The 85,756-nt window shown below is 38.6% G+C and carries 76 protein-coding genes and 4 tRNA genes; 33 read left to right on the top strand and 47 right to left on the bottom strand.

Annotated features, from left to right (window positions below; all coding sequences use genetic code 11):
* Positions 1-76: 76 nt before the first annotated feature.
* The 5 genes from nrdI to malQ form a co-directional block, all read right to left on the bottom strand.
* Complete coding sequence (gene nrdI, locus H7T92_RS07345; protein WP_070587707.1) at positions 77-532, bottom strand: class Ib ribonucleoside-diphosphate reductase assembly flavoprotein NrdI; 456 nt, start codon at positions 530-532, stop codon at positions 77-79.
* A 61-nt stretch (positions 533-593) separates the two neighbouring features.
* Complete coding sequence (locus H7T92_RS07340) at positions 594-1,109, bottom strand: ABC transporter permease (protein WP_003009132.1); 516 nt, start codon at positions 1,107-1,109, stop codon at positions 594-596.
* 425 nt (positions 1,110-1,534) lie between these two features.
* Positions 1,535-4,345, bottom strand: a complete 2,811-nt coding sequence (locus H7T92_RS07335) for a GbpC/Spa domain-containing protein (protein WP_201037421.1) — start codon at positions 4,343-4,345, stop codon at positions 1,535-1,537.
* A 485-nt stretch (positions 4,346-4,830) separates the two neighbouring features.
* Positions 4,831-7,089: a glycogen/starch/alpha-glucan family phosphorylase gene (gene glgP / locus H7T92_RS07330; RefSeq protein WP_023919924.1), complete on the bottom strand. Its 2,259-nt coding sequence runs from the start codon at positions 7,087-7,089 to the stop codon at positions 4,831-4,833.
* Positions 7,090-7,133: 44 nt separating this feature from the next.
* Positions 7,134-8,663, bottom strand: coding sequence for a 4-alpha-glucanotransferase (gene malQ, locus H7T92_RS07325; protein ID WP_201037420.1), 1,530 nt, complete (start codon positions 8,661-8,663; stop codon positions 7,134-7,136).
* A gap of 446 nt (positions 8,664-9,109) precedes the next feature.
* Between malQ and H7T92_RS07320 the strand changes: the two genes are divergently transcribed.
* From H7T92_RS07320 to pulA, 6 genes are all read left to right on the top strand, one after another.
* The gene (locus H7T92_RS07320) at positions 9,110-10,366 is read left to right on the top strand and encodes an extracellular solute-binding protein (protein ID WP_023919928.1); all 1,257 of its coding nucleotides are present in this window, start codon (positions 9,110-9,112) and stop codon (positions 10,364-10,366) included.
* A 127-nt stretch (positions 10,367-10,493) separates the two neighbouring features.
* Positions 10,494-11,789, top strand: a complete 1,296-nt coding sequence (locus tag H7T92_RS07315; RefSeq protein WP_023919930.1) for a sugar ABC transporter permease — start codon at positions 10,494-10,496, stop codon at positions 11,787-11,789.
* Between the two features lies 1 nt (position 11,790).
* Positions 11,791-12,633 carry a sugar ABC transporter permease gene (locus tag H7T92_RS07310; RefSeq protein WP_021154117.1) on the top strand — a complete coding sequence of 281 codons (843 nt, stop codon included), beginning with the start codon at positions 11,791-11,793 and terminating at the stop codon, positions 12,631-12,633.
* Between the two features lie 144 nt (positions 12,634-12,777).
* Positions 12,778-13,590: a DUF1189 family protein gene (locus H7T92_RS07305; RefSeq protein ID WP_021154118.1), complete on the top strand. Its 813-nt coding sequence runs from the start codon at positions 12,778-12,780 to the stop codon at positions 13,588-13,590.
* Between the two features lie 11 nt (positions 13,591-13,601).
* A complete protein-coding gene (locus H7T92_RS07300; protein WP_013904333.1) occupies positions 13,602-14,585 on the top strand; it encodes a LacI family DNA-binding transcriptional regulator in 984 nt (327 codons plus the stop codon).
* Between the two features lie 8 nt (positions 14,586-14,593).
* On the top strand, positions 14,594-16,669 hold the full coding sequence (pulA, locus tag H7T92_RS07295) for a type I pullulanase (RefSeq protein ID WP_201037419.1): 2,076 nt from the start codon (positions 14,594-14,596) through the stop codon (positions 16,667-16,669).
* A gap of 29 nt (positions 16,670-16,698) precedes the next feature.
* Here pulA and H7T92_RS07290 read toward each other — a convergent pair whose 3' ends face one another.
* The 11 genes from H7T92_RS07290 to H7T92_RS07240 all read right to left on the bottom strand — a co-directional run bounded on the left by H7T92_RS07290 (position 16,699) and on the right by H7T92_RS07240 (position 27,483).
* On the bottom strand, positions 16,699-17,640 hold the full coding sequence (locus H7T92_RS07290) for a YitT family protein (RefSeq protein WP_021154122.1): 942 nt from the start codon (positions 17,638-17,640) through the stop codon (positions 16,699-16,701).
* Between the two features lie 75 nt (positions 17,641-17,715).
* A complete protein-coding gene (gene aspS, locus H7T92_RS07285; protein ID WP_049482684.1) occupies positions 17,716-19,470 on the bottom strand; it encodes an aspartate--tRNA ligase in 1,755 nt (584 codons plus the stop codon).
* 97 nt (positions 19,471-19,567) lie between these two features.
* Positions 19,568-19,792, bottom strand: coding sequence for a hypothetical protein (locus tag H7T92_RS07280; protein ID WP_021154124.1), 225 nt, complete (start codon positions 19,790-19,792; stop codon positions 19,568-19,570).
* Between the two features lie 251 nt (positions 19,793-20,043).
* Positions 20,044-21,312 carry a D-alanyl-lipoteichoic acid biosynthesis protein DltD gene (gene dltD / locus H7T92_RS07275; protein WP_049471789.1) on the bottom strand — a complete coding sequence of 423 codons (1,269 nt, stop codon included), beginning with the start codon at positions 21,310-21,312 and terminating at the stop codon, positions 20,044-20,046.
* A complete protein-coding gene (gene dltC, locus H7T92_RS07270) occupies positions 21,305-21,544 on the bottom strand; it encodes a D-alanine--poly(phosphoribitol) ligase subunit DltC (RefSeq protein WP_024055455.1) in 240 nt (79 codons plus the stop codon). Before dltC ends, dltD begins: the two co-directional genes overlap by 8 nt.
* A 14-nt stretch (positions 21,545-21,558) precedes the next feature.
* A complete protein-coding gene (gene dltB, locus H7T92_RS07265; RefSeq protein ID WP_024055454.1) occupies positions 21,559-22,812 on the bottom strand; it encodes a D-alanyl-lipoteichoic acid biosynthesis protein DltB in 1,254 nt (417 codons plus the stop codon).
* Positions 22,809-24,359, bottom strand: coding sequence for a D-alanine--poly(phosphoribitol) ligase subunit DltA (gene dltA, locus H7T92_RS07260; RefSeq protein WP_201037418.1), 1,551 nt, complete (start codon positions 24,357-24,359; stop codon positions 22,809-22,811). The genes dltB and dltA overlap by 4 nt, the downstream gene beginning before the upstream one ends.
* 18 nt (positions 24,360-24,377) lie before the next feature.
* Positions 24,378-24,506: a teichoic acid D-Ala incorporation-associated protein DltX gene (locus H7T92_RS07255; RefSeq protein WP_006595368.1), complete on the bottom strand. Its 129-nt coding sequence runs from the start codon at positions 24,504-24,506 to the stop codon at positions 24,378-24,380.
* Positions 24,507-24,675: 169 nt separating this feature from the next.
* On the bottom strand, positions 24,676-25,935 hold the full coding sequence (locus H7T92_RS07250) for a S41 family peptidase (protein WP_201037417.1): 1,260 nt from the start codon (positions 25,933-25,935) through the stop codon (positions 24,676-24,678).
* Between the two features lie 92 nt (positions 25,936-26,027).
* Positions 26,028-26,711 carry a DUF4956 domain-containing protein gene (locus tag H7T92_RS07245; protein WP_201037416.1) on the bottom strand — a complete coding sequence of 228 codons (684 nt, stop codon included), beginning with the start codon at positions 26,709-26,711 and terminating at the stop codon, positions 26,028-26,030.
* The gene (locus tag H7T92_RS07240) at positions 26,704-27,483 is read right to left on the bottom strand and encodes a polyphosphate polymerase domain-containing protein (RefSeq protein ID WP_070846096.1); all 780 of its coding nucleotides are present in this window, start codon (positions 27,481-27,483) and stop codon (positions 26,704-26,706) included. Before H7T92_RS07240 ends, H7T92_RS07245 begins: the two co-directional genes overlap by 8 nt.
* A gap of 212 nt (positions 27,484-27,695) precedes the next feature.
* Between H7T92_RS07240 and H7T92_RS07235 the strand changes: the two genes are divergently transcribed.
* Complete coding sequence (locus H7T92_RS07235) at positions 27,696-28,943, top strand: carbohydrate-binding domain-containing protein (RefSeq protein ID WP_201037415.1); 1,248 nt, start codon at positions 27,696-27,698, stop codon at positions 28,941-28,943.
* Positions 28,944-29,032: 89 nt separating this feature from the next.
* Positions 29,033-29,716 (top strand): DUF4947 domain-containing protein, encoded by a 684-nt coding sequence (locus tag H7T92_RS07230; protein WP_201037414.1) that lies wholly within the window; start codon positions 29,033-29,035, stop codon positions 29,714-29,716.
* Positions 29,717-29,949: 233 nt separating this feature from the next.
* On the opposite strand, the gene H7T92_RS07225 is transcribed toward H7T92_RS07230, so the two are convergent.
* Entirely contained in the window at positions 29,950-32,745 is a 2,796-nt protein-coding gene (locus H7T92_RS07225) for a YhgE/Pip domain-containing protein (RefSeq protein ID WP_201037413.1), read from the bottom strand.
* A gap of 134 nt (positions 32,746-32,879) precedes the next feature.
* On the opposite strand from H7T92_RS07225, the gene H7T92_RS07220 reads away from it, so the two are divergent.
* A complete protein-coding gene (locus H7T92_RS07220) occupies positions 32,880-33,413 on the top strand; it encodes a TetR/AcrR family transcriptional regulator (RefSeq protein WP_003001962.1) in 534 nt (177 codons plus the stop codon).
* A gap of 189 nt (positions 33,414-33,602) precedes the next feature.
* Here the strand turns inward: H7T92_RS07220 and rpsD are convergent, their stop codons facing one another.
* The 13 genes from rpsD to apf form a co-directional block, all read right to left on the bottom strand.
* Positions 33,603-34,214 carry a 30S ribosomal protein S4 gene (gene rpsD / locus H7T92_RS07215; protein WP_003002210.1) on the bottom strand — a complete coding sequence of 204 codons (612 nt, stop codon included), beginning with the start codon at positions 34,212-34,214 and terminating at the stop codon, positions 33,603-33,605.
* Between the two features lie 205 nt (positions 34,215-34,419).
* Entirely contained in the window at positions 34,420-35,151 is a 732-nt protein-coding gene (locus H7T92_RS07210; protein ID WP_049471781.1) for an ABC transporter ATP-binding protein, read from the bottom strand.
* Positions 35,144-36,139 (bottom strand): ABC transporter substrate-binding protein, encoded by a 996-nt coding sequence (locus H7T92_RS07205; RefSeq protein ID WP_049471780.1) that lies wholly within the window; start codon positions 36,137-36,139, stop codon positions 35,144-35,146. Before H7T92_RS07205 ends, H7T92_RS07210 begins: the two co-directional genes overlap by 8 nt.
* Positions 36,140-36,196: 57 nt before the next feature.
* Positions 36,197-36,955: an ABC transporter permease gene (locus H7T92_RS07200; RefSeq protein ID WP_049471779.1), complete on the bottom strand. Its 759-nt coding sequence runs from the start codon at positions 36,953-36,955 to the stop codon at positions 36,197-36,199.
* Between the two features lie 210 nt (positions 36,956-37,165).
* Positions 37,166-37,438, bottom strand: a complete 273-nt coding sequence (locus tag H7T92_RS07195) for a Veg family protein (protein ID WP_003009183.1) — start codon at positions 37,436-37,438, stop codon at positions 37,166-37,168.
* Position 37,439: 1 nt separating this feature from the next.
* A complete protein-coding gene (gene dnaB, locus H7T92_RS07190; protein ID WP_023919973.1) occupies positions 37,440-38,798 on the bottom strand; it encodes a replicative DNA helicase in 1,359 nt (452 codons plus the stop codon).
* 25 nt (positions 38,799-38,823) lie between these two features.
* The gene (gene rplI / locus H7T92_RS07185; protein ID WP_023919974.1) at positions 38,824-39,276 is read right to left on the bottom strand and encodes a 50S ribosomal protein L9; all 453 of its coding nucleotides are present in this window, start codon (positions 39,274-39,276) and stop codon (positions 38,824-38,826) included.
* Entirely contained in the window at positions 39,273-41,249 is a 1,977-nt protein-coding gene (locus tag H7T92_RS07180) for a GGDEF domain-containing protein (RefSeq protein WP_462217719.1), read from the bottom strand. The genes rplI and H7T92_RS07180 overlap by 4 nt, the downstream gene beginning before the upstream one ends.
* A 198-nt stretch (positions 41,250-41,447) precedes the next feature.
* A complete protein-coding gene (mnmG, locus tag H7T92_RS07175; protein WP_023919976.1) occupies positions 41,448-43,358 on the bottom strand; it encodes a tRNA uridine-5-carboxymethylaminomethyl(34) synthesis enzyme MnmG in 1,911 nt (636 codons plus the stop codon).
* Positions 43,359-43,366: 8 nt separating this feature from the next.
* Entirely contained in the window at positions 43,367-43,822 is a 456-nt protein-coding gene (locus H7T92_RS07170; RefSeq protein WP_195327046.1) for an NUDIX hydrolase, read from the bottom strand.
* A 146-nt stretch (positions 43,823-43,968) separates the two neighbouring features.
* Positions 43,969-44,391 (bottom strand): SseB family protein, encoded by a 423-nt coding sequence (locus H7T92_RS07165; protein WP_023919977.1) that lies wholly within the window; start codon positions 44,389-44,391, stop codon positions 43,969-43,971.
* 21 nt (positions 44,392-44,412) lie between these two features.
* The gene (gene mnmA / locus H7T92_RS07160; protein ID WP_023919979.1) at positions 44,413-45,534 is read right to left on the bottom strand and encodes a tRNA 2-thiouridine(34) synthase MnmA; all 1,122 of its coding nucleotides are present in this window, start codon (positions 45,532-45,534) and stop codon (positions 44,413-44,415) included.
* Positions 45,535-45,737: 203 nt separating this feature from the next.
* The gene (apf, locus tag H7T92_RS07155) at positions 45,738-46,280 is read right to left on the bottom strand and encodes an aggregation-promoting factor (RefSeq protein ID WP_023919981.1); all 543 of its coding nucleotides are present in this window, start codon (positions 46,278-46,280) and stop codon (positions 45,738-45,740) included.
* A gap of 228 nt (positions 46,281-46,508) precedes the next feature.
* Between apf and sdaAB the strand changes: the two genes are divergently transcribed.
* Genes sdaAB through H7T92_RS07140 form a run of 3 tightly spaced genes read left to right on the top strand, consistent with a single transcriptional unit; the run spans position 46,509 to position 48,693 of the window.
* A complete protein-coding gene (gene sdaAB, locus H7T92_RS07150) occupies positions 46,509-47,180 on the top strand; it encodes an L-serine ammonia-lyase, iron-sulfur-dependent subunit beta (protein ID WP_003002135.1) in 672 nt (223 codons plus the stop codon).
* Positions 47,181-47,189: 9 nt separating this feature from the next.
* The gene (gene sdaAA / locus H7T92_RS07145) at positions 47,190-48,062 is read left to right on the top strand and encodes an L-serine ammonia-lyase, iron-sulfur-dependent, subunit alpha (protein ID WP_045760056.1); all 873 of its coding nucleotides are present in this window, start codon (positions 47,190-47,192) and stop codon (positions 48,060-48,062) included.
* Between the two features lies 1 nt (position 48,063).
* Positions 48,064-48,693: an HAD hydrolase-like protein gene (locus H7T92_RS07140; RefSeq protein WP_070505962.1), complete on the top strand. Its 630-nt coding sequence runs from the start codon at positions 48,064-48,066 to the stop codon at positions 48,691-48,693.
* A gap of 24 nt (positions 48,694-48,717) precedes the next feature.
* Here H7T92_RS07140 and H7T92_RS07135 read toward each other — a convergent pair whose 3' ends face one another.
* The 8 genes from H7T92_RS07135 to yfmF form a co-directional block, all read right to left on the bottom strand.
* Positions 48,718-49,368: a LysM peptidoglycan-binding domain-containing protein gene (locus H7T92_RS07135; protein WP_155168202.1), complete on the bottom strand. Its 651-nt coding sequence runs from the start codon at positions 49,366-49,368 to the stop codon at positions 48,718-48,720.
* Between the two features lie 157 nt (positions 49,369-49,525).
* Entirely contained in the window at positions 49,526-50,323 is a 798-nt protein-coding gene (locus tag H7T92_RS07130; protein ID WP_024054768.1) for an energy-coupling factor transporter transmembrane component T family protein, read from the bottom strand.
* Positions 50,316-51,158: an energy-coupling factor transporter ATPase gene (locus H7T92_RS07125; RefSeq protein WP_201037411.1), complete on the bottom strand. Its 843-nt coding sequence runs from the start codon at positions 51,156-51,158 to the stop codon at positions 50,316-50,318. Before H7T92_RS07125 ends, H7T92_RS07130 begins: the two co-directional genes overlap by 8 nt.
* Positions 51,143-51,967, bottom strand: a complete 825-nt coding sequence (locus H7T92_RS07120; protein ID WP_003010767.1) for an energy-coupling factor ABC transporter ATP-binding protein — start codon at positions 51,965-51,967, stop codon at positions 51,143-51,145. Before H7T92_RS07120 ends, H7T92_RS07125 begins: the two co-directional genes overlap by 16 nt.
* Positions 51,968-52,507 carry a CDP-diacylglycerol--glycerol-3-phosphate 3-phosphatidyltransferase gene (gene pgsA / locus H7T92_RS07115; RefSeq protein WP_201037410.1) on the bottom strand — a complete coding sequence of 180 codons (540 nt, stop codon included), beginning with the start codon at positions 52,505-52,507 and terminating at the stop codon, positions 51,968-51,970.
* A gap of 31 nt (positions 52,508-52,538) precedes the next feature.
* Entirely contained in the window at positions 52,539-52,946 is a 408-nt protein-coding gene (locus H7T92_RS07110; protein ID WP_201037409.1) for a helix-turn-helix domain-containing protein, read from the bottom strand.
* A gap of 26 nt (positions 52,947-52,972) precedes the next feature.
* The gene (yfmH, locus tag H7T92_RS07105; protein WP_201037408.1) at positions 52,973-54,247 is read right to left on the bottom strand and encodes an EF-P 5-aminopentanol modification-associated protein YfmH; all 1,275 of its coding nucleotides are present in this window, start codon (positions 54,245-54,247) and stop codon (positions 52,973-52,975) included.
* 8 nt (positions 54,248-54,255) lie between these two features.
* Positions 54,256-55,503, bottom strand: coding sequence for an EF-P 5-aminopentanol modification-associated protein YfmF (gene yfmF / locus H7T92_RS07100; RefSeq protein ID WP_201037407.1), 1,248 nt, complete (start codon positions 55,501-55,503; stop codon positions 54,256-54,258).
* A gap of 155 nt (positions 55,504-55,658) precedes the next feature.
* Here yfmF and yaaA point away from each other — a divergent pair, with 155 nt between their 5' ends.
* Both yaaA and recF read left to right on the top strand, forming a co-directional pair.
* Positions 55,659-56,021: a S4 domain-containing protein YaaA gene (gene yaaA, locus H7T92_RS07095; RefSeq protein WP_201037406.1), complete on the top strand. Its 363-nt coding sequence runs from the start codon at positions 55,659-55,661 to the stop codon at positions 56,019-56,021.
* Positions 56,021-57,115, top strand: coding sequence for a DNA replication/repair protein RecF (recF, locus tag H7T92_RS07090; protein WP_201037405.1), 1,095 nt, complete (start codon positions 56,021-56,023; stop codon positions 57,113-57,115). Before yaaA ends, recF begins: the two co-directional genes overlap by 1 nt.
* A 45-nt stretch (positions 57,116-57,160) precedes the next feature.
* On the opposite strand, the gene guaB is transcribed toward recF, so the two are convergent.
* Positions 57,161-58,642: an IMP dehydrogenase gene (gene guaB / locus H7T92_RS07085; RefSeq protein ID WP_201037404.1), complete on the bottom strand. Its 1,482-nt coding sequence runs from the start codon at positions 58,640-58,642 to the stop codon at positions 57,161-57,163.
* Between the two features lie 143 nt (positions 58,643-58,785).
* A complete protein-coding gene (gene trpS, locus H7T92_RS07080; protein WP_201037403.1) occupies positions 58,786-59,814 on the bottom strand; it encodes a tryptophan--tRNA ligase in 1,029 nt (342 codons plus the stop codon).
* 205 nt (positions 59,815-60,019) lie between these two features.
* Between trpS and H7T92_RS07075 the strand changes: the two genes are divergently transcribed.
* Together H7T92_RS07075 and H7T92_RS07070 are read left to right on the top strand one after the other, a co-directional pair.
* On the top strand, positions 60,020-61,645 hold the full coding sequence (locus H7T92_RS07075; RefSeq protein WP_201037402.1) for an ATP-binding cassette domain-containing protein: 1,626 nt from the start codon (positions 60,020-60,022) through the stop codon (positions 61,643-61,645).
* Between the two features lie 49 nt (positions 61,646-61,694).
* On the top strand, positions 61,695-64,262 hold the full coding sequence (locus H7T92_RS07070) for a YfhO family protein (protein WP_201037401.1): 2,568 nt from the start codon (positions 61,695-61,697) through the stop codon (positions 64,260-64,262).
* 98 nt (positions 64,263-64,360) lie between these two features.
* On the opposite strand, the gene H7T92_RS07065 is transcribed toward H7T92_RS07070, so the two are convergent.
* The 6 genes from H7T92_RS07065 to rlmH form a co-directional block, all read right to left on the bottom strand.
* Positions 64,361-64,434: transfer RNA gene (locus tag H7T92_RS07065), tRNA-Asn, on the bottom strand.
* A gap of 8 nt (positions 64,435-64,442) precedes the next feature.
* Positions 64,443-64,514: transfer RNA gene (locus H7T92_RS07060), tRNA-Glu, on the bottom strand.
* 50 nt (positions 64,515-64,564) lie between these two features.
* A complete protein-coding gene (locus H7T92_RS07055) occupies positions 64,565-65,323 on the bottom strand; it encodes a response regulator transcription factor (RefSeq protein ID WP_003009229.1) in 759 nt (252 codons plus the stop codon).
* A complete protein-coding gene (locus tag H7T92_RS10370; RefSeq protein WP_201037400.1) occupies positions 65,320-66,660 on the bottom strand; it encodes a sensor histidine kinase in 1,341 nt (446 codons plus the stop codon). The genes H7T92_RS07055 and H7T92_RS10370 overlap by 4 nt, the downstream gene beginning before the upstream one ends.
* A gap of 349 nt (positions 66,661-67,009) precedes the next feature.
* Positions 67,010-67,083: transfer RNA gene (locus H7T92_RS07045), tRNA-Arg, on the bottom strand.
* Between the two features lie 42 nt (positions 67,084-67,125).
* Positions 67,126-67,605, bottom strand: a complete 480-nt coding sequence (gene rlmH / locus H7T92_RS07040) for a 23S rRNA (pseudouridine(1915)-N(3))-methyltransferase RlmH (RefSeq protein WP_003009233.1) — start codon at positions 67,603-67,605, stop codon at positions 67,126-67,128.
* 204 nt (positions 67,606-67,809) lie between these two features.
* Between rlmH and H7T92_RS07035 the strand changes: the two genes are divergently transcribed.
* From H7T92_RS07035 to H7T92_RS07015, 5 genes are all read left to right on the top strand, one after another.
* Entirely contained in the window at positions 67,810-68,991 is a 1,182-nt protein-coding gene (locus H7T92_RS07035; protein WP_201037399.1) for a S1C family serine protease, read from the top strand.
* A gap of 71 nt (positions 68,992-69,062) precedes the next feature.
* The gene (locus tag H7T92_RS07030) at positions 69,063-69,824 is read left to right on the top strand and encodes a ParB/RepB/Spo0J family partition protein (RefSeq protein WP_023920003.1); all 762 of its coding nucleotides are present in this window, start codon (positions 69,063-69,065) and stop codon (positions 69,822-69,824) included.
* Between the two features lie 268 nt (positions 69,825-70,092).
* Complete coding sequence (gene dnaA, locus H7T92_RS07025; RefSeq protein WP_070664927.1) at positions 70,093-71,451, top strand: chromosomal replication initiator protein DnaA; 1,359 nt, start codon at positions 70,093-70,095, stop codon at positions 71,449-71,451.
* Positions 71,452-71,610: 159 nt separating this feature from the next.
* Entirely contained in the window at positions 71,611-72,747 is a 1,137-nt protein-coding gene (gene dnaN, locus H7T92_RS07020) for a DNA polymerase III subunit beta (RefSeq protein WP_201037398.1), read from the top strand.
* A 12-nt stretch (positions 72,748-72,759) separates the two neighbouring features.
* Entirely contained in the window at positions 72,760-72,951 is a 192-nt protein-coding gene (locus H7T92_RS07015; RefSeq protein WP_003002008.1) for a DUF951 domain-containing protein, read from the top strand.
* A gap of 35 nt (positions 72,952-72,986) precedes the next feature.
* On the opposite strand, the gene H7T92_RS07010 is transcribed toward H7T92_RS07015, so the two are convergent.
* Complete coding sequence (locus H7T92_RS07010) at positions 72,987-73,484, bottom strand: DUF1307 domain-containing protein (RefSeq protein WP_049492778.1); 498 nt, start codon at positions 73,482-73,484, stop codon at positions 72,987-72,989.
* 177 nt (positions 73,485-73,661) lie between these two features.
* On the opposite strand from H7T92_RS07010, the gene ychF reads away from it, so the two are divergent.
* The 12 genes from ychF to H7T92_RS06955 all read left to right on the top strand — a co-directional run bounded on the left by ychF (position 73,662) and on the right by H7T92_RS06955 (position 85,602).
* On the top strand, positions 73,662-74,777 hold the full coding sequence (ychF, locus tag H7T92_RS07005; RefSeq protein ID WP_003009244.1) for a redox-regulated ATPase YchF: 1,116 nt from the start codon (positions 73,662-73,664) through the stop codon (positions 74,775-74,777).
* Between the two features lie 68 nt (positions 74,778-74,845).
* Positions 74,846-75,415, top strand: coding sequence for an aminoacyl-tRNA hydrolase (gene pth / locus H7T92_RS07000; RefSeq protein WP_155168184.1), 570 nt, complete (start codon positions 74,846-74,848; stop codon positions 75,413-75,415).
* A gap of 4 nt (positions 75,416-75,419) precedes the next feature.
* The gene (gene mfd / locus H7T92_RS06995; RefSeq protein WP_201037397.1) at positions 75,420-78,914 is read left to right on the top strand and encodes a transcription-repair coupling factor; all 3,495 of its coding nucleotides are present in this window, start codon (positions 75,420-75,422) and stop codon (positions 78,912-78,914) included.
* A 68-nt stretch (positions 78,915-78,982) separates the two neighbouring features.
* On the top strand, positions 78,983-79,249 hold the full coding sequence (locus tag H7T92_RS06990; RefSeq protein ID WP_003002258.1) for an RNA-binding S4 domain-containing protein: 267 nt from the start codon (positions 78,983-78,985) through the stop codon (positions 79,247-79,249).
* The gene (locus tag H7T92_RS06985) at positions 79,242-79,610 is read left to right on the top strand and encodes an FtsB family cell division protein (RefSeq protein ID WP_003010764.1); all 369 of its coding nucleotides are present in this window, start codon (positions 79,242-79,244) and stop codon (positions 79,608-79,610) included. Before H7T92_RS06990 ends, H7T92_RS06985 begins: the two co-directional genes overlap by 8 nt.
* Before the next feature lie 3 nt (positions 79,611-79,613).
* Positions 79,614-79,742, top strand: coding sequence for an SP_0009 family protein (locus tag H7T92_RS10455; protein WP_003009253.1), 129 nt, complete (start codon positions 79,614-79,616; stop codon positions 79,740-79,742).
* On the top strand, positions 79,714-81,000 hold the full coding sequence (locus H7T92_RS06980; RefSeq protein ID WP_201037396.1) for a serine hydrolase: 1,287 nt from the start codon (positions 79,714-79,716) through the stop codon (positions 80,998-81,000). Before H7T92_RS10455 ends, H7T92_RS06980 begins: the two co-directional genes overlap by 29 nt.
* The gene (tilS, locus tag H7T92_RS06975) at positions 81,000-82,274 is read left to right on the top strand and encodes a tRNA lysidine(34) synthetase TilS (RefSeq protein WP_201037395.1); all 1,275 of its coding nucleotides are present in this window, start codon (positions 81,000-81,002) and stop codon (positions 82,272-82,274) included. Before H7T92_RS06980 ends, tilS begins: the two co-directional genes overlap by 1 nt.
* A gap of 4 nt (positions 82,275-82,278) precedes the next feature.
* Entirely contained in the window at positions 82,279-82,821 is a 543-nt protein-coding gene (hpt, locus tag H7T92_RS06970) for a hypoxanthine phosphoribosyltransferase (RefSeq protein ID WP_155200094.1), read from the top strand.
* 10 nt (positions 82,822-82,831) lie between these two features.
* The gene (gene ftsH / locus H7T92_RS06965) at positions 82,832-84,805 is read left to right on the top strand and encodes an ATP-dependent zinc metalloprotease FtsH (RefSeq protein WP_023920009.1); all 1,974 of its coding nucleotides are present in this window, start codon (positions 82,832-82,834) and stop codon (positions 84,803-84,805) included.
* 90 nt (positions 84,806-84,895) lie between these two features.
* Positions 84,896-84,967: transfer RNA gene (locus tag H7T92_RS06960), tRNA-Glu, on the top strand.
* A 155-nt stretch (positions 84,968-85,122) separates the two neighbouring features.
* Complete coding sequence (locus tag H7T92_RS06955) at positions 85,123-85,602, top strand: sigma-70 family RNA polymerase sigma factor (protein WP_003009261.1); 480 nt, start codon at positions 85,123-85,125, stop codon at positions 85,600-85,602.
* The last annotated feature ends 154 nt before the right edge of the window (positions 85,603-85,756 follow it).

Genomic DNA, 85,756 nt, shown 5'->3' with positions numbered 1-85,756 from the left:
CTACTCAACTGTGCGGAGGTGGGACGACGAAATCGAATTCTAACGAATTACCGATTTCTGTCCCACTCTCTTTATTTTAAAGATGATACAACTCTTCTACAATGGCAGCTACTTTTTTAATATCTCCCAACATCCCCCGCATTTCAAAATCGGCTAACATAGGGAAACCAAAGCGTTGGCTGTATTGCTTAGCGGTTAAACAATATTGATTGTTAAAATTCCGATTGCCTGATCCAACCACTCCTAAGCACTTGCTGGCATTGTCTCCATAAGCAATAAAATCCGCGACATCTGTCGTCAAAATTTCCACATCGCCATTGTCAACACCATTTCCACCCTCCAAATAGGTAGGCAAAAAAGTGATAAAAGGATTGGTCATTTCAAAGAAGGGCTGGCCCTCTTTGACCAGGTCTTTCACATGAACTTTCTCGATTTCAAGTCCGGGATGGACTTCCAGCAAATAGTCACTTAAGCGACGGACAAAACTCTCTGTATTTCCACTCAGACTAATATAAACAAAGGATACTTTCATCTTTTTTCTCCAATCAAGAAGCTCTCTTATCCTCTAAGAGAGCTCCATTCAAACTTATCTATTATGCCCTAGCTTGAGCTTTTCTCAAACGCAAGGTTTTATACAAAACAATTCCAAGGAAGAGAAGAGATAAAGCAGTCAAGAGTAACAAAGCAATGGACGAAGATGCCAGATATCGTTGGCGAAGGGACGGGGTTGAAAAACTAGCTAATAGTGGACGCCCTGCAAAATAATTATAGCAAGAGAAGGCTTGACTTAACAAAATCTGCCCCATATAAGTATAATGTGCTGTTAACAGATCCTGCTTCATAAAGAGGAAATAGAAAGTTGCCAGCAAAGCAATCAGAATCAGGGAAACAAATAAAAAGGTTAGTGGAGACTGATTGAGTTGGGCTGATTTCTCATAATATGTCACATAGTCAGCCTTGTCTTGAGCCGTTGTTAAACCAAGTTGTTTCGCAAAATCATCTGTCAGCTCAAAACTCTTTGAAGCTCCAAAGGTTGAAACAGCTGAAGTTAGGGTTCCAACCGTAGAGAAAAATAACAGGATGTAAAGATAGATAGGTTTCTTTTTCATACAAACTCCTTTTCATTTCTTACACCCTATTATATCGCGATACAGATAGAAAGGCAAGCGCCTCAAAACCGTGGAAGCACTTGCCTGATCACTGATACGTTCAAATGAAATTCATTTGGAAAATAATGGGTGCAAAAGATGAAAAGCCATCGCAACTGTATCATTGGAATGATTAGAGATATAACGGAGTCCTATAAACTTTCATTCGAACACCACCAGTATACCTCATTCTCTTCTTCTTGTGTCATCCATTTCTATTCTGCTTTATTTCGACACGATTTGGTCTATAAAAGCCATTTCCTCTCCTCATCCAAAAACTATTCTGTTCTATTTCTCAACTATTTGGTCATCACTCCATCAAAAAAGCCAGAAGAACTTGCCTTCTGACTTTCTTTATTTAGATGAATGAACGAAAGAACTAAGAATTAATCTTCTTTTTTCTTGCGTGCAAGACCCAATCCAAGCAATCCAGCCATCGCACCTGCAAGAACAGCTACAGTTGAGCTTTCTGTACCTGTATTTGGAAGCGCAGGTGTTTGTGGTTGCGCAGGTTGTACAGGTTGTTCTGGAACTTCAGGAGTTGGTTCGGTTGGAACCTCTGGAGTTGGTGGAACGATTGGTGTAGGTGGGTTATATGGAGTTGGTGGAGTTGGAGGAACTGGAGTTGGTGGGGTTGGAATATCTGTTTCCGTTACCACTTTATTCTTATGCCATTTCACTTCAGCTTCCGGTTTCACCGGATTCGTATTTGGAACAACTTCAGGAGTCGGTGGGGTTGGCTCTGTTGGTGGAGTTGGTGATTTTGGTTCCTCCACATCGACCGTAATCACAGTGTAGTTAGGTGCTGTTGGCGGAGTTGGTGATTTTGGTTCTTCTGGTTTCGTTGGCTCTGCAGGTAGATTTTCCACTGTAATCGTTGGTGGCGTTGGAGCCTTTGGTTCTGTTGGTTTTGTTGGCTCTTTCGGTTCTTCTCCCGGCTCTTTAGGAAGACCTACATTTGAGTTGATGGCAAACCAATAAACCGTTGGTTGACCAGCCGCATTGGCACCATTAGCCGTAAAGACTAAGTGTCCATCTGACATCTTCAAGCCTGCTCCACCATAATAGAGGTATGGAGAAGATGGATTATCCCAACCTTCAAGAGTTGTTGAAGATTCACCGTTAAAGACAGATCCATGTTCAATATATTGGTTATCTTTAAAGGAAGTTACTTCTTTAGTAGCAGCATCATAAGAAACACTTGAGTTTGGAATTGGAATAAATTTATTATTTCCAACATTTACAGACTCTTGGTGTTCCACGTTTTCAAATTTCTTCTTAGGTGTGAACGTAATTTGACCTGTAGTTGCATCTACTTTGTATGATCCGATAACATCATCCTTACCTTCAAAGGTAAATTCTTCTGTACCAATAGAATGAACACTTCCTGAACCCGAAGCATTTACAGTTAACGCATCCGTTACTTCTTCCTTCTCAGGTGTCGTACCAGGAACCCATTTACCTGTGTCATCTTTAACATAATCATATTTCTGAGTCAAAATTTTGAGAGGGTTGTCTGCTGAAATGGAAACAGTTGCAGTACCAAAGTCTGCTTTTCCTGTTTTAACCTTCACTTCATTGTTTTCAATGCTCATGGATGAACCATCTGCATATGGATCCCAAGTTCCACGAACAGTGTTACCATCTTTATCTTTGGCTTCTACTGTAAGGGCACGAGGTTTATCTCCACTATCGACATAGGACGCACCTGTCCAGTGGTTGAGCGAGTTCAAAGCGACAATGGCATTGCGTTGAGTCAAATCAAATTTATTGCCATCACCATCATAGAATTCAACATCGACAGCAACCTTAACAGGTTTGTCTTGGTCTGTTGAAGCACCCACTGTCATGGTTACCGTTGGATCTGCGTTGACTGCTGCAATCCCTTTGCCATCATTTGATGGAAGACTTAAAATCTCATAGCGGTAAATCACACGTTTGATTGGATGCATATCCGTATTTTCACGCATGCTAGACTGATTCAAGTTATCATAAGTAACGACAAATTTATCGCCTTCCTTCACTTGAATGTACTCAGTTTCATTATTGGCCCAAGGACTAGCCGCTACAATATCTGAAGCTTCCAATTTATTGGAATCATATTGATGGACATTGCTTGTATTTAAACGAGCTTGAGCATCACGAGTTAGATAAGTGCTGATGCCGTCAATGGTGTGAGTTGCACCACCTTCACGTTGGAAGGTCAAATCTTGAACAGTTGAAACATTTTTAAGGTCAGCATACGCATTGTCTGTCATATATTTGTCGTATGCTTGTTTCGCGTCCGTATATTGTTTTTTGGCAATTTCGTATTCAGCTAATTTCTTTTGATAAGCAATATAATCATTTTCGTACTGTACTTTTTCTACATTGTATTTTGCAAGATCAGCTTCGTATTGAGCCTTAGCAGCATCTTCTTCTGCCTTCTTCGCTACCAATTGATCATAAGCTGCTTTATCTTTATCGTATTGCGCTTTCTTAGTTTGGTATTCTTGTAAATCTTTATCGTATTGCGCTTTCGCTGTATTGTAAACAGCCATTTCTGCTTCATACTTAGCTTTTGCTTCTGCATTGGCCTTATCTGCTGCTGCTTTTTCTGCTACTTTAGCATCGTAGGCTGCCTTTTTAGCATTGTACTCTTCTAAAGCTTTATCATAAGCTGCTTGTTGGGTTTTGTAGTCTTCTACTTGTTTCTTGTAAGCCGCTTCTGCTTCTGCATTTCTCTTTTCAATCAATGTGATTTCTTGAGATTTTGCTTCATACTCCGCTTTTGCCTTTTTGTAGTTATCAACTACTGTGTTGATTTCAGCTGTTTGAGCTTTATTATCTGCTTCTGCTGCTGCGATAGATGGTTGGACTTTTTCAGCTTCTTCTGTAACGGTCACACCTTCTGTAGCCGCATCAGCTTTTGCTTTTTCAAGTTCTGGTGATTCTACATAAGTCGTCGTAACTGTTTTATTTCCTTCTGTCACAGTTGTAGATGTCAACTTAGAACTTGTTGAAACAGCTGCATCGCTTGTTGCTGTATCCGTAGTAGTCGCTTCAGTTGCAGGCGCTGTTGCTTCATCTGCTTTCACTTCTGCTCCGTAGGTATTAACAGTAGCCAATCCAGCGATGGCCAATGAAACAACACCGACTGATAACTTACGAATTGAAAATTTTTCCTGCTTCGAAACATGTTCACGATAGCTTTTCATTTTCAAAACTCTCCTTTTTTGTTTAAAAAAATCTCACTGTAGAGGCAAAAATATGCTACTTCCAGTTAACTTCATTGTATCACAATCAACCATTTTTATATATTTGTCAATTTAATTTTTTATTTTACTTTAAATATATAACAACTTGAATCCCCAAACTTTCCTTGCCTTCCCCATCTTTAGTTGAAAATATATGCAAACGCCTGTGAAAAAATCCTTTATTCTCAAGGGTTTTCAAGACACTTTCTCTTTTTATAAATTTCACCGAAAGGCTTTTTAAAGGGAAGTATTTTTTTATACCAATAAATTAGATTTGAAGACTGAAATAAAAATTATGTAATTTTTTCCCTTTAGGGGTCGCAAAATTCAAAAAAACAACACTTTTTGCAGACTGTCCATTCCCTAAACTAGCTCCATTTCTTTTCCAAAATAAGAAGTAATGAAAAAGACCAAGGTCTTATGGACCTTGGTCTAACAACTAATGATTAGTTTAAGTGCCAGATATCTTCATTGTACTGAGCGATCGTACGGTCAGATGAGAAGAATCCTGCTTTAGCAATGTTTACGATCACTTGATCCAACCATGCATCACGGTCTTCGTAGTCAGCCAACATACGTTCTTTGGTGACAATGTAGTCTTCCAAGTCAAGAAGAGTCATGAACCAGTCTTTGTTGATCAATTCCTTGTGAAGACGAGTCAAGCGTTCCTTGTTACCAACTGCAAGAACGGCATCGCTGATAATGAAGTCTACCAATGGTTTGATAGCTTCACGTTCATAGAAGTCCGCTGATTTGTATGCTGATTTCTCATATAGATCGATTACAGTTTCTGAATCTTCACCGAAGATGTAGATGTTGTCACGTCCAACCAATTCAGCGATTTCCACGTTGGCTCCATCCATCGTACCAAGTGTCAATGCACCATTCAACATGAATTTCATGTTACCAGTACCTGAAGCTTCTTTCGAAGCAAGAGAGATTTGCTCAGAAATATCGCTAGCTGGGATCAAGTAGCTTGCAGCAGTTACGTTGTAGTTTTCAACCATCACCACTTGCAAGTGTGGAGCTACTGCTGGATCGTTTGCAATCACTTCAGACAAGCAAAGGATCAAGTGGATGATATCTTGTGCAATGGTGTAGGCAGGAGCTGCTTTACCACCAAAGAGAACAGTGATTGGGCGAGCAGGGATATTTCCAGCTTTGATGTCCAAGTATTTGTGGATCACATACAAAGCGTTCATTTGTTGACGTTTGTATTCGTGGAGACGTTTGATTTGGGTATCAAAGATAGAGTTAGGATTGATTTCCACACCTTGATGGTCTTTCAAGAAACGAGCCAATTTCCGTTTGTTGTGAGACTTGATGTTTTCCAATTTTGCTTTGACTGCATCTTTATCTTCATAAGAAAGAAGGTCTTCCAATTTAGATGCGTCATGGTGCCAGTCACGTCCGAGGATATCATCCAAGTAGTGTGACAAGGTTGGGTTGGCATGCATGAGCCAACGACGGAATGTGATACCGTTTGTTTTGTTGTTGAATTTTTCAGGGTAAATGTCGTAGAAGGCTTTCAACTCAGAATTCTTCAAGATTTCTGTGTGAAGTGCTGCTACCCCGTTTACGCTAAATCCATAGTGGATATCCATGTGCGCCATGTGTACGCGATCATTCTCATCGATGATTTGAACAGCTGGATCTTTGTATTCAGCGCGAACACGGCGGTCCAATTCTTCAATGATTGGAACCAAGTGAGGAACCACTTCTTGCAAGAATTCAAGTGGCCATTTTTCAAGGGCTTCTGCAAGGATTGTGTGGTTAGTGTAAGCCGTCATGCTACGAACGATAGAGATGGCTTCATCCATTCCAATACCACGTTCTGTCAAAAGACGGATCAATTCAGGGATGACCATTGATGGGTGAGTATCGTTGATTTGGACAACAGCATAGTCAGCAAGGTCATGCAAGTTGCTTCCTTTTTCGATGGCTTCGTCGATGATCAATTGTGCACCGTTTGATACCATGAAGTATTGTTGGAAGATACGGAGCAATTCCCCTTGACGGTTACTATCATCGGGGTACAAGAAGAGGGTCAAGTTGCGAGCGATATCTGTCTTGTCAAAGTTAATACCATCTTCAATAATAGATGAATCAACTGAATCCAAGTCGAACAAACGCAAACGGTTCTTGGTATCAATCTTGTAACCAGGGACATCGATATCATAAAGGGTAGAAGTCAATGTGAAGTGTGCAAATGGCACTTGGTAGCTACGGCTTGAACGAACGAGCCAGCTTTGGTCAGTCAACCATGCGTTTGGAATCGTTTCTTGTTGGTTGTTTTTAAGGACTTGTTGGAACAAACCAAAGTGGTAGTTCAAACCAACCCCATCCCCTGTCAAACCAAGGCTTGAGATAGAGTCGATAAAGCAGGCTGCCAAACGTCCCAAACCACCGTTACCAAGTGATGGTTCCAATTCCACTTCTTCGACTTCGATCAAGTCTTTACCAGCATCTGACAATTCTTTTTTAACATCGTCGTAAAGACCCAAGTTGATCAAGTTGTTAGACAAGAGTTTACCGATCAAGAACTCAGCTGAGATGTAGTAAACTTTTTTCTTACCAGTATTGATTTTCTTTTGAGCGCTTGCTTGCTTGGTGTAATTTAGCAAGGCAATGTACAATTCTTCATTTGAACATTCAGCAATTGTTTTTTGATGATGATCAATCACATATTTTTGTAATGATTCCATGTTGGGAGTCTCCTTTGTTTCAACAATTTTAATAGGGGGAAAGATTATTTTTTTGCTTTCTTAACTTCTTTTTTCAAGTCTTTGTTTTCACGACGATAGATCGTAGTGAAATCAAGCAATTCTTGCTCGACAGCTGGAGTCAATTGATCCGCTGTCATTCGCCATGACCAGTTACCACCGAGAGTAGATGGGAAGTTCATCCGAGCTGAGCCATCTAACTCAAGCAAGTCTTGCATCGTAGCAATCGCCATGAAGCTGACGGAAGCAAAGACGGTGCGAAGCATAGCATGCGGTACAGATTCGTACTCTTTCCGGTTGGTATAACGAGCAAGATACTCACGAGTTGGATCGTCGATTTCATTGCGGTACCATCCAAGAACTGTGTTGTTATCATGTGTTCCAGTGTACATCACAGAGTTGTTTGGTGCCAAGTGAGGGCTATCGATACTTTCATCGTCAGGATTGAAGGCGAATTGAAGAATCTTCATTCCTGGGAAGCCAGTGCGTTCACGAAGTTCGATGACTCCGTCTGTCATGAAACCAAGGTCCTCAGCGATGATGTTCAAATCACCGAGCTCTTCCTTCACGGCTGCAAAGAGTTTGTAGCCAGGACCTTTGACCCATTTACCTGGTGCTGCAGTTTCAGAACCAGCAGGGATTTCCCAGTATGATTCGAAACCACGGAAGTGGTCGATCCGAACGATGTCATAGATCTTGAAGCTTTCACGCAAGCGTTCAATCCACCATTGGTAGCCATCTTTGTCCATTGCTTCCCAGTCATAGATTGGGTTCCCCCAAAGTTGACCAGTTGCGGAGAACTCATCTGGCGGGCATCCTGCAATGCAAGTTGCTTTTCCGTTTTCATCTGTTTTGAAGAGATGAGGATTAGCCCACATGTCGCTTGAATCTTCCGCTACATAGATTGGCATATCTCCCACAATTTCAATGTGGTGGTCGTTGGCATAAGCTTTCAAGGCCAACCATTGTTGGAAGAAGAAGAATTGAGTTACACGATGGTAAGTCAATTTATCAGCCAATTCTTCACGGTATTTAGCCAAAGCTTTTGGCTCACGCGCACGAATAGCTGCATCTGGCCACTCTGTCCAAGCTTTCAAATCAAAGTGTTCTTTAATAGCCATGTATTCTGCGAAGAGCTCCAACCAAGAAGCATTGGCTTCACAAAATTCTTGGAATTCTTTTTGATCACTTGATTTTAAGAAATTCGCAACTGCTTTTTCAAGCAAGGGACGACGTTGTTCGAAAACCTTTGCATAATCCACTTGAGTAGGATCTTGACCAAAGTCCACTCCTTTAAGGTCTGCTTCTGTTAACAAACCTTGCTCGATCAAAAGATCGAAATCAATAAAATGAGTGTTCCCAGCAAAAGCTGAGAAAGATTGGTATGGAGAATCTCCATAACTAGTTGTACCAAGCGGCAAGATTTGCCAGTAACGTTGCTTGGTCCGAACGAGGAAATCAACAAAATCATATGCTGATTGTCCGAATGATCCGATTCCGTATTGTCCAGGAAGGGAAGAAATGTGCATCAAAACACCACTTTGACGTTTTTTCATGGGTTACCACCTCTTTTTATTTCTTTGAAGCCTGCGATTCGGTGCACGGTATGGGTATCGTTGCAGAGTCGTATCCAGCTCTCAAGCGGCTCTACTCTTTGTTAAAATCGAACAGGCGCAACTCAGTTTACGCAATTTTTGCGAAAACGTTTGCGTACCATGTCATTATAAACTTTTTCCATATTTTCTGCAAGGGGTTTCTTAAAAAACTTTATATCTTTTTTAAAAAAGCCCCTTATCACTAGTTTAGTATTTATTATTAGCATTGTCAATGAATTAGCGGTTTTTATAGAAGAAAGTTTAGAATTAAAATATTTTTAAAAAATTTTCTCAAAATCACTTGCAAACGTTTTCGCCTTGTGATATACTTAAGTCGTTTTAGGAAAACGTTTGTCTAAAACGGTTTCTAATTATTATCTTTTTTTATTCTTTAGGAGGAATAAATCATGAAACGTACAATTTTACGTAGTGCTGCTGTACTTGGTACAGTTGGTTTTGCCGGCTTCTTACTTGCTGCTTGTAGCAATAACTCATCAGGTTCTTCTGAGGCAAGTAAAGAAATCAACGTCTATGTAGACAAAGGCTACAAATCTTATGTTGAAGAAGCTGCAAAAGCTTTTGAAAAAGAAAATGGCGTAAAAATTAACATCAAGACTGGTGATGCTCTTGGTGGATTGGATAACCTTTCTCTTGATAACCAATCTAAAAAAGCTCCAGACGTTATGATGGCACCATACGACCGTGTAGGTGGTCTTGGTAGCGATGGTCAATTGGCTGAAGTGACATTAAACAAAGATAGCCATACAGATAAAACAACTGAAGCTCTTGTAACAAACGGTGGTAAAGTTTACGGTGCACCTGCTGTCATCGAAACATTGGTTCTCTACTATAACAAAGATCTTGTAAGCGAAGCTCCAAAAACATTTGGTGATCTTGAAAATCTTGCAAAAGATAGCAAGTACGACTTCGCTAGCGAACCTGGTAAAACAACTGCCTTCTTAGCTGACTGGACAAACTTCTACTACACTTACGGTTTACTTTCAGGTAACGGCGGTTATGTGTTTGGTAAAGACGGTACAGATCCTAAAGATATTGGATTGAACAACCAAGGTTCTATCGATGGTATCGAATATGCAAAAACTTGGTATGCTAAATGGCCAAAAGGTTTGCAAGATACAAAAGCTGCTGCTAACTTCATCCAAACACAATTCCAAGAAGGTAAAACAGCTGCTATCATCGATGGTCCTTGGAAAGCTGCTTCATTGAAAGAAGCTAAAGTAAACTACGGTGTCGCAACGATTCCAACTCTTCCAAACGGAAAACAATACTCTGCCTTTGGTGGTGGTAAAGCTTGGGTTATCCCTGCAGGTGCGAAAAACCTTGATGGCGCTCAAAAATTCATTGACTTCTTGACAAGTACTGACCAACAAAAAGCTTTGTTTGACAAGACCAATGAAGTTCCTGCCAACACAGAAGCTCGTAAATATGCGGTTAGCAAAAACGATGAATTGACAACTGCCGTTGTTGATCAATTCAAGAATGCTCAACCAATGCCAAATATCTCAGAAATGAGTGCTGTTTGGGATCCAGCTGCTACTATGCTTTTCGATGCTGTAAGTGGTAAAAAATCTGCAAAAGCATCTGCTGACGATGCAGTGAAATTGATTAAAGAAACCATCGAACAAAAATTCGGTAGCAAATAAGACAGTTTTTAGGTGTGAGTAAGAGGTTGGAGACAAAGTCCCAACCTCTTATGTTCAATTTTCAAGCACAACTTACTGTCTGACTTGTCTTCTTGCTCTCTAGCAAGGACATTATAAGGAGATTTGAATGACTACAGAACAAAACCCTAAAAAGGCTATGTGGCTCTCTTTGATCCCGGGTCTTGGGCAAATTTATAACAAACAAAAAACCAAAGGCTATATTTTTCTTGCCGTAACCATTCTCTTTCTCGCCTATTTCCTAGGAATTGGAGCTGGAGAATTAGCGAAATTGGTTACACTTGGAACCGTCCGTGGACAAGATAATTCTCTCTTTATCTTGATTCGTGGCGCCTTCCACTTGATCATCACTGTTGTTTACTTCCTATTTTATGCCTTAAATATTAAGGATGCTGGAACAGTTGCTAAACGCATCAACAACGGGATTGCCGTTCCAAAAACCTTGAAAGAAATGGTTCAAGCCATCTATGAAAATGGCTTCCCATATTTATTGATTATTCCTTCATACATTGCTATGACATTTGCGATTATCTTCCCAGTTTTAGTAACTTTGATGATCGCCTTTACCAACTACGACTTCAAACATACCGCTCCAACAACCTTGCTTGATTGGATCGGGTTCCAAAACTTCACTAATATGTGGACCTTGAGTACCTTCCGCTCAGCCTTTACATCGGTTCTTGGCTGGACCTTGATTTGGGCCCTCGCAGCTTCTACTCTTCAAATCGTACTCGGTATCTTGACCGCTATTGTTGCAAACCAACCATTCGTAAAAGGAAAACGAATCTTTGGGGTTATCTTCTTGCTTCCTTGGGCTGTTCCAGCCTTCATCACTATCCTAACTTTCTCAAATATGTTTAACGATAGTGTCGGTGCTATCAATGCACAAGTTATCCCATTGTTTGCGAAGATCTTCCCATTCTTAGATGGCGTTTTGATTCCTTGGAAAACAGATCCTACCTGGACAAAAATTGCTTTGATTATGATGCAAGGTTGGCTCGGCTTCCCTTACATCTACGTCTTGACTTTAGGGATTCTTCAATCGATTCCAAACGATCTTTACGAAGCTGCTTATATTGATGGTGCCAACGGTTGGCAAAAATTCCGCAGCATCACTTTCCCAATGATTATGGCTGTTGCAGCTCCAACTTTGATCAGTCAATATACCTTCAACTTTAATAACTTCTCCATCATTTACTTGTTTAACGATGGGGGACCTGGTTCTGTCGGAGGAAACGCCGGATCTACAGATATCTTGATCTCATGGATCTACAAGTTGACAACCAATTCTTCTCCTCAATATTCAATGGCTGCAGCGGTAACCTTGATTATCTCTGTGATTGTGATCTCAATCTCTATGGTTGCCTTCAAGAAACTACATGCATTTGATATGGAGGATGTATAAAATGAAAAATTCAGTTCAATTTAAACGCCGCCTCAATCATTTCTTGACTTACCTGTACATGGTGGTTCTTTCAATCGTTATCATTTATCCATTGTTGATTACGGTTCTATCAGCCTTCAAATCAGGGAATGTCAGTGCCTTTACACTTGATTTTAGTGGCAATCTTAGTTTTGATAACTTCTCAAAACTTTTCTCTGAAACCCATTATGGCACTTGGTATATGAACACCTTGGTTATCGCCATTATCACCATGATTGTACAAACAAGTATCGTTACCTTCGCAGGTTACGCATACAGCCGTTACAATTTCTTGGCGCGTAAACAAAGTTTGGTCTTCTTCTTGATTATTCAAATGGTCCCAACCATGGCAGCCCTCACAGCCTTCTTCGTTATGGCTTTGATGCTGAATGCCTTGAACCAACCTTGGTTCTTGATCTTCCTTTATGTTGGTGGTGGTATTCCAATGAATGCCTGGTTGATGAAGGGATACTTTGATACTGTTCCAATTTCCCTCGATGAATCTGCGAAATTGGATGGAGCTGGACACTTCCGTCGCTTCTGGCAAATCGTCCTTCCTCTTGTTCGTCCAATGATTGCCGTTCAAGCACTTTGGGCTTTCATGGGGCCTTTCGGAGACTATATCTTGTCTAAATTCTTGCTTCGTGACGAAGTGAACTATACGGTAGCCGTTGGTCTTCAAACCTTTATCAGTGACCAAAAAAATCAAAAAATCGCCTTCTTTGCAGCCGGTGCTATTTTGATCGCGGTTCCAATCTGTATCTTATTCTTCTTCCTACAAAAGAACTTTGTTTCAGGCTTGACAGCTGGTGGAGATAAAGGATAAAATAGAATCTTATTTCAAGCACATTTTATTTTTAAGTTGAGGGTAGTATGGTGGATGCTTTACTACCCTTCGTTAAGAATAAAATCAATGCAAAGAGATTTCTCTTTGCATTTCTGATACTCTTATATTTAGAAAGGTCATCTTATGCCCTATCCTTTTAATTATTTCGCAAGTATCTTCAATTTCCGCTCTTCTTTTGCAAACCGCAAAAAACTGAGCTGGTTCCAAATGATTTTTACTTCTTTCTTTCTAATCTCTATCACACTATTACCTGTGGCTCTGCAAAATGCTCAACTCAAAACCTATCCTTTGACAACCTTTGTCAGCGATGTGTTTGATCCTTTATCAACAGACGTTATGAAAGATATCCAAGAACACGTCGTGATCAAAGACCAAGAGCTCACCTATACAGGGACTAACCCTGTACACAAGACTTCAAAAGGACAGGTTATCTTAGGCCAAGAGGCAAAGGCTAGTGAAGGCAAGGAGTTAACACTCCATTTTGATCGCAAACAATTGATTATCTCAAAAGAGAATAAAGAACTCGCTACAGTCTCATACCAGGCTATTAATCAAGAGAGCCTTCGGGATAAAAAAAGCTTCACTCAAGCTATCTCTAGCGATTGGTTTCGCGACAATCGACTCCCTGTCAGTCTCTTTCTCGTGATTTTCTCTGGCTTCTTATCGACAGTCAATTATTTGATTCTCATCGTAGGGGCATCTTTCTTCCTCTACTTGACACGAAAATCTCGACTCTTTTCACTACAAACTTTCAAGGAATGTTTCAATTGTATTCTGAATTGCTTGGGACTCCCTATTTTACTGAGTGTCTTCATCAGTTTACTATTCCATCAAGTATTTACTACGACGATCATGATCCAAAATGTCTTATTTGTACTCTATCTTGCTATGGTATTTTATAAGACCCACTTCCGTGATCCAGACTATCACCGCTAGGAGGTTTTCTCATGCGTGTTACCATCAAAGATGTGGCGAAACTCGCTGGCGTCGCGCCTTCAACTGTCACGCGCGTCATCCAAAACAAATCCACGATTAGTGATGAAACAAAAAAACGTGTCCGTGAGGCCATGGTCGAATTGGACTACCATCCCAATCTTAATGCTCGCAGCCTTGTCAGCCAATCTAGTCAAGTCATTGCTTTGGTCCTACCAATCGACAGTGACGTCTTCTACCAGAATCCTTTCTTCCCAACTGTTTTAAGAGGGATTACCCAGATCGCGTCAGACAATGATTATGCCATCCAAATCTGTACGGGGCAAAATGAAGAACGGCGGCTCGACAACCTCAAACAACTCATCTACGGAAATCGTGTAGATGGTTTGATTTTCCTTTATTCCAACCCGAATGATCCCCTCGTTGAATTTGCGATCAAAGACAAGTTCCCCTTCCTCATTCTCGGAAAGGCAGCTTCACCTTTTGTATCGCTAGTGGATAATGATAATATCAAGGCTGCATTTGATGCGACGGATTATTTCATTCAACAAAACTACCGAAAAATTGCTTTTATCGGGGGAAACAAAGAACTGTTCGTATCTCAAGACCGCTACGAAGGTTATAAAGAAGCCCTCCAAAAAGCAGGGATTCCTCTCGATGAAAAACTGGTTCATTTCTCATTTGGTTTTATGTTGGAAGACAATTCTTATCAAATGATGGAGAGCCTTCCCCTAGCAGAGTTAGATGCCATCATGACAACCGATATTCTCGTTGCTGAAGGGGTGCGCCAATACCTATTAGAACATCAGCTGACAATCCCGATTATTTCCTTTGATTCGATCAAGCCACGACTCGATATTGAAGCCTATATTGACATCAATGCGGTGGAACTCGGGCGTGAATCTGTCCGGACCATCCTTCAAATCATCAAAGATCACAAAGAAGGAAAAACCGTCTGCTACCGTCAATTGATTGACCATACCATTACGAAACTTTAGGAGTCTTTATGTCTACATTTACTGCTTATTTAGATGACCAAGACCTCATTCGTATCCAAAAGGGAGAGGAGCATATCCTTCCTTTTTATTTGAAAACGAACCAAGGTCATCTTGCCTTAATCCCTGTCAAAACGTCAAGTGCAGCGACTGACACAGGAGACTATTTCTTAAGCCCTATTCCACTTGAACTCGGAGAAGAGTACACCATCTACGATGCTACTGGAAATTCTTCTATACTCCACTATCGAAACATCGTTCGCAAACCCATTTTCGATCAAACCTTCACCTATACTGGAGAAGATCTAGGAAGTTTCTACACACCACGTCAGACGCAATTTAAATTCTGGGCACCGATTTCGCAAGATGTGAGTCTCCATATCGAAGATCAGGTCTATCCGATGAATCGTACAGAAAACGGTGTCTGGGAACTCGTGCTCAAAGGGGATTGGGAAGGAGTTGCCTACCACTATGAGTTTCGTGTCAATGGCCTAGAACGTCGGATTCACGATCCCTATGCTCTATCCTCTTTGGCCAACTCTGGAGATAGCTTGGTCATCGACCGGAAGAAGATCACACGTCCTATCACGCGTGCCACTCGTCAATTAGACCCAACAGAAGCAATCATTTACGAGATGAGCGTTCGTGATTTCTCTGTCCAAAAAGAGGCTGGCTTTAAGCATCCTGGTAAGTTTAAAGGCTTGACAGAATCGCCCCAACTAAATGGCCAGATCCTTGGATTTGATTACCTTCAAAAACTGGGCATTACCCATGTACAGTTACTTCCAGTTTACGATTTCGGTAGTGTCGATGAAGAGGATCAATGGAAAGCCTACAACTGGGGCTATGATCCTGTTCAATACAATGTTCCAGAAGGCAGCTATGCCAGTGACCCCAACGATCCTTATGCACGGATTTGGGAACTCCAAGATGCTATTGCAACCTATCACCAATCTAATCTTAGTGTTATCATGGATGTAGTCTACAATCACGTCTACCAGGCCGATGAGTATGCATTTGAACAAATCGTACCCGGTTATTTCTACCGCTATAATGCAGAAGGAGAGCGGACCAATGGAACCTTCTGTGGAAATGACGTAGCAAGTGAACGCTCCATGGTGAGACACTATATCAAACAATCTCTCAAACAATGGGTTTCCCTCTACGGCTTTGATGGTTTTCGCTTTGACTTGATGGGAATCTTAGACATTCAAACCATGACAGAGATTGCAGAGGAGCTCCGTGAAATCTATCCTAAAGTCTATCTCTATGGCGAAGGGTGGAAGATGGATACAGGCCTCTCTGAAGACCAGCTCGCTCACCAGTACAACTCAAAACGATTACCAGATTTTGGCTTTTTCAGTGATAATTTCCGGGATACGGTCAAGAGAACACTCTTAGCCGATCACCGTCGTGATAGTCAACATCCAGCCAATGATTTTTCTAATATCCTAACAGCAAATGTCGGGAAAGTAGGACCTGCTCATTTCATCCAACCTCAACAAGCCATTCAGTACGTCGAATGCCATGACAATGCAACTGTTTTTGATTATTTCCAACTTGAAAAAGAAGAGATTCGTCTAGAGGAGCGAAAAGCTCTCTCACGCCTCGCTCTTCATTTGGTATTATTATCCCAAGGTGTACCTTTTATCCATGCTGGTCAAGAATTTTACCGCACAAAAGGGCTCGAAGACAACACCTATAACTTGCCAGATAGTCTCAACCAATTGGACTGGACATCCCTTTCAAAATGCCAAGAAGAAATTGCTTTTCTTGAAGAATTGATTGCTTATCGGAAATCACAGCCACTCCTTCGTTTGAAAAAAGGGCAAGAGATTCGCGACTACTGTGATGTCAAATGGTTGTCTGATCATCATTTGATCTACACGATTGAGAAAGATCGTGAAAAAATAACGATTCTCGTCAATATCGGTGATCAAGAAAAGACCTATCAACATCCGAGCGATAGCCAGCTGTTATTTGCCTATCCTCATGCCAACCTCCAAGCGCCTATTCCTAAAGGAAAGGAACTTTCTATTCCTGCCCATAGTTGGCTCCTTCTCCACGAAACTGAATCAACAAAATAAAGGTCACCACAATGTGGTGACCTTTATTTTTATTCTTCTGTTTCCACAAAGCGTCCAATGATATGAACGTTTTCTGAAATGGTGATAAAAGCCTGAGGATCAGCTTTTTTCATAATATATTTGAATTCATTAAACTCTGCACGCGTAATAACTGTCAGCAGAACCGCTTTTTCCTGATGGTTATAGGTTCCCTCTGCATTGTGGATAATGGTTGCTCCACGATGCAATTTTTTATGAATCTTTTCAATAATGGCATCCGGCTGGCTCGTTACGATCATTGCCTGCATCCGTTTTTGCTTGGTAAAGACAGCATCCGTTACTCGACTCGATACGAAGATGGTAATCATAGAGTAAAGAGCATACTTCCAACCAAAGGTCAGACCAGCGATCAACATAATGGTCCCATTGACCAAAAAGGAGATACTGCCGACATTCTTTCCTGTCCGTTTTCGAATCGTCAAACTGACAATATCCGTTCCCCCACTGGAAATGTTGTTCCGAAGAGCAAAACCAATCCCTGTTCCCATGACAACCCCACCAAATAGGGCATTCATGATCGGATCGTTGGTCAACGTAATCACTGGCACGAACTGAATAAAGAGGGAACTCATCGAAACCGTAATAAAGGTAAAGATGGTAAATTTATGGCCAATTTGATACCAAGCCACAATCATCAAAGGGATATTGATGGCATAAAAGGTCAAGGAAACGGGAATCGTAAAGCCAATAAAGCGTTGGCTCAGAACAGATAAAATCTGAGCTAGCCCTGTTGCACCGCTGGAGTATACATGTCCTGGTTGAAAGAAGAAGTTGACGGCAATCGCTGATAGAAAACCATACAGCAAGGAAGCTGACACTTTTTCATCGTATTTCTCACGGGAGATGCTCTTCAGCACGCGCAATAATTTAATGTTATAAGCTAGTCGTCGCACATGATAGCGAAATAGCTTATGAAAGCGAGTTTTTTTCATTTTCAATCCATCGATTAGAAGAAAAGGAAAATTTTAGAGCAACTGATTCCTAGACTTTCCCTTTTCTCTCTTGTCCTATTCTTGCTCTGCTACTTCTACTTGAAGATTTAACTCATCCAATTGCTTTTCAGAAACGACAGAAGGAGCTTGTGTCATTGGATCTGTCGCCTTGTTATTCTTAGGAAAGGCAATGACTTCCCGAATATTATCTTCCCCTGCAAGAAGCATCACGAAGCGGTCTAATCCAATCGCCAATCCTCCATGTGGTGGGAAACCATAATCCATTGCTTCTAACAAGAAACCAAATTGTTCATTAGCAGCTTCTTTTGTAAATCCAAGCGCCTTAAACATCCGTTCTTGTAAATCTTTATGATTAATCCGTAGGCTTCCTCCACCTAATTCATAGCCATTTAAGACGATATCATAGGCAATCGCTCGAACTTTTGAAAGATCGCCTTCCAATTCATGCTCTGTTTCAGCTTGTGGGAGTGTAAATGGATGGTGAGCAGACATATAACGGCCTTCTTCTTCAGACCACTCAAACATTGGCCAATCCACTACCCAAAGGAAGTTGTATTGATTGTTGTCAATCAAGTCAAGCTCTTTCGCAAGACGAACACGCAAAGCACCAAGCGTTGCATTGGCTACTTCAAGAGTATCTGCTACAAAGAGGACTAGATCTTTGTCTTCTAATTGTAAAGCAGCTGTCAAGTCACTTGTCAAGTCTGTCAAGAACTTCGCAACAGGACCGTTCAAAGCACCTTCAGCATATTTCACCCAAGCAAGACCTTTTGCACCGTATTGCTTCGCAACTTCTGTCAATTTATCGATGTCTTTACGAGAGTAATGATCCGCTGCACCTTTGACAACAATCGCCTTAACTGCTGGAGCTTCTGAGAAGACTTTGAAGTCTACACCCTTGACAAGCTCTGTCAAGTCTTGTAGCAACATTTCAAAACGTGTATCTGGTTTATCTGAACCATACAAGGCCATAGCATCATCATAATTCATCCGTGGGAATGGGAGTGTTACTTCAATTCCCTTGGTTTCTTTCATGACACGTGCAATCAAGCCTTCTGTGATATCCTGGATTTCTTGATCACTCAAGAAAGAAGTTTCCAAGTCGACCTGTGTAAACTCAGGTTGACGGTCTCCCCGTAAATCCTCATCACGGAAACACTTCACGATTTGATAATAGCGATCAAATCCAGCATTCATTAACAATTGTTTTGTAATCTGAGGACTTTGTGGAAGGGCATAGAAATGACCCTTATTGACACGGGAAGGAACCAAGTAGTCACGTGCTCCTTCTGGAGTTGACTTAGAAAGAAACGGTGTTTCCACATCAATAAATTCTAATTCATCTAAGTAATTGCGAATTGAATGGGTTACTTTTGCACGGAGTTTGAGGTTTTCCAACATCTCAGGACGACGAAGGTCTAAGTAACGGTAACGAAGACGGGTATCATCATTGGCTTCAATTCCGTCCTTGATTTCAAATGGTGTTGTTTTGGCAGTATTGAGAACCGTAATAGCTTCTACCTTGAGTTCTACTGCTCCTGTAGGCAAGTTTGGATTGGCTTGTTCACGAGCTTCTACAAGGCCTGTCACTTCTACAACATATTCACTACGGATGCTTTCAGCTGTAGCCATCACTTCTGCACTAACTGTTTCTGGATTGATCACCAATTGCATGATTCCTTCGCGATCGCGTAGATCGATAAAGATCAAACCACCCAAGTCACGACGACGGCTAACCCATCCTTTCAAGGTAATACGAGTTCCAATGTGTTCTTCACGAACACGTCCAGCATACATTGAACGTTTCATTTCTAATTAATCTCCAAACTAATATTCTTCCTTCTATTTTACCATAAAGACCAGCAGAAAGTGGCCTTTAGCTCAACTTTTTCAGTCAGCAACTTCTTTAGTTATCGTGGCTCTCTTCTTTCTTTTTGGGATCATCATAGAGAGTGGGTGCTAGCACCTTCATTAAAGTCGCCGTCCCAAATCGCAAGACAGCTGCTGCTAGTCCAAAAATAGGGGATAGGTAGCGGAAAAAGAAATCTCCCCTAAGCACATAGGTCATGCCACCCACAATAAAAAAGATCACAATTCCCTGAACGATTGCGTAAAACCAAATTTTTTTCACACTATTCTCCTTTTCACAAACCAGCTGACTTATCCACTGTTTTTTATCACTTATCCACAAAAATGTGGATAACTTTCACCTTTTGCCCCCTCAAAAGAGGAAGCGTCGTCAGCATCAGGACTTGCTTTCATCCATTTACAAGCAAGTTTCCCACAGCCTGTGGATAACTCTCTTGCTTATTTGTGACTTTCTCGTCACTTTCCTCACAAATCAAGGAGCCAGGATTTGATCCTGCCCCCTTTGATCAAGCATTATTTAAATTCGTCTGGTGTCCCTTTATATTGGGCCCAGTCTTTGCTGAAGAAGCGGTCATTTAGATGGTAAGTTGGTGCTTTTTCAGCCTTTGTGACAAAGGGATTGACCGCTTTATCAAAGGCTAGCCAACCATTCCATCCCATATGAATCGTATCTTCCATAAAGTAGGGCTGATCACCATCTTTAGAAAAGTCTGCAATATTGGTGAATCCTTGGCTTTCCAATTGGTAACGAATCTTTTGAACAGCCTGTTCATACTTTTCTTGGCTCAAGCCTGTGTATTTCATCCATTTGGCATTGACTGGAGGAATCACAAAGATGACATTGGTCCGAGATTTAGCAAACTGGTCTAGAACCAACTGCAAGTCATTGTACTCAGGAGATTGAACATAGGATTCGTTCTTTTGGAAACCTTTTAGTTTCTTCAACTTCATTTTTAAACGAGTATTGTAAAAATGATTGCTGATTCCAAGGTCGTTGTTATTGGTTTTGACTTTTGCTTCAGCCGTTGCAATTTCTTCCAATTTCTCATATGAGAATTGATCTGGTAAATCTTGTAGACGTTTTTTGACCTTCTTATCGTAATTCCCGTTTGTACGCGTTGCAAGATTACTAAACAAAGCATCTTCGCGCTGGACAAGGTGGGAAACAAACTGGTTCAAAGACTGATCAAATCTGGAAATTTTCTTTCCTTGAGAAATTTTTGTTACAACACTTTGAAAGGCGACATTTGGATACTGTTGTAACAGACGCTTTGCAGCATACTGGGATGCAGCATCCTGTTGGTGATTGGCAATAAAGCTATTCAACTGATCGCTATTAAAGAATTGTTGAAAGGCAGAGGAATCGTATCCCTTTTTGGTAAACCATTGCGGAGAAACCACATAAACAGCTGTATTGTCCTTGAGTTCTGGCAAAATCTGTTGCATTCCAAAATACTGGTTCAAAGAAGCCGCACCACGTTCTCCTAAAAAGTAGGGTCTGTAATTGCGGTCATATTTTTCAGCCAAAACTGCTGGATGCACCACATCAAAACGCAACCATTCACTTGAGCCGAAATAAGGAACAAAGCGATGCTGTGGATCCGAAAGTGCTTCTTGCTTCTTTGTACGACTCTTGAAGCCTTCTGCATTCAGACTAACCGCAGCTTTTTTCTCTTCAGTATAGTTGTGCTTATGATTGATTGGATAAAAGAATAATAAAGCTGCTACCATGAGGAGCGCGCAAAATACGGGCCCTAAAATCAGCCATAAACGCTTAAGCATTCTGAAGCTCCGTTACACCTTCTACGATCTTGTTGGCAGTGTTCCAATCATCGCGTCCAAATTCTGATACAGGAACACGGATGCCAAAGCGACTTTCCAATTCCACAATCAATTCGACTGTTCCCATACTATCAAGAACACCCGCATCAAAGAGATCCTCATCCATCATGTCTGAGACATCTTCCATAAACAATTCGTCAATAATTTCAATTACTTGTGATTTTACATCCATTTTTTATTCTCCTTTTATTTCACTTTTGGGAACCATTGCTGATCCAAGAATCCTGAGAAGATCAGGAAGGACAGCATCACTGTATTAAAGGTGATAAAGATCCCCAAAGCCTTGGTCCAACGATTGTCCGGTATCGGATCCAATCCTTTTGCTTTTCTTTCTTTATTGATGGTCTTTTTCTTGCGAATCCAAGCATCATTGATAACCATTCCAAGCCCATGGAAGAGCCCATAAGCAATATAGTACCAGGTCACCCCGTGCCAGAAGCCCATGACCAACATATTGATAATGTAGGCAACATTTGAGGTAGTAATCCGGCTCTTGAAGACTTTATTGCGCATCAGTACCATTACGAGACGCATAAAGACAAAATCACGGAACCAGAAAGATAAACTCATATGCCAGCGATTCCAGAATTCCTTTAAATCACGTGATTTAAAAGGACGGTCAAAGTTGATGGGACTTTTAATCCCCATCAAATTGGAAGCCGCTAAAGCAAACATGGAATACCCTGCAAAGTCAAAGAAAAGGTCAAAACCATAAACATACATGACTCCCAGCGTTCCGATGTTGAAGAATCCACCTTGAGACAAGGCATAGGTCTGCACATGACCTAACAATAAGTGGCCAAAAATATGAGCTAGAATAAATTTATAAAGGAAGCCATACATGATGTACTTAACAGCTTGCTCCAACATATCCAATAATTCTTCGCGCTCAGGAATGGCTTTATAATCCTCATTAAAACGCTTGAAACGATCAATCGGCCCACTTGAGAAGGTTGGCATAAAGAGCATAAAACGTAAGAATTCCCAGAGCGTGAATTCTTTCAAGACACCATCTCGCATTTCGATGATCATTCCGACAGCTCGGAAGGTCAAATAAGAAATCCCTAAAAATCCAAACAAGGATTGGTGTCCATTCTTGATCGCTGGCTCCACCTTAACAAAGATCAGGGGCAAGACAGACAAGAAGGAATGAAGATAGAAAATCCACTTGTTGTCCGCTTTCTGACGATAGATTTTGTAGGAATACACAATCAAGATTTGCCAGACTACGTAAAAGAGCAGGGCATAAATTTGCTTGAGATTCGAACCTGTCAGCATCAAAATGATAAAGATCAGACTCACCAGTCCTTCATAGACCGGAAATCTCTTTTTGAAAAAGAGGCCCACAAAGATCGGCAAAAAAGCTAGAATGAGGTAGACAAAATAGATCGGTGTTCCATAGTGTTCTAAATGAGGGAGCTGTTTCAAAAACTCGATCATCGGTTATTAACCTCGCTAATCAACCCTTTGATGTCGATTTTCCCGTTTGGTGTTAATGGCAGGCTATCACGATAGAGGAATTTTGAAGGCATCATATAAGACATCATGATGTTTTCTAAATCTTCCTTGATGGCTTTTGTGATATCAATTTCGCGCTCAAATTGTTCTTTGACGCCCTCTTTTAAGATGACATAGGCCAAGAGATTTTGGACCTTGTGATCCTTATTATAACGCGGTACTGCGACTGCTGAGTCAATATACTTCGATTTGTTCAAGTTTTGAGAGACATCCTCTAGCTCGATACGATAACCGTTAAACTTGATTTGGAAGTCCATCCGACCACCATAGAGAAGAAGGCCTTCATCCGTCATGGTTCCGACATCTCCCGTATGGTAGGCTGGAAGACCTTCAAATTCGAAGAAGGCTTCTGCTGTTTTCTCTGGATTATTCATATAACCTTTTGAAACAGCTGGGCCTGATACGATGATCTCACCTTGCTCACCATTCGGCAATTTGTTACCTGCCTCATCAATGATGAAGGTTGGAGAATCTTCTTTGGTGTAACCAATTGGCAGACGTTTCAAAGTAGCTAACATCTCATCTGTTACGGCTACAGCCGAAAGAGCTACAGTTGCTTCCGTTGGGCCGTAGGCATTGATGATGCGTGCATTTGGGAAACGCTCGCGCAATTTCTGAGCAGTCTTGACTGTCAACTCTTCCCCATCAAAGTAGAAATGGGTGATCCCTGGCATTTTTTCAGCATTGAAATCCTCAGACAACATGGCCATATCTGCAAAAGATGGTGTTGAAGTCCAGATAGCAATCGGAAGAGAAAAGATCGTCGCAAAGAGTTGTTTGAAGTCTTGAGTGATAGCTGATGGAAGGGCAAAAAGGGTTCCTCCAAGAGCTAAGGTCGGTGCCCAGTACATGACAGACAAGTCAAAAGAATAGGGCGGTTGCGCCAACATTTGCGGACGCTCTGGCGTTGCAAATTCCTTGTCCGTAATCATCCAGTTGGTAAAGCTGAGCAAGTTATCGTGCGAAATTTGTACCCCTTTTGGTTTCCCAGTTGTCCCTGAGGTAAAGATGATGTAGTAGTTATCATCCCCTTTGACCGGATGTTGCAAGTCATAGGCATGCTGAGCCGCATAAGCTTCACGCACTTGATCCAAGGACATGATTGGAGCAGCTGGGTTTTCCAATGGAAACTCATTGATGGCAATAATCAAGCTTGGCTCTGCTACTTCAACAATGGCAGACACGCGCTCCAAGGCAGAGTGGCTATCAATTGGGATATAGGCATGGCCAGATTTTGTCAAGGCCACAAAGGTTGCTAACATTTCATATTCTTGACCACCAAAGACCACTACAGGTGACTTTTCAGGAAGTCCCATTTGGTCAATGTAGGCAGCCAAGCTATCTGAGTCAGCCTTCAATTGGCCATAGGTATGTTCCTCACCAAGGACATTGTAAACCGGATAGTCTGGTTGTAGTTGCGCATAACGTTCAATTGTCTCGATCATATCAGTAATTGGTTGGTTTGACACGGCTAGGAGTCTCCTTTTCTAAAATTCGTTATAGATAAAGCCACCCTGACCTTGACCAAGGTAACTAAAGAAATAAAGTAGGGCTAGGAAAATGGCGAAATACAAGATCGTCTGCCCGATAAATTTATAAAGTGTTTTATGTTTCATAAGTTTCACTCTTCATTTTGATTGTTACTCACTATTTTACCATTTTTTATACCAAGTAAGCAATTTTAAACATAGTGAGAATGTGGTAGAAAACGTTATCATTTCAGATCATTCAAGCCGTTTAACGAAAGCATTTTTCTTTAATCAGTTTTCTGGTTGAAATCCTATTCTATTTCACAGTCCCCTGATGAATCAACTCCAGACACTTGTCCAGATCCACATCTCTCGCGAAATGGCTAGGTGTCCAAGGAATCTCTATATCGGGTAGAACACCTTGATCCGTCATTCCTTTACCTTGATCTACGCATAGACAACGAGAAGTAGGAAACATCAATTGATAATCGCCATAATCAACGGTACAACAATTGGAATAGTCTAAAATTCCGAGAGTCGGTCTACCTACCACCGTTACCTTCTTAAACTGCTTCATCATCTGAACAAAGTTGTCGCCAGAAGAACCGCAATAGATATCTGATAAGACAAAGATCCGTTCAGGATAGTGGCCACCTTTAACCTCTGGGAAGAATTCCTCGCTTTCTTGCTGATACAGTACATAACCTTTGCCTCGATGGCGGAGCAACTCCTCTTTCATATCTCCAAGCAGCTTGACTGTTTCAGGACTAATTTCTTCCTGTTGCATCCAGTCCTCAAAGTCTTTCAAGCGCAGATCAACATTACGTTCCGTGTAGAGAATTTCCATACCATCATCGTCCCAGTCAAGCGAATCATAGCCCTGATCCTTCTCTAAGCCTAGATGTAACAGAGGAAGATATAGAGAATCCGTCCCTCCGCCGTTCTGTCGGACATCAATGAGAAGAAACTTGACCTCCGTCATCATCGGCAAACACTCTTGATATACCCGACTAATGGCTCCTTCATCCATAAAATTATCCAGACGAAGATAAAGAATCTCATCGTCTAATCGTTTCCAAAAAATATGATCCTGGATCGGTTCTCGACTAGGGACTACTTCAATGGTCTTTTCTATCCCTTCTCGAAGCAGGGTGACACTCGTTGACTGAGAGACCAAATCTGCCCATTCTCGGTAGTGTCTTTCAGAGGTCTTGCTGATAAAATAGTCTTTATGAAGAGAAGCTATCTGATCCAAGTCACTTCCATCCAGAGCTAGGATCTGATCTCCTACTTGAAGACCCGTATCTTCATTAGCTTCCTCAACATACAATTTCTGTCCATTTATTCTCAAAAGGAACCCTTTTTGACTGGCCTTTTTATCTCGAAAGGAAATATGCCCGATCACCCCAAAACTAGCTAGGTAAGTCTTAACTTGATAGAGAAAGGCATCATCTGTCATATCATCTGTAATGTTTTCTCGAAAAGGCTCTGGATCGCATCCTTTTCGATCCTTGATGGTAGATGAATCATGGGTCATAATAGAGACGACATCTTCAAAAATAGCAGTCTTTTTCATAAAGGATTCCTTCCATTTTTTAGAAACAGTATACCACTTTTTCTTAAAAAGTTCTTAAAACCCTAAAAAACTATCCTAAAGTAGGATAGCCGTTATAGATTCTTTCTTTTCTTCGCTTTCTTTGTCAGAGCGACATCACAATTTTCAATCTCGCTAATCAATAGATTGGCAAGAGCAAAATCATCGATGTTCGATTTCATATTTACCTCATAGTTCAAGGTCAGTTGTTCTCCAGCTTGGGCCGTTGTGACAGAAATAAAGTCAATTTCTGAACAACTTTGGTCCAACAACTGGCTGATTTGTTCTGCAACAGAATCTTGTTTTGAGACAGTTATGGTCAAATGACGGCGCCGTTGATGGTCTGCCTTACTCTGTTTGTTCTCTAATACCAGCCACACCCCTAGTAAAGAGAGGGTTGTTAAAATGGCCAATAAAAGATAGCCAGATCCAGCTGCCAGTCCTATAATCATAGCTAAGAAAATGGCAATCAACTCTCGAGAACCACTCGTAGCCGAACGAAAACGGATCAAACTAAAGGTCCCTGCCACTGCAATCGAGGTTCCCAAACTTCCATTGACCAAAAAGATCACTAAGGTCATCATACAAGGAAGCAAGGTCAAACTAATGACAAACTCTCGAGTGTAAAGTGTTCGGTATTTATAGGTCCAAGATAGGGCCAGCCCTAGAAAGAGGCTGACCAAAAGGGCCAGCAGTAAGCGCAAGGGATCCACCGTTGCTGTGGCATTATTAAAAATAGAATCAAATAGATTAGACATAGGCAGCACCTACCGTTTCTTGAACTGGTCTTGGGGCATAATCCAAGCCTTGTGATTTATGATAAGCACAGCTATATTTTGAAAATTTCTGCTTCACCAAACCATACTTCTCTAAAATATCCTTTAGCCATTGAGGTTCTTGCCCAGGAGCCTTAATTTCCATGATCACGAAGTCATCCTCTAGTAGAGGTTCTCCTTTCTTCCCATCAAAAAGGCTAACAGCCTGGTCTCGAAAGACTAAGTTTTGATCGATTGTCACGCGAATCTTCTGATAAGGATAACCCTGAATGGATTTCTTTTCTTTGAGAGACAAACGATCATAATAAATGAACATCCGTGGTTCCAATCGATGACCATAACGTTTGCGCAATCTCTGAATCTCTTGCACTAAGTCTGGATCTTGTATCTGATGATCTACTTTCCCATCTGTCATCAAGTTGATAATGGCTTGTGAAGTGGCGACTAGGCGGAATTTATGGCCAATTCCTTCTTCATCTTTTGACTTCACCTCTAGAAACACTGGACTGTCTGCTTGAGGTTTTTCTATATAAGTCCGCATCCGAATTTTTTCACGGCGGTGTTGTTTGGCAAGAGCATCTTGAATGACATCAAAATTTTCTGTATCAAAATAAATGTTTGAAATGGTTGAGGTTGGGTAATCATCTTCTACGACGTATTCTTTTAAGTCTTTGATCAAGTCCTTCACGTCATCTTTTGCGACGATATATTTTGTTTCGATTCGTTTGAAACTTGTCTCAATTGTTTTTTTCATGTTTCTTCTCCTTTAAGGGGGCTATTGTTTCTAAACTTCAGTCAGTATGAATACGACTTACGTGCTTTCTAGTTTAATGGGACTTTCTTAACTGGTCATTAAGCCAAACTTAAAGAAAACTAAAGTTAAGGTTCCTTTCAGAAAAACTTTAGGAAACTTTCAGCTAGCAACTTTAGACTAGGAGCATATCAATTGAACGAGAGGAAAAGCTCATGAAATCAAACAAATGGAAATTTTTATTAACGGGGGCCGCAACCCTCACCTTACTGACAGCTTGCACCCAGGCGTCATCACAATCAGCTACAAAAAGCAATACTGCACAAACAACCACTACTTCTACTTCAAAAAATAAAACAAACAATTCCAACTATTTTACAGATAAGGACAAGGACAGCTCTTATGATGAAAGCAAAGCCTCTACTGTAAAACTATCTGGATCTTCTGCAAGTGTATCAGGTGACGGCGTAGCTGTATCTGGATCAACTGTGACCATCTCAAAGGCTGGAACCTATGTCATCTCTGGTGAATCCGATGGAGTTCAAATCAAGGTCGAAGCAGGTGACTCAGATGATGTTCACATCGTCTTGAAAGGCGTTACCATGACCAACACCAACGCGCCAATTTCTGCTACGAAAGCAGGTCATGTCTACCTGACTCTAGCAGATGGCACGACCAATACCTTGTCTGATTCAAGTTCAAACAATGATGAAGATGCCGATGCGGTGATCTTCTCTAAAGGCGACCTCACCATCAATGGTTCAGGTACGCTCAACATTGACGCTAAGAAGAACAACGGTATCAAAGCCAATGACACTCTCCATATCACAGGTGGAACCTATAAGATAACGGCTGTAGGAGATGCCTTCAACGTCAATGACGAACTCAATATCACTGGTACGACCATGACCATCGATGCAGATGAAGATGCCGTCAAGGTGGATAATGATGAAGATACTTCGGTCGGAACCATGTACCTTTCAGATAACAAAATGACCATCACTGCAGGAGACGACGGAATCCATGCTTCTGGTGATCTGATCATCGATAGCGGAACCTACAAGGTAACCGATTCTGTCGAAGGTCTAGAAGGAAAATCGATCACCATCAACGGTGGAGATATCACCATCTATGCAACCGATGACGGTGTCAATGCGGCCAATGCCAATGCTAACCAAGATGAAATTTTCTTCACTATGAATGGTGGAACCCTCAACGTTGAAGTTGGCCAAGGTGATACCGATCCAATTGATTCGAATGGAAATATCACTGTTACCGGAGGAACCATTAAATTAACGGGTCAATCTGGATTCGACTTTGATGGTACTGCTACCTACACTGGCGGAGACATCTATATCAACGGTGAAAAACAAACGGAAATTGTCAACTCCATGCCTGGAGGCGGTGGGGCCCCAGGCGGTGGCGGACCTCAAGGCGGTGGACCTGGAGGTGGGCATCCATAATAACAAATAAAGGCAGGATTTCTTCCTGACCTTTTTTTGTTACCCTTTTTATGATAGAATAGAAAATCAATCAGCTTATCGAAAGGAACATGATGAAAAAACAAACACTCCCTCTTTTCTTCACACTGTTGCTGTCTCTTCTTTTTCTATCAGCCTGTGTGCCGGACCTTAAGATCAACTTTAAAAAAGTACCCACTACTACCAGCTCAAAAAAGAAAACCTTTAAAAAAAGTAGCTCGAGTCGTTCTAGCCACCCGATTCGTTCAACTAGTTCAAATAGCTCAAGCAACTCCTCTAGCTCTCCTTCAACCACTACACAGCCCTCTTCGGACATCGTCACAACCGAAGGACTCCCTAGAAATGCTCAAGAAGCACCCAAAGATAAAATTTATGCGACAGGGAACTTAAAAGTAGCCTACTCTAGAAATGACGATAAAATTTTTGCACAGACGCCGGATTATGAAGGATATACCACCGCTCTTGTCCAAACAATTCTTGGAAATCCAGAGAAACAAATAACAGACCCTGCTTATATTGCCGAATCTTTTGAAAATACCGAATTAGAAAATATTAAAGGGCTCTACCACGAGGGAAAAATCACAGGGGAACAAGCTCACGCCTTTTTGATGGGAGCTGTTGATCTCAAACAAGCTTCTAAATTCGGAGTAAACTACACCATTTACACCTATAAAAACAACACTATCCAACTGGTCTTTGAAAACGACCAACTTCTCTATATTACACCAAATCCTGATGTTGTCTTCTTTAAATAATAAGAGAGTGGGACAGAAATCGGTAATTCGTTAGAATTCGATTTCGTCGTCCCACCTCCGCACAGTTGAGTAGGGCTGTAAAAGCTGATGAAATCAGCGTAGTAGAGCCCACTCAACCACTGCGTCTTGCTAGACAACCCAAAAACAATTGAGAGGCTAGGACTTTTGTCCCAGCCTTTTGTTTCACATGAAACAAAAAACTCCCAACACATTCTGTTGGGAGTTCCCGAAGATTAGTCCTCTTCATATTTTTTTGGATTATAGAACCACATTCCGAGGCCTGCAAAAAGAACAATAGTCATCAGAAGGAAGGCCACTTGATTTCCAATTTCTCCTGTCATCGAAATCGTTTGACGAAGACCAGAAACGGTATAACTCATTGGCAAGAATGGATGAATAGCTTGGAAAAATCCATTTGTCAAAGCAAGAGGATAAGTTCCTGCACTAGAAGCCAATTGCAAGAGCAAGAGGATCAAGGAAAGGAAAGCACCGACTTTTCTTTGCCATGTCGTTAAAGCTGTTACGATAGACATGAAAGATACACTACCAATCACACAAAGGAAGAGAGTAGCCATCTCATGATTAGCTGATAAACCAATCAAGTGAACGGCACCATAGACCAAGACTCCTGCAATCACCGCAATCGTTCCGTTGACCTCAAAGCGAGATTTAAACCATGCCCAGCGACTTTCAGGATGACGACCGGATGGTAATTTTGCAAAGATCATGTTGGTTGACAAGGCACAAACAAAGAGTGCTACAGAGATCATATAAGGAGCCATTCCGACACCATTCACCGGGACATTGTCACGGTCTGTTTTAGACAAAGTGACAGGATCTGCTAAGGTTTTAGCGTTTTCTTTTTCAGTTGTAGCCACATTCAATTGTCCCTTAGCATCGTTTAATCCTTGACTCAAGGTTTGGCTTCCTGTTGCTAATTCACCTAAACCATTTGTCAATGTTTGGCCACCTGCTGCTAATTTGCTGGACCCATCTGAGATTTGATTTGCACCGTCGGCTAGTTTATCAGCTCCGGTAACTAGTTGACCTGATTTTTCTGTCAACTGATTGACACCAGTGACAAGTTTATTGACACCACCTGCCAACTCTGGAGTCTTGCTGTTCAATTGTCCTACACCGTCAGCTAATTTTCCAGCACCAGCAACCAATTCACCCGACTTACCTGTTAATTGGGTCGCTCCTGAAGCCAGTTGATTCATGCCTGATGTCAAGGCAGGCATCTTCCCATTTAACTCACCTAGACCAGAAGCCAATTGATTGCTTCCTGCAAGTAATTCTGATGATTTACTATCTAGTTGACCAACACCTGCTGCTAACTGACTAGCCCCATTTGTTAAAGTACTGCTATTCGTCTGAAGTTGGGTTGCTCCATTAGCGATTTTATCGACACCAGCTGTATAAGCGCTGATCCCTTGACTGATGGTTTGACTAGCTGGCAACAATTGTCCACTAACTGCGGATTGGATCTTAGACAAGCCACTTGACAAGTCTGTCAAGGTAGAAGAAGCTGTCGGTAAAACTTGATTGGCTGCCGTTTGCAGTTGTGTCAAGCTATTTCCTGTATTCAAACTACCTTGGATCGTTTGAATCGTTGTCAAGATCCCTTGAGCCGCCGTTTCACTCGAGCTTGGGCTCGATGAGATTGCCGCATTGATTTCCGCTTGTTGGTCAGCTGTCATTGCTTGATAGGCTGCTGTCCCTTGCACACTTGCAAGGGCATTTGCACGATCCGCTTGGGCTGAAGCAAGGATTGATTGAGCTGAATTCGCAATACTCGTCAATCCAGACGAAAGTTGACTGGTATCTACCGTAGCATTTTGAATCGCTGCATTTAATTGGTTTAAACCTGCTGCCAATTGATCAATCTGAGCGGATTGACTTGTAGAAGCTTGTAGCTGGCTTGATAATGTTTGAATACCTGATTCTAATTGTGAAACCCCATTTCGAAGGGTAGCAGATTGACTACTTAATTGACCCGCTCCCTCTGATAAAGTAGCGACTCCATTTGTATAGGTTGCTAAACCATTTGAAAAGTTAGATAGGCCTGAATTCAATTGACGCACGCCATTGGTATAATTCCCAAGACCATCATTGAGGGTCCCCATACCGCTGGTTAATTGACCAACTCCTGAAGCCAACTGAGGGGTTTGACTCGCCATTTGATTGAGACCATTTCCTAATCGATCCACTCCGGTAGCATAAGCCATCAAGCCTGTATTAAAAGTACCAAACCCATTATTTAATTGATTGACGCCAGATACCAAGTTTGGAAGTTGACCAGCCATTTGATTGAGACCATTTCCTAATTGACCAACACCATCTGTATAAGCCGCTAGACCTGTACGAAGAGTAGTTGCACCATCTGAAAATGCTAAGCTTGAACGAGCCAATGTATTCAAATTAGTAGATAGTGTTTGACCACCATCTTCCAATTTACTTGCACCATCTGCTAATTTAGCACTTCCATCTGCCGCTGTCCCCATACCAGTTTTAAGCGATCCCATTTTGGAAAATAAAGCTGTTGTATACGTATTGGTCACTTTTTCAGCCACTGACTGCTTCATTTTTGTCATCGCAGTGTCGCTCATTTTCCCTGCGATAAAACTATGACCACTGGACGTTTGGTAATCAATGGTCATCTGTTCCGGATGATTGGTTAAGATGGAGCTAGCTTTTTTTGAAAGATCCTCAGGCAGGGTTACAATCATATAATAATCGCCATTTTTGAGACCATCTTTCGCAGCTTTCTCATCTACAAAATGAAAATCAAGTGAGTCATTGTCCTTCAAATTGGACACCATGTCTTTTCCGATTTCCATTTTTTGTCCATTATATGTAGCAGATTGATCCTTATTGACAACCGCTACAGGAAGATCCGAAACTTGGCCATATGGATCCCACATGGAAGATAGAAAAATAATATTATAAAGAGCTGGAATCAAAGCAACTCCAATCATGACAATGATAAATGTTGGCTTTTTAAGAATAGCCTTCCATTCTTTCATCATATTTTTTGTCTCCTTTTTATACACATTGTCTAAATTTCTGATATAATAGATTATACAGTTTCTAGAAATTTTCACAAGTAGGAAATCTTTATTTTTAGACACTGTGTATAATTTTGTGCAAAAAGGATTAACAGATGACTGAGAGCAATAAACGATTAAAAACAAAACGAAATATCGAGGAGGCGATGGTTCGACTACTCGAAAAGGAATCATTCGACCAAATCACGACGGTTGAGTTAGCACAAGAATCCGGCATTAGTCGCTCTAGCTTTTATACCCACTATCGAGACAAGTATGACATGATCGAGCGCTACCAACAAGCACTCTTTCACAAGCTTGAATATATCTTTGATAAACACCAAGATGACAAGCGCCAAGCGATTACAGAAGTGTTCGAATTTCTAACCAAGGAGCCACTCTTCGCGGTTCTTCTGACAGAGAATGGAACCAAGGAGATACAGACCTTCTTACGACATAAATTACAGATTCTTCTGGTTGATAGTTTGCAAGAGCGCTATAGTCATAAATCATTAACAGATATTGAAAGAGTCTACAGTTCTGTCTATCTGACCAATGCCTTCTTCGGAGTCTGTCAAATGTGGGTTTCTCGCGGAAAAAAAGAAAGCCCTCAACAAATGGCTGAATTTTTAATGAAAATGTTACGGTAACAGTCTCTCCTGATCGATCTAGATCAGGAGTTTTTTTATTAGCAGGTTTAGGTTTTAAGAAAACAAAAAACTGTCTCATTTAATGAAACAGCTTTAGAAAATTTGTAACTGAACAAACCCAGAAATCAACCCTTTAAGACAAAACAAAAAGCCCACTGTTGTAGGCTTTCTGTAAGGTATATCTTAAAATTAAAGCATTTTGTTGTAGAATTCAACGACAAGTGCTTCGTTGATTTCTGGGTTGATTTCATCGCGTTCTGGAAGGCGAGTCAATGAACCTTCAAGTTTGTCAGCATCGAATGATACAAATGCTGGACGTCCAACTGTAGCTTCAACAGCTTCAAGGATAGCTGGAACTTTAGCTGATTTTTCGCGAACTGAGATCACTTGACCTGGAGTTACACGGTATGAAGGGATATCAACGCGTTTTCCGTCAACAAGGATGTGACCGTGGTTAACGAATTGACGAGCTTGACGACGAGTAGTCGCAAGTCCAAGACGGTAAACAACGTTATCCAAACGACGTTCCAAAAGAAGCATGAAGTTGAAACCGACAGTTCCTTCTTTAACTTTAGTAGCTTGTACGAACAAGTTACGGAATTGTTTTTCACCAAGTCCGTAAGAGAAACGAAGTTTTTGTTTCTCAGCTAATTGCAAACCGTATTCTGACAATTTTGAACGGTTGTTTGGTCCGTGTTGACCTGGTACGTAGTTACGACGTGCCAATTCTTTACCTGTACCTGTAAGTGACAAGCCAAGACGGCGAGATTGTTTCCAAGATGGTCCTGTATAACGTGACATTTAAAATGTCCTCCTATAAAAATAATTTTTGTAGGAAATAACGTTTTAGACAAACCTGATTCGTTCAGAAAGCCTTCGCCCAAACAGCAAAGGTTACTTTTCTAGCTGACTTCCTGTTGACGAGCTTCATTTTGTCCTGCTGTCATTTCGCACAAATTCTATTCTATCACGGAATAGAAACTTTGTAAAGTCCTTCAAAACAATTTCAATGAAATTCAGACAATAATTCTATGATTCGTTTTTTATATTGCAATTGTTGCCAGTCTCTATCCGTTGCTGGATCCCATTTTAAAGGAAGATCTGCAATAATTTCACCGGGATTATGATTTAAGATATAGATCCGGTCACTCAATGTCAAAGCTTCTTCGATACTATGAGTGATCACTAGAGTGGTGAGACCAAGACGTTCCTTACTGTCTAGATACCAGTGATAAAGATCCTGCCTTGTCAATTCATCTAAGGCACTAAAAGCTTCATCTAATAGGAAGACAGAATGACCCAGAAGATAGGTTCTCAATAGCGCCACCCGTTGCCGCATCCCCCCACTCAGGGCATTGGGATAAAGGTTGGCGATACTTCCCAATTTAAATTCATCTAACAATTTTAGAGCTGTAGATGTCGCCTCTTCCTTAGGAATCTTTTTCAATTGAAGGGGAAGAATAATATTTCCCAATACTGTCTTATGTTCCAACAAAAGATCCTTTTGTAGCATATAGCTGACTTTCCCAAAGGAGATCGGAGCATTATCTACTTCTATGGTACCCTTTTGTAAGGGAAGGATCCCAGCAATTAAATTAAACAAGGTTGATTTCCCTACCCCACTCGGACCTAGAATAGAGACGATTTCTCCTTTTTGCACTTCTAGTGATACATTATTTAAAACTGCTTTATCTCCAAAAGAGAAACTTACATCTTTTACGGTTAAAATATCAGTCACCTACCAATTCGTTTGTGAAACCTTTGTCTTCTAAGTCATTTGAAACCAATCCTTGCTCTTTTGCCCAAGCATAAAAAGCATTCCACCGCTTAGGATCAAACTGCCCCCACTTGTCCTTGTCTGAAGCATATTGATTAGAAAGATATTTTTGGGAAGCGAGTACAAAATCACGCTGGTTAGCTAAGGCAGGGGCCTGTTTGATCAAGATATCCGCAGCTTCTTCTGGATGCTCTATAGCATATTGGTAGCCTTTTTTCACCGCTTGAATGAATTTTTTTGCTTCCTCTTTATGAGACTTCAAATAGTCATTGTTAGCAATAATAACAGGCGAATAGTAGTCAAATGCAGGAACAAAATCTTTCATATAGAAGAAATTGGTCTTCATTCCCTTTTGCTCAGCTAAAATTCCATCCCAACCGTGATAAATCCAAGCAGCATCAAAGACCTTATTTTCAATCGGAGTAATGGAATTTGAATCACTATTTGGAACCAATTTTACTTGATTAAAATCAGCCCCCTCTTTTTTCATCATCGATTTGATCATTTCCAACTCAATCGGATCATTCCAGGTACCATACTTCTTACCAACCAAATCTTTTGGACTTGTGATCGCTGCATCTTTTCTTGAAATAATCCCTGACGTATTGTGTTCGACGATAGCTGCAACAGCGGTAATCCCCGCACCTTTATCCAATTTCTTGGCCATAGAATCTTGGAAATAAATACCAAATGGAGCTTTCCCATTAATAATCAAATCAGAACTACTGTCTTCCGGCGGAAGTTTTATATCTACATCCAGTCCTGCATCTTTAAAATACCCTTTTTCCTTTGCTACATAGAGACCCGTATGATTGGTATTCGGGGTCCAATCTAGAATAAAATCAATCTTTTTCAAACTACTTGACGATTGCTTGACAGAATTTTGACAAGCACTCAAGAAAACAAATCCCAATATTATTGATAAAAATAAACCTATTGACTTTTTCATTAGCTATACCTCTTTTACATTTTTGTCAATTTAATTTTTACACCATTTACAAGTTTGTCAATCCTTTTTCCATTTCAGAATGGTTCGTTCTAATTGGTCAACGAGAAACATACCGAGTAAACTAATAGCAGAAATCAATACAATGATCGCAAACATCGTATCATACTGAAATAACTTCTTCGACTGGATCATATAGACCCCCAATCCATCAAAACCTCCTAACCATTCTGAAACTACCGTACTGATAAAAGCATAGGAAACGCTCACACGTAAACCTGCAAAAAAATAAGGAAGCGCTGCAGGAATTTTATAATGGACTAAAGTCTGAAAGCGATTGGCTTGCATAATCTGAAACAATCTCAGAATATCTTGATCGCAATGCCGAAAACCATCTAACAGACTGACTACGATGGGAAATACCACCGTAATAATGATCAAAACCAGTTTTGGAAGCATACCATAACCAAACCAAAGAACCAGGATAGGGGCCAAGGCAATCGTCGGAATGGTTTGAATAACAACCATAAAAGGATATACCAGATCATTCACCCATTGAAAACTATCCATGAGAATCGCAAAGCCAGCAGCAAGAAGAACCCCTATAACAAGTCCAATCAAGGCCACTTGAAGGGTAGACAAACTGTGATGAATCAGGAGAACTCGATCTCGTACAAAGGCATTCCCAATTTCAAGTGGCGTTGGTAATACAAATTTGGGGAGGATATTTAAAAATCCTGCTAACTGCCATAAGACAAGAAGACTGCTAAAACCTGCAAATCCTATCAATTGTTTTGAATATCTTTTTACAAGAGACATCGTAACCTCCTTTCTCACAAATAAAAAACGCCTCCAAAATAGGAGACGGATTGCACAAGGTCACTCATAACGAAAAATACATTTCATTTGTTTCCTACGCTGGCATTACCCAGATCAGGTGCGGTCGAAGCTTACACTTCCTCTCAGACTGTACACAGACTCCCATATGTATTTATTATAATAACTGATTTAGACGATAAAAGCAAGGAATTAATCCAAATAACGAATTAAATTCTTCTCTGTCAAAATATCTGAATAGGTGTAAGACTCCACGTAGGTATTAGCTGGTTCACCTGGTAAACTATTGTCGTTCGTATACTCGATAATAAATAAAGAAGGATAGACCTCAATCAAGCGTCCAAATTTATTTTTTTGACGTTTCCGTCCATTTTCAAGTGTCATTTCAACCACTTGTCCTTCATGAGCCTTGATCTCTTCCTTAATTTTTTTCATTTTTGCAACATCTGTAAATGCATCACTCATCTTATTGATCCTCTCTCTTTGAAATACTTGAGAATTTATTGTATTCCTTTTGGAATATTAATTCGACTGTCCCACGCGCACCTGAACGGTTTTTCTCAATAATCACTTCAACCGTATTATTGGGCATTCCATCTTCTTCCTCTTCACCAGCTCGATCATAATAATCATCACGGTACAAGAAAGCAACAATATCCGCATCCTGCTCAATCGATCCAGATTCACGAATATCAGAAAGAACAGGACGTTTGTCTTGGCGCTGTTCCACACCACGTGATAGCTGACTCAAAGCAATAACGGGAACTTTTAGTTCCTTCGCCAAAATCTTTAACTGACGAGAAATTTCTGAAACTTCCTGTTGACGGTTTTCTCTTCCAGTTCCTGTAATCAGCTGCAGGTAGTCAATCAGAATAAGACCGAGATTGCCTGTTTCCTGCGCTAATTTTCTTGCTCTCGAACGAATCTCAGTGATCCGAATTCCTGGGGTATCATCGATGTAAATACTCGCATTGGCCAAATTTCCTTGAGCAATGGCATATTTCCGCCACTCTTCATCCGTCAATTGACCTGTACGAATCGAATGGGATTCAATCAAGCCTTCAGCTGCTAACATCCGGTCAACCAAACTTTCAGCACCCATTTCTAATGAGAAAATAGCCACTGTCTTATCCAACTTTGTCCCGATATTTTGAGCAATATTTAGAGCAAAGGCTGTTTTCCCTACTGCAGGACGAGCCGCTAAAATAATCAATTCTTCCTCATGTAGCCCTGTCGTCATATGGTCCAAATCGCGATAGCCTGTCGCAATACCCGTAACATCAGAGGTTTGAAGCGAGCGGGCTTCCAAGCTACCAAAATTTATATTCAAGATGTCTCGAATATTTTTAAATCCACTACGATTTGCGTTTTCACTAACATCAATCAGAGCTTTTTCAGCACCCGCAATGATTTCATCTGAAGGACTTGCACCATCATAAGCTTGATTAATACTTTCCGTTAATCGAGAGATCAATCGACGTAAAACAGCTTTTTCGGCAACAATTTTCGCGTAATACTCTGCGTTAGCTGAAGTTGGTACCGAATTAATGACTTCTACCAAATAGGAGAGACCGCCAATATTTTGGAGATCCCCCTGACTATCTAAAATATTTCGAACAGTCGTCGCATCAATCGCATCCCCGCGGTCAGCTAGATCGATCATGGCTTTAAAAATCAAACGGTGCGAGTACTTAAAGAAATCGCCAGGCTCGATATATTCACGAACAAAGACCAATTTCCCCTCATCAATAAAAATGGCTCCCAACACTGATTGTTCAGCTTGGATATCTTGAGGTTGTGTTCGTAATTCCTCTATCTCAGCCATAAAAAAACCTTTCTATCGATCGTGTTTACCCTTCGTTTACACGAATATTAATCACACCTGTAACATCTTGATAAATTTTTACAGGGACGTCAATCAAACCTGTTGAACGAATTGGAGTGGAAACTTGGATATGACGTTTATCAATCTTAATGCCAAATTGTTTCTCAAGTTCTTCTGCAATCTTTTTATTGGTAATAGAGCCGAAAGTACGGCCATCTGGCCCAATTTTTTCAGTGAATTGAACAACAGTTGCTTCTTCTTCTAATTTTGCTTTAATCTTTTGCGCTTCCGCTAACAATTCAGCATGCGCTTTTTCTTCTGACTTTTGCTTTCCACGAAGTTCACCGATTGCTTGGGCATTGGCTTCTTTCGCAAGATTTTTCTTGATCAAAAAGTTTTGTGCATAACCAGTAGGTACTTCTTTAATTTCGCCTTTTTTACCTTTACCTTTTACATCCGCTAAGAAAATAACTTTCATTCTACATTCTCCTTTTCAATAGTTACTTCGTTTTCAATAGTCTCAATCAGTTGTTGACGAATACTCATCAAATCTTGACCCTCAATTTGAGAGGCTGCCGAGTTGAAATGACCTCCTCCGCCAAGCTGTTCCATGATACGCTGTACATTGACTTTGCTTCGACTTCGTGCAGAAATCGAGACAGTCCCACTTTGATTACAAGCAATGACAAAGGTTGCTTCCACCTCAGACATGGCCAGCATACTATCAGCTGCTTTACTAATAGTTACTGAATCATAGGCTTTAGTCGTATTGGCACAAGCTACGATGATATGCGGCAAAATCTTTTCACCAGTCAAGATCAGTTCGTTCACTTCGCGGTACTCATCAAACTGAATCGCAGAGATCTCCTGGATGGTTACACTATCACTACCTCTTGAACGAAGGTAACTCGCCACATCAAAGGTCCGACTCGTAACACGTGCGGAGAAGTTCTTAGTATCCAGCATAATCCCAGCCATCAAGACACTAGCTTGAATCTTCGTTAACCGATTTTTCTTCGACTTCTGGAACTGAATAAGTTCACTAACCAATTCGCTCGCACTACTTGCTCCACTTTCAATATAGGTGATCAGAACATTTTCAGGGAAATCATCATCCCGACGGTGATGGTCAATGACAATAATCTGTTGAAATTCCTGATAAAACTCTTTTGAAAGAGTCAAGGCCGTCTTAGAATGGTCAACCATAATTAACAAAGAGCGATCCGTCACCATTTGCATGGCTTCCTCTAGGGGAAGGATTTTCGTCACCTGCTCTTCTTCTAGTTTCGCAATCGCTCTTGAAATATCACTAGCCATTGCATGCGGGTCATAGACCACATAAGAGGAGGCCAAAATATTGCTAGAGAAAAACTGCATTCCCACAGACGCTCCTAAAGCATCCATATCCAAGTTTCTATGTCCAACAATGAAGACTTGATCAACGGATTTAATTTTATCCGAAATAGCTGTCATCATAGCGCGTGTGCGAGTCCGAGTCCGCTTCACAGCTGAAGCTGTTCCACCACCAAAGAAAATAGGGTTTTTCTGTTCATCATTTTCTTTGACTACTGCTTGATCCCCACCACGAACTTCCGCAAGGTTCAGGTTCAAGAGAGCTACTTTACCTATTTCATCATGCTCTCCATCACCATACGAGAATCCCATACTTAGGGTAATTGGAAGTTCACGATTTTTTGCCTCTTCTCGGAATTTATCGATGACTGAAAACTTCGATTCCATCAATTGTTCCAAGACCGTGTAATCTGTAAACAAATAGAAACGGTCCATTCCCACACGTCTGTAAAACATATGGTAGCGAGCTGTAAACTCTTCTACAAAGTTGGCAATAAAACTATTGATATTGCTAATATCAGAGTCTGAAATGACATCTTCCAGATCATCATAATTATCAACAGAGATAATACCGATAACAGGACGAGTTGTCACCAAGCCAACTGTTGCCTCATACTCACTAGATACATCAAAAAAGTAAACAACACTAGCTGTCTGATCAAAGTAAACAGAATATTTCTTATCGGCTACCGTGACATAATGACCTTTATCCTCAAACAAAGTATTGAGTAATTTTTTCAATGATTCAACATCAAAGTCCCCATCATCTGTTGAAAAAATCAATTCAGCATAAGGGTTGAACCACTCTACTTCATTTGATTCTTCATTAATCTTGATAACTCCAACAGGCATTTTATCAAGGAGGGATGCTAATCCGCTTTCTGCCTGATGGTTAACATATTGTATTTGTTCTAATTCATCTAACTCTGAAATTTGTAACTGGTATTCAAATAAAGCAATCAATCCAGCTAAGACTAAAAAAATTGCAATGAGAGTTACATAGCCTTTGCCAAAGATTCTTAAAAAAATTGCTAAAATTGCAAATGAAATAAAACCAATTAACACATAATGGATGAACGATAAACGAAATTTTTTCATCATAAACCTCTTCTCGGAATTATACCATAAATAGAGGTAAAAAGCGAGGTTTCTCTCTATATTACAGAGAAAATCGACCAGCAAAAAGCTCTTCCTCCACTTCACTACTTTGTAAACAAGGTTTACAACTGTGTAAACAGCAACAACAGATTTCAATCCATAAAATTGAGGCTGAAACATCATCTCAGCCCCATTTGATTAGTGGTTTGCTTTGTTTTTGGAGATACTCCGAGATTTACCTTCCAAGTAAACCATTAAAATAGAGATATCCGCTGGATTGACACCTGAGATACGACTTGCTTGACCAATCGTTTCTGGATTAATTAATTTAAATTTTTGACGCGCTTCGGTTGCAATAGAGTCAATATCATCCCAGTCAATATTCGCAGGAATTCGTTTTTCTTCCATACGCTTCATTTTTTCGACTTGGTCCATTGCTTTTGAGATATAGCCTTCGTATTTAATTTCAGTTTCAATCAATTCAATGATTTTATCATCCAGTTCTTCAGCTGCAGGACCGATAAATTCTACCACATCTTGGTAAGAGACTTCTGGTCTTCGCAAGAATTCTTTAGCAGTGACAGCATCTGTCAATGGTTTAAAGCCCATTGCAGCAACCTTCTCATTGGTTTCCTTTACAGGCTTTAACTTAATGCTATCCAAACGCTTCATCTCGTTTTCAAACTGATACTTCTTGGTTTCGAAACGTTGCCAACGTTCATCATCTACCAATCCAATTGCTCGTCCCATTTCTGTCAAGCGCATATCGGCATTATCATGACGCAAAATCAGACGGTATTCTGCACGGCTTGTTAACAAACGATACGGTTCGATCGTTCCCTTTGTTACCAAGTCATCGATCATGACCCCAATATAACCATCACTGCGTTTCAAAATGAGTTCTGGTTTTCCTTGGATTTTTAGAGCCGCATTGATCCCTGCAATAATCCCTTGACCAGCAGCCTCCTCATAGCCAGACGTTCCATTGGTTTGGCCAGCTGTAAAGAGACCTGAAATTTTCTTAGTTTCCAAAGTTGAGCGCAATTGATGAGGCAAAACCATATCATACTCAATTGCATAACCCGTTCGCATCATTTCTGCCTTCTCAAGTCCCTTAATAGAATGGACGAGATCCCGTTGAACATCCTCTGGTAAACTCGTTGACAGCCCTTGAACATAGACTTCTTCTGTATTTCGTCCCTCAGGTTCTAAAAATAGTTGATGACGCTCTTTGTCAGCAAAACGGACAATTTTATCCTCAATGGACGGACAATAGCGAGGACCTACTCCCTTTACAACCCCTGTAAACATAGGTGCCCGGTGTAAATTATTTTGGATAATCTCATGGCTATGCCCATTCGTATAAGTTAACCAACAAGGAACCTGATCCTTTACATAATCTTCATCACGCGATGTATAAGAAAAATGATTTGGAGCTTTATCTCCGGGTTGAATTTCCGTTTCGTCATAATTAATTGACGACGCCTTTACACGAGGTGGCGTCCCTGTTTTGAAACGTCCAATTTCTAATCCTAGCTGTTTGAGATTATCGGCCAAATTGATAGAAGCTAGACTATGATTAGGTCCTGACGAATACTTGAGATCTCCAATGATAATTTCTCCGCGTAAAGCTGTCCCAGTAGTGACAATAACAGCCTTTGCTCCATATTCTTGGTGAGTTGCAGTCCTTACACCAACAACCTTACCATTCTCCACCAAAATCTCATCAATCATAGTTTGGCGAAGAGTTAAATTTTCTTGATTTTCAACCGTTTTCCGCATTTCTTTTGAGTAAAGTTCTTTGTCTGCTTGAGCCCGAAGTGCACGAACCGCAGGACCTTTACCAGTATTGAGCATTTTCATTTGGATGTAGGTCTTGTCGATATTCTTCGCCATTTCTCCACCGAGGGCATCGACTTCACGCACGACAATCCCCTTAGCGGAACCACCAATAGAGGGATTACAAGGCATAAAAGCCAGCATTTCAATGTTAATAGTCGCAAGTAAGACCTTACAACCCATACGGCTAGCAGCTAGGGAGGCTTCTACCCCCGCATGTCCCGCACCGATTACAATGATATCGTATTCTTCAATAAAATTATAAGTCATTTTTTCTCCTATTTCTCAAGATGGATGTGTCGTAATTTTCCGTCCCATTCTGGTAGGGCTGATTTTAAAAAGGCCGGTTTCAGGTCAACAGTGTGTAAATCATCGAAAGCAATCCAACGGCAAGGTAATTGCTTGGTATCTTCCTGCATGACCAAAGGTGCATCTTCTAGCAAGTCCACCAAATAATGAAATTCAATGTTATGGTAGTGGATTCCAGCTTGTTCAAAGTGATTTTCAACCACGAAAGCTAACGGACCTGCTGTAGATGTGACACCAAGTTCCTCTTTGACTTCCCGAACTACAGCATCCTCTGTAGTTTCATTGACTTGAATAGCACCTCCGATTGTATAACAGCCGTCCTCATCTTCTATGACGAACAAGCGATTATCTTTTACAATCAAAGCAGTCGCCCTCACACCAAAAACAGTAGAACCTATTTTCGTTCGAAAATCCTGTTGCCTCATTTTACTTCCTTTCGAAATCACACAAAAATAGTCAAAACTCTGAGAAGTGCAGGACAAAAAAGCCTGCAACATCCATGAGCTTTGACCATCATTTCTATTGCTTTTATTATTGTAGCAAATTGAGAAAATTTGTCAATTTAAATATACTAACACTGACGGATTGCTTCAAAAACTCCTTTGTCAATCTCAACTGGATCAGAGAATGCATCTAGAACAATCCCTCTCACTGGAAACTTTCCTATCCTTTCTGCAGTAAATAAACAGTCCGTAAAAGGTATTTGCAGCCAAGAAAAACGATCGTAATAATCTTTAGGAATATCCTGTTCCGTCAAGAAACAAGGATAAAAGTAGTCGTCTCCCTTTCGTAGAATATCCGGTTTTAGACGAACACCTTCTTGTTCATCACTCCCATCCATTAAAGAAGCATTAAAGGGAACCCAAACTTTAGATTGCTTCAATTCCTTGAACAAAGCTTCAATTGACTCCGTCGTTTTTTCCCTCAAATATTGTTTCTTATAATCAGAGATAGTCTTTGTATTCTCTATTTTTTTCTTAAAGAACTGAAACACTTTCGTTCCTCCTAGAAAATTCTAAATATACTGACAAACTTTTCCATCCCGATAAGCATTGTCAATCAAGCCACCGCCTAGACATTCTTCACCGTCGTAAAAGACAACAGCTTGTCCTGGTGTAATGGCTCGTTGAGGTTCTGCGAAAATCACTTCTGCCTTGTCACCTTTAACGTGTACAGTCACCTTAGAGTCAGGCTGACGATAGCGGAACTTAGCTGTACACTCTAATGTAAACTCTTCTGGCATATCTCGTGTAAAGTGAACTTGACTAGCCTGTAAACTTGTTGACATCAATGCTTCATGATAGAAGCCTTGACCGACATAAAGAATATTTTGACTGAGGTCTTTCCCAACTACAAACCATGGAGCATTGTCTCCACCTTGTTGGCCACCAATTCCAAGTCCACCCCGTTGACCGATTGTGTAATACATCAAACCAGCATGTTCACCCATATCTCGTCCATCGATGGTCATCATTCGACCTGGTTGGGCAGGAAGGTAGTTCCCTAGAAACTCTTTGAAATTCTTTTCTCCGATAAAGCAAATTCCAGTTGAGTCTTTCTTTTTAGCTGTTGCCAATCCAGCTTCTTCAGCTAGACGGCGAACCTCAGGCTTTTCCAAATGTCCCAATGGGAACATGGTTTTTTGAAGTTGTTCTTGTGACAGTTGGCTTAAGAAATAAGTTTGATCCTTCCCGTTGTCAACGCCACGTAACATATGGACAATGCCATCCTCATCACGCGCCACGCGCGCATAGTGCCCTGTCGCAACATAATCTGCACCGAGTGTCATAGCATAATCTAAAAAGGCCTTAAATTTGATTTCCTTATTACACATGACATCCGGATTTGGTGTTCGACCAGCTCGGTATTCAGCAAGGAAATATTCAAAGACACGATCCCAGTATTCTTTCTCAAAGTTGACAGAATAGTAAGGAATGCCAATTTGGTCTGCAACCGCTGCTACATCTTTGTAATCTTCTGTAGCTGTACAGACGCCATTTTCGTCTGTGTCGTCCCAGTTTTTCATGAAGATGCCGATGACATCGTAACCCTGTTGTTTTAATAATAAAGCTGTTACAGATGAATCCACACCACCACTCATACCAACAACAACACGTGTTTTCGAGTTATCACTCATAGATTTCTCCCATCTTTTCGTTTCTCACGATTGAAGGTCGTGGTTTGCTTCAACGATTGAAGGTCGTTTTGAGCAGTTACCATTTTAACACGCTTTATATTAGAAAACAAGCATCTTACTATTCTTTTGTTGATCAGGATCGATGGGTTTACAGGCCTGTAAATATAAAAAGAGTCCTATTCAAGAACTCTTTTCATACGAATTTAATACCAGCCATTTGCCAACCAGAAATTTTTAGCTGCTGACCATGATCCATAACGGCTGACAACATATTGATTGGCCACTTTTTCTTGGTTTGCAGGTGATAAATCACCATTCAAATAAGTGATAGTCAATTGGTAACGGCCATAATATTGGCCATTTTGTGCTGTATAACTACCACTTGACTCTTTTTGGGCAATCCATTCCTTAGCAGCTGCATCCTCCGCACTCAAGCCATCTGAAGCAGAGACAGTAGTTGTTGCTTGTGTAGTATCAGTTTTACTAGCAGGAGCTTGCTCCGTGGTTTTCTGCGTTGTATTTGCATCTTCAATCTCAAGAACTTGACCAACTGAGATGAGATTCACGTTACTAATCTTATTTTTCTTAGCAATTGCATCAACCGTTGTGTTCTTCTCTTTAGCAATAGCTGATAAAGTATCACCTGATTTTACAGTATAAGAATCTGCATTCGCTACAATTGGAAGGAAAAGTCCTGCAAGTAAACTAAGTCCAATCATTCGTTTCATCATTTGTTTTTTATTCATTATTATGTACTCCTTTATTGGTATACCTCTATACTACACAAGAAATATTTCATATTTATTGAAATAATGTGTCAAATATTTCAGTCAGATGTTAGAAATACTAAAAATCCAGGATAATATAAATGCTTTAAGCCCCCTTTAAGATTTCTCAGATATTTCGGGAAAAATATAAGAAATCATCAGCCATATCTGATATAATGAAGTAAAGTGATCACAAAGGAGCAGAGCATGAACTCTTTAAAATTCCAATCAGTTTTTGATATTATTGGACCTGTAATGATCGGCCCATCCAGTAGTCACACTGCAGGTGCTGTTCGAATTGGTAAAATTGTTTCTTCTATCTTTGGAGAGGAGCCAAAAGAAGTTGAGTTCCAATTATTTAATTCCTTCGCCAAAACCTATCGTGGTCATGGAACAGATTTAGCCTTAGTAGCGGGCATCTTAGGAATGGACACAGATGATCCTAGAATCCCAGATAGTCTAAAAATTGCACATGAACGAGGCATTCGGATTGTTTGGTCTATTCAAAAAGAAAGCAATGCTCCTCACCCAAACACAACGACTATTACTGTTAAAAATGATCATAAAACGATTTCTGTCACCGGAATCTCAATTGGTGGTGGGAACATACAAGTTACTGAGTTAAATGGCTTTGCTATCTCGCTAAATATGAATACTCCAACCATTATCATTGTTCACCAGGACGTCCCTGGAATGATCGCCCATGTGACAGAAGCTCTTTCTCGCTATGATATTAACATTGCACAAATGAATGTGACGCGGGAAAAAGCTGGAGAAAAAGCGATTATGATTATAGAAGTTGACTCAAGGAGTTGTGAAGCAGCGATCGAAGATATCCGTAAAATTCCTCATCTTCATAATGTCAACTTTTTCAAATAAGGAGTTCATATGTTTTATTCAATTGTAGACCTCGTAGAACAAGCAAGCACGCAATACCAAGGAAACGTCGCAGAGTTAATGATTGCAACTGAATTTGAACTAACTGGTCGTGAACGAGAAGAAGTCCTACGATTAATGACCCGTAATTTAGAAGTGATGATTGATTCTGTAAAGTTAGGGTTAAATGAAAACCACTCTCGTAGTGGGTTAACTGGTGGGGATGCCGCAAAATTAGATCGCTATATCAAATCAGGGAAAACGTTATCTGACTTGACCGTCCTAACCGCAGCGAAGAATGCTATTGCTGTCAACGAACACAATGCTAAAATGGGACTGGTCTGTGCAACACCCACTGCAGGATCTGCTGGCTGCCTTCCCGCAGTTCTCACTGCTGCAACTCAAAAATTAGGGTTAAACCGTCAGCAACAATTAGATTTTCTACTGACAGCTGGGGCTTTTGGTTTAGTGATCGCAAATAATGCTTCTATTTCAGGTGCAGAAGGTGGTTGTCAAGCAGAAGTTGGTTCTGCTTCAGCTATGAGTGCGGCAGCATTGACACTAGCTGCTGGAGGAACTCCTTATCAAGCGAGTCAGGCAGTCTGTTTTGTTATCAAAAACATGCTTGGCCTCATTTGTGATCCAGTAGCAGGACTCGTAGAAGTTCCATGTGTCAAACGAAACGCAATGGGAGCCAGCTATGCCTTCATTGCTGCTGATATGGCCTTAGCAGGTATTGAATCAAAAATACCTGTGGATGAAGTTATTGACGCCATGTACCAAGTTGGTTCTAGTCTTCCGACTGCCTTTAGAGAAACAGCTGAAGGAGGATTGGCAGCAACACCGACCGGACGTAGATTACAAAAAGAGATATTTGGAGAATAACATGCAAGCCTTATTTTTTGATTTAGATGGAACATTAGTTGACAGTTCCAAGGGAATTACAGAGAGCTTTCAACATACATTCGATACTTTGAAGGTTCCTCAACCCGATCTCAAAACCATCCGTAGTTTTATGGGACCACCTTTGATTTCTAGTTTTGAAGCTACTCTTCCTGAAGCTTTGGTAGATCAAGCAGTGACGATCTATCGCCAGTATTATCATGAAAAAGGTCAATACAAATCAACTCTGTTTCCTCAGATAGTAGAAGCTTTGAAAGCATTACAAGACGAAAACATTCCTCTTTATGTAACCACTTCAAAACATGAACCAGTTGCTTTACAGATGTGTCAAGATTTAGGTATCGCTAAATACTTTAAAGGAATTTATGGATCAAATTCAGATCGTATCCACAAAGCCGATGTCATTCGATACGCCTTGTCAAGCAATGACCTTCCAAAAGAGGAGACAGTGATTATTGGGGACACAAAATTTGACCTCATTGGAGGTCAAGCAGTTGGTATAAAAACCATGGCAGTCACTTGGGGATTTGGAGATCTTGAAGAGCTACTTCTTTACTCACCAGATTTTATTTGTCACTCTCCACTTGATATTCTTGAGACATTAAAAAAATAGGTTTACAAATTGTAAACCTATTTTTTAATAACCCCAAGCTGATAAACCTTGTGAGCTATATGCATTGTATGCAGACTGGATTTGATCATCAACTGTTGCAGTTGAACCCCAACCTGGCATTGTTTGGAACAACCCACTAGCACCAGAAGCATTTGCTGCATTTACTTGACCATTTGATTCACGGGCAATAATTGCTTCCCAAGTAGAAGCAGGTACGCCAGTCATTTCAGCCATACGAGCAGCTGCATAAGATCCTTGTTCTCCAGCAGTATTCCCATTTGATAGAACAATTCCACCATTTGTTGATTGTGCAGAAGTCACTGCAGCATTTGCTGCATAAGTTGTTTGTTTTTGAGCAGTTTGTGCTGTTGCAGTTGCTGTAGGTGCACTTTCAGCAGGTTTTGCTTGCTCTTGTGGAGCAACTTTATCAATCATAGATTTTGAACGCTCACCTAACTCAATAATTTGTCCTGCATAGATCAAATCTTCATTGGTCAGATTGTTAGATGCAATAATATTTTCTACTGAAGTGTTATTTTCTAGTGCAATTTTTGATAGAGTATCTCCAGACTTCACTTCGTAAGTTTCAGCATTCACTGTAGCAATACCAGAAATGAAAAGTGATGCTGCTGAAAGTAGGGAAGTGACTGTCCATTGGAACTTTTTACTGTTCATGAATTCTATTCTCCTTTCGAACATAATTCTATCATACACACAAAATGTTACAGTTTATTGTAGAATATATTACAAATGTTACAAGAATATGTGAATTTAATGTAAAAAGCGCTTTGTATAGCGCTTTTTCCTTATTTTTGAACCAATACAACTAGCTCTATCCATTTTTTAGATAAAAAACTATCAACATGAGACACAGAATAACGAGCAATGCTAGGGTATCTTTTACTCCCCACTGCAGAGTCCGATAGCGTGTTCGTCCCTCACCGCCTTTGTACCCTCTCGCTTCCATCGCAATTGCTAATGCATCTGCGCGTTTAAAACTAGAAGCAAATAGAGGAATGAGGATCGGAATAAAGGAACGGATCCTTTTTAATAGATTTCCTTCACCAAAATCAACACCACGCGCCCTTTGCGCATTCATGATTCGATTCGTATCATCTACTAAGGTTGGAACAAAGCGCAAACTCATAGATAGCATTAACCCAATCTCATGAGCCGGAACCTTAATAATTTTTAGTGGTGTAAGGATCTTTTCAACAGCATCTGCTAAACTCAATGGTGTCGTCGTCACTGTTAAAATCGTCGAATAAAAAATAATTAAAATAAATCTACAAAATATGATGGCGGCTTGCATCAATCCTTGGTCGGTTAATTTAAAAAACCACCATTGATACAAAATAGTTCCTTGAGAGGTCGCAAATAATTGAAAAATAGTTGTAAAAGCAATGATAAAAATCATTGATTTTAAGCCTTTAATATAAAAACTAACCGAAATCCTCGTTAGATACATTAAAACAAAAATAAAACCAAAGAGAAGAACATTTGTCTGGATATTATTTGCCCAAAACAGAAGAAATATGAATAAAAACATTGAGAGCAACTTCCCACGAGGATCTAGTTGGTGGATAATGGAGTTTCCAGGAATATACCTTCCCAAAATCATATTATTCATGAAGTAACAGCTCCTTTAGTTCCTCAATTTTGATTGGTAGTCTGTCCAGAGGAAGTCCTCTTCGTTTCAATTGAAGAGCAAAATTCGTAATTTGTGGGACTCCTAATTGAAGTTTTTGTAAATACTCAACCTGTTGAAACACTTCCCTTGGGGATCCGTTTAGGACAAGTTTTCCCGCTTCTAAAGCAAATACAGTATCAGCAAAATTTGCTACATCATCCATCGTATGAGTTACCAGAACTAGGGTCATCCCATTTTTATGTAATGTCTCAAACAGTGCCATCAATTCCTTTCTTCCAGCAGGATCTAGCCCTGCTGTCGGCTCGTCCAATACTAAAATCTCTGGTTCGATAGCTAAAATACCCGCGATCGCAACTCGCCTCATTTGTCCACCAGATAGTTCAAATGGACTTTTATCATAGATAGACTCTTCTAAACCAACGATCGCTAATTTTTCTTTGGCTATTTCCTCCGCTTTGTCCTTAGGTACCCCAAAATTCTGTGGTCCAAAGGCTACATCAGCTAGAACGGTTTCCGCAAATAGCTGACTTTCTGGAAATTGAAAAACCAAACCGACTTTTTTTCTCAGGTACTTCATTTCTTTTGGCTCAGAATGATTATCTAAAACAAAATCTTCAAATTGAATCGTTCCTGTAGTCGGACGCAGTAAACCATTTAGTAATTGCAACAAAGTAGACTTGCCACTACCAGTATGCCCGATGATGGCTGTATAAGATCCATTTTTTATTTCCAAACTAATATCAGAAAGCGCCTGCCCTTCAAAAGGACTTCCCTCTTGATAAGTATAATAGACATTCTTTAAAGAGATTCCCATAGTTGGTCTAATAACTCACTTTCTGTTAGATAATCCTGTTTTAGCGGAAAATGTGAGCTGAGAGATTCTTGAACCTGCTTACTAAAAGGCTTATCTAATCCAATCTCATTCAGATCATTTCTTGAAAACAATTCCCGCGGTGTCATAGAAGACTCTAGTTTTCCTTTTTGAAAGACGAGTGTTCGATCACTTAAGGCAATTTCGGTTAAATCATGGGTAATAGAAATAATTGTTAATTGAAACTTTTTCTGAAGTTCTCTCATTACCGCCATTAGATCCTCTCTACCTTCTGGATCTAACATACTAGTTGCTTCATCAAGGATAATAATAGTTGGTCTCAAGGCGATAATACCTGCTATGGCCACCCGTTGCTTTTGACCACCTGACAAACGAGATGGTTCGCGATCTTTAAACTCCAGCATACCGACTTGCTCAATAGCCTTCTCCACACGTTGAAGCATTTCTTCCCGTGGAATTCCTTGATTTTCTAAACCAAAGGCAACATCATCTTCTACTGTCGCACCAACAAATTGGTTGTCAGGATTCTGAAATACAATCCCAATTTTACTACGGATTTCCCATATGGTTTCACGAGTCAGTTGTTTTCCATCAACGTAAATCTCACCAGACTCAGCTTCCAAAAGGCCATCAATCAGGCGTACAACTGTAGATTTCCCACTACCATTGTGTCCAACAATCGAAAGCCACTCTCCTTGTTTCACGTGAAACGAAACCGTGTCAATTTGATACTCTTCTACTGTTTTATCGTATCGAAAGGATACATTTTTTAGCTCAATCATCTGTTTCATTTATTTAAATGTGTCTTTAAAGAGATAGCTACTTCCCTTAAAGTAGTCGTAACCAGAATAAATTGTGAAAATCAATGCAATATAAAGCAACACTTGCCCCGGAAGTGTCCAATGGCAAAGCAAAAAGATAATGGCAAACATTTGGCTAAAGGTTTTAATTTTTCCTGGCATGGCTGCAGCAAGAACTGTACCACCTGTCTCAACAAGTAGAAGACGCAAACCAGTAACAGCTAACTCACGACAAATGATAACGGCTGCAATCCAAGCAGGAACCATTTTTAATTCAATCATCATGATAAAGGCTGACATGACCAATAATTTATCTGCCATTGGATCGGCAAATTTACCAAAATTACTAACTACATTCCATTTTCGTGCAAGAAAGCCATCTAAATAATCTGTAATACTAGCAATTGCAAAAATAACTGCCGCTACAATATGTCCTAAGTAAGAGTGACTTAAACTTAAAATGGCAATAAAAATAGGAATCATCACAACCCGAAATAATGTCAATGCATTAGGAATATTTTCTTTTTTCATACTTCCTCCAAAAAATAAACTATCTTTACATCTATTTTACAGATGCTGTAAACTCATAAAAATATACGATATAAATCACAAAGCCAAGAATGGCAAAACTAACTAGTAGATAATACAGGATTGGTAACCAGCTCGCTTTCTGTCTTACTTTTCTTGAATGAAGCTCTTCGTCATCTACAAGTATTTCTTCATCAAATAACAATTCTTTTCCTTCGCGAAAAGCTGTCAATAGGATGGACTCATCTAATCCCAAAGCCCATGCTAACTTTTTAAGATAGATCTGAGCGTAAAAGGGACTCGGTAATAGATCAAACTCATCGTTTTCCAACGCTTCTATATAAGGAATTTCAATGGCTGTCTTATTTGACACATCCTGTAAACTTAAGTGTAAATTTACTCTTGACAGTTTTAACACTTGACCAATCGTTCTCTTCTTCATGTTTTCCCTTCTTGATACATTGTTTACTACTTTTGAAAAATCATATAATCAACCATCTCAGCCTGGTCGATGAACTGACGCCCTAATTTGATGATATCTTGTAAACTAATACCTTGTAAAATCTTTGGAAGATCATAAGAAGTGCTACCGTCTGAAAAATATTCAAACTGAGTGGCACTATACTCAAGCGAATTTAAACCTTGTAAGAAATCACCAAACATTTCGCTTTTAATCGTATCCAAATGTTCTTGATTCACATCTGGATCCTTCTCAAATTGTTTGATCGCTGACCTAAATTGATGAGATAAGGACACCGGTTCTTGAGTATCCATTGTCAAAATAACGAAATGAAATAATTCCTCAACCTCGACTTCAAGTGTCAATGAGTTGTCAATTTTCCCAGCTTCATATAAACTTTGAAACCGTTGCGAAGTCCAACCAAACATCATCGAAAATAGTAATTTCAACATCAATTTATAACGAAATTTTTCCTCTTCCTTAATGATATCATTTCCTCGAATTCCAATTGCCAACTTAGGAGTAACAACTTCCATTCTACAAGATTGATTCAATTTTACTTCATTTTTTTCTACAGGAAAACGTTCTAACTCCACAGATGGATGAGGAGGAACTAGATCATATTTCTTTACTACTTGCAATACTTCATCAACATCAAAGTTTCCGATCACTAATAAGTGCATTTGAGAGGGATGATAGAATAGATCAAAGTTTTCACGGAGATTATCTATTGTAATGTCAGAAATAGACTCCCTAGTCCCAGCAATATCATCTGCTAACGGTGTTCCAGGATATAAATTTTCTAAAGCACCAAAAAATAATCGATAGTCTGGACTATCTTGGTACATTCCAATTTCTTGTTGAATGATTTCTCTTTCCTTAGATACAGATTTTTCTGTAAAGGAAACCTTTGAAACCATCTCCAATAACAATTGAATATTTTCAGGGACCTTTGAAGTTGTTGAGAAAAGATAACTTGTCTTTGTAAAGCTTGTAAAGGCATTACTTTCCGATCCTAAATGAACGAATTTTTTTAAATAATCTTGACCATTTTCATCTTCAAATACTTTGTGTTCTAGAAAATGAGCAATTCCTGCAGGATATTGCCTTTCATGACCATTCACTAGAATTCGTGTATCCACTGAGCCAAACTTAGTTGTGATTATTCCATAGGTTTCATAATAATCTTCTTTGGGAATTAAATGAATAGTCAACCCATTTGACAAGCGTGTAAAGTAAACTTGCTCACCAACTGATTCATAATATTTTTCTTTAATTTTCAATCTTTACACTACTTTCCTTCCATAAAATAAACAGACTGTAAATTAATTGTTTTTGCCACTTCAATAATTTCTTCTCTACTAACCTTATCGATGGATTCTAACCACTCTTCTAAAGAAAGGACTTTCGTTCCTAGGATCGTTTTCAGATATTCCCTTTCAATCAAGGTATTTTGCCGATCCTGTGCTAATAAGGTCGTATTCACCAACATTTCTTTTGTCAATTGAAGCTCTGACTCTGTAAACTTGCCTCGTTTTAAATCATTCAACTGTCTCATAATCAAGGTCATTACTTTCGTACGAGATTCCTTATCAATGCCTGCAAAAACTCTCATAAAGCCTGTAAAAATATCAAAATGGCTAGAGATGGTATAAGCAAGTCCTTCTTTCTCACGAATTATTTGAAAAAGTCTCGAATGCGAGAAAGCTCCCAGCATCCCATTTAATACAACTAGGGGGATATGGAGAGATTCTCCATACTGGGTAGAAAAATGATAACCTAATTCTAAAATAGATTGTTGGTTTTGTTTTTGCTCTAACTTTTCTCTAACAACATTTGTAAAAGGTTGTTGATAGTTGACAGACAAATTGTTATCACGTGGCTTGAATTCAAACTGGTTCACTCGATCCACAATAGCGACCTCATTAAAATCGCCTATGAAAAAGAAGTCAATGTTATCTAATTGGAGCATCTGATGAAACTGTTCAAGAGAACTTTGAGCTGTCTCTTGTCTCGCTAAATCAACTTTCCCCAATCTTGACATCCCGATTGTTTCGTCTTCAAAAAATAGTTGATTCAATTGCCCATGTGCATAATAATAAGGCTCTTCAATTTCTGACTCCAAATCGGAAATCGTATTTTTCTTTTCAACGTCAAATGTATCACTGCCAAAATGATCTTCTACTACCAAAGGTGAAAAGAAGATAGTTTCTATAATGTCCAAAACCTCATCAGTAAGCACATTTTTCTTGCTCAAAAAGTCATCGCGCACAAAGGAAATATTCAAATCAACATAATGAACACGCCCCCTCTTAGAGACTGAGGTGGACAATTCTACCCCGTATAGACTCGCTAATTTTTCACGGAATAATTGTGAAGTTGGATATTTTTGATTTGCAGTTTCCATCATACAGGCTACTAAAACACGCGCAGCCACGGTATTTTCATCTAATGGCGATGAAAAACGGACCTTAATTTTATTGGTTTTAAATTTTTTTGATTGAAGAAAGTGAAGATTCACGCCCTTTACTAATTCCATTTTCATCCTCGTTCTACTCAATAGTAACTTTCATTATAACATGAAATCACACTAAAATCCTAATTCAAACTGTGAAAAAGCTCCTCAAATCACTCAACATTCTCTACCCTAGAAAAACTAAAAATATGGTATAATAACACGCAAAGAGGTGAACTATGAATTACAAATTATTTGATGACTTTATTACATTACAAGCAATCTTAAAAGAACTCGGTATTATACAGAGTGGTGGTGCAATCAAAGCCTTTCTTCAAGAAAAAGAAGTCTTTGTTAATGGTGAATTAGAACAACGGAGAGGCCGTAAACTTCGTGTCAATGATCAAATTGACATTCCTGAACTGAGCATTACTATCACCATTCTTGAACCTTCTCAAGAAGAAATAGAAGAGCATCTTAAAGAGAAGGAAGAAAAGGAACGTGTTGCTAAACTTGTCAAGCAACTCAATCAACAACAAAAGAAACAACCGACAAAGACTAACAAAAAAGAAAAAGCAATTCGCTTTCCTGGTATCTCGTAATGTGGTTAAAACAGTTATCCATTCAACATTTTCGTAATTATCAAGAACTTGAAGTCGAGTTTCATCCTGGATTAAATATTTTCCTAGGTCAAAATGCTCAAGGAAAGACCAATATTCTCGAATCAATTTATTTTCTAGCTTTAACCAGAAGTCATCGAACACGAAATGATAGAGATCTCATCTATTTTGAATCCACCGATTTTAAAGTTTCTGGTCAATTACAAAGAGAAACTGGGCCCCTTCCATTAGAAATTTCCTTGACACCAAAAGGTCGGATAACTAAGGTAAATCATTTGAAACAAGCCAAATTATCAAACTATATTGGCCATATGAATGTTGTCCTTTTCGCACCCGAAGATTTGCAACTGATCAAAGGATCACCTGCAGGGCGTCGAAAGTTTATTGACATTGAATTAGGTCAGATGAAACCTCTCTATTTATCCGACTTATCTCAATACAACCATGTACTGAAACAAAGAAACAGTTATCTAAAAAATTCGGAAAAAATTGATGCTACATTTTTGGAGGTCTTAGATTCACAACTAGCTAGTTTTGGAAGTCGCGTCATCCATCATCGGCTTGAGTTTATTAAGAAATTAGAAGCTAAAGCAAAAGAAAAACACACTCGACTTTCTGACAACAAAGAAGACCTATCGATTCAATATCAGCCAACTGTTTTTTCTGAAGAAGGAAATGATATAGAAGAGCAGTTTCTCTCTATGTTGGAAAAAAACCGTCAGAAGGATATTTTTAGGAAAACAACAAGTATTGGGCCTCACAGGGATGATTTGGCATTTTTTATCAATAATATGAATGCTACCTTTGGTAGTCAAGGCCAGCATCGAAGTGTTGTTCTCTCTCTAAAATTAGCAGAAATCGAATTGATGGAAGAAATCACAAGAGAAAAGCCTATTTTATTACTTGACGATGTCATGAGCGAACTTGACAATTATCGTCAACTTCAACTACTTGAAACCATCTCTAATAATATTCAAACATTTATTACAACGACCACTCTCGATCATTTAAAAGACCTGCCTGAAGAGTTGAAAATTTTCACTGTTCAAGCCGGTCATATCAAAACAGCATCTTGACAGAATTGTCAAGATGCTGTTATTTTTGTTTACAAATGTGTAAATTTATTGTGCTGAGTAGTTAGGAGCCTCGTTTGTGATTTGCACATCATGAGGATGGCTTTCTTTCAATCCTGCACCACTCATTTCAACAAATTGTGCATGATCATGTAAATCTTGAATGGTTGCTGCACCAACATACCCCATACCTGAACGAATACCACCGATCATTTGGAAGACCATATCTGCTACAGAACCTTTATAAGCAACGCGTCCTTCAATTCCTTCAGGAACCAATTTATTGGCTTCATTGACAGATCCTTGGAAGTAACGGTCGCTAGAACCTTTCTTCATTGCTGCAATAGATCCCATACCACGGTATGTTTTAAATTTACGACCTTGGAAGATTTCTGTTTCACCTGGTGCTTCATCTGTACCTGCAAGCATTGAGCCAAGCATAACCGCATTTCCACCAGCTGCGAGTGCTTTGACAATATCTCCTGAATACTTGATACCACCATCAGCAATGATCGTTTTTCCATATTCACGAGCTACAGCGGCTGCATCATAAATAGCAGTAACTTGAGGGACACCAACCCCTGCAACAACACGAGTTGTACAGATTGATCCTGGACCAATTCCAACCTTAACTACGTCTACCCCTGCATCAAATAAAGCACGCGCACCTTCAGCTGTTGCAATATTTCCTGCAATCAAGGTACGATCTGGGAAGTGAGCACGAATTTCTGCGATCTTACGAAGAACACCTGCAGAATGTCCATGTGCAGTATCAATGACAATAGCATCTGCACCTGCTTCAAAAAGTGCTTCTGCACGTTCAAAGGTATCTGAAGTAACCCCTACAGCACCAGCTACAAGCAAACGACCAAATTCATCCTTAGCCGCATTTGGAAACTCAATAACTTTTTCAATATCTTTAATTGTAATCAAGCCAGAAAGACGACCATTTTCATCTACCAATGGTAATTTTTCAATACGGTGCTCTTGTAGAATACGTTCAGCTGTTTCTAAATCGGTTCCAACCGGTGCAGTCACCAAGTTTTCACTTGTCATATGATTTGAAATGGGTTGATTGTAATCAGAAATAAAGCGCAAGTCACGATTGGTAAGAATACCAACTAATTTACGATGTTCAAGTGTTTCAACAACTGGAACACCACTGATGCGGTATCGTCCCATCAACTCATTTGCTTCTGCAATTGTATGAGAAGGTGTCAAATAGAATGGATCAATAATAACCCCATTTTCAGAACGTTTTACTTTGCGTACTTCATCTGCCTGTTGCTCAATTGACATGTTTTTATGGATCACACCAAGTCCACCAGCACGTGCCATTGCAATTGCCATTTGACTTTCTGTCACTGTATCCATTGCGGCAGTAATGATTGGGATGTTCAAGCGTAAATTACTTGCTAATTGTGTACTTAAATCTGCATCATTAGGCAATACGTGACTTTCTGCTGGAATCAAAAGCACGTCATCGAATGTAAACCCTTTTTTTAAAAACTTTGTGTCCCAATTAGACATTAGCTGGATCCTCTTTTCTTTTTATTTGAGCAAGGCTCGAATTTTTATTGTTAATATCATACCATTCTATCGTAATTTGTCAATCATTTATTGGTAAATTATCAATGAACAGTAAAGAAATGTTCGCTATTACTGAAGTCGTTTTATTTTTTAAAATAGGTAATTCCCATCGCAGATTTTACTTCATCCAGTGTTTGAGCTGCTACATTTCGAGCGCGCTCACTTCCTTTTTCAAGAACAGAGTAAACTTCCCCCATATCCTTTGCAAACTCAAGGCGTCTTTCACGAATTGGTCTTAATTCACGATCTAAAATTTCTAAAAGATATCGTTTGGTCTTTACATCACCAAGTCCACCACGTTGATAATGTTCTTTCATTTCTGCAATTTCAGCTGCATCTTCTGGACGGCCAAATACATCCAGGTAATGAAATACCATATTTCCTTCAATTTTTCCTGGATCCTCTACTTTAATATGATCAGGATCAGTATACATACTCATCACTTTTTTCTTTAAAGTATCTGCATCATCAGCTAGGTAAATGCCATTATTCAACGATTTAGACATCTTAGCATTTCCGTCTAAACCAGGTAAGCGCCCTGCTGCTTCATTTTCAGGATAAATCCCTTCCGGTTCCACCAAAGTATCTGTGTTGTATGCATGATTAAAGGAACGAACAATCTCACGAGTTTGTTCAATCATTGGCTTTTGGTCATTTCCTACAGGAACAAAATTCGCTTTAAAGGCTGTGATATCGGCTGCTTGCGAAATAGGGTATACCAAAAATCCTGTAGGTATACTCTCACCAAAACCCTTTTGAGAAATCTCGGTTTTTACAGTTGGGTTTCTTTCAAGTCGCGCCAAAGATACAAGATTCATGTAATACATGGTCAATTCCGCTAATTCAGGAATCTGACTTTGAATGAAAATCGTAACTTTTTCAGGATCTAGTCCAGCTGCAAGATAATCCAAGGCAACATTACCAATAGATTCTACAATCGTTTTTGGATCTTTTGCATGGTCTGTCAAAGCTTGCTGGTCTGCTAGGAAAACAAACATATTATACTCGTCTTTATTTTGTAACAAGACGCGATTTTTTAAAGAACCTACATAGTGGCCAATATGGAGTTTTCCTGTTGGTCTATCTCCTGTCAGAATGATGGGTTTTGTCATACTCTTCTCCTTAATCGTTATCCCTATCATTATAGCACTTTCTAGTTGAAAATGTTAGTCTATCCTCTATGTTTGTAAGGAATTAACACTTTACTAAACTGTCAATTTAGTTTACATAGTTGTAAAAACAAATTGACAGTAAAAAAGTTGAATTTTCCCCTATTTTCTAGTAAAATGAAGACATTATAGAAAGAGGAGAAAATCATTGCTTACAGTATCAGACGTCTCACTACGTTTTAGTGATCGAAAATTGTTTGACGATGTCAATATCAACTTTACAGAAGGAAATACGTACGGTCTCATCGGTGCCAACGGTGCTGGAAAGTCAACCTTTTTAAAAATTTTAGCTGGAGATATTGAACCAACAACTGGTCATATTTCTCTTGGCCCTGATGAACGTTTGTCTGTTTTGCGTCAAAATCACTTTGACTACGAAGACGAGCGGGTCATCGATGTTGTCATTATGGGAAATGAAAAGCTCTACAACATTATGAAAGAGAAAGATGCTATCTACATGAAAGAAGATTTCTCTGATGAAGATGGTGTCCGTGCAGCTGAACTTGAAGGTGAATTTGCCGAACTTGGTGGATGGGAAGCAGAAAGTGAAGCATCTCAATTGCTTCAAAATCTAAATATTTCAGAAGACCTTCATTACCAAACTATGAGCGAGTTAGCCAATGGGGATAAAGTGAAAGTTCTCTTAGCTAAAGCCCTTTTTGGTAAACCAGATGTCCTTCTTTTGGACGAGCCGACCAATGGATTGGATATTCAATCCATTACCTGGTTAGAAGATTTTTTGATTGATTTTGAAAATACGGTTATCGTTGTATCCCATGACCGCCACTTTTTGAATAAAGTCTGCACCCATATGGCGGATCTTGACTTTGGAAAAATTAAACTTTACGTCGGAAACTATGATTTCTGGAAAGAATCTTCTGAACTTGCAGCAAAATTACAAGCAGATAGAAATGCAAAAGCTGAAGAAAAAATTAAACAATTACAAGAGTTTGTCGCGCGTTTCTCAGCCAACGCTTCAAAATCAAAACAAGCAACTTCGCGTAAAAAAATGCTTGACAAGATTGAACTTGAAGAAATTGTTCCCTCTAGTCGGAAGTACCCATTTATCAACTTTAAGGCAGAACGAGAAATTGGTAACGATCTCTTGACAGTTGAAAATCTTTCTGTCAAGATTGATGGAGAAAAAATCCTTGACAATATCAGCTTTATCTTACGTCCTGGTGACAAAACCGCCCTTATCGGACAGAACGATATTCAAACAACCGCTTTGATCCGTGCATTGATGGATGATATTGAATATGAAGGAACTGTCAAGTGGGGAGTTACAACTAGTCGATCATATCTACCAAAAGACAACAATCGTGATTTTGCAGGTGGTGAAAGTATTCTTGATTGGCTTCGTCAATTTGCAAGTAAAGAAGAAGATGACAATACTTTCCTTCGTGGTTTCTTAGGACGTATGCTCTTTTCGGGTGACGAAGTTAACAAGTCTGTCAACGTCTTGTCAGGGGGAGAAAAAGTTCGTGTCATGTTGTCTAAATTGATGCTCCTCAAGTCAAATGTTCTTGTACTAGATGATCCAACCAATCACTTGGATTTGGAGTCTATTTCAAGTTTGAATGATGGATTGAAGAATTTTAAAGAATCGATTATCTTTGCTAGCCATGACCACGAATTCATTCAAACACTCGCCAACCATATTATCGTTCTTTCAAAAAACGGCGTAATCGATCGTATTGATGAAACCTATGATGAGTTTCTTGAAAATGAAGAAGTTCAAGCAAAAGTGAAAGAACTTTGGAGTCAATCATAAAAATAAAGAGCCCTGAAATCATTATTTCAGGCTCTTTCAGTAGAAATATATGAATAAAACAAAGCTAAAAACATCCCTTTTTATAGTATCTTCTTTCCTGATTCCAGCTATCATGATGTTCTTTATTTACCTCTCACAAGGAATTTACTGGAACAGTGATACATCCCCCTTATTAGGAGATGGTTATCATCAGTATGTCATTTTTGATACCACACTTCGAAATATTTTACATGGGACAGATAGCCTATTTTACAGTTTTCAAAGTGGATTAGGTATTAATTTCTATGCACTCAGTAGCTATTATCTAGGAAGTTTCTTTTCTCCTCTTGTCTACTTTTTTAATGCACAATCCATGCCGGATGCTGTTTACCTCATCACTCTTCTTAAATTTGGAGCTATTGGGTTAAGCACTTATATTAGTTTACATGGAATGTTTTCTAAAATTCCTAGATCCCTGGTTCTTACCCTTTCAACATCATTTGCTCTTATGAGCTTTGCTATCAGCCAAATTGAAATCAAAACTTGGCTAGATGTTTTTATCCTAGCACCATTAATTCTTTATGGATTCAAAAAACTCATTTACAATGAGGGAGAGATTCTCTACTTTATCAGCTTAACCAGCTTGTTTATCCAAAATTATTATTTTGGGTTTATGATGTCTATTTTTCTCATTTTATGGTACTTGACACAACTATCATGGGACATCAAAGGAATTGGAAAACGCTTCTTTCATTTTGTGATTGTATCTCTTTTATCAGTTATAACAAGCCTTGTGATGTTATATCCAACCTTCTTGGATTTACGCACTCATGGAGAAAGTTTTTCAAAGGTTGACAGTATCTTTACAGAAAAAAGTTGGTATCTTGACGTATTTGCAAAAAATTTCATTGGAAGTTTTGACACTACTAAATATGGATCAATTCCAATGATCTACGTGGGATTATTTCCACTTCTTTTAGCGATTACCTTTTTCTTTGTAAAGTCGATCAAGTTTCACGTGAAACTTTCTTACTTTATACTTTTGACCATTCTTATTTTGAGTTTTCGTTTTCAATTATTAGATCTCCTTTGGCAAGGTATGCACGCGCCAAATATGTTTCTTCATCGATACTCTTGGATCTTTTCTTTGACGATTATTCTGATGGCAGGAGAAGTACTAAATAGAATAGAGGAGATCACTTGGATTCGTTTTAGTCTTGCTAATTTCCTCCTTATTCTAGGATTTGGAGCAACTGTCCTTTACAGCAGTCACTATAAATTTTTAGATGCAGTCAATTTCATTGTTACTTTTGAATTTTTAATTGCTTTCTATTTGGTCTGTTTAGGATTTATCCTAAAAAAGATACCGCCTAGACTTTTCTATCTTTCAATCCTGTTTTTCTCCATCTTTGAATTATCGGTGAATAGTTATTATCAAATGGAAGGAATTGCGAATGAATGGGTCTTTGCTTCTCGGTCATCCTACGAACGAGACTTAAAAGCCATCCAATCCTTAGTAAGAGAGAAGACAGACTCTAATTATCGGACTGAGATTTTACAGCCACAAACGGGCAATGATAGCATGAAGTATGGTTATAATGGAATTTCTCAATTTTCATCTGTACGAAATACGGATGCTAGTTCGACATTAGACAAACTTGGATTTAAATCTGAAGGAACCAACCTCAATCTTAGATACCAAAACAATTCTATTTTAATGGATAGTCTATTTGGTGTTCGCTATAATTTAAGCCAACAACCTGTTCAAAAATTTGGATTTAAAGAGATTGCAACCAAAAATGGAGTCTCACTTTCAGAAAACGAATATGCCTTACCAATCGCCTTTCTGTCAGCAAAACCTTATAAAAATACTTCCTTTACGAATTTGACACTGGATAATCAGACACGATTCATCCATCAAATCACAGATGAAAAATATAAATTTTATAAGAAATTAAATATTCTCTCGCCTACTTCACAAAATACTACATCTTCGTTGCAAACTGCAAAAATTGAAGAAGATAGTCATCTTTCCTACGCAAGTATTCAATATGAAGTAACGGTTCCTGCCCATAGCCAACTATATGTCAATGTTCCAAATTTACAATTTTCAAACGATGATCGAAAAGATATTGAAATCAGCTACAATGGACAGACCCAACGCTATACCATTGATAATGCCTTTCCATTCTTTTCGATTGGCCATTTTGACACAGAGGAAACAGTTACTATTCGTATGAGTTTTCCAGAAAATTCGACAGTCTCTTTTGATACACCAGAATTTTTTGCTCTGGATCTTGACCAATACACACAAGCTATCGCTAGCATTCGTCAGCAAGAAGTTGCTATTCACAAAAAGAAAAACAAATTGGTAGCAGCCTATAACGCAAATAGAGACACTACCCTTATTTTTACACTCCCTTATGATAAAGGCTGGTCAGCTAAACAAAATGGAAAGCCTATCCAAATTCATCGCATCCAGAAAGGATTGATGGGAGTTCGTGTTTCAAAAGGATCCGGAACAGTCACCTTAACATTTGTTCCCAAAGGCTTCATTGAAGGACTCATTGCCTTTTTCGTTGGAATCATTCTCTTTTTCCTCTACGAATGGAGACAAATAAAAAGACGAAAAAGCTAAGGAATCTAACCATCGTTCACTTATAAATAAAAGGCTAGGATAGTCATTATCCTAGCCTTTTTCAAAACAAAAAAACACCCAAATGGGTGCTATACTAGCTCCGCCAGTAGGACTCGAACCTACGACATCATGATTAACAGTCATGCGCTACTACCAACTGAGCTATGGCGGAATGAGATATAGTCCGTACGGGATTCGAACCCGTGTTACCGCCGTGAAAAGGCGGTGTCTTAACCCCTTGACCAACGGACCATATATTCATTAACAGAACATATCCCATTATATCAAAATTTAACTAATTGTCAAGCACTAAATTCTAAATTTTGCTCTTCAATTAATTTTTTGGCACGTTTGATATTGCTTCTTGAGATTGGACAAGAATAGCCTTCTTTCAACAGTAGCTGTTTCTTTTTCTTATCCATTCCAATGATCATACTTCTATTCACGATAAAAGATTGATGGGGACTGAAATATCTCTCCTCCACATCTTTCTCCAAGACATCTGATAAACTTCCCGCAATTTCTTTTTGAAAATTTTTCCCAACTAAGTTCAATTTATAAGCCGAACCAACAGTTTCAATATAAAGAATATCCTTAAATGGAATTTTTATCTTTTTATCCTTAAAGTCATACTCAAAATAATCTGTCAAATCATCATTTCCAATTTGAATAGTTGTCAGGTACTCAATACACTCCTTGATTTTTAATCTAAATAAATCTTCATTCAAATTTTTATCAATAAAATCTAAGGCAGATACTTTATAACGATAGGTAATCGAAGCGAATTCTGATTTTGTAGTAATAAAAACAATAATGGCATAAGGATTTGCTTCTCGTATTTTTTGAGCAATTTCCAGCCCACAATACTCATTGTCTTGGATATGAATATCTAGAAAATATAATTGGTGGATATCCGAATGTTGGATATAATTTTCAAATTCCGAAATTTTACCGGTAGAAATCACTTCAAGTTTAATTTCTAATTCCTTAGCAATTTCTGCAATGTGTTTTTCTACCCGTATCTGTTGAGAGAGCTCATCTTCTAATAAAAAAATCTTCATTCTTGTTCGTATCCTCCAATCTTCAAAACTTGTAAAAAACGATTTCCTTGCAATTCCGTTTCTAAAAACATCGTTCCATAATTTGCTAAGATTTTTCTCACATTATTTAATCCTAGTCCTCTATTTTCTCCTTTTGTCGAATAGCCTTCTTCATATATTTTTCTAATATCAAAAGTGATTTCATTTGTTGTATTATGAATCACTAAGTAAACAATTTTTGAAATAGAGAAAATAGCAATATGAACTCTCTTTTCTTCTGCTTCTTTTGAAGCTTCCAAAGCGTTTGTCACCAGAATCCCAACGATTCTCACGATATCTAATAAATCAACTGGTAGTTGCTCGATTGGTTCACTCGTTTCAAAAGTCATTTCCACCCCAGCATCTCTTGCATCCAACCAGCCTCGAATCAAAATACTTCGTAAAGCAGAATCTTTGATATTGACCAAGTTGAATCCTGATAATGCTTCTGTATTGATCTCTTTATAACCTTTTTCCAATACTTCTCTATGAATTCTCTGTATTTCTGGAATATTTTCTTCCTCAATAGCTAATGACATAGAAATAACTAAATTTCCCAAATCATGACGAAATCCCCTAACAATAGAATAGAGACTTTGAATTTCAGCCATATACCGACTCATTTGTTGCTCAGAAAATTCTTTATACTCCAGTTCTAAATTTTTACGATACTGATCTCGCTCGATTTTCATATGGAATAAGCTGACTACAAAAGAGAAAAAACAAATCGTTGCCAACATACTCCCAAAATTTTTAAATTGCGCTTGTTCACTAATCCATAAAGCAAAATTAATCACTACAAATATAGCAAAATAGACACAGATGAGTCTCTTTAAATATTTTTCAAATTCTTTCTCATAAAAAGGAGTGAAATCAAATTCAAATAGGTCAATTAACTTCAAAATGATTCCTAAAGAAAGCAAACGAATACACATATTGTAGACAATCGAGTAAGCTGCTACTAAAGCATCTCCCAACACTGAAGAGACAATTATCGTCAGAAAAGTTGCTGTTCCTTCAACCGCTAAATAAGTAAAAAAAGAATAAAAAATGGCGCACAAGCGATTCGTCCGATTGGCATAATGATAATAAGGATATAAATAAACCGGCCATAAAAGCATATTTAAATCAGAGAGTCGAATATTTGAAAATAAAGTCACATCTAAAAATACTAAGAGACTTTCAAAAAGAAGAACAAAGGTGCTCAGCAGAAAGATAAATGCAAATTGATGTTCCTGATAGATTTTTTCGTCCACTAATGCAAACGTCAGAACAATGATCCCTCCCAAGAGAAAAGACAAGATTAATGACTGAATCACACAAACTCTCCCACTTTGTTTTTTCTATTTTATTATACTCTAGTATTATTATAAAAAAATAAAATTTTATATACAAAAAATTATAATATAAAATAGCCTAAAATTAAAGGGAATAGGTAAAATTGTAATGTTTTTAATGTTTTTGTTACATGAATGAAAACTATTTTACACAATTTATATAATCTACACTTTGCACTATATAGGGATTGTTAGTTCTTTTTTAAAATATTCCTAATAAATCATTTCATTACTATTAATCTATAGCAAAGTATACAAAAATTAATAGATAATGAAAATTTATACATTTTAACATAAAAGAAAAGATGCAGCAAAAGCTGCATCTTTCATTTGATCCCAGCAGGATTCGAACCTGCGACCGTTCGCTTAGAAGGCGAATGCTCTATCCAGCTGAGCTATGAGACCGAACTTACTTCATTTTAGCAGAAAAAGGAAGGAGCGTCAAGGTTATTTATGGTAAGGACTCCCCTGTTGAATCATGAAAGCACGATAGATTTGTTCCACCAACACTAATTTCATCAACTGATGAGGAAGAGTTAATTGACCAAAGCTCATTAATAAATTTCCTCTTTTTTTCACTTCAGGAGACAGACCAAGACTGCCTCCAATAACAAAAGTAAGGTTTGAATAACCAGATGTCATAATCTGGTCAATCGTTTGACTAAATTTCTCTGAAGGAAATTGTTTTCCTTCGATGGCTAATACAATCACATATTCCTTATCTGAAATCTTAGAGAGAATTCGTTCCCCCTCTTTTTCAAGGATTTGTTGATTTTCGAGTTGACTAGCACGATCTGGAGTTTTTTCATCAACTAACTCAACCTGTTCTACTTTTGCAAATCGACCAAGCCTTTTAATATACTCCGCGATCCCATCTTTTAAGTATTTTTCTTTTAATTTTCCAACGGTTATCAATTTAATTTTCATTCCCCTATTGTAGCATAATTCTTCAATTCCACAAATAATCCACAGCTATAGAAAGGAAATCTATTCTATAAAGTCCTTTTTAAAGCCATTTCTCAACTAAATTCTACAAGTTATCCACAAATTGTGGATAACTTTAGTTATTTAAGATATAATTAAGAAAGTTTTTCTATACTCTAGACAATTTGATATCCTTAGGAGGAAAATATGAAATCTTCATCTAATTTACTGAAAAAAATTGGAAACGTAGCCCTCATTTTTGTTGTAGGTTTTCTAGGTGGTATTCTTGGAACCTTTTTAACCTTACAAACCTCTCATTCTTCTACTTCAAATACTGAAAGTAAGCAAGTACACTCAACCACTGTTAAAACAGCTTATAAAAATACAACCTCAACTAGTGAGGCCGTAGACAAGGTGAAAAATGCTGTAGTTTCTGTGATTACTTATTCTGATTCTTCGAATCAAGGGTTATTTGAAAAAGAAGAAAACTCTGACTCACAAATTTCTAGTGAAGGTTCTGGGGTCATTTATAAAAAAGAAGGAAAATATGCCTACCTTGTTACCAACACCCATGTCATCAATGGTGCTAAAAAAGTAGACATTCTTTTAGCAGATGGGAATAAAGTGCCTGGAGAAGTAGTTGGATCAGATGTCTATTCTGATATTGCAGTCGTTCGCATTAGTGCGGATAAAGCAAAGGCAGTAGCTGAATTCGGAGATTCAAACCAATTAACAGTCGGTGAGACTGCAATTGCAATCGGTAGCCCTCTTGGAACTGATTATGCGAATTCTGTTACTCAAGGGATCATTTCTAGCCAAGGTCGCAATGTGAATTTGAAAGCTGATAATGGACAAAATATCTCTACACGCGCCTTACAAACAGACGCAGCCATCAACCCAGGGAACTCTGGAGGGCCATTAATCAATATTCAAGGACAAGTCATTGGGATTACCTCAAGTAAAATTTCAAATAATGGACAAACTTCAGTAGAAGGAATGGGATTTGCTATTCCTGCAAATGATGTTGTCAATATTATCAAACAGCTAGAAGAAAAAGGAAAAGTAGTTCGACCAGCTCTTGGAATCCAAATGATGGATTTATCCAACCTTTCAACTTCTGATTTAAGCCAATTAAAACTTCCTGAAAAAATCTCTGGAGGAGTACTAGTTCGTTCAACACTTGAAAAAATGCCTGCTTCAGATAAATTGCAACGTTATGATGTCATCACAAAGATCGATGATACAGATATCGAGTCAACTGCAGATTTACAATCCGCCCTCTATTCTCACCAAATCAATGATACAATCAAGGTCACATTCTATCGTGATGGAAAACAACAAACAACTTCTATCAAGTTGACAAAATCAACTGAGGATCTGAGCGATTAACTTTCACTTTCTTGACATACTTGTAAACACACCTTTACGAATTTGTAAAGGTGTGTTATTCTATTCATAAGATGGAAAAATTAGAAAAAATAGCGGTAAAGGACATTCGAACCAATCCTTTCCAACCAAGAAAAGTATTTGATCAAGAAAAATTAGAAGAACTGGCTCAGTCAATCAAAGAAAATGGCTTAATTCAACCCATTATTGTCAGAAAATCTCCAATAATTGGTTTTGAATTGCTTGCAGGTGAAAGACGTTTTAGAGCTTCAAAAATTGCTGGATTAGAGCTTGTTCCTGCGATTATTAAAGAGTTAACAGATCAAGAAATGATGCGACAAGCCATTATTGAAAATCTTCAACGAGAAGATCTCAATCCAATTGAAGAAGCTATCTCCTACCAGAAGCTAGTTGATCATGGCTATAAGCACGACCAAATCGCTCAATTTATGGGGAAATCTAGACCCTATATCAGCAATATGCTTCGCTTGTTACATCTAGCTCCCTCTGTTCAAGAAGCAGTCATTCAAAATGATATTTCTTCGGCTCACGCGCGTGTTCTTGTTCCTCTTGATGAAGAAGAGCAGCGCTTTTGGTTGGAGCGAATCAAACAGGATCATTTAAATGTTCGAACATTAGAAAATAAGATCAGTTCAAAAAGAAAACAGAAAAATAAAAAAGCAAAAGAGAGCTTCCTACTAGAAGAGGAACAACGATTGAAAAAAATATTAGGAACAGATGTGACGATACACTCCTCTTCTCAAAATAAAGGAACTATCCAAATTTCTTTTTCTAGTCTTGATGAATACCAACGAATTATCAACAGCCTTAAATAAGGCTGTTATTTTTATTTTTTGTATTGACAAGCTTTTCCACCATAAAAATCTTTTGTAAATAGCAGAAAAATAAGGATATTCACTAGTTATCCCCACTTTGTGGATAACTTTTAAAAACAATGTGAATTTAAATCCACAACTTGTGGAAAAAGTTTAAAACTATAATTTAATTTCATGAAATTTAGCCTGTGGAAAACTATTTTTGTTTGTGGTAGAATAGGAGTACGTATGATTTGATACAATTCAAGAAAAGGAGGGAAGTCTGATAGTGTCACAAGAAGAGCAATTTTGGTCTCGTTTTTTAGAATTAGCCCAATTACAACTAAAAGATAGTGCCTATGATTTTTTTGTCGCCGATTCAAAATTAGTAAAAATCGATGGAGAGACGGCTACCATTTATCTTGATGGAAATTATAAAGAATTATTTTGGGAAACAAATCTAAAAAATGCTTTGATCACAGCCAGCTTTGAAGTCTACAATACAGATTTGAAGTTCCATTTCGTTTTTGAAGATACCGAAGAAATTCCTAGTAGTCATATCAGTGAGAATAGGAGATTATCTTCAGGTAGCTTAACAACCGAACCGTTGCCTAAAATTGATACAGGTCTGAAATCAAAGTACACCTTTGATAATTTTGTGCAAGGGGATGGAAATATTTGGGCGAAAGCAGCAGCGCTTGCAGTTTCTGAAAATCTTGCAACAACATACAACCCTCTCTTTATCTATGGTGGACCAGGGCTTGGAAAGACTCACCTATTGAACGCAATTGGAAATCAAATCCTAGAAAATATTCCAAATGCACGGGTTAAGTATGTCCCAGCAGAAACCTTTATTAATGAATTTTTAGAACACCTTCGATTAGGAGAAATGAAGACGTTCAAGAATACCTATCGAAGTCTTGATCTTTTACTAATCGATGATATCCAGTCACTTGGCGGGAAAAAAGTCACGACTCAAGAGGAATTCTTTAATACCTTTAATGCCCTCCATAGCGACAACAAACAGATTGTTCTAACAAGCGATCGAAGTCCGGATCATTTAGATAGTCTTGAAGAGCGGCTGGTTACTCGTTTCAAATGGGGACTAACGCAAAATATAACACCACCTGATTTTGAAACTCGGATTGCCATCTTACGGAATAAAATTGAAGATCTAGACTATATTTTTCCTAATGACACACTGGAATATCTAGCAGGTCAGTTTGATTCAAATGTCCGAGACTTAGAAGGTGCCTTAAATGATATTTCTTTAATGGCGAAGGTGAAAAAACTAAAAGAAATTACGATCGATGTTGCTGCTGAAGCTATTCGAGCTCGTAAAAACGATAATAGCAAGACGCTTGTCATCCCCATTGAAAAAATTCAGGAAGCAGTTGGAGCCTTTTATGGAGTCAGTGTAAAAGAAATCAAAGGTTCTCGAAGAGTTCAGAATATTGTCCTAGCACGACAAGTGGCCATGTATCTTTCAAGAGAGATGACGGACAACTCACTTCCTCGAATCGGAAAAGAATTCGGTGGAAAAGACCACACGACTGTCATTCATGCTTATGAAAAAATTAAAAGTATGGTCGACACAGATGATAATCTACGACTCGAAATTCAAAGTATCAAGAAAAAGCTAAATTAATCTGTGGATAACTTCCTCTAAACTTCTAGGGGTTATGCACAATTTTTAAACAAGTAACTTTTTAAGTCATAGATAGGATTCTGAGAGTTTTCCACAACTTCCACACAATCTACTATTACTATTATCTTACTAATCATAAAATAAATAAAAGGAATGACCATGATAAATTTTTCTATTAACAAAACTTTATTTTTACAAGCACTAAATACTACCAAAAGAGCGATCAGTTCAAAAAATGCTATTCCAATCCTTTCCACGATTAAAATTGATGTAACTCCAGAAGGAGTTGCCTTATCTGGATCGAATGGCCAAATTTCAATTGAAAACTTTATTTCTATCAAAGATGAAAATGCTGGTTTATTGGTGACCTCTCCAGGTTCTATTTTATTGGAAGCAACTTTCTTTATTAATGTGGTTTCAAGTTTACCAGATGTTACTTTAGATTTTAAAGAGATTGAACAAAAACAGGTTCTTTTAACAAGTGGAAAATCAGAAATTACACTTAAAGGAAAAGATGCAGATCAATATCCACGTATTCAAGAAATTGCTGCAAGTAATCCATTAGTTTTGGAAACAAAATTATTAAAACAATTAATTAATGAAACAGCATTTGCAGCAAGTGTACAAGAAAGTCGTCCAATTTTGACAGGTGTTCACTTTGTTTTATCGGATAATAAAGAGCTAAAAACAGTAGCAACAGACTCTCACCGTATGAGTCAAAAAGTGATTATACTGGAGAAAAATGGAGACAACTTTGATGTTGTCATCCCAAGTCGCTCTCTTCGTGAATTCACCTCTGTTTTTTCTGATGATATTGAAACAGTTGAGGTTTTCTTTGCTAACAATCAAATTCTCTTTAGAAGTGAACACATTAGTTTCTATACCCGTTTGCTAGAAGGAAATTATCCTGATACAGACCGTCTCATTCCAACAGAATTCAATACAGAGGCAACCTTCAATGTGGCTAACCTTCGATTTGCAATGGAGCGTGCTCGTCTTCTTTCAAATGCGACTCAAAACGGTACGGTTAAATTAGAGTTCAAAAATGGAGTGGTTTCTTCCCACGTTCATTCACCAGAAGTTGGGCGAGTAAATGAAGAGATCGATACGAGCGCCGTTTCAGGAGAGGATTTGTCTATTAGCTTTAATCCAACTTATTTGATCGAAGCGCTCAAAGCTATTGATAGTGAACAAGTTGTTATTCGTTTTATTTCTTCTGTTAGACCGTTTACATTGGTTCCAGAAGGAAATGAACAAGGGTTCATTCAATTGATTACGCCAGTTCGCACAAATTAACAAAGGTGAATCATGTATACGTTAGGTGATTTTGTAGAAATGAAAAAGCCTCACGCTTGTGTGATTAAAGAAACAGGCAAGAAGGCAAATCGTTGGGAAATTACGCGACTTGGTGCAGACATAAAAATCAAGTGTAGCAATTGTGATCATGTGGTCATGATGAGTCGCCATGATTTTGAACAGAAAATGAAGAAAGTACTATAAAAGGTTCAGTCACTTATGTGACCGAACCTTTTCGATTATTTTAATTCTTCAAATTTTCCATTTTTAACTTCTTTGAAACCACCCTGTTTCATCATATCAAAAGTTGATTTGAAGCTGATATAGTCGACTTTTTTATCTTTTTGTGTCGTTACTAATTTCTTTTCAATTAGCTGATCTAAGTCTGCCTTTTCATAATTTAGTGTTGTTTTTTCAACCATATAATCATCTTTATATTCAGCAGAATGTGTGAATCCTTTGACATCTTTGTATTCTTCATCATATTTATCGATCATTTCCTTTAATTGATCTTTCGTAACTCCCGACTCTTTGTAATAAATAGTAGTGGTGGTTTGGTTACTGATCGCTTTATCACCTTTATGTTCTAGTGTAATACGAACATCTGTTTTCTTTTCTTGGTTGATTGCCTGAAGATAGGATTTTTGAACAGATTGTTGTCCACAAGCTCCAAGAAGAAAGAGAGTAAAGATAGCGATTAAAGAAAGAAAAATAGATTTCCATATTTGTTTTTTCATCTGAAAAACTCCTTTATTCATTGTTAAATAGAGTATACCATATTTATCTTTTTAGAACGTTACAGTTTGATGAAAAAATCTAGTTTCAAAGGTCATGAAATATTTAATTTTTCATCATTTGTCTTTTGAATTATGTTATAATAAAAGAGATTGAAATTTGAACGGAGAAAAAGAAAAATGGCATTAACAGCAGGTATCGTTGGCTTACCAAACGTTGGTAAATCAACCCTATTTAACGCAATTACAAAAGCAGGAGCAGAGGCCGCAAACTATCCCTTTGCGACAATTGATCCAAACGTCGGGATGGTAGAAGTTCCAGATGAACGCCTCCAAAAATTGACGGAAATGATTACTCCTAAGAAGACAGTTCCGACTACTTTTGAATTTACAGATATTGCTGGGATTGTGAAAGGAGCTTCTAAAGGGGAAGGACTTGGTAATAAATTCTTGGCCAACATCCGTGAAGTAGATGCCATTGTCCATGTAGTGCGTGCTTTTGATGATGAAAATGTCATGCGGGAGCAAGGTCGTGAAGATGCCTTTGTTGATCCACTGGCAGATATTGATACCATCAATTTAGAATTAATTTTAGCCGACTTAGAGTCTGTCAATAAACGCTATGCGCGTGTAGAAAAAATCGCTCGTACACAAAAAGATAAGGATTCTGTTGCGGAATTTAACGTCCTTCAAAAGATTAAGCCAGTTCTGGAAGATGGGAAGTCAGCTCGGACCATTGAATTCACGGAGGAAGAACAAAAAGTGGTGAAAGGACTTTTCCTTTTGACTACCAAACCAGTTCTTTATGTAGCCAATGTGGATGAAGATGTTGTTGCAGATCCAGATTCTATTGACTATGTGAAGCAAATTCGTGACTTTGCGGCAACAGAGAATGCGGAAGTCGTGGTGATTTCTGCGCGTGCTGAGGAAGAAATTTCTGAGCTAGATGATGCAGATAAACAAGAATTTTTAGAGGCGATTGGCCTAACAGAGTCTGGAGTTGATAAACTCACGCGTGCAGCTTACCACTTGTTGGGACTTGGCACTTATTTCACAGCTGGTGAAAAAGAAGTGCGTGCTTGGACCTTCAAACGTGGCATGAAAGCTCCTCAAGCAGCTGGAATCATCCACTCTGATTTTGAAAAAGGATTTATTCGTGCCGTGACCATGTCCTATGATGATTTGGTCAAATACGGTTCTGAAAAGGCTGTAAAAGAAGCGGGACGCTTGCGCGAAGAAGGAAAAGAATATGTTGTCCAAGATGGGGACATCATGGAATTCCGTTTTAATGTATAAGAGAGTTAAAAAAATGTAAAGGTTGGAAAAAATATTTCCAACCCTTTTAGTGTTTTGAAAGGAAAGAGATGACGAAATTAATTGTTGGATTGGGAAATCCAGGTGATAAGTATGTTGAAACGAAACACAATGTAGGCTTTATGTTAGTTGATCAAATGGCAAAGTCTTTAAATCTTACTTTCTCCCATGATAAGATTTTTCAAGCTGATATCGCCTCAACATTTTTGAATGGCGAAAAGGTCTATTTTGTAAAGCCGACCACTTTCATGAATGAGAGTGGAAAAGCAGTCCATGCCCTTCTGACTTATTATGGTCTGGAGATTGAAGATCTTTTAGTTATTTACGATGATTTAGATATGGAAGTTGGCAAGATTCGTCTTCGAGCTAAAGGATCAGCTGGAGGTCATAACGGAATCAAATCGATTATCAATCATATTGGAACTCAGACTTTTTATCGAATTAAGATTGGAATTGGAAGACCTAAGCAGGGCATGTCAGTTGTTCATCATGTCTTAGGGAAATTTGATAAAGACGATTACATCACTATTCTACAAACAATTGATCGAGTAGAAGAAGCGGTTAACGATTACTTGGTAGAAGAAAATTTTGAAAGAAGCATGCAGAAATACAACGGGTAAGTAGATGAATGTAATTGATTTAGTGAGTCAAAACTCCAACCTTCTATCCTGGCAACAAGGTTTGCAAAAAAATAATAGGGAATTGATCTTAGGATTGTCTGCGACCACAAAGGCTATTGTAATGGCTTCAGCCTTTGATTCTATTGAAAAAGCAGTCCTCATTACTTCCAGTTATAACGAAGCAGAACGATTGGCCAGTGATTTTATTGCTTTACTTGGAGAAGAGAAAGTCCATACATTTTTGGGAGATGATAACCCTTTAGCAGAATTTGTTTTTGCTTCACAAGAAAGGCAATTTTCACGATTAGAGGCTTTGCACTTTTTATGTCAAGAGGATCGTCAAGGCATCCTTGTGACCAATGTGAGTGGTATAAAACTACTATTACCTTCTCCTAAAGTTTTTGCATCTAGCATTTTTCAATTGAAGGTTGGTCAAGAAATAGACTTAACTACTCTGAGTGAAACATTACAGAAGATTGGCTACCAAAAGGTGAGCCAAGTTTTGCAACAGGGAGAGTTTAGTCTACGAGGAGATATTTTAGATATCTTTGAGATCGACCAACTCCAACCCTATCGGATTGAATTTTTCGGAGATGAGATTGATGGAATCCGAATCTTTGACCCAGAAAGTCAGCGTTCTGTTGAAAATGTTGAAGAAGTTCAACTGAAGGCAGTGAGTGATCTATTGTTGCAAGAGGAAGATTTTATACGTGGTCAGCAGCAAATAGAACAATTGCAAGAACAGAGTGCAAATGAAGAATTTAAATCTTATCTAGCAGAAATTCTGGGAGATATTTCTCAAAGGAAACTCCATCCGGATCTTAGAAAATTTATTAGTTTCTTTTACGAGAAGCAATATACCCTATTCGATTATCTCCCTAAACACACTCCAGTCTTTCTGGATGATTATCAAAAAATAGCCGATCAAATAGCGAGATTTGAACTAGATACAGCTAATCTCTTGACGGAAGATTTACATAAAAATAGAGCTTCTTCTCGCCAAGTGTATTTTGCAGACACCAGTACAACATTACGAAAATATACGCCTGCAACTTATTTTTCAAACTTTCAAAAAGGATTGGGAAATCTGAAGTTTGATCATTTGTATCAATTCAATCAATATCCCATGCAGGAGTTTTTTGGACAATTTGATTTACTAAAAGAGGAAATTGAACGGTATCGAAAATCAAACTATACTGTTATTGTCCAAGCAACTTCTCATCACAATCTTCAACAGCTCCATAAAAATTTAGAAGAGTATGGGATTCGATTAGATTATATTGATGGGGATACGATCATTCCTCAAGCTAGTCAATTAGTCGTTGGAGGATTAGCTCACGGTTTTCAATTTGTTGATGAAAAAATTGTCTATATTACAGAATCAGAGATTTATCAGAAAAAGATCAAACGAAAGATTCGCAGGCAAAATATTTCCAATGCAGAACGCCTAAAAAATTATAATGAACTGGAAAAAGGGGACTATGTTGTTCACCAAGTTCATGGTATTGGTCAATATTTGGGAATTGAAACGATTGAAATTTCGGGTGTCCATCGTGATTATGTTTCAATTCAATATCAAAATGGAGATCGCATCTCGATTCCTGTCGATCAGATTCAGATGTTGTCCAAATACGTTGCAAGTGATGGAAAAACGCCAAAAATTAATAAGTTAAATGATGGGCGTTTCCAAAAAACGAAGCAAAAGGTTCAGACCCAGGTGGAGGACATTGCGGATGATTTGATAAAACTTTATGCGGAGCGTAGTCAATTAGAAGGCTTTGCCTATTCCAAAGATGATGAAAACCAAGAGGCTTTTGAACAAGATTTTCCATATATTGAAACAGATGACCAATTACGTTCCATTGAAGAAATTAAAAAAGATATGGAATCGAATCGTCCGATGGACCGATTGCTGGTTGGAGACGTCGGTTTTGGGAAAACAGAGGTCGCTATGCGAGCAGCCTTTAAGGCAGTAAATGATCATAAACAAGTAGCAGTGTTGGTTCCTACCACTGTTCTTGCCCAACAACATTATGCCAATTTTAAGGAGCGTTTTGAATCTTTTGCAGTAGAGGTTGCTGTTTTAAGTCGTTTCCAGAGTAAGGCAGAGCAGAAAGAAACGCTTGAAAAGTTGAAAAAAGGACGAGTGGATATTATTATTGGAACTCACCGGCTCTTGTCCAAAGATGTTGTTTTTTCAGACTTAGGCTTAATCGTGATTGATGAAGAACAACGTTTTGGAGTGAAGCACAAAGAAACCTTGAAAGAATTGAAAAAAAAGGTGGATGTGCTTACCTTGACAGCTACCCCTATACCTCGAACTCTTCATATGTCTATGCTAGGAATTCGAGATTTGTCAGTCATCGAAACACCTCCGACCAATCGGTATCCTGTGCAAACTTTTGTATTAGAGACCAATCCAACCATTATTCGAGACGCTGTGTTGCGGGAGATGGATCGTGGAGGACAAGTGTACTATCTTTACAACAAGGTAGATACAATTGAACAAAAGGTGTCTGAATTAAAAGAGTTGATTCCAGAGGCTTCGATTGGCTTTGTTCATGGTCAGATGAGTGAGGTTCGCTTAGAAAATACCCTGTTGGACTTCATTAATGGCGAATACGATGTCTTAGTGACGACAACCATTATTGAGACAGGTGTGGATATTCCAAATGCTAATACACTCTTTATTGAAAATGCGGATCATATGGGACTTTCAACTCTTTATCAACTAAGAGGTCGTGTGGGACGAAGCAATCGAATTGCTTATGCTTATTTGATGTATCGTCCAGACAAATCTCTTACAGAAGTGTCTGAAAAACGCTTAGAAGCTATTAAGGGTTTTACTGAGTTGGGGTCTGGCTTTAAAATTGCTATGCGAGATTTATCGATCCGTGGAGCAGGGAATATCCTTGGAGCTTCTCAATCTGGTTTCATCGATTCAGTTGGTTTTGAAATGTATTCTCAATTGTTAGAAGAAGCTATTGCTAAGAAACAAGGCCAAGAGCATCGTAGGCAAAAGAGCAATGCAGAGTTGAACCTTCAAATAGATGCGTATTTACCTAATGAATATATTTCAGATCAACGTCAAAAAATTGAAATTTACAAACAAATTCGTGAAATGAATTCTGCGACAGACTATGAGTACTTGCAAGATGAATTGATCGATCGTTTTGGAGAATACCCAGATGTTGTCGCCTACCTACTTGAAATTGGTTTAGTGAAAGCTTACTTGGATCAAGTCTTTGTCCGTCTTGTTGAGAGAAAACAACAAAAAGTGACAGTGAAATTTGAACCTATTGCCAAACAACTGTTTTTAACACAGGATTATTTCAAAGCTCTGTCAATGACACAGTTAAAGGCACAGATTGCAGAAGAAAAGGGATTGATTGAAGTGATCTTTGATATTCGAAACAAGAAAGATTTTGAAATTTTAGAAGCTCTGAAGCAATTTGGTCAAACCTTATTGGAAATTAAACAGGAAAAAGAAGAGAACTAGCAGTTCTTAGCTCATTTTTCGCATTTTATGTATAAAAAATGATACAATACTATGTTAGAGGTGACAGTATGAGATTAGATAAATATTTGAAAGTTTCTCGCATTATTAAGCGTCGCCCTGTTGCAAAGGAAGTTGCAGATAAAGGGCGGATCAAAGTCAATGGAGTATTAGCCAAAAGTTCAACGGATTTGAAAGTGAATGATCAAATTGAAGTTCGTTTTGGAAATAAAGTATTGACGGTTAAAGTCTTGGAAATGTTGGATAGTACCAAAAAAGAAGATGCATCCAAAATGTACGAAATCATTAGTGAAACAAGGATAGAAGAAGATGCCTAAAAATATCGTTCAAATGAACAATAAATATATCAAAGACGAAAGTCAGCGAAAACGTTTTTTAGAAGAAGAAAGAAAAAAACGCAATCGTTTTATGGGACTCGTCTTGATATTGGTCATGTTACTGTTTATTCTTCCAACTTATAATTTAGCCCAGAGCTATCAATCGCTACAAGATAAAAAAGAACAATACAAACAGTTGGAAAAAGAGTATAAAGAGACAAGTGAACAAAAAGAATATCAACAAGACATCGCTAAAAAATTAAAAGACGATGATTACGCAACAAAATATGCACGCGCCAAGTATTCTTTTTCAAAAGATGGTGAATATGTTTATACCATCCCAGATTTACTCCCCCAATAACCGATGGAAAATATTTTACAAACAGTTAAACAATTTCTTGAATTTTCGGATGAAAAATTAGAGGAATTAAAAAAGAAAAACCAAATGATCAAACTTCAAAAGGATGAAAAGGAAAGGAATACAGGTGTCTAAACGATTTCTGCTCCTATTGTTAGTTCCAATTTTATTTATTGGGTCTCAAGCAGCGAGTGTTGAGCAGTCTGAGTCTTCTCAGACAATGGCTCATCCATCAGAACTTTATTTTTCTTCAATTCCAGCAAACCCTAATGTCTATCGCAAAATTTCTATTTTCTCTGATCCTCAGTTGAAAAAAACAAAAGGAGAAATTCTCCCAAATTCACCATTTACAATCGAACAACTCTTTGTAAATGATGAAGGGAAAGCTGTATTTAAAATAGCAGAGAAAGGATATGTATTAGCAGATTCTTCTGTCATTTTTTCTGATGTTGTACAAGAAACACAAGAAAAAAAACAAGACATGTGGCTAAAACCTGGTTTTAAAGTGTACGACCGCCCCTTAATAAATGGTGCAAAAGAAAAAAATACACCTCTTTCTCCTTATACAAAAGTGACAGTCTTACGTACAGCTAAGACTTTACGAGATGAGTTTGTAGAGATTGAAGGTCAGGGCTGGGTGAACAAAGAATTCGTCACTGAAAAAGATAATCGAATGGAAAAAGTCCAGGAATTGTTAAATAGTAAATACAATTCTCCTTCGTATGGAATCTACGTAAAACAATTAGCGACTGGAAATACTGCTGGAATCAATCCGCAAAAAGAAATGTATTCTGCCAGTGTAACGAAATTACCATACTTGTACTATGTCCAAGAGCAGCTCAATAAAAAAGCCATTTCTCCATCTACAACCTACAAGTATATTCCAGAAGTCAATGACTTTAAAGGTGGTTATGAACCAGAAGGAAGTGGTAGTATTTCAAAAACAGCAGATGGTAAGGATTATAGTGTCCAAGAATTAGTAGATAAGATTGCAAAAGAATCCGATAATGTTGGCCATAATATCTTGAATTATTATGTCACTCATCAATCAGATCAAGATTTCCAAAAAACTTTGGATAAAATTGCAAAAAAACATTGGGATGTTGAAAAAAGAGAAGCATCCGCTGAAATGGCTGGTAATGTCATGGAGGCTGTCTATCAACAGAATGGCTCAATTATTGATGCGCTCTCCTCTACAAAATTCGATGATCAACGGATTGCGCGTGACATTCCAGTAAAGGTTGCTCATAAAATTGGAGATGCCTATGATTTTAGACATGATGTTGCGATTGTCTACACAAATTCACCCTATGTACTAGCCATTTTTACAGATCATTCGAATTATGATACGATTTCCAACATTTCAAAGGATATCTATGAGGTATTGAAATAATGGAAAAGCGATTTTTAGAGTTTTGTGAAAAACAAGATCTATTTACTCCCCATCGCCGTGTTTTGGTTGCCTTATCTGGTGGATTGGATTCAATGAATCTGTATGAACTTTTATATAAGAATAAAGAACGATTGAAAATCCATCTGGTACTCGCTCATGTCAATCATGGACAAAGACCAGAATCAGATTTAGAAGAAAGTGAACTTCGAACGCTAGCTGATAGGCGAGAGACACGTATTCATGTGGCTCACTATTCGGGTGATTTTACGGAAGCAAAAGCTCGTACCTTTCGTTATGATTTTTTTAAACAGATTATGGAAAAAGAGGATTGCACCGCTTTAGTAACAGGTCATCATGCAAACGATCAAGCCGAAACAACTTTCATGCGCTTAATACGAGGAACAAAATTACGCCATTTAAGTGGTATTCCTGTACGCCAACCATTTGGCAAGGGTGAGCTAATCCGTCCTTTGTTAACTTTTACCAAAGATGAGTTGATGGAAATTCCTCACTTTGAAGACAGTAGTAATGACTCACAGGACTATTTTCGAAATCGTGTACGCCATCAATACCTTCCAGAATTTGAAAAAGAAAATCCTCAAATGCAAGCAAGTCTTCGTTATTTAGCAGAGGAAGTGACTCATTGGCACCAAGCACTGAAAGAATTGACTAGCGAGTTAACCATTCAAGATTTAGCTTCTTTTAGAACGTATTCTGATTCTGTACAATCATTCTTATTAGAAGAGTATCTGGCACAATTTCCAGATTTGCAACTTGGTAGGGTACAGTTTCAAGAATTATTAAATTTACTGCGAAAAAAAAGAAATTGCGTTCATTTTTTAAAGTCGAATTATGAACTACATCAAGAATATGATTTCTTTGAAATACAAAAAATCAGTCAAAAGTCGGATGACCACCCTCTCCCATTTTTGTTAGAATTTGGGAATATCTTTGAAATTGCAAATTATAAACTATCTTTTGGACAACCATTAGTAGGGGAAAATGTAGAAATTCTTTCTGTTTCACGCGAAACTCCCATCTTAATTAGAAGGAGAAAGGAAGGAGATCAGCTACTTGTTAATGGCCACCATCAAAAATTAAGACGGTGGTTTATCAACCATAAAATTCCAATTTCTCTTCGGCAAAAGGCTCTCATTATAGAACAAAATCATAATATTCTTTCTGTAGTGGGATTGGTAACGAGTGATTTGAGTAAGCCCTCAAAAAGTGGTATAATGAAAGATAGTCTTTATATTCAAAAAATAGATAGGTAAAAACATGTTAGAAAAAGATATAAAAAAAGTATTGGTTTCACATGATGAAATTGTAGAAGCAGCAAAGAAATTGGGTGAAACTCTCACAAAAGAGTACCAAGGAAAAAATCCAATTTTTGTTGGAATTTTGAAAGGCTCTGTTCCATTTATGGCAGAGTTGATCAACCACGTGGATACACATATTGAATTGGATTTTATGCTGGTTTCAAGTTATCATGGTGGTACAGCAAGCTCAGGTATCATTAATATTATCAAGGATATCGACCAAGATATTACTGGTAGAGATATTTTATTTGTAGAAGATATTATCGATACAGGTAAAACCCTCAAAAATCTAAAAGAACTCTTTGAAGAACGAAATGCAGCATCTGTGAAGATTGCTACCTTACTGGATAAACCTGAAGGACGTTTGGTTGAGATCGAAGCAGATTACACCTGCTTTACGATTCCAAATGAGTTTGTTGTAGGATATGGTTTAGACTATGATGAAAATTATCGTAACCTACCCTATGTTGGTGTATTAAAAGAGGAAGTGTACTCAAAATAGAGGAGACTAGATGAATAACAGAAAAAATAACGGTTTTGTTCGAAATCCATTTCTGTATTTGTTGATTATTGTAGCGGCTGTGACAGGATTCCAGTACTTTTTTGCGGGTAATGGAGTTGGTCAAAGTCAGCAAATCAACTACACAGAATTGGTCAAAGAAATTAAAAATGACAATGTAAAAACGATCAGTTACCAACCAAATGGTAGTGTGATTGAAATTGCAGGGACCTATAATAAAGCTAAAGAATCAAAAGATGATACTGGAATTCAATTTTTTACCCCAAGTGTTCAAAAAGTATCTCGCTTTACTAGTGTCATCCTTCCATCTGATATCACCGTCAATGAATTACAAAAATTAGCAGCTGATCACAAAGCAGAAATCACCATCAAGCGTGAGAGCTCAAGTGGCATGTGGATAACCATTCTCACTTCAATTGTTCCATTTGTTATCGTCATGTTCTTCTTCTTCTCTATGATGAACCAAGGTGGTGGCGGAGGTGCCAGAGGTGCGATGAATTTTGGTCGCAATAAAGCCCGCGCTGCTAATAAAGAAGATATTAAAGTTCGTTTTTCAGATGTAGCAGGAGCTGAAGAAGAAAAACAAGAACTTGTTGAAGTTGTTGAATTTTTAAAAGATCCAAAACGCTTTACTAAATTGGGTGCAAGAATCCCAGCAGGTGTGCTTCTTGAAGGCCCTCCCGGAACTGGTAAAACCCTTTTAGCAAAAGCAGTAGCTGGTGAAGCTGGAGTGCCATTCTTCAGTATCTCTGGTTCTGACTTCGTTGAAATGTTTGTCGGAGTCGGCGCTAGCCGGGTTCGTTCACTTTTTGAAGATGCTAAAAAAGCAGCTCCAGCTATTATCTTTATCGATGAAATTGATGCTGTTGGGCGCCAACGTGGTGTAGGTCTTGGTGGTGGAAATGATGAACGTGAACAAACCCTCAACCAGCTCTTGATTGAGATGGATGGTTTTGAAGGTAACGAAGGAATCATTGTTATCGCAGCAACTAACCGTTCTGATGTCCTTGACCCTGCCCTTCTTCGTCCTGGCCGTTTTGACCGTAAAGTATTAGTTGGACGTCCAGATGTGAAGGGTCGTGAGGCAATTCTTCGTGTTCATGCTAAGAATAAACCACTTGCTCAGGATGTGGACTTGAAATTGGTTGCTCAACAAACACCAGGATTTGTCGGTGCTGATCTCGAAAATGTTTTGAATGAAGCAGCCTTGGTTGCAGCTCGTCGAAATAAAAAAGTAATTGATGCTGCTGATATCGATGAAGCAGAAGATCGTGTTATTGCAGGTCCATCTAAGAAAGATCGGACGATTTCACAAAAAGAACGTGAAATGGTTGCTTATCACGAAGCTGGTCATACAATCGTTGGTTTGGTCTTATCAAATGCTCGTGTGGTTCATAAAGTTACCATTGTTCCACGTGGTCGTGCAGGCGGTTATATGATTGCCCTTCCTAAAGAAGATCAAATGTTACTTTCTAAAGAAGATATGAAAGAACAATTAGCTGGGCTCATGGGAGGACGTGTTGCCGAAGAAATTATTTTCAATTCGCAAACAACGGGTGCTTCAAATGACTTTGAACAAGCTACCCAAATGGCGCGTGCAATGGTAACAGAATATGGTATGAGTGAAAAACTTGGACCAGTCCAATATGAAGGAAATCATGCGATGTTTGGTGCTCAAAGCCCACAAAAAATGATTTCAGAACAAACAGCTTACGAAATTGATGAAGAAGTTCGTGGTTTGTTGAATGAAGCCCGTAATAAAGCAGCAGAAATTATTCAAGGAAATAGAGAAACGCATAAACTAATTGCGGAAGCTCTATTAAAATATGAAACCTTGGATAGTGTTCAAATTAAATCATTATATGAAACAGGAAAAATGCCTGAAAATTCAGAGCATGAATTAGAAGAAGAAGCAAAACCTCTATCATATGATGAAATTAAGTCAAAATTAGAAGAAAACAACTAATTCAAAAGAAGGAAAATATTTCCTTCTTTTTTATTAAAAAAGTGTTGACAGAGTAAAAATATTCTGTATAATAGAATATGTTGTAAAAATGGTCCGTTGGTCAAGGGGTTAAGACACCGCCTTTTCACGGCGGTAACACGGGTTCGAATCCCGTACGGACTATCGATAAACTGTCACCAAGTGGCAGTTTTTTTTGTGTATTTGAACAAAATAGTCAAAAATAATAACCAAATAGTTAAAAAAACGTGCAGAATAGAAAAAAAGTCCAATGAGCTTCTTTATTTTTATAAAATACAGATAAAAGTAAAGGAGAGCTTATGGAATTTAATAAAATGTATCAAAAAGTAAAATATATCGTAAGAAAATGTGAAAAAGAGTATTATATTCAATTATGGGAAAAGGATGATTGGGAACAAGAAGGTCAGCTAACTCTGTTTGAACTTTATCAAAAAAATCCTGAAATTGAAACAAATGAAGAATTACTTTATACATATTTCAAAACAAAATTTAGAAATCATATTAAAGATAAAATAAGACAACAGGAAAGTGATAAGAGAAAAATTAATAGACTTCCATATATTGAAATTGGAGAAATTAGTCACAGAATTTCATCAAGAAAAATATATTTAGATGAGCTGGTTGTTCTGAGAGATGCATTAAAACGTTTTAAAGAAAAATTAACAGTAAAAGAAAAAGAACAATATGAAGCATTACTAGCAAACAGAAGATGTCTAGGAAAAACAAAAATGAAAAAGAAATTAGAGAACTATCTAAAGGATTTTAAAAATTCAATTTAAGAACTGAAAGTTGACAGTGTATAAATGAACTTTCAAAAAAATAAATTTTTTTGGAAAAAAGTATTGACAGTAAGGGTAGGTCATGATATACTAATATAGTTGTCGCGCGAGAGCGACAAAGACCTTTGAAAACTGAACAAGACGAACCAATGTG

The organism is Streptococcus parasanguinis (genome assembly GCF_016648855.1).
GTDB classification, from domain to species: Bacteria; Bacillota; Bacilli; order Lactobacillales; family Streptococcaceae; genus Streptococcus; species Streptococcus parasanguinis_L.
Note: the sequence above shows the minus strand (reverse complement) of the source record. Positions and strands in the feature narration are given on the sequence as shown.

Coding starts and splice junctions, on each gene's coding strand:
- H7T92_RS07245 (WP_201037416.1), bottom strand. CDS start 26,711: ATGTCTAATCTATTTGATTCTATTTTTAATAATGCCACAGCAACGGTG.
- dnaB (WP_023919973.1), bottom strand. CDS start 38,798: ATGGCTGAGATAGAGGAATTACGAACACAACCTCAAGATATCCAAGCT.
- H7T92_RS07180 (WP_462217719.1), bottom strand. CDS start 41,249: ATGAAAAAATTTCGTTTATCGTTCATCCATTATGTGTTAATTGGTTTT.
- glgP (WP_023919924.1), bottom strand. CDS start 7,089: ATGGAATCATTACAAAAATATGTGATTGATCATCATCAAAAAACAATT.
- rplI (WP_023919974.1), bottom strand. CDS start 39,276: ATGAAAGTTATTTTCTTAGCGGATGTAAAAGGTAAAGGTAAAAAAGGC.
- H7T92_RS07305 (WP_021154118.1), top strand. CDS start 12,778: ATGCCCTATCCTTTTAATTATTTCGCAAGTATCTTCAATTTCCGCTCT.
- H7T92_RS07055 (WP_003009229.1), bottom strand. CDS start 65,323: ATGAAGATTTTTTTATTAGAAGATGAGCTCTCTCAACAGATACGGGTA.
- sdaAB (WP_003002135.1), top strand. CDS start 46,509: ATGAACTCTTTAAAATTCCAATCAGTTTTTGATATTATTGGACCTGTA.
- H7T92_RS06985 (WP_003010764.1), top strand. CDS start 79,242: ATGCCTAAAAATATCGTTCAAATGAACAATAAATATATCAAAGACGAA.
- rlmH (WP_003009233.1), bottom strand. CDS start 67,605: ATGAAAATTAAATTGATAACCGTTGGAAAATTAAAAGAAAAATACTTA.
- hpt (WP_155200094.1), top strand. CDS start 82,279: ATGTTAGAAAAAGATATAAAAAAAGTATTGGTTTCACATGATGAAATT.
- dltC (WP_024055455.1), bottom strand. CDS start 21,544: ATGGATGTAAAATCACAAGTAATTGAAATTATTGACGAATTGTTTATG.
- H7T92_RS07135 (WP_155168202.1), bottom strand. CDS start 49,368: ATGAACAGTAAAAAGTTCCAATGGACAGTCACTTCCCTACTTTCAGCA.
- H7T92_RS07340 (WP_003009132.1), bottom strand. CDS start 1,109: ATGAAAAAGAAACCTATCTATCTTTACATCCTGTTATTTTTCTCTACG.
- H7T92_RS07140 (WP_070505962.1), top strand. CDS start 48,064: ATGCAAGCCTTATTTTTTGATTTAGATGGAACATTAGTTGACAGTTCC.
- H7T92_RS07290 (WP_021154122.1), bottom strand. CDS start 17,640: ATGAAAAAAACTCGCTTTCATAAGCTATTTCGCTATCATGTGCGACGA.
- yaaA (WP_201037406.1), top strand. CDS start 55,659: ATGAATTACAAATTATTTGATGACTTTATTACATTACAAGCAATCTTA.
- dnaN (WP_201037398.1), top strand. CDS start 71,611: ATGATAAATTTTTCTATTAACAAAACTTTATTTTTACAAGCACTAAAT.
- H7T92_RS07070 (WP_201037401.1), top strand. CDS start 61,695: ATGAATAAAACAAAGCTAAAAACATCCCTTTTTATAGTATCTTCTTTC.
- rpsD (WP_003002210.1), bottom strand. CDS start 34,214: ATGTCACGTTATACAGGACCATCTTGGAAACAATCTCGCCGTCTTGGC.
- H7T92_RS07170 (WP_195327046.1), bottom strand. CDS start 43,822: ATGAGGCAACAGGATTTTCGAACGAAAATAGGTTCTACTGTTTTTGGT.
- H7T92_RS07220 (WP_003001962.1), top strand. CDS start 32,880: ATGACTGAGAGCAATAAACGATTAAAAACAAAACGAAATATCGAGGAG.
- H7T92_RS07130 (WP_024054768.1), bottom strand. CDS start 50,323: ATGAATAATATGATTTTGGGAAGGTATATTCCTGGAAACTCCATTATC.
- H7T92_RS07225 (WP_201037413.1), bottom strand. CDS start 32,745: ATGATGAAAGAATGGAAGGCTATTCTTAAAAAGCCAACATTTATCATT.
- H7T92_RS06990 (WP_003002258.1), top strand. CDS start 78,983: ATGAGATTAGATAAATATTTGAAAGTTTCTCGCATTATTAAGCGTCGC.
- pgsA (WP_201037410.1), bottom strand. CDS start 52,507: ATGAAAAAAGAAAATATTCCTAATGCATTGACATTATTTCGGGTTGTG.
- H7T92_RS10455 (WP_003009253.1), top strand. CDS start 79,614: ATGGAAAATATTTTACAAACAGTTAAACAATTTCTTGAATTTTCGGAT.
- trpS (WP_201037403.1), bottom strand. CDS start 59,814: ATGACAAAACCCATCATTCTGACAGGAGATAGACCAACAGGAAAACTC.
- ftsH (WP_023920009.1), top strand. CDS start 82,832: ATGAATAACAGAAAAAATAACGGTTTTGTTCGAAATCCATTTCTGTAT.
- H7T92_RS07240 (WP_070846096.1), bottom strand. CDS start 27,483: ATGAAAAAAACAATTGAGACAAGTTTCAAACGAATCGAAACAAAATAT.
- H7T92_RS07230 (WP_201037414.1), top strand. CDS start 29,033: ATGATGAAAAAACAAACACTCCCTCTTTTCTTCACACTGTTGCTGTCT.
- H7T92_RS07030 (WP_023920003.1), top strand. CDS start 69,063: ATGGAAAAATTAGAAAAAATAGCGGTAAAGGACATTCGAACCAATCCT.
- H7T92_RS06955 (WP_003009261.1), top strand. CDS start 85,123: ATGGAATTTAATAAAATGTATCAAAAAGTAAAATATATCGTAAGAAAA.
- mnmA (WP_023919979.1), bottom strand. CDS start 45,534: ATGAGTGATAACTCGAAAACACGTGTTGTTGTTGGTATGAGTGGTGGT.
- nrdI (WP_070587707.1), bottom strand. CDS start 532: ATGAAAGTATCCTTTGTTTATATTAGTCTGAGTGGAAATACAGAGAGT.
- guaB (WP_201037404.1), bottom strand. CDS start 58,642: ATGTCTAATTGGGACACAAAGTTTTTAAAAAAAGGGTTTACATTCGAT.
- pth (WP_155168184.1), top strand. CDS start 74,846: ATGACGAAATTAATTGTTGGATTGGGAAATCCAGGTGATAAGTATGTT.
- sdaAA (WP_045760056.1), top strand. CDS start 47,190: ATGTTTTATTCAATTGTAGACCTCGTAGAACAAGCAAGCACGCAATAC.
- H7T92_RS07205 (WP_049471780.1), bottom strand. CDS start 36,139: ATGAAAAAGTCAATAGGTTTATTTTTATCAATAATATTGGGATTTGTT.
- H7T92_RS07250 (WP_201037417.1), bottom strand. CDS start 25,935: ATGAAAAAGACTGCTATTTTTGAAGATGTCGTCTCTATTATGACCCAT.
- H7T92_RS07110 (WP_201037409.1), bottom strand. CDS start 52,946: ATGAAGAAGAGAACGATTGGTCAAGTGTTAAAACTGTCAAGAGTAAAT.
- H7T92_RS07010 (WP_049492778.1), bottom strand. CDS start 73,484: ATGAAAAAACAAATATGGAAATCTATTTTTCTTTCTTTAATCGCTATC.
- H7T92_RS07300 (WP_013904333.1), top strand. CDS start 13,602: ATGCGTGTTACCATCAAAGATGTGGCGAAACTCGCTGGCGTCGCGCCT.
- H7T92_RS07125 (WP_201037411.1), bottom strand. CDS start 51,158: ATGGGAATCTCTTTAAAGAATGTCTATTATACTTATCAAGAGGGAAGT.
- H7T92_RS07335 (WP_201037421.1), bottom strand. CDS start 4,345: ATGAAAAGCTATCGTGAACATGTTTCGAAGCAGGAAAAATTTTCAATT.
- H7T92_RS07120 (WP_003010767.1), bottom strand. CDS start 51,967: ATGAAACAGATGATTGAGCTAAAAAATGTATCCTTTCGATACGATAAA.
- H7T92_RS07200 (WP_049471779.1), bottom strand. CDS start 36,955: ATGTCTCTTGTAAAAAGATATTCAAAACAATTGATAGGATTTGCAGGT.
- mfd (WP_201037397.1), top strand. CDS start 75,420: ATGAATGTAATTGATTTAGTGAGTCAAAACTCCAACCTTCTATCCTGG.
- tilS (WP_201037395.1), top strand. CDS start 81,000: ATGGAAAAGCGATTTTTAGAGTTTTGTGAAAAACAAGATCTATTTACT.
- H7T92_RS07235 (WP_201037415.1), top strand. CDS start 27,696: ATGAAATCAAACAAATGGAAATTTTTATTAACGGGGGCCGCAACCCTC.
- aspS (WP_049482684.1), bottom strand. CDS start 19,470: ATGAAACGTTCAATGTATGCTGGACGTGTTCGTGAAGAACACATTGGA.
- H7T92_RS06980 (WP_201037396.1), top strand. CDS start 79,714: ATGAAAAGGAAAGGAATACAGGTGTCTAAACGATTTCTGCTCCTATTG.
- H7T92_RS07310 (WP_021154117.1), top strand. CDS start 11,791: ATGAAAAATTCAGTTCAATTTAAACGCCGCCTCAATCATTTCTTGACT.
- H7T92_RS07320 (WP_023919928.1), top strand. CDS start 9,110: ATGAAACGTACAATTTTACGTAGTGCTGCTGTACTTGGTACAGTTGGT.
- apf (WP_023919981.1), bottom strand. CDS start 46,280: ATGAATAAAAAACAAATGATGAAACGAATGATTGGACTTAGTTTACTT.
- pulA (WP_201037419.1), top strand. CDS start 14,594: ATGTCTACATTTACTGCTTATTTAGATGACCAAGACCTCATTCGTATC.
- H7T92_RS07035 (WP_201037399.1), top strand. CDS start 67,810: ATGAAATCTTCATCTAATTTACTGAAAAAAATTGGAAACGTAGCCCTC.
- H7T92_RS07195 (WP_003009183.1), bottom strand. CDS start 37,438: ATGAGTGATGCATTTACAGATGTTGCAAAAATGAAAAAAATTAAGGAA.
- dltD (WP_049471789.1), bottom strand. CDS start 21,312: ATGCTTAAGCGTTTATGGCTGATTTTAGGGCCCGTATTTTGCGCGCTC.
- H7T92_RS07015 (WP_003002008.1), top strand. CDS start 72,760: ATGTATACGTTAGGTGATTTTGTAGAAATGAAAAAGCCTCACGCTTGT.
- dltB (WP_024055454.1), bottom strand. CDS start 22,812: ATGATCGAGTTTTTGAAACAGCTCCCTCATTTAGAACACTATGGAACA.
- ychF (WP_003009244.1), top strand. CDS start 73,662: ATGGCATTAACAGCAGGTATCGTTGGCTTACCAAACGTTGGTAAATCA.
- malQ (WP_201037420.1), bottom strand. CDS start 8,663: ATGAAAAAACGTCAAAGTGGTGTTTTGATGCACATTTCTTCCCTTCCT.
- recF (WP_201037405.1), top strand. CDS start 56,021: ATGTGGTTAAAACAGTTATCCATTCAACATTTTCGTAATTATCAAGAA.
- yfmF (WP_201037407.1), bottom strand. CDS start 55,503: ATGGAATTAGTAAAGGGCGTGAATCTTCACTTTCTTCAATCAAAAAAA.
- mnmG (WP_023919976.1), bottom strand. CDS start 43,358: ATGACTTATAATTTTATTGAAGAATACGATATCATTGTAATCGGTGCG.
- H7T92_RS07315 (WP_023919930.1), top strand. CDS start 10,494: ATGACTACAGAACAAAACCCTAAAAAGGCTATGTGGCTCTCTTTGATC.
- H7T92_RS07255 (WP_006595368.1), bottom strand. CDS start 24,506: ATGAAACATAAAACACTTTATAAATTTATCGGGCAGACGATCTTGTAT.